111 protein-coding genes and 3 tRNA genes are annotated in these 111,471 nt (G+C 64.5%); 60 read left to right on the forward strand and 54 right to left on the reverse strand.

Going from position 1 to position 111,471, the window contains the following annotated elements; genetic code table 11:
* The 7 genes from SSO01S_RS09350 to SSO01S_RS09380 all read right to left on the reverse strand — a co-directional run.
* Positions 1–268 (reverse strand): acetyl-coenzyme A synthetase N-terminal domain-containing protein (locus tag SSO01S_RS09350; RefSeq protein ID WP_439646561.1); only part of this gene is annotated, 268 nt, incomplete at its 3' end.
* Entirely contained in the window at positions 268–1,551 is a 1,284-nt protein-coding gene (locus tag SSO01S_RS09355; protein ID WP_083942942.1) for an alkaline phosphatase family protein, read from the reverse strand. The genes SSO01S_RS09355 and SSO01S_RS09350, both read right to left, overlap by 1 nt.
* 53 nt (positions 1,552–1,604) lie before the next feature.
* On the reverse strand, positions 1,605–4,847 hold the full coding sequence (locus SSO01S_RS09360; protein WP_083942943.1) for a TonB-dependent receptor domain-containing protein: 3,243 nt from the start codon (positions 4,845–4,847) through the stop codon (positions 1,605–1,607).
* 105 nt (positions 4,848–4,952) lie between these two features.
* The gene (locus tag SSO01S_RS09365; protein ID WP_066798430.1) at positions 4,953–6,242 is read right to left on the reverse strand and encodes an MFS transporter; all 1,290 of its coding nucleotides are present in this window, start codon (positions 6,240–6,242) and stop codon (positions 4,953–4,955) included.
* Entirely contained in the window at positions 6,218–7,645 is a 1,428-nt protein-coding gene (phnY, locus tag SSO01S_RS09370; protein ID WP_218000356.1) for a phosphonoacetaldehyde dehydrogenase, read from the reverse strand. Before phnY ends, SSO01S_RS09365 begins: the two co-directional genes overlap by 25 nt.
* A 26-nt stretch (positions 7,646–7,671) precedes the next feature.
* A complete protein-coding gene (gene phnA, locus SSO01S_RS09375; RefSeq protein WP_066798657.1) occupies positions 7,672–8,922 on the reverse strand; it encodes a phosphonoacetate hydrolase in 1,251 nt (416 codons plus the stop codon).
* 10 nt (positions 8,923–8,932) lie between these two features.
* Positions 8,933–10,042, reverse strand: a complete 1,110-nt coding sequence (locus SSO01S_RS09380) for a phosphonoacetaldehyde reductase (RefSeq protein ID WP_066798432.1) — start codon at positions 10,040–10,042, stop codon at positions 8,933–8,935.
* A 98-nt stretch (positions 10,043–10,140) separates the two neighbouring features.
* Here SSO01S_RS09380 and SSO01S_RS09385 point away from each other — a divergent pair, with 98 nt between their 5' ends.
* Complete coding sequence (locus SSO01S_RS09385) at positions 10,141–11,016, forward strand: LysR substrate-binding domain-containing protein (protein ID WP_066798433.1); 876 nt, start codon at positions 10,141–10,143, stop codon at positions 11,014–11,016.
* Between the two features lie 272 nt (positions 11,017–11,288).
* Positions 11,289–12,983, forward strand: a complete 1,695-nt coding sequence (locus SSO01S_RS09390; RefSeq protein ID WP_083942944.1) for a TonB-dependent receptor plug domain-containing protein — start codon at positions 11,289–11,291, stop codon at positions 12,981–12,983.
* On the opposite strand, the gene SSO01S_RS17235 is transcribed toward SSO01S_RS09390, so the two are convergent.
* The 11 genes from SSO01S_RS17235 to SSO01S_RS09440 form a co-directional block, all read right to left on the reverse strand.
* Positions 12,956–14,581, reverse strand: coding sequence for an RHS repeat domain-containing protein (locus SSO01S_RS17235; RefSeq protein WP_083942945.1), 1,626 nt, complete (start codon positions 14,579–14,581; stop codon positions 12,956–12,958). The genes SSO01S_RS09390 and SSO01S_RS17235 overlap by 28 nt on opposite strands.
* 189 nt (positions 14,582–14,770) lie before the next feature.
* Complete coding sequence (locus tag SSO01S_RS17550) at positions 14,771–15,172, reverse strand: hypothetical protein (RefSeq protein ID WP_157073708.1); 402 nt, start codon at positions 15,170–15,172, stop codon at positions 14,771–14,773.
* Between the two features lie 7 nt (positions 15,173–15,179).
* Positions 15,180–17,675, reverse strand: a complete 2,496-nt coding sequence (locus tag SSO01S_RS09400; RefSeq protein WP_066798435.1) for an RHS repeat domain-containing protein — start codon at positions 17,673–17,675, stop codon at positions 15,180–15,182.
* 88 nt (positions 17,676–17,763) lie between these two features.
* Complete coding sequence (locus SSO01S_RS17895; RefSeq protein WP_066798436.1) at positions 17,764–19,647, reverse strand: hypothetical protein; 1,884 nt, start codon at positions 19,645–19,647, stop codon at positions 17,764–17,766.
* 17 nt (positions 19,648–19,664) lie between these two features.
* Positions 19,665–20,261, reverse strand: coding sequence for an Ig-like domain-containing protein (locus SSO01S_RS09410; RefSeq protein WP_066798437.1), 597 nt, complete (start codon positions 20,259–20,261; stop codon positions 19,665–19,667).
* 518 nt (positions 20,262–20,779) lie between these two features.
* Positions 20,780–23,953: an efflux RND transporter permease subunit gene (locus tag SSO01S_RS09415; protein WP_066798438.1), complete on the reverse strand. Its 3,174-nt coding sequence runs from the start codon at positions 23,951–23,953 to the stop codon at positions 20,780–20,782.
* A gap of 3 nt (positions 23,954–23,956) precedes the next feature.
* A complete protein-coding gene (locus tag SSO01S_RS09420) occupies positions 23,957–25,096 on the reverse strand; it encodes an efflux RND transporter periplasmic adaptor subunit (protein ID WP_157073709.1) in 1,140 nt (379 codons plus the stop codon).
* Between the two features lie 56 nt (positions 25,097–25,152).
* Positions 25,153–25,518 (reverse strand): hypothetical protein, encoded by a 366-nt coding sequence (locus tag SSO01S_RS09425; RefSeq protein WP_245646700.1) that lies wholly within the window; start codon positions 25,516–25,518, stop codon positions 25,153–25,155.
* Entirely contained in the window at positions 25,515–26,078 is a 564-nt protein-coding gene (locus tag SSO01S_RS09430) for a cation efflux transmembrane domain-containing protein (RefSeq protein ID WP_083942967.1), read from the reverse strand. Before SSO01S_RS09430 ends, SSO01S_RS09425 begins: the two co-directional genes overlap by 4 nt.
* A 38-nt stretch (positions 26,079–26,116) precedes the next feature.
* Positions 26,117–26,851: a hypothetical protein gene (locus tag SSO01S_RS09435; protein ID WP_066798442.1), complete on the reverse strand. Its 735-nt coding sequence runs from the start codon at positions 26,849–26,851 to the stop codon at positions 26,117–26,119.
* Positions 26,852–27,303: 452 nt separating this feature from the next.
* Positions 27,304–27,379 (reverse strand) — tRNA-Thr (locus SSO01S_RS09440).
* A gap of 190 nt (positions 27,380–27,569) precedes the next feature.
* On the opposite strand from SSO01S_RS09440, the gene SSO01S_RS09445 reads away from it, so the two are divergent.
* From SSO01S_RS09445 to SSO01S_RS09470, 6 genes are all read left to right on the forward strand, one after another.
* Complete coding sequence (locus SSO01S_RS09445; protein WP_066798443.1) at positions 27,570–28,832, forward strand: PAS domain-containing protein; 1,263 nt, start codon at positions 27,570–27,572, stop codon at positions 28,830–28,832.
* A 68-nt stretch (positions 28,833–28,900) separates the two neighbouring features.
* Entirely contained in the window at positions 28,901–33,511 is a 4,611-nt protein-coding gene (locus SSO01S_RS09450; protein WP_066798444.1) for an NAD-glutamate dehydrogenase, read from the forward strand.
* A gap of 230 nt (positions 33,512–33,741) precedes the next feature.
* Positions 33,742–34,383 (forward strand): PepSY-associated TM helix domain-containing protein, encoded by a 642-nt coding sequence (locus SSO01S_RS09455; RefSeq protein ID WP_066798445.1) that lies wholly within the window; start codon positions 33,742–33,744, stop codon positions 34,381–34,383.
* Between the two features lie 14 nt (positions 34,384–34,397).
* The gene (locus SSO01S_RS09460; protein WP_066798446.1) at positions 34,398–34,928 is read left to right on the forward strand and encodes a DUF2271 domain-containing protein; all 531 of its coding nucleotides are present in this window, start codon (positions 34,398–34,400) and stop codon (positions 34,926–34,928) included.
* A 16-nt stretch (positions 34,929–34,944) separates the two neighbouring features.
* Entirely contained in the window at positions 34,945–35,757 is an 813-nt protein-coding gene (locus SSO01S_RS09465) for a DUF4198 domain-containing protein (protein ID WP_066798447.1), read from the forward strand.
* A gap of 107 nt (positions 35,758–35,864) precedes the next feature.
* Positions 35,865–36,749, forward strand: a complete 885-nt coding sequence (locus SSO01S_RS09470) for an FAD:protein FMN transferase (RefSeq protein WP_083942946.1) — start codon at positions 35,865–35,867, stop codon at positions 36,747–36,749.
* A gap of 179 nt (positions 36,750–36,928) precedes the next feature.
* Here SSO01S_RS09470 and SSO01S_RS09475 read toward each other — a convergent pair whose 3' ends face one another.
* From SSO01S_RS09475 to cobS, 7 genes are all read right to left on the reverse strand, one after another.
* The gene (locus SSO01S_RS09475) at positions 36,929–37,612 is read right to left on the reverse strand and encodes a Fe2+-dependent dioxygenase (protein ID WP_066798449.1); all 684 of its coding nucleotides are present in this window, start codon (positions 37,610–37,612) and stop codon (positions 36,929–36,931) included.
* Positions 37,606–38,262, reverse strand: a complete 657-nt coding sequence (locus SSO01S_RS09480; protein ID WP_245646709.1) for a tetratricopeptide repeat protein — start codon at positions 38,260–38,262, stop codon at positions 37,606–37,608. The genes SSO01S_RS09475 and SSO01S_RS09480 overlap by 7 nt, the downstream gene beginning before the upstream one ends.
* A gap of 23 nt (positions 38,263–38,285) precedes the next feature.
* Positions 38,286–40,841 (reverse strand): TonB-dependent receptor, encoded by a 2,556-nt coding sequence (locus SSO01S_RS09485; RefSeq protein ID WP_066798450.1) that lies wholly within the window; start codon positions 40,839–40,841, stop codon positions 38,286–38,288.
* 90 nt (positions 40,842–40,931) lie between these two features.
* Positions 40,932–41,186 carry a ribbon-helix-helix domain-containing protein gene (locus SSO01S_RS09490; protein ID WP_066798451.1) on the reverse strand — a complete coding sequence of 85 codons (255 nt, stop codon included), beginning with the start codon at positions 41,184–41,186 and terminating at the stop codon, positions 40,932–40,934.
* Positions 41,183–43,009: a cobaltochelatase subunit CobT gene (gene cobT, locus SSO01S_RS09495; protein WP_066798452.1), complete on the reverse strand. Its 1,827-nt coding sequence runs from the start codon at positions 43,007–43,009 to the stop codon at positions 41,183–41,185. The genes SSO01S_RS09490 and cobT overlap by 4 nt, the downstream gene beginning before the upstream one ends.
* 47 nt (positions 43,010–43,056) lie before the next feature.
* Positions 43,057–43,296 carry a hypothetical protein gene (locus SSO01S_RS09500; RefSeq protein WP_066798453.1) on the reverse strand — a complete coding sequence of 80 codons (240 nt, stop codon included), beginning with the start codon at positions 43,294–43,296 and terminating at the stop codon, positions 43,057–43,059.
* Positions 43,293–44,297: a cobaltochelatase subunit CobS gene (cobS, locus tag SSO01S_RS09505; protein WP_066798454.1), complete on the reverse strand. Its 1,005-nt coding sequence runs from the start codon at positions 44,295–44,297 to the stop codon at positions 43,293–43,295. Before cobS ends, SSO01S_RS09500 begins: the two co-directional genes overlap by 4 nt.
* A gap of 134 nt (positions 44,298–44,431) precedes the next feature.
* Here cobS and SSO01S_RS09510 point away from each other — a divergent pair, with 134 nt between their 5' ends.
* A complete protein-coding gene (locus tag SSO01S_RS09510; RefSeq protein WP_157073710.1) occupies positions 44,432–45,124 on the forward strand; it encodes a lysozyme inhibitor LprI family protein in 693 nt (230 codons plus the stop codon).
* A gap of 12 nt (positions 45,125–45,136) precedes the next feature.
* On the opposite strand, the gene SSO01S_RS09515 is transcribed toward SSO01S_RS09510, so the two are convergent.
* A complete protein-coding gene (locus SSO01S_RS09515; protein ID WP_066798456.1) occupies positions 45,137–45,829 on the reverse strand; it encodes a winged helix-turn-helix transcriptional regulator in 693 nt (230 codons plus the stop codon).
* A 71-nt stretch (positions 45,830–45,900) separates the two neighbouring features.
* On the opposite strand from SSO01S_RS09515, the gene SSO01S_RS09520 reads away from it, so the two are divergent.
* Genes SSO01S_RS09520 through SSO01S_RS09540 form a run of 5 tightly spaced genes read left to right on the forward strand, consistent with a single transcriptional unit; the run spans position 45,901 to position 49,132 of the window.
* Positions 45,901–46,635, forward strand: a complete 735-nt coding sequence (locus SSO01S_RS09520) for a DUF899 family protein (protein ID WP_066798457.1) — start codon at positions 45,901–45,903, stop codon at positions 46,633–46,635.
* 13 nt (positions 46,636–46,648) lie between these two features.
* The gene (locus SSO01S_RS09525) at positions 46,649–47,089 is read left to right on the forward strand and encodes a VOC family protein (RefSeq protein ID WP_066798458.1); all 441 of its coding nucleotides are present in this window, start codon (positions 46,649–46,651) and stop codon (positions 47,087–47,089) included.
* Positions 47,090–47,111: 22 nt separating this feature from the next.
* On the forward strand, positions 47,112–47,591 hold the full coding sequence (locus SSO01S_RS09530; protein WP_066798459.1) for a VOC family protein: 480 nt from the start codon (positions 47,112–47,114) through the stop codon (positions 47,589–47,591).
* Positions 47,592–47,606: 15 nt separating this feature from the next.
* A complete protein-coding gene (locus SSO01S_RS18075; protein ID WP_083942968.1) occupies positions 47,607–48,332 on the forward strand; it encodes a DUF1428 domain-containing protein in 726 nt (241 codons plus the stop codon).
* A gap of 11 nt (positions 48,333–48,343) precedes the next feature.
* Entirely contained in the window at positions 48,344–49,132 is a 789-nt protein-coding gene (locus SSO01S_RS09540) for a VOC family protein (protein WP_066798460.1), read from the forward strand.
* Between the two features lie 2 nt (positions 49,133–49,134).
* Here SSO01S_RS09540 and SSO01S_RS09545 read toward each other — a convergent pair whose 3' ends face one another.
* A complete protein-coding gene (locus SSO01S_RS09545) occupies positions 49,135–49,752 on the reverse strand; it encodes a J domain-containing protein (protein WP_066798461.1) in 618 nt (205 codons plus the stop codon).
* Positions 49,753–49,787: 35 nt separating this feature from the next.
* Between SSO01S_RS09545 and SSO01S_RS09550 the strand changes: the two genes are divergently transcribed.
* From SSO01S_RS09550 to SSO01S_RS09560, 3 genes are all read left to right on the forward strand, one after another.
* Positions 49,788–50,072: a BolA family protein gene (locus SSO01S_RS09550; protein WP_066798462.1), complete on the forward strand. Its 285-nt coding sequence runs from the start codon at positions 49,788–49,790 to the stop codon at positions 50,070–50,072.
* Between the two features lie 78 nt (positions 50,073–50,150).
* The gene (locus SSO01S_RS09555; protein ID WP_066798463.1) at positions 50,151–51,050 is read left to right on the forward strand and encodes a pirin family protein; all 900 of its coding nucleotides are present in this window, start codon (positions 50,151–50,153) and stop codon (positions 51,048–51,050) included.
* Positions 51,051–51,217: 167 nt separating this feature from the next.
* Positions 51,218–52,123: an alpha/beta fold hydrolase gene (locus tag SSO01S_RS09560; protein WP_066798464.1), complete on the forward strand. Its 906-nt coding sequence runs from the start codon at positions 51,218–51,220 to the stop codon at positions 52,121–52,123.
* Between the two features lie 10 nt (positions 52,124–52,133).
* Here the strand turns inward: SSO01S_RS09560 and SSO01S_RS09565 are convergent, their stop codons facing one another.
* Complete coding sequence (locus SSO01S_RS09565) at positions 52,134–53,183, reverse strand: DUF2332 domain-containing protein (protein ID WP_066798465.1); 1,050 nt, start codon at positions 53,181–53,183, stop codon at positions 52,134–52,136.
* Between the two features lie 63 nt (positions 53,184–53,246).
* Here SSO01S_RS09565 and hisG point away from each other — a divergent pair, with 63 nt between their 5' ends.
* From hisG to SSO01S_RS17830, 7 genes are all read left to right on the forward strand, one after another.
* Positions 53,247–53,897: an ATP phosphoribosyltransferase gene (hisG, locus tag SSO01S_RS09570; RefSeq protein WP_066798466.1), complete on the forward strand. Its 651-nt coding sequence runs from the start codon at positions 53,247–53,249 to the stop codon at positions 53,895–53,897.
* Positions 53,894–55,186 (forward strand): histidinol dehydrogenase, encoded by a 1,293-nt coding sequence (gene hisD / locus SSO01S_RS09575; RefSeq protein ID WP_066798467.1) that lies wholly within the window; start codon positions 53,894–53,896, stop codon positions 55,184–55,186. The genes hisG and hisD overlap by 4 nt, the downstream gene beginning before the upstream one ends.
* Entirely contained in the window at positions 55,186–55,575 is a 390-nt protein-coding gene (locus SSO01S_RS09580; RefSeq protein ID WP_066798468.1) for a hypothetical protein, read from the forward strand. The genes hisD and SSO01S_RS09580 overlap by 1 nt, the downstream gene beginning before the upstream one ends.
* A complete protein-coding gene (gene nusB / locus SSO01S_RS09585; protein WP_066798469.1) occupies positions 55,535–56,029 on the forward strand; it encodes a transcription antitermination factor NusB in 495 nt (164 codons plus the stop codon). Before SSO01S_RS09580 ends, nusB begins: the two co-directional genes overlap by 41 nt.
* Positions 56,026–56,856 carry a thiamine-phosphate kinase gene (gene thiL, locus SSO01S_RS09590; RefSeq protein WP_066798470.1) on the forward strand — a complete coding sequence of 277 codons (831 nt, stop codon included), beginning with the start codon at positions 56,026–56,028 and terminating at the stop codon, positions 56,854–56,856. Before nusB ends, thiL begins: the two co-directional genes overlap by 4 nt.
* A 111-nt stretch (positions 56,857–56,967) precedes the next feature.
* Positions 56,968–59,154, forward strand: coding sequence for a sodium-translocating pyrophosphatase (locus SSO01S_RS09595; protein WP_066798471.1), 2,187 nt, complete (start codon positions 56,968–56,970; stop codon positions 59,152–59,154).
* Positions 59,155–59,262: 108 nt separating this feature from the next.
* Positions 59,263–59,991, forward strand: coding sequence for a DUF4145 domain-containing protein (locus tag SSO01S_RS17830; RefSeq protein WP_218000357.1), 729 nt, complete (start codon positions 59,263–59,265; stop codon positions 59,989–59,991).
* A 4-nt stretch (positions 59,992–59,995) separates the two neighbouring features.
* Here SSO01S_RS17830 and SSO01S_RS09605 read toward each other — a convergent pair whose 3' ends face one another.
* The 3 genes from SSO01S_RS09605 to SSO01S_RS09615 form a co-directional block, all read right to left on the reverse strand.
* Positions 59,996–60,283, reverse strand: a complete 288-nt coding sequence (locus SSO01S_RS09605) for a hypothetical protein (protein ID WP_066798472.1) — start codon at positions 60,281–60,283, stop codon at positions 59,996–59,998.
* 67 nt (positions 60,284–60,350) lie between these two features.
* A complete protein-coding gene (gene katG, locus SSO01S_RS09610) occupies positions 60,351–62,543 on the reverse strand; it encodes a catalase/peroxidase HPI (protein ID WP_066798473.1) in 2,193 nt (730 codons plus the stop codon).
* 112 nt (positions 62,544–62,655) lie between these two features.
* On the reverse strand, positions 62,656–63,717 hold the full coding sequence (locus SSO01S_RS09615; protein WP_066798660.1) for a glycosyltransferase family 2 protein: 1,062 nt from the start codon (positions 63,715–63,717) through the stop codon (positions 62,656–62,658).
* 84 nt (positions 63,718–63,801) lie between these two features.
* Here SSO01S_RS09615 and SSO01S_RS09620 point away from each other — a divergent pair, with 84 nt between their 5' ends.
* Entirely contained in the window at positions 63,802–65,079 is a 1,278-nt protein-coding gene (locus SSO01S_RS09620) for a glycosyltransferase (RefSeq protein WP_066798474.1), read from the forward strand.
* Here SSO01S_RS09620 and SSO01S_RS09625 read toward each other — a convergent pair.
* The 4 genes from SSO01S_RS09625 to SSO01S_RS09640 form a co-directional block, all read right to left on the reverse strand.
* Complete coding sequence (locus tag SSO01S_RS09625) at positions 65,076–66,218, reverse strand: acyl-CoA dehydrogenase family protein (RefSeq protein ID WP_066798475.1); 1,143 nt, start codon at positions 66,216–66,218, stop codon at positions 65,076–65,078. The genes SSO01S_RS09620 and SSO01S_RS09625 overlap by 4 nt on opposite strands.
* Positions 66,219–66,348: 130 nt before the next feature.
* Positions 66,349–67,131: an SDR family NAD(P)-dependent oxidoreductase gene (locus SSO01S_RS09630; protein WP_066798476.1), complete on the reverse strand. Its 783-nt coding sequence runs from the start codon at positions 67,129–67,131 to the stop codon at positions 66,349–66,351.
* Positions 67,121–68,155, reverse strand: coding sequence for a CaiB/BaiF CoA transferase family protein (locus tag SSO01S_RS09635; RefSeq protein ID WP_066798477.1), 1,035 nt, complete (start codon positions 68,153–68,155; stop codon positions 67,121–67,123). The genes SSO01S_RS09630 and SSO01S_RS09635 overlap by 11 nt, the downstream gene beginning before the upstream one ends.
* Positions 68,156–68,306: 151 nt before the next feature.
* On the reverse strand, positions 68,307–69,458 hold the full coding sequence (locus tag SSO01S_RS09640) for an acetyl-CoA C-acetyltransferase (RefSeq protein ID WP_066798478.1): 1,152 nt from the start codon (positions 69,456–69,458) through the stop codon (positions 68,307–68,309).
* 154 nt (positions 69,459–69,612) lie between these two features.
* Here SSO01S_RS09640 and infA point away from each other — a divergent pair, with 154 nt between their 5' ends.
* From infA to SSO01S_RS09665, 5 genes are all read left to right on the forward strand, one after another.
* Positions 69,613–69,831, forward strand: coding sequence for a translation initiation factor IF-1 (gene infA / locus SSO01S_RS09645; RefSeq protein WP_010162480.1), 219 nt, complete (start codon positions 69,613–69,615; stop codon positions 69,829–69,831).
* A gap of 9 nt (positions 69,832–69,840) precedes the next feature.
* Complete coding sequence (locus SSO01S_RS09650) at positions 69,841–70,410, forward strand: Maf family protein (protein ID WP_066798479.1); 570 nt, start codon at positions 69,841–69,843, stop codon at positions 70,408–70,410.
* Positions 70,403–71,347 carry a ribonuclease E/G gene (locus SSO01S_RS09655; protein WP_066798480.1) on the forward strand — a complete coding sequence of 315 codons (945 nt, stop codon included), beginning with the start codon at positions 70,403–70,405 and terminating at the stop codon, positions 71,345–71,347. Before SSO01S_RS09650 ends, SSO01S_RS09655 begins: the two co-directional genes overlap by 8 nt.
* Entirely contained in the window at positions 71,344–71,532 is a 189-nt protein-coding gene (locus tag SSO01S_RS09660) for a DNA gyrase inhibitor YacG (protein ID WP_066798481.1), read from the forward strand. Before SSO01S_RS09655 ends, SSO01S_RS09660 begins: the two co-directional genes overlap by 4 nt.
* Before the next feature lie 53 nt (positions 71,533–71,585).
* A tRNA-Phe gene (locus tag SSO01S_RS09665) sits at positions 71,586–71,661 on the forward strand.
* Positions 71,662–71,813: 152 nt separating this feature from the next.
* On the opposite strand, the gene SSO01S_RS09670 is transcribed toward SSO01S_RS09665, so the two are convergent.
* The gene (locus SSO01S_RS09670) at positions 71,814–72,557 is read right to left on the reverse strand and encodes a LytR/AlgR family response regulator transcription factor (RefSeq protein WP_066798482.1); all 744 of its coding nucleotides are present in this window, start codon (positions 72,555–72,557) and stop codon (positions 71,814–71,816) included.
* A 289-nt stretch (positions 72,558–72,846) separates the two neighbouring features.
* Between SSO01S_RS09670 and SSO01S_RS09675 the strand changes: the two genes are divergently transcribed.
* Genes SSO01S_RS09675 through SSO01S_RS09690 form a run of 4 tightly spaced genes read left to right on the forward strand, consistent with a single transcriptional unit; the run spans position 72,847 to position 75,263 of the window.
* The gene (locus SSO01S_RS09675; protein ID WP_066798483.1) at positions 72,847–73,287 is read left to right on the forward strand and encodes a DUF3592 domain-containing protein; all 441 of its coding nucleotides are present in this window, start codon (positions 72,847–72,849) and stop codon (positions 73,285–73,287) included.
* On the forward strand, positions 73,284–73,898 hold the full coding sequence (locus SSO01S_RS09680; protein ID WP_066798484.1) for a hypothetical protein: 615 nt from the start codon (positions 73,284–73,286) through the stop codon (positions 73,896–73,898). Before SSO01S_RS09675 ends, SSO01S_RS09680 begins: the two co-directional genes overlap by 4 nt.
* Positions 73,899–73,920: 22 nt before the next feature.
* Positions 73,921–74,673, forward strand: coding sequence for a ricin-type beta-trefoil lectin domain protein (locus tag SSO01S_RS09685; RefSeq protein ID WP_066798485.1), 753 nt, complete (start codon positions 73,921–73,923; stop codon positions 74,671–74,673).
* Positions 74,674–74,687: 14 nt separating this feature from the next.
* A complete protein-coding gene (locus SSO01S_RS09690) occupies positions 74,688–75,263 on the forward strand; it encodes a hypothetical protein (protein ID WP_157073711.1) in 576 nt (191 codons plus the stop codon).
* A gap of 128 nt (positions 75,264–75,391) precedes the next feature.
* On the opposite strand, the gene pcaF is transcribed toward SSO01S_RS09690, so the two are convergent.
* Both pcaF and SSO01S_RS09700 read right to left on the reverse strand, forming a co-directional pair.
* Positions 75,392–76,594, reverse strand: coding sequence for a 3-oxoadipyl-CoA thiolase (gene pcaF / locus SSO01S_RS09695; RefSeq protein ID WP_066798487.1), 1,203 nt, complete (start codon positions 76,592–76,594; stop codon positions 75,392–75,394).
* A gap of 91 nt (positions 76,595–76,685) precedes the next feature.
* Positions 76,686–78,248 carry an amidase gene (locus tag SSO01S_RS09700; RefSeq protein WP_066798488.1) on the reverse strand — a complete coding sequence of 521 codons (1,563 nt, stop codon included), beginning with the start codon at positions 78,246–78,248 and terminating at the stop codon, positions 76,686–76,688.
* A gap of 484 nt (positions 78,249–78,732) precedes the next feature.
* Between SSO01S_RS09700 and SSO01S_RS09705 the strand changes: the two genes are divergently transcribed.
* Both SSO01S_RS09705 and SSO01S_RS09710 read left to right on the forward strand, forming a co-directional pair.
* Positions 78,733–80,658 (forward strand): ribonucleoside-diphosphate reductase subunit alpha, encoded by a 1,926-nt coding sequence (locus tag SSO01S_RS09705; RefSeq protein ID WP_066798489.1) that lies wholly within the window; start codon positions 78,733–78,735, stop codon positions 80,656–80,658.
* Between the two features lie 66 nt (positions 80,659–80,724).
* Complete coding sequence (locus SSO01S_RS09710; RefSeq protein WP_066798490.1) at positions 80,725–81,123, forward strand: endonuclease domain-containing protein; 399 nt, start codon at positions 80,725–80,727, stop codon at positions 81,121–81,123.
* A 71-nt stretch (positions 81,124–81,194) separates the two neighbouring features.
* Here the strand turns inward: SSO01S_RS09710 and SSO01S_RS09715 are convergent, their stop codons facing one another.
* The gene (locus tag SSO01S_RS09715; protein WP_066798491.1) at positions 81,195–81,437 is read right to left on the reverse strand and encodes a DUF2171 domain-containing protein; all 243 of its coding nucleotides are present in this window, start codon (positions 81,435–81,437) and stop codon (positions 81,195–81,197) included.
* A gap of 56 nt (positions 81,438–81,493) precedes the next feature.
* On the opposite strand from SSO01S_RS09715, the gene SSO01S_RS09720 reads away from it, so the two are divergent.
* From SSO01S_RS09720 to SSO01S_RS09735, 5 genes are all read left to right on the forward strand, one after another.
* Positions 81,494–81,823, forward strand: a complete 330-nt coding sequence (locus SSO01S_RS09720; RefSeq protein WP_066798492.1) for a hypothetical protein — start codon at positions 81,494–81,496, stop codon at positions 81,821–81,823.
* Positions 81,820–82,038 carry a hypothetical protein gene (locus SSO01S_RS09725; protein WP_066798493.1) on the forward strand — a complete coding sequence of 73 codons (219 nt, stop codon included), beginning with the start codon at positions 81,820–81,822 and terminating at the stop codon, positions 82,036–82,038. Before SSO01S_RS09720 ends, SSO01S_RS09725 begins: the two co-directional genes overlap by 4 nt.
* Positions 82,039–82,057: 19 nt before the next feature.
* Positions 82,058–83,116: a ribonucleotide-diphosphate reductase subunit beta gene (locus SSO01S_RS09730; protein ID WP_066798494.1), complete on the forward strand. Its 1,059-nt coding sequence runs from the start codon at positions 82,058–82,060 to the stop codon at positions 83,114–83,116.
* A 111-nt stretch (positions 83,117–83,227) separates the two neighbouring features.
* Positions 83,228–84,181, forward strand: coding sequence for a DNA cytosine methyltransferase (locus SSO01S_RS17250; protein WP_174520776.1), 954 nt, complete (start codon positions 83,228–83,230; stop codon positions 84,179–84,181).
* 77 nt (positions 84,182–84,258) lie between these two features.
* On the forward strand, positions 84,259–85,065 hold the full coding sequence (locus tag SSO01S_RS09735; RefSeq protein WP_169798341.1) for a NaeI family type II restriction endonuclease: 807 nt from the start codon (positions 84,259–84,261) through the stop codon (positions 85,063–85,065).
* Between the two features lie 313 nt (positions 85,066–85,378).
* On the opposite strand, the gene SSO01S_RS09740 is transcribed toward SSO01S_RS09735, so the two are convergent.
* The 3 genes from SSO01S_RS09740 to SSO01S_RS09750 form a co-directional block, all read right to left on the reverse strand.
* Positions 85,379–86,335: a lipase family protein gene (locus SSO01S_RS09740; protein WP_083942948.1), complete on the reverse strand. Its 957-nt coding sequence runs from the start codon at positions 86,333–86,335 to the stop codon at positions 85,379–85,381.
* Between the two features lie 129 nt (positions 86,336–86,464).
* Entirely contained in the window at positions 86,465–86,935 is a 471-nt protein-coding gene (locus SSO01S_RS09745) for a thermonuclease family protein (RefSeq protein ID WP_083942949.1), read from the reverse strand.
* A 97-nt stretch (positions 86,936–87,032) separates the two neighbouring features.
* A complete protein-coding gene (locus tag SSO01S_RS09750) occupies positions 87,033–87,500 on the reverse strand; it encodes a c-type cytochrome (RefSeq protein WP_169798342.1) in 468 nt (155 codons plus the stop codon).
* 114 nt (positions 87,501–87,614) lie between these two features.
* Between SSO01S_RS09750 and SSO01S_RS17740 the strand changes: the two genes are divergently transcribed.
* Positions 87,615–87,818: a hypothetical protein gene (locus SSO01S_RS17740; protein WP_169798343.1), complete on the forward strand. Its 204-nt coding sequence runs from the start codon at positions 87,615–87,617 to the stop codon at positions 87,816–87,818.
* A gap of 7 nt (positions 87,819–87,825) precedes the next feature.
* Here the strand turns inward: SSO01S_RS17740 and SSO01S_RS09760 are convergent, their stop codons facing one another.
* Positions 87,826–89,889 carry a S9 family peptidase gene (locus SSO01S_RS09760; RefSeq protein ID WP_083942951.1) on the reverse strand — a complete coding sequence of 688 codons (2,064 nt, stop codon included), beginning with the start codon at positions 89,887–89,889 and terminating at the stop codon, positions 87,826–87,828.
* A gap of 50 nt (positions 89,890–89,939) precedes the next feature.
* Here SSO01S_RS09760 and eco point away from each other — a divergent pair, with 50 nt between their 5' ends.
* Positions 89,940–90,503: a serine protease inhibitor ecotin gene (gene eco, locus SSO01S_RS09765; RefSeq protein WP_218000358.1), complete on the forward strand. Its 564-nt coding sequence runs from the start codon at positions 89,940–89,942 to the stop codon at positions 90,501–90,503.
* 62 nt (positions 90,504–90,565) lie between these two features.
* Here the strand turns inward: eco and SSO01S_RS09770 are convergent, their stop codons facing one another.
* Positions 90,566–91,297, reverse strand: coding sequence for an energy transducer TonB (locus tag SSO01S_RS09770; RefSeq protein WP_245646713.1), 732 nt, complete (start codon positions 91,295–91,297; stop codon positions 90,566–90,568).
* A gap of 123 nt (positions 91,298–91,420) precedes the next feature.
* On the opposite strand from SSO01S_RS09770, the gene SSO01S_RS09775 reads away from it, so the two are divergent.
* Positions 91,421–91,756, forward strand: coding sequence for a hypothetical protein (locus SSO01S_RS09775; protein WP_066798500.1), 336 nt, complete (start codon positions 91,421–91,423; stop codon positions 91,754–91,756).
* Between the two features lie 53 nt (positions 91,757–91,809).
* Here the strand turns inward: SSO01S_RS09775 and SSO01S_RS09780 are convergent, their stop codons facing one another.
* Both SSO01S_RS09780 and SSO01S_RS09785 read right to left on the reverse strand, forming a co-directional pair.
* The gene (locus SSO01S_RS09780) at positions 91,810–92,247 is read right to left on the reverse strand and encodes a hypothetical protein (protein ID WP_066798501.1); all 438 of its coding nucleotides are present in this window, start codon (positions 92,245–92,247) and stop codon (positions 91,810–91,812) included.
* Positions 92,247–93,302, reverse strand: coding sequence for a DSD1 family PLP-dependent enzyme (locus tag SSO01S_RS09785; protein WP_066798502.1), 1,056 nt, complete (start codon positions 93,300–93,302; stop codon positions 92,247–92,249). The genes SSO01S_RS09780 and SSO01S_RS09785 overlap by 1 nt, the downstream gene beginning before the upstream one ends.
* Before the next feature lie 172 nt (positions 93,303–93,474).
* Between SSO01S_RS09785 and SSO01S_RS09790 the strand changes: the two genes are divergently transcribed.
* From SSO01S_RS09790 to SSO01S_RS18080, 12 genes are all read left to right on the forward strand, one after another.
* The gene (locus tag SSO01S_RS09790; protein WP_066798503.1) at positions 93,475–95,271 is read left to right on the forward strand and encodes an aminopeptidase P family protein; all 1,797 of its coding nucleotides are present in this window, start codon (positions 93,475–93,477) and stop codon (positions 95,269–95,271) included.
* Complete coding sequence (locus SSO01S_RS17990; RefSeq protein ID WP_281178694.1) at positions 95,253–95,387, forward strand: hypothetical protein; 135 nt, start codon at positions 95,253–95,255, stop codon at positions 95,385–95,387. Before SSO01S_RS09790 ends, SSO01S_RS17990 begins: the two co-directional genes overlap by 19 nt.
* Before the next feature lie 189 nt (positions 95,388–95,576).
* A tRNA-Thr gene (locus SSO01S_RS09795) sits at positions 95,577–95,651 on the forward strand.
* Positions 95,652–96,356: 705 nt separating this feature from the next.
* Complete coding sequence (locus SSO01S_RS09800) at positions 96,357–97,106, forward strand: helix-turn-helix transcriptional regulator (RefSeq protein ID WP_066798504.1); 750 nt, start codon at positions 96,357–96,359, stop codon at positions 97,104–97,106.
* An 82-nt stretch (positions 97,107–97,188) separates the two neighbouring features.
* Positions 97,189–97,815 carry an acyl-homoserine-lactone synthase gene (locus tag SSO01S_RS09805; RefSeq protein WP_066798505.1) on the forward strand — a complete coding sequence of 209 codons (627 nt, stop codon included), beginning with the start codon at positions 97,189–97,191 and terminating at the stop codon, positions 97,813–97,815.
* Between the two features lie 9 nt (positions 97,816–97,824).
* Positions 97,825–98,709: a phytanoyl-CoA dioxygenase family protein gene (locus tag SSO01S_RS09810; RefSeq protein ID WP_066798506.1), complete on the forward strand. Its 885-nt coding sequence runs from the start codon at positions 97,825–97,827 to the stop codon at positions 98,707–98,709.
* Positions 98,706–99,302, forward strand: coding sequence for a GntR family transcriptional regulator (locus SSO01S_RS09815; RefSeq protein WP_083942952.1), 597 nt, complete (start codon positions 98,706–98,708; stop codon positions 99,300–99,302). The genes SSO01S_RS09810 and SSO01S_RS09815 overlap by 4 nt, the downstream gene beginning before the upstream one ends.
* Before the next feature lie 76 nt (positions 99,303–99,378).
* Positions 99,379–99,510: a benenodin family lasso peptide gene (locus SSO01S_RS17560; protein ID WP_169798344.1), complete on the forward strand. Its 132-nt coding sequence runs from the start codon at positions 99,379–99,381 to the stop codon at positions 99,508–99,510.
* Positions 99,511–99,769: 259 nt separating this feature from the next.
* The gene (locus SSO01S_RS17565) at positions 99,770–99,901 is read left to right on the forward strand and encodes a benenodin family lasso peptide (protein WP_169798345.1); all 132 of its coding nucleotides are present in this window, start codon (positions 99,770–99,772) and stop codon (positions 99,899–99,901) included.
* Positions 99,902–99,965: 64 nt separating this feature from the next.
* Positions 99,966–100,622, forward strand: coding sequence for a lasso peptide biosynthesis B2 protein (locus SSO01S_RS09820; RefSeq protein ID WP_066798508.1), 657 nt, complete (start codon positions 99,966–99,968; stop codon positions 100,620–100,622).
* Complete coding sequence (locus tag SSO01S_RS09825; protein WP_066798509.1) at positions 100,619–102,373, forward strand: asparagine synthase-related protein; 1,755 nt, start codon at positions 100,619–100,621, stop codon at positions 102,371–102,373. Before SSO01S_RS09820 ends, SSO01S_RS09825 begins: the two co-directional genes overlap by 4 nt.
* Before the next feature lie 747 nt (positions 102,374–103,120).
* A complete protein-coding gene (locus SSO01S_RS18080; protein WP_369404247.1) occupies positions 103,121–103,228 on the forward strand; it encodes a DNA -binding domain-containing protein in 108 nt (35 codons plus the stop codon).
* A gap of 311 nt (positions 103,229–103,539) precedes the next feature.
* Here SSO01S_RS18080 and SSO01S_RS09835 read toward each other — a convergent pair whose 3' ends face one another.
* Positions 103,540–104,100 carry a glycine zipper 2TM domain-containing protein gene (locus SSO01S_RS09835; protein ID WP_066798511.1) on the reverse strand — a complete coding sequence of 187 codons (561 nt, stop codon included), beginning with the start codon at positions 104,098–104,100 and terminating at the stop codon, positions 103,540–103,542.
* 314 nt (positions 104,101–104,414) lie between these two features.
* Positions 104,415–105,440 (reverse strand): sensor histidine kinase, encoded by a 1,026-nt coding sequence (locus SSO01S_RS09840; protein WP_066798512.1) that lies wholly within the window; start codon positions 105,438–105,440, stop codon positions 104,415–104,417.
* 110 nt (positions 105,441–105,550) lie between these two features.
* Between SSO01S_RS09840 and SSO01S_RS17575 the strand changes: the two genes are divergently transcribed.
* A complete protein-coding gene (locus tag SSO01S_RS17575; RefSeq protein ID WP_157073716.1) occupies positions 105,551–105,724 on the forward strand; it encodes a hypothetical protein in 174 nt (57 codons plus the stop codon).
* Positions 105,725–105,792: 68 nt separating this feature from the next.
* Here SSO01S_RS17575 and SSO01S_RS09845 read toward each other — a convergent pair whose 3' ends face one another.
* From SSO01S_RS09845 to SSO01S_RS09855, 4 genes are all read right to left on the reverse strand, one after another.
* Positions 105,793–107,055 (reverse strand): cation:proton antiporter, encoded by a 1,263-nt coding sequence (locus tag SSO01S_RS09845; protein ID WP_066798513.1) that lies wholly within the window; start codon positions 107,053–107,055, stop codon positions 105,793–105,795.
* 23 nt (positions 107,056–107,078) lie between these two features.
* On the reverse strand, positions 107,079–108,200 hold the full coding sequence (locus SSO01S_RS09850; protein WP_066798514.1) for an extracellular catalytic domain type 1 short-chain-length polyhydroxyalkanoate depolymerase: 1,122 nt from the start codon (positions 108,198–108,200) through the stop codon (positions 107,079–107,081).
* A 146-nt stretch (positions 108,201–108,346) separates the two neighbouring features.
* On the reverse strand, positions 108,347–108,520 hold the full coding sequence (locus SSO01S_RS17580) for a hypothetical protein (protein ID WP_157073717.1): 174 nt from the start codon (positions 108,518–108,520) through the stop codon (positions 108,347–108,349).
* The gene (locus tag SSO01S_RS09855; RefSeq protein WP_066798515.1) at positions 108,517–108,771 is read right to left on the reverse strand and encodes a hypothetical protein; all 255 of its coding nucleotides are present in this window, start codon (positions 108,769–108,771) and stop codon (positions 108,517–108,519) included. Before SSO01S_RS09855 ends, SSO01S_RS17580 begins: the two co-directional genes overlap by 4 nt.
* 443 nt (positions 108,772–109,214) lie before the next feature.
* On the opposite strand from SSO01S_RS09855, the gene SSO01S_RS17995 reads away from it, so the two are divergent.
* Genes SSO01S_RS17995 through SSO01S_RS09865 form a run of 3 tightly spaced genes read left to right on the forward strand, consistent with a single transcriptional unit; the run spans position 109,215 to position 110,604 of the window.
* Positions 109,215–109,343, forward strand: a complete 129-nt coding sequence (locus SSO01S_RS17995) for a hypothetical protein (RefSeq protein WP_276469517.1) — start codon at positions 109,215–109,217, stop codon at positions 109,341–109,343.
* 29 nt (positions 109,344–109,372) lie between these two features.
* Positions 109,373–109,639, forward strand: coding sequence for a hypothetical protein (locus SSO01S_RS09860; RefSeq protein ID WP_066798516.1), 267 nt, complete (start codon positions 109,373–109,375; stop codon positions 109,637–109,639).
* Positions 109,640–109,683: 44 nt separating this feature from the next.
* Positions 109,684–110,604: a transglutaminase family protein gene (locus SSO01S_RS09865; RefSeq protein ID WP_066798517.1), complete on the forward strand. Its 921-nt coding sequence runs from the start codon at positions 109,684–109,686 to the stop codon at positions 110,602–110,604.
* Positions 110,605–110,782: 178 nt separating this feature from the next.
* Here the strand turns inward: SSO01S_RS09865 and SSO01S_RS17585 are convergent, their stop codons facing one another.
* Both SSO01S_RS17585 and SSO01S_RS09870 read right to left on the reverse strand, forming a co-directional pair.
* Positions 110,783–110,977, reverse strand: a complete 195-nt coding sequence (locus SSO01S_RS17585) for a hypothetical protein (protein ID WP_157073718.1) — start codon at positions 110,975–110,977, stop codon at positions 110,783–110,785.
* Positions 110,974–111,228: a hypothetical protein gene (locus tag SSO01S_RS09870; RefSeq protein WP_157073719.1), complete on the reverse strand. Its 255-nt coding sequence runs from the start codon at positions 111,226–111,228 to the stop codon at positions 110,974–110,976. The genes SSO01S_RS17585 and SSO01S_RS09870 overlap by 4 nt, the downstream gene beginning before the upstream one ends.
* Positions 111,229–111,471 lie beyond the last annotated feature (243 nt).

Genomic DNA, 111,471 nt, shown 5'->3' on the forward strand with positions numbered 1-111,471 from the left:
CCAGATGCCGGTCCACGCAGTTCGCCGACACGTTGAGCTTGCCATCGGCGAACCAGCTGATGTGGAAATCGGCCTCCTCGAACGACCAGTCCCCCGCAATCTCAGGACGCTTCATCCAATCCAGACGCTTCGCTGCCTCCAGCCAAAAACTACCTGGATCCGCGAGCGAAGCCCCGTAGATCGCCATATACGCGGCTTCGCTGACGATCGCGGCGTCGCTCCACGCCGCTGGAACCGGATACACTTCCCCCACCTCGACCATCGCCATCACTCGCCGAGCGACAGGGCAGGCATCTTTGCGGACGGTAGCGAGACCTTCAGATACCCGGCGATCGTCGGGGCGATCTGCCGCATGTCGATCTGGCCGAGATTCTTGCCAGCGGGGATCCCGGGTCCGGTGATCAGGAAAGACGAACGCATGTCCGGGCGCAACGTGCGGGTCGAAAAGGCACCATGTGCGCCACCCTTTGCAGGCTGGACGAGCGGTCCGGTCATTGCATTCCCCATGCGGTACCCGACCTTCAGCGCCACGACGGATTCGGCTTCCGCTGAAAGGCCCAGCCCGGCAATTTCCTCCCGTCCGTAGATACGCTCGATCCCGTTGGCGGGGTCGGCAGCGAGCTTGCGCAGAAATGCGTCGAGTTGCGCGCGCGTCTGCTGATCCTCCGGATCGTTCAACACCGCCATCGCCATACCGCCGACATACCAGATGAATGCGCGCCACGAGGTCACGACGGGTTCGGGATCACTGCTCAGCGTGATGAACCCGGCCTCTACCATCGCCGCGTTGAGATTGACCTGGTGCGTCACCGTGAAGAAACCGTGATCCGAGGCGATCACGATCACGGTATTAGGATGCGCCTTCCTTTGCGCCGCGATTACCTGGCCAACAGCGGTATCGATCCGTTCGAGCGAAGCGTGTGCCTCGGGCGTGAAAGGGCCGAACTCATGCTCCTTATGATCGAACGTCACGAAATGGAGGGTCAGGAAGTCGGGGCGCTTCTGCTCGATCAGCGCCACCGCGTCGGCGGCGATCTTCGCGTCGTCCTCGTCCGAACCCTCCATCAGGTTGAAGTCGATATCGGCGGCGTCCCGCGTCACCGGCCAAAAGATGCTGGCCGTGGTCAGCCCGGCCTTCTTCGCTGCGCCCCAAAGCGTGGGAGCCTTGATCTGCGAATAGGAACCGAAGCCTTTTGGCAGTTTCGCGAGCGGAGCGAAGGGCCGGTTATTGACGATGCCGTGCTCAGCCGGGAGCACGCCGGTCACCAGCGTCGTATGGTTGGGATTGGTGACGGTCGGATTGACGTTCAACACTTCCTGCGCATGGCTGCCCTCCTTCAGGAAGCGGCGCAGCACCGGGATTTTCAGACCATATTTGTCCGCCTCCAGAACGGCATCCGGCCGCATTCCATCGATCGAGATCAGCAGGACCGGGCGGCGGTCAGCGGCCTTCGCCGCCGCCGCGCCGTTCTGCGCGCTTGCCGGGCCAGCCGGCATAACGCTCAGCACGGCGAGCACGATCAACATGTTCAGGGTACGCCATAACTTCATGATCGGCTCTCCGGATTTTCTGAGCTTCACCAATAACGGGCTCCTCACAGGCTTCAGAACCTGTGCTCCATCCGCAGCTTGAACTGGCGGCCGCGCGGATTGAAGGTTCCGACGAAGAAGCCTTCATCCTCATCCGCAACGGGCGGCCAGGTATCGAAGACATTGTTGATACCCAAGGTGAGCCGCGTGTTCGCGTTGCTGCCAAAGGCATAGGTGACGCGCAAATTGTGCAGGGTGGAAGGCTTCACGCGCAGATAATAGCGCATCACCCCGTTATCGTTCACCACAGCGATGCTCTTGGGCTTGTCGAGCGCCTCGTAGATCGCCTGCGTGGTTGCCGCCGAAGTGTCGATGGTCGCACCGTAATAAGCGGTGTACCAGTCCGCCGACCACGGACCGCTCTTCCAGCCCAGCGTGAAGTTGCCGACCCACTTCGCGCGGCCGTTCTTGCCGAGCTCGTCGATCACCACGCCATCGTCGGCAAGCTCTTCGTCGCGCTTGAGGTTGCGGGTCGCTTCCGCGCGCAGCGAGAACTGGCCGATGCCGAAATCGGGCACGCGGTAGTGCAGCCCGAAATCCACGCCGGAAAGCCGGCGCGAACCCAGGTTGATATAGTCGTTGATCATGCTGGTGATCTCGCCGACGACCGCGCGCTTGGTCGCGTTGGTCGGCTGTGCAGCGTTATAGGCGGCAAAGGTGGCGATGTCCGCCGCGGTGGGCGCACGGCGCGTCACGCGGTTGCTGCCGGCATAGCCCGAAGTACCCGAGCCCAGATCGACCTGGTCGATCGTCTTGCCCGAAGCGAGCGCCGCCTGGGTAGCCAGGTCGAGCGCAAGCTCGTCGAGCGCAAGCACCTGGGCGTTCCCCAGCGCGGTGATCGCGTCGCGCTGCTCGAGCCGCCAGTAATCGGCAGTCAGAGTAAGACCGCGAATGCCGGGCATGTCGAGAACGAAGCCCGCACCCCAGTTGCGCGCCTTTTCGGGATCGAGCCGGTCGTTGCCCTGGCGGAAGGTGCGGCGCGGTCCGCTATTATCGACCGCCGCGTTGGTCACGTCATAGCGATAGGGATCGGCCGTATAGTTTACGCGCAGCAGCGGCGACGTGTCGGTCTGGGCAAGGTTCGGCGCGCGGAACGATTCATTGTACGAAGCGCGCAGCTTCAGCCACGGGGTCGGTGCCCAGAGCACGTTGTACTTCGGCGTGGTGCTCTCGCCATGAATCGAGAAACGTTCGTGACGGATCGCAGCGCCGAACTCGAGGTGCTGGAAGCCGAAAAAGGCGTTGTCCCGGGTGACCAGCGGCAGCGAGATTTCGGCGTAGCCCGATTGCACTTCCTGCTGCGCATGCACCTCCCCATTGGGGCTCATCGCGATGAAATCATTGTCGTCATCGCGCATATAGGGGAAATCCGCGCCCGAACCGGGAGGGTTCAGACCCGCATAGGGTGCCTTCCACGAATCATAGCGTTCCCAGCGCACCTCCGCGCCGGCCGCCACCTGGATGCGGCCGCCACCGAAGGGCAATTGCCACAACTGGCCCGCGATCTTGGCATCCCAGGTCACGATGCGGGTTTTGCCGTAACGATTGTCGGTGTCGTACATGGGCTCGGTCACCGAGTCCGGATTGACATAGGGTTTGTCGACAACGACCTGGTTGTTCACGACCTTGAACGTCACGGGAAACGGATTGTAGGCCGTGGAGTCAGTGCGGCCGAGCGCCCTGCGCAACAGCGATTCACGATAGATGTTTTTCTCGGTCTCGTGGCTATAGGCACCCGAGATCAGTACGCCGCTTTCCCATGACCAATTGTCGCCGAGGGTGCCGCGAATGCCGCCCAGCGCACGGTAGAAACTGGAATCCACCTGGATGTAGCGCAGCTTGGTGCCCGGAGGGATAAGCCCCGCGACGATCGTGACGTCGGCAGGCGCGCCCGTGATGCGCGGCGTTCCGTCCGCATTGGGCGCCCCCGTCGGGTGATAGAAGCGCACACCGAACGGGTTGTAAGGATTGGATGCGGGAACGTAGAGCCCGGGCTCGTTCACGTTCTGCATATTGGCTTCTTCGCGCTGGCTGTTTGCGCGCGAGCCCGAATAGAGGACATCGCCGAAGAGCGTGATGCTGTCGGTAAGCTCGTGCTCGACAAACAGGCCCGCATTGATCCGCTTGATCGCGGGTACCAGCGCGCGGTGCATCAGGCGATTGTCGTAATATTCGTCCTCCGGATTGCCCAGATTGCGCGACGGTGTCGTCTGCTTGAAGTTCACCGCGCCGTTGGCGTCCGGATAGAGGAAGAAGGTGCCGTCCGCCGCCAGGGTGGCGACGCCGCCCGCCGGAGCCGATGCGGTCGAGATGCCGGCGTTTCCGGCCGGGCGCGAGCCGTTGAACGTCAGATAGTCGGATTGGATATAGCCGCGCCGATACTGCCCGTAATGGTTGATCGTGCTGCCATTATCCATGTCGTTGTCGAGCGCGAAGGGGGTGCCCGTCGCCGGATTGGTCACCGGCAGGCCGTTCCACGGCGCTGGCAAGCTGCGGGTCCGCCGCAGATCCGAATGGGAACCCCATGCGCGATCGCCGAAATTCAACTGGGTCCGCTTGAAGAGATCGAGCGAGACGCCGACGGAGGTCTTGCCCAGCTTGAAGCTATTGGCGGCAGTGAAGCGATATTCGTTGGCCCCGCCATGCTGGGTGAGCAACGTTTCCGCGCCGACGCGCCCGCCGCCCGTCTTGGGCGAGATGATGCTGTTGATCACACCGGCTGCGGCGTCGGCGCCGTAAATCGCTGAAGCGCCGTCGCGCAGCACCTCGACGCGCGAGAGCAAGGCGGTGGGGATCACGTTCGCGTTGGGCGAGAGCGCCGGCACGCCCTGGTCCGTACCCGAAAGCGGATGCGAAGCGATGCGGCGGCCGTTGATCAGCATGAGCGTGCTGCCCGCGCCGATGCCGCGAAGGTCGATCGAGGCGACGTCGCCGCGCGCGCCCTGCGATGCGATCGTCGCTTCGTTGATCGCCGGCGGGCCGGCGGAGGGAATGCTAGCAAACAGCTCGGCACCGGTTGCACCGCCGCGCACGTCCATTTCTGCGCTGTCGATGACAGTTACCGGCAACGCGCCTTCCTGCGCGCCGCGAAGATTGGATCCGGTAACGACGATCCCTTCGCCGCTATCCGTTTCTTCGTCCACGGCCGGTTCCTGGGCGGTCGCGGTCTGGGAGGCGGTCTGTGCCTGCGCGGCGGAAGCCGCAACGAGTGCGGCGGCCATTGCGGTGCTGCCTAGAATCCAACGGCGTGCGATCATTTCCCTCTCCTTTGTTCTGATCTTTCGCCACGATCGGCCGCCTTCTGGCGTGTCCGTATCCCGGCGCACTTCTTCCACGTGATCCCCCGCCCCGCGGCGGGAAGTTCACCTCCTTATGAACAAGGCTATTGTTGCACTGGCGGCGCTCGCCGCAGCGACGATGAGGAACACCAGCGAGGTGTCATGGTGGGTATCCATGAACGCGCCGATCAGCGGTTCTCCCAACCCGGCGAAAAGATAGGCGAAGAAGTTCATCACCCCGATCGCGGTGCCCGCCCGCTTGTGCCCGACAAGATCGGGACAGAGCGCCCAGAACGAGGATTGCGGGCCGTAAACGAAGAAGCCGCAAAGGAAGAGCGTCGCGATGCCGAGATACACCCGGTCGGTGGGGATCGTGTACATGACCAGCGATGTCGCGGTGGCGAGCGCCATGTAGAGCGCGATCGCCAGATACCGCTTCGATCCGAAGATGTTGTCGGAGACCCAGCCGTTGGTCGCGGCGCCGATCGCCATCCCGACAGGCAAGGCGACCGCGATCCACTGGGGATTGATGAACGTCCCCGCCGATGCCCCGCTGGCACCCCCGCTACCCAGGAAATGAACGGGCACCCAGACGAGCAGCCCGTATCGCGCCGCGTTCTGGAAACCGATGGCAAGGCCGCCTAGCAGCAAGCGCCAATTGGAAAGCACCGCCTTGTAGCGGCCCCATGAGGTTTCCCCGTCGGGAACCGGCGCGGCATTCTCGTCCTCGACGCCGTCATGCGGAGACTGGAAGCCCATCTCCTCCGGATGCTCGCGGGCGATGAAGTAGAATGCGACGCCGCCCACCAGCATCAGCAGCACCGGCAGGCGGAAGATCCAGCGCCAGTCGAGATGCAGCGTGTGCACGACGATGATCGAGGTGACGAACGACAGGACCGAGGCCATGCCGGCCGCGAACACATAGAAGCCGAAAATCTTGCCGCGGTCGTTCTTGCCGAACCAGTTCGAGAGCAGCCTGCTGCCCGGCGCCCAGCCCATTGCCTGGAAATAGCCGTTGATGCCCCAGAGCACGCCCAGGCTCAGCACGCTCGTCGTAAAGCTGACAGCCCAGTTTGCTGCGCAGGAAAGGATGGCGCCCGCGCTCATCACGCGGCGGCCGCCGAACTTGTCCCCCAAATTGCCGTTGATCGCCTGGCCGATGGCATAGCACCACAAGAGCGCCGCGCTCACCCAGCCGAGCGTTTCCTTCGAAACGCCATATTCCGCCTGGATGCCCGGGATGGCGAAGCCGAAAGTCTGCCGCCCCGTATAGAAGAACAGGTAGCAAAACATCGCGGCGAACAGCATCCGCCGCTGCGCGCGGCGGAACGGAAGGCTCGCGGCGGGCGTCACGCGGTCCACGGCAGCGACCATGTGCGGACATTCGTGAAGCTCTTCATCGCCTCCACGACGCCTTCCTTGTCGCCCAGCCCCGAATCCTTGATGCCGCCGAAGGGAGACATCTCGATCCGGTAGCCGGGGACCTCCCACACATTCACGGTGCCGACTTCGAGTTCGGCCACGAAGCGCTCGATATAATCCAGCCGGTTGGTGCACACGCCGGACGACAAGCCATATGCCGTCGAATTGGATATCAGGATCACTTCCGAAATGTCGTTGGGGCAGCGCAGGATCGGGATGACCGGGCCGAACGTCTCTTCCAGCACCAATTCGCAATCATGCGGTACGTGGTCGACCACGGTGGGCGCGAACAGAGCGCCGCGACGCTCCGGTCCGTGCAGGATCGCAGCGCCCTTGGCCGCCGCGTCCTTGACGCGGCTTTCGAACAGGATCGCCGAGCGCTCGTTGATCACCGTTCCAACGTCGGTTTCGGGATCCATCGGATCGCCGCTCTTGAGCTTCTTCGCCTTCTCGGTGACCAGCCGGGAGAACTCGTCTGCCACGGCGTCGACGACTAAGATGCGCTTCACCGCCGTGCAGCGCTGGCCCGAATTCTTCGTCGCACCCGTCACCGCGAGTTCCGCCGCCTTGTCCAGATCGGCGTCTTCCATCACGATGAGCGGGTCGTTGCCGCCAAGCTCCAGGATACGGCGCTTGTAACCCGCCGTATTCGCGATGTGCTTGCCCACCCGCACCGATCCCGTGAAGGTGATCAGATCGGCATCGGGATCGGTGATCATCGCGTCGCCCATCGTCGAAGGGCTTCCCGTGACGACAGAGAGCATTTCGGGCGGCAGTCCGGCTTCGTACAACACGTCTGCCAGAGCCAGCGCGGTAAGCGGCGTGAGCTCAGTCGGCTTGAGCACCACCCGGTTGTTGGTGGCGATCGCCGGTGCCAGCTTGTGGCTGACCATGTTGAGCGGATGGTTGAACGGCGTGATCGCAGAGATCACGCCGAGCAGCGGCAGGCGCGTGGTGAAGATCTTGCGCGGCTTCCCCATCGAGGAAATGTCGCAGGCGTAGATTTCGCCATCGTCCTTGATCGTGAGCTGGGCCGCGAACGACCACACGTCATAGGCGCGGCTCGCTTCGTACAGGCCGTCCTTCCAGCACAAGCCGGTCTCGGAGACGATCAGCCGCGCAAACAGCTCCTGCCGGTCGCGCAGCAATTCCGCGGTCCGTTGCAGGATCCGCTGGCGCTCATGGCGCGTCAGCCTGGGCTTGAACGCCTTCGCAGCCTGGAAGGCTTCACGCACATGTTCCGCGCGCGCCGCGGGCACGGTCCCGACAACGCTATTGTCATACGGATTGGTGACTTCGATGACGTCGTCGGTCCGCACGAGCTTTCCGGCGATCCGCATCGCTTCGAGCCGCATCGGCAGTTTCCCCCCCTCGCCCATGATCAGGCCACCAGGTTCAGGGCGACGTCGAACGCGTCGAAGTTGCGCAGCACCCTGTCTGCCGGGATTTCCGCCGGGCGGTTCGCGATCAGCGGCACCCTCTGTTCGGTGAGCCCGCCATGGCTGCGCAGCGGCTCGGTAAGGCCCGAGAAATCGTGCCGCGCGGCAATGGTGCCGAGCACCTTGTGGCGATCCGCGAGGATCACGACGTCGCCGATGCGGTCGGCGGGCAGCTCGAAGCGCGCGCAAGCCTCGTCGGCGGTGATCGCCACGGTGATCCCATCGATCGCCTTCGCAGCGTCGATGACGGCCTGCACCTTGTCGGGATCGACATAGACCGTCGCGAACGAACCGAGCGAGCCGTGATGCGCGACATAGGGGTCGGTGATCGGCAGGATGACGCGCGTGGCGCCCGCGCCGAGCGCCGCGTCCATCGCTTCCTGGAGATAGATGACGTCGGGTTGGCCGTCGCTGCGGTGCTTGTCGTTCATGCCATGATCGGCGGTGACGACCAGCGTGCAGCCGAGCGCATCGAGCTGGCCGATATAGCTGTCGAACATCGCGTAGAAATCGTTCGCGGCCTTCGACCCAGGTTCTGCCTTGTGCTGCACATAGTCGGTCGTCGAAAGATACATAAGATCGGGCCGGAAGCTATTGAGAAGCTTGACGCCAGCCGCAAAAGCGAATTCCGAGAGGTCCGCCGAATAAACCTCGGGCAAAGGCAGCCCGACGAAATCGAGGACGTTCTCGATACCGTTTTCGGCCAGGGTGGCCTGATCAGCCTTTTCCGAGGAAAAGGCGATCGCGGTGCCGCTGGAGAAATCGAGCCCCTTGCCGAGCAGGGTCCGCAACTTGTCCTTCGCGGTCACCACCGCGACCTTCATCCCGGCTTTCTGGAACTCCGCGAAAATGGTGGGCACGCGCAGGAATTTTGCATCGTTCATCATCACTTCTGCGCCGCTCTCGCGATCGTAGAAGAAGTTTCCGGAGATCCCGTGCACGGCGGGCGGGCGCCCGGTGACGATCGAAAGGTTGTTCGGATTGGTGAAGGTCGGAACTACCGAAAGCGCGGTCGTGTTGGTCCCTTGCTTCATCACGCGGTCAAGATTGGGGGCGAGGCCCGCCTCGATCGCGCGCTCGATATAGCCGGGCTCGGAGCCGTCGAGGCAGATGACGACGACAGGCCGGTCAGGGCGCCGGTAGGTGCGGCCGTTGACCAGCAGGCCGGCACCGGTGTCGATGGGCGAATTCATACTCTTCTCCTCAGGCAACTGCGGCCAGAACAGCGGCGCGCGTGCTGATAAAATTGCGTCCACGCTCGCCATCCAGGGCGTCGTCGATCGCTGCGATCCAGTTTTCATGGGTGACGCCGTAGTCGGTCGCGCGGGTGGATATTCCCAGACCGGTCAGGAACGCCTCGAGCTGCTCCACTCCCTTGCTCAGATCACCCCCAAAGATCCGCGCGAGCGCCGCGTCGCAGGCTTCGTTCTGGCCGATCACGCTGCGCATCACCGCCGAAAGGGTGAACGAGCAGGCGATGCCGTGGACGGTGCCGTGATGCAGCGTCAGATAATAGGATAGCGAGTGGGCAAGCGAGGTCTTGGTGTTCGAGAAAGCCAGCCCCGCAAACAGGCTCGCGCGCGCCACCCGGGTGCGCAGATCCACATCGTCAAGTTGCTCCACCAGCTTGGGAAGCGCGTCCAGAATCTCGCGTGCCGCGAAAACGGCGTGGTTGGTCGAGACCGGGTTGGCGTTGACGTTCCAGATGCTTTCCAGCGCATGCGACAGCGTATCAAGACCGGTCGCCAGCGTCAGAGCGCGCGGAACACCAAGCGAGGTCATCGGATCGATGATCGCATGCTGGGGATACAGGCTCTCGTGGTTCAGCGAGTATTTCTTCTTGATCTCGGTGTCCCAGACCGTGGCCCAGCTCGTGACCTCGCTTCCCGTTCCGAACGTCGTCGGCACGGCGATGATCGGCGTGGCGCTCAACGTCTCCGCATCGGCGCGGCCTTCGAGAAAGGCCTGGACGCGCGCGAAGTCTCCCCCCGCTGCGGCCAGAACTTTCGCAGTGTCGATCACGGAACCTCCGCCGAACGCGACGATCACTTCGGGAGGGCTGGCCGCGGTGCCATAGGACCGGCACGCGATCCGCAGTCCGTCAAAGCTCGGATTCGGCTCCACGTCGCGCACCACCACTGCGGGCACGCCAGCCTCGCTGGAAATCGCCGCGACCATTTCGTCGAAATACGGATGGTCGTTGTACGTGAGCAGGCAATAGCTGCGGCCTGCAACCTTATCGCGGATCGCCGACACGGCGCTTGCGCCGAACGTCACCTCAACCGGGTTTGCGTATTTCCACGAAACGGCCATCGCCGCGTCTCTCCCCTGCATTTTTTCTGCGGGGATTGAAGGCGATTACGGCCGCATGGTCCAATTGATAGTTTTGTCGATATCTATATAAAAAACCTATGAGGTATACCCAGCTCCGCTCGTTTCACGCCGTGGCCGCGACCGAGAGCGTCACTGCCGCGGCGAACCAGCTCAACGTAAGCCAGCCGACGCTGACCACGCAGATTCGCCAGTTGGAGGAAGAATATTCGATCGAGCTTTTCGTCCGGACCGGCAGACGCATGCGGCTCACCGATGCGGGCCGTCAGCTTCAGCAGATTACCCGGCGAATCGTCGCCGACGAAGCCGACGCGCGGCATTTCCTCACCGAAAGCCGCGAACTTCGCACGGGCCATCTCCGTGTTGGTGCAGTCGGTCCGTTTCACGCGACCGAGATGCTGATCGCCTTCCATTCGCGCTATCCGGGCATCGAGATCTCGGTATCGGTCGGCAACTCGAACGACGTTCTTCAGGACCTTCTGGAATTCCAGTCCGATGTCGCGGTGCTCGCTTATGTCGAAAATGACGAACGGCTTTGGTTCTCCCAATATAGCCGCGATTCGATCGTGGCGTTCGGTCGTCGCGACCACGCGCTTTTCGCGCCCGAGCGAAGCGGCATCCGCATCGCGGAGCTCCACGACGAGCCGATGGTGGCGCGCGAACATGGTTCGAACACCCGCCGCGCCACCGAAGAAGCGATGGCAAAGGCCAATGTCCGGCCCAGGATCGCGATGGAGATCGGAAGCCGCGAGGCAGTACGCGAAGCCGTCGCCAGCGGTGTCGGGTTCGGCTTCGTATCAAGTGCCGAATATATCGGCGACGACCGCATCCGGAGCCTTCCGGTCGTAGACGCGGAGATATTCAACTATGCGCACATCGTGTGCAGGCGAGACCGGTTGCAATCGCGGCTTATCTCGGCGTTTCTGGAAGTTACCGAGACCCTGCGCAGACCCTGACATCGCGTCCGAAGCGCGACCTGAACGCCATCCGCAGGAAGACATCGGTCCGGATTCCGCCTCTGGATTTGCACGGTGTGCGCAACCGATTCGGCCACAATCATTATCCAAACGAATATTCGACATGCGACTCCATGCAGATCCCGCATGTCCATCGATCCCATACAGCGCAAAGAAGCGCAGTTGATCACAAGCAATCGTGATCAGGTGTCCCCTCCAGCCAAAGGCGGAGTCGGCGCCGCGCATGTGGCGTGACTTAAAAAGGGGGGATCATGAGCAAGAATTCAATGAAATTGTCGTGGTTGGTTGGGGTGAGCATGTTGGCGGCCCTGGTTCCCGCGCATGCATTTGCGCAGTCTGCAGACCCGGTCGAGGTTGCGGCAGAGGCGCAGGACGACGGCGGCGAGATCATCGTCACCGGTTCGAACATCTGCGGCGCTGCACCCGTCGGTTCGCCGGTCATTGCGCTGACGCACGACGATATCAGCGCGGGCGGCGCGGTCAGCACCTCGCAGATGCTGCAGCAGGTGCCTCAGGTCCTCAACATCGGTGTGTCCGAAACCTCGCGCGGACAGGCCGGCGGCTCGGGCAACCCGACCTATGGCACCAGCATCAACCTGCGCGGCCTCGGCCCGTATTCGACGCTGACCATCGTCAACGGGCAGCGCGTCGTTCCGCAGGGCACCACCGGCCAGGCGCCCGATCCTTCGACCATTCCCACGCTCATGCTGAAGCGCATCGACGTGATGGCTGACGGTGCGTCGGCGGTGTACGGCTCCGAAGCGATCGCAGGCGTCGTCAATCTGGTGCTTCGCCGCGATCTGGATGGTGTGGAAGCAAGCGCCCGCTACGGTTTTGCCGATGGCTATAATGAGCGCCTGATCGGTCTCGCCGCCGGCACCAGCTGGAGCACCGGCCAGATCACCGCCGCGATCGAACAGGGATATCACTCGAACCTTCCCGGTATCGATCGTGATTTCTACGCCAGCGATCTTCGCTCGCGCGGCGGCGGCGATTTCCGCGCCACGCAGTGTGCGCCCGGCACGCTCACGATCGGCGGCTCCACCTACGCGATCCCCGCAGGCGGCGTGACCCAGGCAACGGCCGCCCAGCTGGTCGCGGGAACGTCCAATCGCTGCGACAACGCCAAGCTTGGCGATCTGCTTCCCGAACAGAAGCACAACAGCGCGGCATTCACGTTCGATCAGCGGTTCGGCTCCTCGGTCCGCCTGTTCGCGGACGGCTTCTACAAGGAGCGCGAATTCTCCTTCACGCCCGCGCCGCTGACCGTGAACCTCACCGTGCCCAGTACGAGCCCCTCCTTCGTGCGCCCGGCGGGTGCAACCGGCACCAGCGGGACGGTCGCCTATTCCTTTGCCGATCTGCTGCCCGCAAACCGGGTAAGCGGCACGTCCAAGTCGTGGAACGTCACGTACGGCGCAGAGGCGGAGCTCGGCGCAGGCTTCGTGGTCACGCTGCAGGGCGGCTATGGCAAGTCGATCGAGCGGGCGCTGTCCACCGGCGGCCTCGATACCCGCTCGGCAGCAGCTGGCGGCGTCCTCAACACCGCCATCGCCAATGGCAGCTTCAATCCGTTCCTTGCCAACCCCGGCAGCGTCGCGTCCTTCGCCACCTCGGTGAGCGACACGCGTGGCGGCGCAACGCTGGAGCGCTATGGCGCGAAGATCGAAGGCCCGCTTTTCGAATTGCCGGGCGGCACCCTGCGCGTAGCGGTCGGCTATGAGCGGCAGTATCTGGAAAGCCGGAACGGCACGTTCAACAACGTGCCTGCTGCGACCGGCTACACCGTCGCGCTGCGCCTCTTCAAGCGCAAGGTGGATTCGGCCTATGCCGAAGTGCTGCTGCCGCTGATCGGCGCCGACAACAACATCCCGCTGATGCAGCGGCTTGATATCAACGTCGCTGGCCGGTTCGATCATTATTCCGACATCGGTGCATCGACGTAAGCGTACAAGTTGACCTGATCCTCATACCCGATCGGATCAACCTGCAAAAACCGCCCGATCTTCGGAGCATACACGCGAGCCTTGTAGTGATACATCCCGATCTCCGGGATCCAAGCCTGGCCGGTATACTGGAACCGCCCGGCATTGCCGCTCGCCGGCACGCCATGCTCGTCATAGCTGTTGACGTTGAGCACGCTCCCCGAGCTATCAGTCACCGCCACGATCGAGTCCTGGTGATCGGCATAGAGATAGCGTGGGCTCGACATCCCCGAGCCTTCGTACCAGACCTGCGGATCGTCATCCCCATCGCCATGCACGTAGCGGCGCAGCAGATTGCCCGAGGCGTCATATTCCGCGGTCAACCGGTCGCCATCGTAGAGGAACCGCGTGTCGGTCGAGCCGCTCGCCACCTGGTAGAGCCGGCCAAGGGGATCATAGACCAAAGACGCGCCCGCCGAACTCGACACCAGCCGGTTCTCCGCGTCATAGCCGTAGGTGACCGTGCCGTCCGAGGTCAGGTTGCCGCTGTCGTCATACGTGTAGCTCGCCGCGCCCACCGCCGCATATTGGTTGGGCCCGTTCGGCGTGTAGCTGGTGCTGGCGTTGGTGTAGCCCGCATAGGCATAGGCGTCATTGTCGCGGCTGCGCGAAACGATCTGGCCCGCCGGGTTATAGCCAAAGCGCGCATCGAGATCATGGCCGCTGCCCGCAACGTCGGTGATCGACCACACCATCCGCCCGACATCGTCATACCCCACCTGCGTGAAGTTGTTCCAGTAGCCCCCCACCCAGCGATACACCGCCGCCGCGCCGCCCGCCGGGTAATATGGCGTGTGGAACAGCGGCAACGCGCCGTTGAGGGTCGTGTAATAGAAGCGGTCCATCCCATCGCTGACGTAATTCACGAAGTTGCCGTCGGGATATTCGATCAGGCTGCGATTGCCGTTCGCATCCCAGCGATAGGTGAGCGTCCGGCTGACGCCTCCCATGCTGGTCGTGCTCGAGAATTGCCGACCGAACCCGTCATAGCTGCTGGTCACCGCGTCGCTGCCCGACGCGCTGTCAAACCGGGCCCCGGTCTGCGCGCCCGTCAGGTCATAGCCGTAATAGACGTCCCGGCTCTGCGCCGAGGTCAGCGTCGTGCAGACATGCCCGCCCGAACAGCCGCCATCGGGCACCGTCTTCACCGTGACCCGGTTCAGCGCATCGTAGCTGAACCCCAGCGCCCGCCCGTCGCGCCGCGTCAGGCTGGTGCGGTTGCCGCCCGCGTCATAGCCATATTCCTCATAGTCGGTGGTCGAAACGGTGCCGGGGGTGGTCTTGCTCGGGAAGCTCCACTTCACCTGCAGGTCATGGCCGTTATAGGCGAAGGCGGCCTTGTTGCCGCCCGCGTCGGCCATGCTCGTCTGCTTGCCGTTGTCGCTATAGGTGTAGCTGGCATAGTCCTGCTGCAGCGCCGTGCCGTACGCCTTCTGCACCGTCACCACCTGGCCCGCCGCGTCATAAACGCTACGGGTGATGCGATCGGGCCCGTCGCTGCCCACCGTGCCGAGCGTGCAGGCCGAGGATGGCAGCGAGGTATAGATCGCCGGGTTCATCCGCACCGCCGTGCATTCCAGACGGCCGAGCGGGCTAAAGCCGGGCTTTTACGGGAGCGCTACGCGGTGGCTGGCATCGGTGGAAGGTAGCGAACATCGCCATAGCAAGGGCGGCGGGATCGATGATCGCCGCCGCCCCAATTAAGTATCGTGTCCCCGGAATTCCGGAATTCGGTGTCCTCGGAATTCCTAATTTCTCCAGCTATCGCAATTTTCATCTATTTTCAAATTGCTTTTATCAGGAAATCCTTGAACAGAAACGAACCTTCTTACAATGTTACCATTGATATTTATTATATAAACTATGCTAATATCAGAAACGAGATCAATATCATATATTAGCATTACATTATTATTGTTTCCGGTATTATATGATTCCCGCAATTCTAAATTGTTAGTACGCCTAAACGGTTTTAATTTATAATCCCGTTGAATGCTTTCAAGTGAAATATGGCTAATACTTTCTCGAGGTACTCGGGCCGCACCGGAAATGTCGATACATCCCAATGTCCAATTTTCATCCTTATCAGGAATATTCTGATTTAAATAAAATGCATTAAATATTGCTGAAATAATAATTAGAAATTTCATAGCTCCCTCAGTAAATAACAGTTAGACCATCATATTTATATCTAAGAGGATATCCCATTGCGGATCTAAAAATATTTTCCACTTTTACCGCTCGCACCTCAGACTCTTTAATCGGTACATTCTGGTTTTGAGAACCATCATATTTACCAGCACCAAAATCATATGCGTGAGAAAGAACCTCGTGAGCCGCTTGCGTCCCCGCCGAGAAAAACAATTTTGTTCCACCATTCCCCGTGTTGGGTAGCGACACTCCATTTAAGTTAATATATGAAGTGCTCCCAGTTGGTATTCCCGCTTTTGCCTGTTCGCTCGCTGTAGGATTCATTATGGAAAAATTCTTTTCAGAAACACTAGGCTCACTTGTAGGCATTCCTTCTGTTTCATAAACATTATGAATCAACTTGGATTCTTTCATCTCCGTGTAACGAGCCATCAATTCCGGACTAGCACTTGCGGCTTCGATAACAGCAGCCTCTAATTTGTCCTTATTAGGGCCGTGGTATGCAAACTCGAGTTTCCCGGTCGGATCCCGTCGATTGACGGGATCGTTCCCCACATAAGTGTACAAATTTACCTGATCCTCATACCCAATCGGGTCCGTCTGCAAAAACCGCCCAATCCTCGGATCATAAACCCGCGCCTTGTAATGGTACATCCCGATCTCCGGGATCCATGCCTGGCCAGTGTACTGGAACCGTCCCGCGACGCTGACGCTGTTTCCAGAGTTCGGGTTGCCGTATTCGTCATAGGCATTGACCCGCGTGACGTTGCCTGCGCTGTCCGTCACCGCGACGATCGAGCCCTGGTGATCGGCATAGAGATAGCGCGGCGACGACACGCCAGAGCCTTCGTACCAGACCAGCGGATCGTCCTGGCCAGCGCCATCGACATAGCGGCGCAGCAGATTGCCCGACGCATCATACTCCGCGACCAGCTGGTCACCGTCGTAAAGGAAGCGCGTGTCGGTGCCGCCGCCGGCGGTGCCGGTCACCTTGTAAAGCCGCCCCAGCGGATCGTAGCTCAGCGCCGCGCCCGCCGAACTGCTCACCAGCCGGTTCTCAACGTCGTAGGTGTAGCTGGTCGTCCCGTCCGAAGTCAGGTTGCCATTGTCGTCATAGGTATAGCCGGCGGCGCCGACCGCGCTGTACTGGTTGAGACCATTGGCGGTGTAGCTGGTGCTCGCGGTCGCATAGCCGGCATAGGCGTAATTGTCGTTGCTGCGCGTGCGCGTGACGATCTGGCTGGCGGGATTATAGGCATAGCCGGCGGTGACGTCGTAGCTGCTGCCGGTGAGATCGGTCGTTGCCGAACTCAGCCGCGAGATGCCGTCATAGCCATAGACCGTGCTGTCAGCCCAGCCGCTGCCGATCCAGCGATACAGCACGGACACCCGCCCCGCCGCGTCGTAAGGCGGGTAGAACAAGGGCGTCGAATTGAGCTCGGCATAGTAAAGCCGGTCCAGCCCCTCGCGATAATAATTGACGTAATTGCTGTCGGGGAAGGTCATCCGCACGCGGTTGCCATTGGCGTCGTAGCGATAGCTTAGCGTCCGCGTCGTCCCGCCCATATCGGTGCTGCTGGTCACCTGCCGCCCGAAGCCGTCATAGGCGCTGGTCACGCCCTGGCCCGAATGCGACACGAACCGGGCATGGGTCTGGGCGCCGGTCAGGTCATAGCCGTAATAGACGTCCGCCGAGGTGCCGACCGAGATATTCTTGAGCGTCACCCGATTGGCGGCATCGTAGCTATAGTCGATATAATTGCCGTCGCGCTTGGTCAGCCTGGTGCGGTTGCCGCCCGCGTCATATTGATAGGCCTCAAAATCGGTGGTCGAGACCGTGCCGGGCGTGGTCTTGCTAGGGAAGCTCCACTTGATCTGCCGGTCATGCCCGTCGAACGCGAAGGCCTTGTTGCCGCCGACATCGGTCATGCTCGTCTGCTTGCCATTGTCCGAATAGGTGTAGCTGGCATAATCCTGCTGCAGCGCGGTGCCGTACGCCTTCTGCACCGTCACCACCTGGCCCGCCGCGTTATAAACGCTGCGGGTGATGCGATCGGGCCCGTCGCTGCCCGCCGTGCCGAGCGTGCAGGCGCTCGACGGAAGCGAAGACCAGACGGCGCTGTTCATCCGCACCGCCGTGCACTCCAGACGGCCGACAGCATCGTAGCTATAGTGCGTCAGCGCCGCCGGCACCCAGGCCGAGCCGTTCCAGCCCGATACGGTATCGGTCAGCTTGCGGCCCATTGCGTCATAGACGGTCTCGGTCTTCTGCTGGAGCGAGAAGCCGCTCCAGCTGGCCGGGGCGACGCTTTCCGACTGCCAGCTCGCTAGTTCGCCCTTCTCGACCTTGGTCAGGCGCCCGGCGGCATCATAGGTGTTGCGCACGGCAAGGTGATGCAGCCAGCCCGAGGCATCCGGATCGGGTGCGATCGTGCCGGTGACCCTCCCCATCGCATCGTAGCGGGTACCCGTCGTGAAGTCCGACGCGGCGCTCTGCGCCATCGCCTGCGTGCTGACGCCGAGGCACAGCAGCGCGGCCGCGCGCGCGAATATCCTGTTGTTCCTGATATGTTCCCCAAATCTCTTGCGATCAGTTGCAGGCGGTCAGGCCGGCGCGCGGCGTGGTTTCCCAGATCTTGTTGCCCTGGCTGTCATAGCCGTAGCAGGTGCGCAGCGTGATCGGGCCGCCGGTGACGAAGTCATAGGCAGTGACGGTCTTGCCGCGCAGCCACAGATTGTTGCCGACCAGGCCGGTGTCCGGGCCATAGTCATAAGCCGTGACGATCTCGTCGTTGCTGCCGCCGCTGCAACCGGTCGTGGTTGCGCTGCTGGTGGTGGTCGTCGTCGTCCGGCAGGTGCGCTCCTGATCGAGCACCCACACCGGCGTTGCCGCCTGGCTGAAGGTGCCGCCCGAATTCTTGAGCCACGCGTAACGCTGCACATAGGCATAGCGCTTGATGGGCGCGATCGCCGATCCCGCACCATCGACCTGCACCGCCGGAGCCGTTTCGGTCAGGACGCCGCCATGCTGGCCGTCATAGGTGTAGCTGGTGGTATTGCCGCGTGCATCGGTAACGGTGATCGGCTTGTTGCACGTCTTCGCCGTGATTCCGGATGCGCTGCACGACGCGGGATAGGTCGCGCTGCTGACGATGTCGGCCAGGCCGGAGCCCGGCTTTGCCTTGCGTCGCGTCTCGGTAACGTTGCCCCGGTCGTCATAGGTGAGTTCGACGCTGTTGCCTTCGGGAAGAGTATAGACGCTGGGGCGCGTGAGATCGGGATAGTCGATGTCCGGCCCGGTGTAGCTGATCGTCGTGGTCTTCCCCAGCTCGTTCTGGATCGAGTCCGGTGCCGAACTGGGCGACGTGCCGATCGTGACGCTCTGGCTGTCGCGCGTCATCACCGCCTGCGAATTGCCCCGGCACGCGATCATCGTCGTCCCCGACGGAATCTGCATGTTGGTGTACGAATATGCGATGCTCTCGCCCGTCGCGAAGCTCTGCGCCGTCACGCGGTCGCGGCTGCCATTCCACTGATCGTCGTAATAGGCATCGGTTCCATAGCCATCGCAGGTGTCATAGGTGTTGGTCACGGTGCAGCTGCTCTGCCCCGGCTCGGTCACGCAGGTGAGATGGCCATCGTCGCCACGCCCGCCGCTGCCATAAGTGAAGCTGGTGACGCCGCCGGCCGGATTGGTGATTGAGGTGATCCTTGCGCCAGATCGGGCCACCGTCACCGTGGGAACCGTGCTCGGGCACGCGCTGAGCGCCGGCAGATAATATTCGGTCAGGTTGATCGCGCAGACCTTGCCGCTGCCCGATTCATAATAAAGCGCCACGCCGCGGTTGGTCGAGATGCTCGACGCACCATAAGTGATCACCGTGCCGTCGGGCTCGGTCCAGCTTGCCGGGGGTGAATTGGAAGTGCCGGCGAGCGGCATGACGTCGAATACGATCTCCGCGCCATCGCTGCTCGTATAGACATATTTGCCCGTATAGGTGCCCGTCGGCGTCCATTCGAGTTTCGCGCCGTCCAGCTGCGTGGAAGTATAGGTTGCCGGGCCAGCGCCTGGCCCGGTCTTGTAGAAACTTGCCGAACGATGGCCGACGACAATATTGCGCGACCAGGTGAAATCGCCCGGATTGCAATAAGGCGGGCAGATCGATTCCATCTGCGTGTTGGTCTTCGTCAGGCTGGTGCGCACGTCTAGATTGGTCGTCCACGGCGTGCTTGGCGTGCGCGCGCCATCGCTGCGATATTGATAGGTGAGCTGGAGCCCCTGCGGGAAGCCGCCGGCGCCGATCGAGAGGGCTGGCACCTCATAGCTATAGCCGCCGGTCGCATAGCTAACGCCGCCCGGGCTGGTGCTGTCGATCTTGGGCGCGCTTTCCTTCTTGTCCTGCGCGGCGGCCGGAGAGGCGGCAAAGCCTGCGACCCCCAGCAGCGCGGCAAGCATATAATGGTTGGTTTGCATGGATTGAGCTCCTTTTTTCAGCTGCAGTAGAGGGAAGAACCGACGCTGTTCACGGTCAGCGTCCCGTTCGACTGAGCGCCCAGGCTGTCCTCGACGACGTACGAGAACACCGTAGTGCTATGCACCGAGTCCGCCGTGACGGACGCGGAGGTGCTCGATGCGACCGACGCAGTGGCATCGCCGCCCGAGCTATAGGCGATGCTGACGAGCACCAGCGGTGTGTTGCCCTCCGGATCGCTGTCATTTGCGAGCAGGTTGACCGTGCCGCTGGTACCGCAGACCAGCGAGATGCTGTCCGCCACCGCCGTCGGCGGCGAATTGGTCGGCGTGGGAGTGGGAGTTGGCGTTGGTGACGGCGTCGGCGTTGGACAGGCCGGGATCGCCGATGTCGCCGCGTCCTGGCGGATGCGGTTGCCGGCCGCATCGAAGCAGGTGCCGGTCAGCCGCCCGCTATTGGGGCCGCCGGCAATGGTGCTCCCCGTCAGCCGGCCGAGCGCGTCAAAGGTATAGGTCGCGGTTTCGTTGCCGATGATGCTAGTAGGGGATGAGTGTGCGGCAGCGGCGAGGGCTAACGCCGTCATCCCCGCCGCGAACCCGATTTCGGTCTTTCGCATAATGCCTCCTCGAATGCCTCGAACCGAGTCGGCGCGAGGAACATTCTAGGAACATTTGAAATCCTACATTGCAAGCACGATGCTCGGCGGGCCCGTACCGCCACTGTTTGGACAGTGCCTCGCGCGCGATTGCATCGCCGCCTGATCCGGTGACGCGGCGGCGCTCCGCCACCGGCGGCCCCTCTCGGCAAGCTTCGTGTTGCCGATCTCAACGCGGCTGCTTGCGCCAATCGCCTCGCGACGCTCGTGCGCGATGCTCGGCATGAGACCGCTGCTTGGACGATGGATTTGCAGATTTTCGTGGTTGTGCCGCTTACAGGGCTCGAACCGGAGACCCCCGCATTACGAAGGCCTGCAAAGGCAGGCGAGGAAACATATATAAATCAACGTCGTAACCCGGCTCTCGTGTGTGCGAGTCACGATCACCCACGCGATTACCAAACTCGTGCGAGTTCGCCGGTCGACGCCTTCATACCAAAAGCACTTTGGCCCGATCAGAGTCGGAAAAGTGACCTGCGCTATACCTGCCGTCGGGTGAACCGAGCATAGATCGCAGGCAGCACAAACAAGGTGAGCAAGGTCGCCGAGACCAGCCCGCCGATCACCACGGTGGCCAGCGGCTTTTGGACTTCGGCACCGGCCCCATGCCCCAGCGCCATCGGCAGGAAGCCAAGGCTCGCCACCAGCGCCGTCATCGCCACCGGGCGCAACCGCGCAAGCGCACCCTCGCGTGCGGCTTTCGCCGGGTCTTGCCCCTCCTCGACCAGCTTCTGGATCGAGGTCAACATCACCAACCCGTTGAGCACCGCAATGCCCGACAGAGCGATGAACCCCACTGCTGCCGAGATCGAGAATGGCATGCCGCGCAGCAGCAGCGCGAGCGCACCACCGACCAGCGCCAGCGGCACGCCGGTGAACACGATCGCGGCGTCACGGACGCTGCGTAGCGCGCCGTAGAGCAGCAGAAGGATCAGTACGAAGCAGGCTGGCACGACCAGCATCAGCCGGTCTCGGGCGGAAGCAAGGTTTTCGAACTGACCACCCCAGGTGAGCCAGGTGCCGGCCGGCAGCGTCACCTGCTTGGCGATCGCCGCCTGCGCCTCCGCGACAACACTTGCGACGTCGCGGCCACGGACATTGGCCTGCACCACGACCCGGCGCTTGCCATTCTCTCGACTGATCTGGTTGGGACCATCGACGATACGGATATCGGCGACGCTGGCGAGCGGCACGAAGCTGCCCGTCGCGGTCGGCACCGGCGTCTGGCCGAGCGCGTCGAGATCGGCGCGGCGCGCATCGTCGAGGCGGATCATCACCGGGAAGCTGCGGTCACCCTCATAGATGCGCCCCGCCTGCCGCCCGCCGACCGCGGCAGAGACGGTATCGGCCACATCCTGGGCGGTGACGCCGACCCGGCTGGCCTTGTCCTGGTTATAGGCGATGTCGAGCATCGGCAGACCCTCTGTCTGCTCGACCTTGACGTCTTCGGCTCCGGCCACGCGGCGCAGCACGCCCGCGATACGGTTGGCGGTGGCGTTCATCTCGGCGAAGTCCTCGCCGAACACTTTTACCGCTACGTCGGAGCGGACACCAGCGATCAGTTCGTTGAAGCGCATCTGGATCGGCTGAGTGACTTCATAGGCGTGGCCCGGAACCTGGGCGAGCCGCGCCTCGATCCGCTCGACTACCGTAGCCTTGTCCTCCGACGGGTTGGGCCACTCCTTGCGGTCTTTGAGCATGATGAAGGTATCGGTGGCATTGGGCGGCATCGGGTCGGCTGCGACGTCCGCAGTGCCGGTGCGCGAGAACACCGTGCGAATCTCGGGCATGCCGTGCAGCGCCCGTTCAATCTGCGCCTGCATCTTTTGGCTCTGCTCGACCGAAGTGCCGGGCACGCGGAAGGCTGAGACTAGCACGTCGCCCTCATCGAGCTGCGGCAGAAACTCCTGCCCGAGCGTCGAGAAGGCCACACCGCCGAGCGCGACTGCGCCGAGCGCAATGCCGATCATCGTTTTCGGCTTAGCCAGCGCGCGATCGAGACCGGGCTCGTAGCGCCGCCGCAGCCAGTCGATAATGCGGTTCTCCTTTTCCTCAACCGGCTTGGACAACCAAATCGCAATCGCCGCCGGCACAAAGGTCAGCGACAGCACGAAGGCGAAGGCCAGCGCGATGATTACGGTGAGTGCCATCGGCTCGAAGGTGCGGCCTTCGACGCCGGTCAGCGTGAGCAGCGGCAGATAGACGAGCATGACGATCGCCTGGCCGTAGACCGAGGGCCGGATCATCTCGCGCGCGGCACCGGCGACGGTTTCCAGCCGCTCGGCGAGGCTAAGCGGACGCCCCTGTTCGTGCTGGCGCTCGGCGATGCGGCGCAGCGCATTCTCTACGACGATCACCGCGCCATCGACGATCAGCCCGAAGTCGAGCGCGCCCAGGCTCATCAAATTCGCCGACACGCCGATGCGCAGCATTCCAAAGCCGGTAAGCAGCATGGTGATGGGGATCACCAGCGCCGCGATCAGCGCCGCCCGGAAATTGCCGAGTAGCACGAACAGCACCGCAATGACCAGCAGCGCGCCTTCGGTGAGGTTCCGCGCGACAGTGGCGATCGTCGCATCGACCAGCCGGGTGCGGTCGAGCACCGGCTCGATGACCACGTCTCGCGGCAATGAGGGAGCGATGGCCTTGAGCTTGGCATCGACACCCGACGAGACGGTGCGGCTGTTCTCGCCGATCCGCATGATCGCGGTGCCGGTGATAACCTCGCGACCATTCTCCGAGCCTGCGCCCATGCGGACGCCCTGGCCGAGTTTCACCTCCGCGACCTGGCCAAGCGTGATCGGCACGCCGTCTCGCGAGGCGATCACGCGGTCGCGAAGCTGCGCAAGGCTGAGGATGCGGGCGTCGGCGCGGACCGCCAGCCCTTCGCCATTGCGGTTGATCGTGCCCCCGCCGGTGGCGACATTGTTGCGTTCGAGCGCGGTGGCGAGGTCGCTCAGACTGATACGCAGCGAAGCGAGCTTCTGCGTATCGGGCGCGACCAGATATTCCTTCTCATAGCCACCAAGCGAGTCGATGCCGGCAACGCCGTCCACCGCCTTGATCTGCGGTGCGACGATCCAGTCCTGGACGGTGTGGAGATAGGTCGCCTTGTCCGCCTCGCTCGCCAGCCGGTCGCCTTCGCGCGTGATGTAGCTGCCATCGGGCTGGAGCCCGGGTTCGCCGGGACGATGCTGCTCATGCGCGCGTTCGGCATAGCGCAGCGTCCAGATATAGACCTCGCCGAGCCCGGTCGCGATCGGCCCCATCTCGGGCGTGACGCCGTCCGGCAGGTTCTCCTGTGCTGCCGTCAGCCGCTCCTGCACCTGCTGACGCGCGAAATAGATGTCGGTGGAGTCGCTGAACACCGCCGTGATCTGCGCAAAACCGTTGCGGCTGAGCGAACGCGTGTTCTCCAGCCCCTTGATCCCGGCAAGCGCGGTCTCGATCGGGAAGGCAACCTGCTTCTCGATCAGCTCGGGCGAGAGCGCCGGGGCAAGCACATTCACTTGCACCTGATTGTTGGTGATGTCGGGCACTGCATCGATCGGCAGGCGCGACAGGCTGATGCCGCCGATCACGGCGGCGATGGCGGTAAGCAGCAGAACGAGCCAGCGCCGCTCGACCGCCCAGGTTACGATCCGGTCGATCATGACTCAGTCCTCGTGCCCGGCTTCGGCGGCGCCGAGCGCCGATTTGAGCGTGAAGCTATTCTGGGCGGCGATCCGCTCGCGGCCCGTCAGGCCCTGCGTGACGACGATCATCGCGCCGTCCTGGCGGCCCAGCGTTACCGGTACGGCTCGGAAGCCATCCGCCGTTCGGACGAACACAGCGCTGCGGCCTTCGACGGTCTGGACTGCCGTGGACGGCACACGGATCGCGCCATCCCCGTCGCCGGGAAGCTCGACCGAGGCGATGACAGTCTCGCCTGCACGCCATTGGCCCGCGCGGTTGTCGAGCAGGGCGATCACCGGCACCAGCCGAGTCTTCTCGTCGAGAGCCGGCGACACGAAGCTGATGCGTGCCTGAGCAACACGGGTTCCCGCCGTGATCCGAACCGCCGCATCCGACCGCACGCGCGCTGCATCTGCCGGCGACAGGGACAGGGTCACGTTGAGACGATCAAGCTGGGCGATGCGAAACATCTCGGTGTCCGGTGCATCGGCGGCGAAGTTCTGACCCAGCACAGCGGTACGGGCGACGACCTGGCCCGAGATAGGTGCGGCGATGACAATGCGGTTGAACCGCCCGCCCCGCCCGCCGCTTGCCGCCAGCTGCTCGCGCGCCAGCCGCAGGGCAACCGTCGCCTGCTTGTATGCAGCGCGCGATATCTCGACTTCGCGTAGCGGACGAAAGCCCTTGGCAAACAGCGCCTCGTCCCGCGCAAGTGTAGTGCGTGCGAGCTCGGCGGCAGCGCCTGCGCGTTGCACCTCGGCTTGCAATCCGGCCGCCTCGCGGCTTTCCAGCACCGCCATCGGCTCACCGGCGCGGACGCTGTCGCCGATATTGTGGCGCAACTCGACGATGCGGCCCGGCACCGTGGCAGCGACGATGCGGGTTGCCTGCGGATCGCTCTCCAGGAGCGCGGGCGCCTCGATCGCGCCGCCGCTGCCGCCGATCGCCGGACTGACGATCTCGATGCCGGAGGACGCGATTTGCTGCGGTGAAAGCGTGACAAGGCCCTCGCCATGCGCTTCCTCGGCAGGCTCGGCCTTGTTTTCGGGAGGTTGTTTGCTGCCGCCACAGGCGGCAAGCAGCAGGGCAAGCGGCAGCGCCGCATGGGTGAGTTTCATCATATCCGATCCTTGGCCGGCGCATGGCCGGCATTTGCGTGCTTAGGTGAGGCCGCGCATCAGACCCTGGGCGGGCGCAAAGCAGGATCGATCAGCAAGGATGGCAGCTGCGAGCTGTGCAACACGATGCGCCGCCCGAAAAGCTGTAGCGGCGGCACCGGCGTCACGCCGCTCGCCTGTACCGCAAAAGCATGACCGTGGCAGACTCCGTGATGATGGGGCATGCCTTGATCCGCATCGGCAGGCGTTGAATCCTGATCACCATCAACATGCGCGTCGCCGCTGCAACTGATCTCTGTTGTCCCGAGCGCCTCGCGGGCGTGCACCGTCGCAGTCGCCGTCAGCGAGACGGCAAGCATGGCAATCAAAAGGAGCCAGAAGCGGCGCATGGCTATCTGCATATCGCGTTCAATCTTCGCTGTCATCGCAACACCTCCGGCGGCACCGGTCGTGCTTCGCGCCAGGCGGGAATGGCAGAGGCCAGCACCCGCCATGCCGAACGGAAGAGGATCAGCGCAATCAGCGCGCCCACCGCGATGTCGGGCCAGCCGGCGCCGGTCATCGGCACCAGCCCCGCCGCGACGAGTACACCGAGATTGGAGGCGACATCGTTGCGCGAGCATTCGAAGGTGCTGCTCATGTTCACATTGGCGTGACGGAACCGCCACAGCATCGCGAGGCAAGCTAGGTTAGCGACCAGCGCCGCGCCGCCGAACGCCAGCATCAACCCACTGGAGGGCTCAACGCCGTTCGCCAGCTTGTCGGCGATCTCGACCACGACTGCGACCGCCAGCAGCAGGATCAGCCCACCCTTGGCCAGCGCGGTGCCAGCCTCCCAACGCGGCCCGCGATGCAGGGCATAAAGGCTCAGCGCATAGACCAGCCCGTCGCCGAGCATATCCACCGAATCCGCCATCAGCGCCGACGAACGTGCGACAAGTCCGCCGCCGAACTCGGCGGCGAACATCGTTAGATTGATCAGCATCACCGCGATCAGCACGCGGCGCTGCCCGGCCTTGCGACCTAGCTCGCGCCGGTACGCTCGACATTGGCTTCGATCAGCGCAGCGGCGCGGGCGTGGGTGTCGGGATGGGCTTTGGCGATTTCGCAGATCGCCGACAGGATATGGCCGAGGCTGTTGTCATCGGCGCTCGCAGCATTGGCGGTGAGGGCGTCGACGGCGCGGGTGCGCCGTACGGCGTCGGTGAGGTCCAATGTGCCGATCGCCTTGGCTGCGGCCGAGCGCGCCGGCCCGGCATTGCCGCCGACATAAAGGGCTGCGCGGTCGAGCGCCGCATCGGGTTCGGTTTTCGCCAGCGCCTGCAACGCCAGGAAAACATAGGCGGCATCGTCGCCATCCTCGGGGCTGATCGCCTCGAGCGTATCGCGTGCCCGGCTGCCCTGTTCGGCCCAGGTCCGATAGGCGCCATTGGGCATGCCCGAGGCCAGATCCTCGCCGGCGCGTGTTGAGAGCGCTTTGACGGCTGCGAGCGTGTGCGGGACGCTGGCGTCCAGCGCCGGGATCAACTCGGTATAAACGTGCATCACCGTAAAGAAATCATGCTGGTTGATGGGGGAAGTCTGGATCATGCGTGCGGGTTCGAGCACGTCGATCGTACCGTCATTGTGAAGTTGGGTCAGCGTCGCGCGAAACGCCTTGCCGAGTTCGTCGGTATGGTGCCGGCGCAGCCGCTCGACGAACAACTCGGGCAGCGTGCCCGCTGCCGCTGCTGCGATGATGTCATCCCGGTCGCTCAATCATCCCCCATTGGCGGCCGCGTGGGTTACGCCGCGGTTCCCATATAGTCGATACTTGGCGGGAGTTCATCCGTTCGGCGTGCCAGAATGCACCCGCTCTGGACCGTTCGGCACGGAGATATCGCGATTGCGCGCATGATGCGCGCTAAACGATGCCGTCGACGAAGATACCGCAAATGTCTATGTTTCATTGCGGCTACGACGCCACATGAAAGCGCTTCCGCTTTCGTTGCCAGTTGACCGAAAGCGGACAGGCAGCAACCGGCCCAATAGCGGCTGCCTGAGCTAATTCAGTCGGACGATCTGTGGTACCTTTCTCATGTGCGTGGAGCGTAGGTCGCGCCCAGTTCCCCACCCAAAGCACCCCACGCAAGACCCAAACGCCGCACCTATCCTAAAGCCCTTCCTCAAGGCGCCGCCCGCTTGTCCTTGTTTCTACGCCATAAAGTAGGTGGTGCCGCTTACAGGACTCGAACCTGTGACCCCCGCATTACGAATGCGATGCTCTACCAGCTGAGCTAAAGCGGCCTGGTGCAAGGGTGTGTGCCCTCGAAGAGCGGCGCGCTTACCAGCACAATTCGGGGCTGACAAGCGCCAGCAAGGGCATTGCGATACGATCCCTTCCGGTCGCGGCGGCTTTACGCGGCGTTTACCACATGGCGTGCACAAGGATGCAATTGGACAAACGGGCAGTGTTCGCCCGGAGTGGAGCATGTGCATGGATATGTCTCGCGGCATCAACGATCCGCTCGGTTCGGGTGATCCGGAGCCGAACGAGGCCGTGTCGGATCGGCCGCTGGATATCGGCACCGACGAACGCCGGATGCACGTGCGCGCCTACAATCACTGGGTTTCGTTGCTCCGCGGCCGCGCCTATCCCTCTATCGAGGACCTGGACCCCGGCAGCATCTCCGATTTCGGCGCGCATTCGGTGCTGCTCGATTTCTCGCAGGGGATCGACGATCCCGCGATTCGCTTCCTGGGCAAGGCGCTGCGCGAGGAAACCGGGCTCGACGCCACGATCACGCTCGTCGCCCAGGTGCCCAGCCGCTCGCTGCTTTCGCGCCTGACCGATCATTATCTCCAGATCATCGCCAATCGCGCGCCGATCGGCTTCGAGGCCGAATTCGTCGGCACGCGCGGGCACAACACCATGTATCGCGGCATCCTGATGCCCTTCTCGTCGAACGGCGAGGAGATCGATTTCATTTACGGCGTGATCAACTGGAAGGAACTGGTCGACGCCGCGACTCAGGCCCGGCTCAATGCCGAGGTGGATGAGGCGCGCCGCACCGCGCCTTCGCCCGCCATCCCCGCGCCGGTCTGGGCCGATGGGCCCAGCGCAGGCTTTGATGCGGGCGACGACCTGATTGCCGAAGATCTGGCCGCCGGCGCGGCGGTCGATTCGACGCTGGCGGACCGGCTGTTCCTTGCGCGCGAATCGGCCGCGGCCGCGCGCGCATCGGATACGCGCAGCCGTTCGGCGCTCTATCGCGCGCTTGCCCGCAGCTATGATTTCGCGCTCGCCGCCGAAAGCGATCAGGCCGCTTATGCCGAATTGCTCGAGGATGCCGGGCTCAAGGCCCAGGCGCGCGCGCCGATGACGCCGGCGGTCAAGCTGGTCTTCGGCGCCGATTACGACAAGACGCGCCTCACCGAATTCGCTGCCGTGCTCAGCTTTGCGCGGCGCACCGGCGTGCCTTCGGGCGGGCTCGATTCGTTCCTCGATGCGGCCGACGGTGGCATCAAGGGCGTCGTCGCCGCGGAGCGCGCGCATCGCCGTCCCGCGCCCCGGCCAGATCGATTCGCCAGGATCGCCGAGGAATTGCGCAGCCGCCCGCCGATCGCGCACATCGATCTGCCCGCCGATGGCGAGTTCGTCGTGCTGCTCGCGCGCAAGGGCAAGAAGGGCATGGATATCCTCGCCCAGCTTGCCGATACGCCGCTCACCGAACGCACGATCCGCAAGGCCGCCGCCTGAAAATAGTTTCACCTGAAACTGCTTCGCGGCCTTGAAGCGCTGACTCGGGGGGAGTAGCGCTTCCTTCCATGAAGAACATGATGACGTCGCTTACGCGAGCGTTCGAGGCGCGGCTGCTCGAAGGAGCGCTGCCGGGAGAGTTGGAAAGCTTCAACGAAGCTGAGCGTGCGGAGGCGGCCGATTTCGTCGCCGAAACCGCCGCTGTGCGCGGAGCGGGAACGCCGCGAATCGCCCTCGCCACGTTCATGGCGGGTGATCGCCGCCGGATGCGGCTGGCGGTCATCAACGACGACATGCCCTTCCTGGTGGATTCGATCGCCGCTGCGATCGGCGCGCACGATATCGCGATCCAGCGCATCCTCCATCCCGTGATCGCCGTGTCGCGCGATGCTGCGGGCAAGCTCACTGCGATCGATTCGGACGATGCCGCCGCCGCGCGCGAGTCCATGGTCTATATCGAGATGGACCGCGCCGATGCGCGCACCCGGCGCGAGCTTGTCGCCGAGCTTGAGCGGGTGCTCGATCAGGTCCGCGACGCGGTGCATGACTGGCGCGCGCTGCAAACCGCGATGGCGGCCGATGCTGCGGCGGTGCCCAGCAAGGAGGGCGGCAAGCTGCTGCGCTGGTTCCACGATGGCGCGATGACGCTGCTGGGGCATGAGAACTGGACGGTGGATGGCGCGATCAGCGATCAGCTCGGCATCGCCCGCTACGATCTTGAAACCCCTGTCCTCGCCGAAGCATCGCGCCACGCCGCGATCGATTATTTCCGCAAGGGCGGCGAGGCGCCGTTGCTGCTCAAGTCCAATTCGATCTCGCCGGTGCACCGCCGCGTGCCCTTCGATATCGTGGTCGTTCCGATCCTCACCGGCAGCCAGGTCACCGGCCTGTCGATCCATTCCGGGCTGTGGACCAGCGCGGCGCTGTTCACCGCGCCCGACGAGGTTCCGGTGCTGCGCGAGCGGCTGGGCAGGCTCGAGCAGAAGTTCGGATTCGATCCCAAGGGGCATACCGGCAAGGCGATGGCGCACGCGCTCACCGCGCTGCCGCACGATCTGACCACCGCGTTCGACGTGGATTCGCTCGAACAGCTCGTGCTCACCTCCATGTCGGTCGCGGATCGCCCGCGCTCGAAGCTCGTCTTGGTCAAGAGCCCGCTCGGGCGGCATCTGTTCGCCTTCGTGTGGCTCCCGCGCGACGAGATCGCCACCAGCCGCCGCCAGGCGGTGGGCGCGATGCTCGAAGAGGCGGCAAACGCCACGCTGATCAACTGGTCGATCGCGCTGGAAGACGGCGTCGTCGCGCTGCTGCGCTTCACGCTCGATCTGCGCCATGGCGGGGTGATGCCCGATGCGGAGAAGCTCGACGACCAGCTTGAGCGGATGATGCGCGGCTGGGTGCCGGCGGTCGAGGCCGCTTTGGGCGATCTCGCGGGTGCGGCCTCCACGCGCCTCGCGCTGCGCTTCGCCAACGCCTTCCCCGCCGCCTATCGCGCCACCGCCACGCCGGAGGAAGCCGCCAGCGACATCCTGCGCATCGCCACGCTCGATGGCCCGGGCGATCGTTCGGTGCGGATCACGCCGACCACGAAGGAAGGCAATTACCGCATCAAGCTCTATGCCCAGGGCGGCGCGCTGGCGCTGTCGGATGCGGTGCCGGTGTTCGAGAATTTCGGCTTCCGCGTGATCGAGGAAGTGCCCAGCCAGCTTTCGGGCGGGGCGTTCGTCCATGACTTCCAGGTAGAGGCACCCCATCTCGCGGGCGATCTCGCGACGATCGAGAGCGCCATCGCGGCGGTGCTGGAGGGCACGGCGGAGAACGACCTGTTCAACCGGCTGATCGTCGAAAGCGGCATGGCCCCTGCCTCGGTCGTCCTGTTCCGCGCCTGGTTCCGCTATCTGCGCCAGACCGGCATGAGCTATGGCATGGCCACCGTGGTCGATGCGCTCCGCCGCGCGCCCAAGGTCGCCGCCGGGCTGATCGAGCAGTTCGACGCGGCGCACAATCCTGCCCGCGCAGGGAAGGATGCCGGCGCGATCGAGGCTGCGGGCAAGGCGATCGACGCCGGGCTCGACAAGGTCTCCGCGATCGATGACGACCGCATCCTGCGCACGCTGCGCGGCGTCGTGCTGGCAACATTGCGCACCAACGCCTTCGCCCCCGCCGCGAAGGAAGCGCTCGCCTTCAAGCTCGACAGCGCGCGCGTCCCCGGCCTCCCCGCCCCGCTGCCGTGGCGCGAGATCTGGGTGTACAGCCCCCGCGTAGAGGGCATCCATCTGCGTGCCGGCCCGGTCGCGCGCGGGGGTCTGCGCTGGTCAGACCGGCGCGACGATTTCCGCACCGAGATCCTCGGGCTGATGAAGGCGCAGCGCGTCAAGAACGCCGTCATCGTGCCGACGGGCGCGAAGGGCGGCTTCTACGCCAAGCAGCTCCCCTCGCCCGCGATCGACCGCGATGCATGGTTCGCCGAAGGCACGGAGAGCTACCGCATCTTCATCCGCTCGCTGCTGTCGATCACCGACAATATCGTCAGCGGCAAGGTCGTCCACCCCGAGTCCGTCGCGATCCTCGACGGCGAAGACCCCTATTTCGTCGTCGCCGCCGACAAGGGCACCGCCACCTTCTCCGACGTTGCCAACGCCATCGCGATCGAGCGCAATTTCTGGCTGGGCGATGCCTTCGCCAGCGGCGGCTCGGTCGGCTATGATCACAAGGCGATGGGGATCACGGCGCGCGGCGCCTGGGTCTCGGTCCGCCGCCACTTCCTCGAGATGGGCACCGACATCCAGTCCGAACCCGTCACCGTCGCGGGCTGCGGCGATATGTCGGGCGACGTGTTCGGCAACGGCATGCTCCTGTCGAAAGCGATCAAGCTGGTCGCCGCGTTCGATCACCGCCACATCTTCTTCGATCCCGATCCCGATCCGGCGAAGAGCTGGGCCGAACGGAACCGCATGTTCGCGCTCCCCCGCTCCAGCTGGGCCGATTATGATCCGAAGCTGATCTCGAAGGGCGGCGGCGTCTTCGCGCGCAGCGAGAAATCGATCCCCTTGAGCGCCGAGGTCCGCGCCATGCTCGGCGTCGATGCGGCGGAGATGGACCCCACCTCGCTGATCTCGGCGATCCTGCGCATGCAGGTCGGCCTGCTCTGGTTCGGCGGCATCGGCACCTATATCAAGGCCGCGAGCGAGAGCCATGGCGAGGTCGGCGATCCCGCCAATGATCGCCTGCGCGTCAATGCCGAGCAATTGCGCTGCCAGGTCGTCGGCGAAGGCGCAAATCTGGGCGTGACCCAGGCGGCGCGCATCGCCTTCGCGGCGCGCGGCGGGCGCATCAACACCGATTTCATCGACAATTCGGCCGGCGTCGATTGCTCGGATAACGAGGTCAACATCAAGATCGCATTGAACCGCGAGATGATCGAGGGCCGCCTGGAATTCGAGGATCGCAACCAATTGCTCGTCTCGATGACCGACGATGTCGCGCATCTGGTGCTGGAGGATAACCGGCTCCAGACGCTCGCACTCTCCTTCATGGAGAATGACGGCGCGGTCTCGCTGCCCTCCTATGTCCGCGTCATCGAGATCCTCGAAGGCTCGGGCCGCCTCGATCGCGCGGTCGAAGGGTTGGGCTCGAACGACGATCTGCTCCGCCGCGCTCAGGATGGCCGCGGCCTCACCCGCCCCGAGCTTGCGATCCTGCTCGCCTCGGCCAAGCTCGCGCTTCAGGACGCGATCGAGCATGCCGGCCTCGGCCATGATCCCGCGCTCGAAAGCGATCTCCACGCGGCCTTCCCGCCGGCGATGCAGCAGCGCTTCGGCAAGGCGATCGACGAGCATCGCCTGCGCGGCGAGATCGTCGCGACCAAGCTGGCAAACCGCGTGATCAACCGCCTCGGCGTGCTCCACCCCTTCGAGCTTGCCGAAGAGGAAGGCGCGTCGATGGCCGATATCGCGGCGATGTTCGCGGTGGCCGAGCGGCTGTTCGGCCTGCCCGCGATCTGGGAAGCGGTGGAAACCGCGCAGATCAGCGAAGCCGCGCGCATCGCCTTGCTCGATGAAGTCGCGGTCGCCGCGCGCGGCCAGGTTGCCGATCTCCTCCGCATCGCCCGGCCCGGCGCCAGCCCGGCCCAGGTAACCGCGCGCCTCAAGCCCGGCATCGACGCGCTCGACAGCCACGCAAAGGCGCTGATGCTCGACGAGGTTCGCGCCCAATCGGGTCGCATCTCGGCCAGGCTCGAAGCCGCGGGAGCGCCGCGCGATCTGGTCGCCAAGGTCGTCCGGCTTTTCGAGCTCGACGGCGCGGTCGGGCTTGCCGAGCTGGGCGTGCGGCGCGGGATCGATGAGACCGTGCTCACCCGCGCCTTCACCGCGCTCGGCCAGGCGCTGGGGCTGGACTGGGCGCAGTCGGTCGCGGCGCGGATCACCACCGGCGATCCGTGGGAACGGTTGCTCATCGCGGGCCTTGCGCGCGATTTCCAACAGATCCGCCTCGAATTCCTCGCCCGCGATCACGGCAAGGATCCGCAGGCCACGGTCGAAGCCTGGCTCGCCGAAAATGCCGCGCGCGTGGCGCAATTCGCCCAGCTCATCGCCCGCGCCCGCCAGTCGGCAGTCCCCAACGCCGCCATGCTGGCCCAGATCGCCGGCCAGGCCCGGGTGCTGCTCGGGCGGGAATGACCCCCCAAACCCCTCTCCCCTTCAGGGGAGAGGGTGGCCGAGCAAAGCGAGGCCGGGAGAGGGGCAGTTTGCGCACAAACTCACCGCCCCCTCTCCCTTCCGTCGCTTCGCGGCTCCCTCCCTCTCCCCGCAAGCGGAGAGAGGGAATCATGCCGCAACGTTTGCAATTGCGAATCGTTCGCGTTAATAGCCGGGCATCGTTTCCAACCTCCCGAGTCTAGTACCCCCTCATGGATGCAACCGCCGCACCGGCTCCCCGAAAGCGCAGCCGGAAGAGCTTCTGGCTGAAGCAGCTCCATACCTGGCACTGGATGAGCTCGGCGATCAGCCTGATCGGGCTGATGCTCTTCGCGATCACCGGCTTCACGCTCAACCATGCCGGTGAGATCGAAGGGTCGCCAAAGTCGGTAGAGGCCACCGCGCAGCTTCCCGCGCCCCTGCTCGCCGAAGTGAAGCCGGACGACGCCCCCGATTCCCGGAAGCCGCTTCCCGCCAATGTCGCCAAATTCGTCGCGGACAGCCTAAAGATGAAGGCCGATGGCGAAGCCGAATGGCGCAGCGACGAAATCTATCTCGGCATGCCCCGCCCCGGCGGCGATGCATGGATCGCGATCGATCGCGAAACGGGCGCGGTCACCAGCGAGGTCAGCTCGCGCGGCTGGATCGCCTATCTCAATGATCTCCATAAGGGGCGCAACGCGGGCACCGTATGGAAATGGTTCATCGACATCTTCGTGCTGGCCTGCGTGATCTTCTCGCTCACCGGGCTCGTGCTGCTCCAGATGCACTCGAAGCATCGCAAGAGCACCTGGCCGCTGGTCGGTCTCGGCCTCGTCATCCCGGCGATCATCGCCATCTTCCTGATTCACTAGGCAAAGGTACGCTCATGCAGTTCCGCATCACCGGATTGACCGCCGCCGCGCTGGGAGGCGCCGCGTTCACCCCTGCGGCAAACGCGCAGACGCTCGATCTGTCGGTCGCCATCCCCAAGCTTACCGTCGCCGAATATCACCGCCCCTATGTGGCGATCTGGCTGGAGAAAGAGGGCGTCACCCCGCGCACCATCGCGGTCTGGTACGATTTCGATCTCAAGGGCAGCGAAGGCGAAGGCACCAAATGGCTGCGCGACGTGCGCCAATGGTGGCGCGCCTCGGGCCGCAGCATCGCCTTCCCCGCCGATGGCATTACCGGCGCCACCCGCGCGCCCGGCACGCACAAGCTCAATTTCACCGGCGGGCGCGGCTCGATGCCGAACCTCACGCCGGGCGCCTATCGCCTGATCGTCGAGGCCGCGCGCGAAGCGGGCGGGCGCGAGGCCGTAACCCTCTCGTTCAACTGGGACGGCAAGACCGCCGTTTCCGCCAGCGGCAAGGGCGCCCATGAGCTTGGCGCCGTTTCCATGACCCTCAAGCGCTGATCCAGGAGCCGAATCGATGAACCTGCGCAATCCCATGATCGCCATCGCCGCCCTGGCCGTGGTCGCCGCTCCCGCCGCATATGCCCACCGCGCCTGGCTGCTGCCTTCGTCCACGATCGTTTCGGGCACCGATAATTACGTCACCGTCGATGCGGCGGCATCGAACGAAGTGTTCTTCTTCGATCATCGCCCGCTCGTGCAGATCCCCACCGTGTTCCAGCCAGACGGCACCGAGGGCAAGATCGAGAACCACGCTGTCGGCAAGTTCCGCGCGACCTTCGATCTGCATCTCACCCAGCAGGGCACCTATCGTCTGTCGATCCTCAACGAAGGCGTTGTCGGCAGCTACAAGCTGAACGGCGAGACGAAGCAGCTTCCGCGCGGCACCACCGCCGCCACGCTCGCCGCCGCGATCCCCGCGGGCGCGACCGACGTGACGACCTCCGAATCGATCGGGCGCAACGAGACCTTCATCACCCAGGGCGCTCCGACCAACACGGTGTTCAAGACCAGCGGGCGCGGCATCGAGCTGGTGCCGGTCACCCATCCGAACGACCTGATCGTCGGCGAACCCGCCACCTTCCAGTTCATGACCGATGGCAAGCCCGGCGCGAACCTGAAGGTCACCGCGATCCAGGGCGGCATCCGGTATCGCGATGCGCTCAATCCGATCGATCTCAAGACCGATGCGCAGGGCAAGGTCGTGATCAACTGGCCCGGCCCCGGCATGTACTGGCTCAACGTCACGCCCGAAGGCGCTCCCGCCGCACCGGGCCAGCCGCAGCGCCGCCTCGCATACATCACGACGCTTGAGGTGCTCGCGCCCTGATTTCCCGCCCGCTGACCCCTCGCATCGCGATCCCCGCCAGCCTGTCTCCGGCAGCGTTCCACCGCCGGCAGGCGGGCGCTGGCATTGCCACGCTGCGCGGCGAGACGATGGGCACGACCTGGTCCGCGCGGATCGCGGGCGGCGCGCCCGGTCTCGCCGCTGCGGTCCAGGAGGCGCTCGACGGGGTCGTCGCCCAGATGAGCCATTGGGAAGCGGGCTCGAATCTCGGCCGCTTCAACGCCAGCGATCCCGGCCGCTGGCAGCCTCTGCCGCCGGCTTTCGAAACCGTGCTGCGCGCCGCGCTCGATGTGGCGAGCGCCAGCGGCGGCGCGTTCGATCCCGCGATGGGCGCGCTTGCCGATCTATGGGGCTTCGGCCCCGCAGGGCCCCGTCCCTTCCCCGATGATGCAGCGGTCGGCGCGGCTCTGGCAGTCTCCGGCGCGCGGCATATCGAGCAGGACGGCCGCCGCGCCCGCCGCCTCGCGCCCGCCGCGCTCGATTTCTCGGGCATCGCGAAGGGGTATGGCGTCGATGCCGTGGCGGAGCGTCTGCTCGGGCTCGGCCAGCGCGACTTCCTGATCGAAGTCGGCGGCGAACTTCGCGGCGAGGGGATCAAGCCCGATGGCCAGCCCTGGTGGGTCGATCTGGAGCCGGTGCCGGGCGCTGTGCTCGCGCCCATGCGCGTCGCGCTCCACGGCCTCTCGATCGCCACGTCGGGCGATTATCGCCGCGCCTTCGTCCATGCCGGCAAAAGCTATGCGCACACGCTCGATCCGCGCACCGGACGCCCGCTGGATAATGGCGTTGCCTCGGTGACCGTGCTCCACCCGCACTGCATGCTCGCCGATGCCTGGGCGACCGCGCTCACCGTGCTCGGCCCCGCCGGCATGGCGCTCGCCGAAAGCCAGCGCCTCGCCGCGCATATGGTCGTCCGAACCGAAACCGGCGTGACCGAACACCTCTCGCCAGCATTGGAGGCCTTGCTGAGTTGATCTCCCTCTCCCCTTCAGGGGAGAGGGCCGGGGAGAGGGGCACGCCGCAAGTACCGCGCTCCAAGCTCTGGCACGAAGGTCGCGCACTCCGCCCCGCAATCCGGCTCAGGCGTCGGGCCAACTTCACCCGTCACCCCGGGCTCCGACCCGGGGTCCCGCTTCTTCTTCTGAAATCTGGCTCAGGCGTCCGCCCAGCGCCGCAACAGATTGTGGTACACGCCCGTCAGCGCGATCACCGATGGATCGCCCTGCCCCAGCGCCGTCGCCGCGCCCTGCACGCCCTGGTCCATCTCGAACAGAATCCGCCGCGCATTGTCGTCGCGCACCATCGACTGGATCCAGAAAAAGCTCGCCACCCGGGTGCCCTGCGTCACCGGTTCGACGCGGTGCACGCTCGACGATGGATAAAGGATCGCGTGCCCGGCACCCAGCTTCACTTTCTTCTCGCCGAATGTATCCTCGATGACGAGATCGCCGCCAACATAGTCGTCCGGATGTTCCAGGAAGAGAGTCATCGAAAGGTCGCTCCGAATCCGGAAATCGCTCCCCCGCTGGATCCGAATGGCGCTATCGACATGCGCCCCAAACGCCTGTCCTCCCGCATAGCGATTGAACAAGGGCGGGAAGACCTTGAGCGGCAGCGCCGCCGCCACGAACAGCGCCGAACGCGCCAGCGCGTCGAGGATGATCGCCCCCGCCTCGCGGTGCGCCGGGCTGCCCTCGGGCAGTTGCTCGTTGCGCTTGGCGAGCATGGATTGCTCACCCGAAGTGACGTTTCCGTCCACCCATTCGGCCGCGTCAATGATCCCGCGCACCCGCGTGACTTCGTCCGCCGAGAGCAGATCCGGGATGGCGATCAGCATCCCCTTAGCTCCGGCCAGGGCGATGCCGCGAGGAAGGCGCGGGCCTTCTCGGCAAATCCCGGCGTCGCGGTCTCGAAGCACCGCCCGATCCATTCCCGCGCCTCTTCCATGCGCCCGGTGCCGGCCATCATCCGCGCATGATTAAACGCTCCGCGAAAGTCGCCGCCCTCGGCGGCAAGCCTATAAAATCCCGCCGCTTTCTCCATATCTTTCGCCACCACCCAGCCATCCTCATGGAAGCTGCCGATATAGTTGATCGCCTTGGCATTGCCCATCGCCGCTGCCTTCTCGAACCAGGCGAGCGCCGCGGCTTTGTCCTCGGTCAATCCTTCGCCAAGCGTCAGCGCCGTGGCATAATTATACATGCCCCATTCCAGCCCGCGCTCGGCCGCGATGCGGAAGCATTCGGCGGCGCGGACCTTGTCCACGGCCACGCCCCAGCCGAGATCATAGCAACGCCCGACCATGTTTAGCGCCATCAGATGGCCCTGCGCGGCGGCCTTGTTGAACCAGGCGAAACCCTCCGCGCCCTTGCCCATGTCGAGCAGCATCTGGCCCAGCACCGCCTGCGCCTCCGCCACGCCTTCCTCCGCCCCCTGCCGAATTAGCGCCGCCCGCTCCTCCGGCGAACCGGACAGGCGGGCGGCCACTTCCTCCGGAGAGAGATCGTCGATCAGAACTTCACTCCGATCGTGGCAAAGGCCGAGCGGCCCGGCGCGATCGCCGCATAGTGATTGGTATAGGCCTGGGTGAAATAGACCTTGTCGGTCAAATTCTGCACGTTGACGCTCAGCTCGATATTCGGCGTGACCGAATAGCCGAGCCGCGCGTCGAAGCGCCAATATTCGGGGATCGTGCGCGACAATATCTTGGTGGCCGGGTTGACCGTCACCACGCCTGCCGCGCTCTGCGTCGCCGAGCGATTGTCGGCATATCCGCCATATTGCTTGCTCGTGTAGAACGCGCCGCCCCCGATGCTGAGGCCGGGAAGGGGCTTTACGTCAGCCCATAGGGTGAAGCTGTTCTTCGCGGTCTGGGTCGCCATCCGGCCCGTGTTGACCGACGGCACCAGCACCACCTTGGCCGCCTGCGCGCCGACTGCCGGTGCGGTGAGCGCGGTGAAGCCGCCATCGACGATCTTGGGATCCAGATAGGTGTAGCCGCCAAAGACCGTGAGCCAGCTGGTCACATTGCCGTTGAAGCTAAATTCCACGCCCCGGATACGGCGCTTGCCGATGAACTCGATCGTGTTGTTCGGGCCGGTGACGCGGGCATTGTCGGTATCCGTCTGGAACAGCGCCAGCGTCAGCGCGAGCTGGTTCTCGAACAGGTCGGCCTTGGCTCCAACCTCGTACGACCGGGTCTTCTCGGTCTTCAGGCTGTCGAGCACGGCCAGGGCTGCGGGCGTATTTGCCGTGCCCAGGCTATTGCCTTCCTGCCCTTCGCCAAGCAGCGCGTTGGGCGGCGTCGCGGCGGTGGCGTAGCTTGCATAGAGGCTGGTATTGCGGGTCGGCTTGAAGACCAAGCCAGCCTGCCAGTTGAACAATTTGTCGGTGCGTTCCAGCGTGAAGCCCGGAGCGTCGGCAAGCGCCTGGGCATAGGTCCGGCCCGGCGTCACCTTGCTGGTGAAGTGGTCATAGCGCACGCCCAGGTTGAGGATCAGCGACGGCAGCAGCGTGATCGAATCGAACGCATAGATGCTCGCGGTGCTGGCCTCGTTCTGCGTCTCCCCACCCAGCAAAGTCTTCACGATGGGTGCCTGCGCCGTCGAGGTGTCGCTAGCGTAATTGACCCATGGCGCGTTCGGGTTGGGATTGAACAGACTGGCGCAATAATAGCGCGCGATCGTCGCCGTGTTGCAGCGCGGGCTAATCGTGCTGCCACTTGCCAGCGTTTCCGCGCCGGCAGTGGTCAGAAAGCCGCGGCTGACGAAGGTGCCCCGGCGCGCCTTCTCGAAGTTGAACTCCGCACCCAGCGCGAAGCTGTGCTTGATCGAGCCCGTGTCGAACGTACCGAACAGGTCGGTCTGGTTGGTCATGACGGTAGTGGAGCCATAGCGCGTGTTCGCACGGGTCCACACATAGCCGCCGGTCAGGACATCGCCACGCGCTCCCGCCGCGCCCGTCGTCGGGTTGGTCGCCGCGGTGCCATAGACATTGCCCTGGCTGTCGTCGGGCAGAAGGAAGATGTAGGATTGGTCATTGCGCGACCAGCGCGAGGTGTTGCGCAGCGTCACGTTCCCGAAATCATGCTCGGCCCGAAGCGTTGCCTGATGGGTGGTGGCGTCGCGGAAGTCGCGGCTCTTCAGGCCGTAGAACGCGGTGCGCTTCACGGTCCCGGTCACGCCGCCCGCCGTGGTGATGCGGCCGATCGCGGGTCCGGTCTCGACCTCGCCGGTGCCCGGATGATTGCCCAGCGTGTAGAGGAACGGAATGCCGCTATCGGGCAGTTCGTGGCTCTCCAGATAATAATAAGCCGCAGTCAGGCGGGTATCGGTGCCCAGGCCCAGCGTGACCGATGGTGCCACGCCCCAGCGCTGCGACCACACTGCGTCGCGTCCCGCTACATCCTGGTCGTGCCACATGCCAGCGATGCGAACACCGATATTGCTGCCCAGCTCACGGTTCACATCTACCGTGAAGCGCTTGTAGTCCGATGTTCCGACGCTGGCATTGGCGCGAGCGAAATCGCCCGTGACGGGAAGCTTCGAGACGATGTTGATCGATCCGCCCGCGCTGCCGCGTCCGCCCAGCGTCGAATCCGAGCCACGCACGATCTGGACCTGTTCGGTGGCGAAGACCTCGCGCGTCTGCGCCGCGATGTCGCGCACGCCGTCCACAAAGGTCGAGCCCTGGCCGTCAAACCCGCGGATGAAGGGACGGTCGCCGATCGGATTGCCGCCCTCCGCCGCGCCGAAGGTGATGCCGGGCACGGTGCGCAGCGCCTCGGAAAGGCTTGCAGATCCGGTCTGCTCGATCACCTGCGCGGGCAGGACAACTACCGAACGCGGAGTGTTGACCAGCGGTGCGGTCGTCTTGGGGCCCACCTGTTCGACGCGAACGCCGGTAACGACGATCTGGCTGTCGCTGCGATCCTGCTGGTCGTCTGCCGCCGTCGGCTTGTCTTCCTCTGGTGACGCCGAATGTGCAGGCGCGGTGGCGATGAAGCCGACCGCTGCGAGCGCGAGATAGGCTGGCGTGCGGCCCGCCGCAGGAGCGTTACGAATCACTGGGAATCCCTTCCTTGTTATGAAGGGGCGGCTATTGCGAAGCGTTCTCAGAGTCAACGCTATTGCGAGTAATTCGCAGGATTGTCGCAATTATGCTGGGTTACGCGTCCGATCCATCAGCCAGGTGCGGATCGCGCTGGCCAGATTGGGCGGTTCATCCGCGCCGATGCGCGCATGGTCGATCGCGGCGACCAGCGCATTGAGCGGCAAGCCCAAATCCCCGGCGGCCGTCTCCAGCGCTTCCCAGAAGATCGGCTCCAGGCTGATCGATGTCTGATGCCCCGCGATCGTCACCGAACGCTTGAGAGGCCCGTGGAAGCCGCCTTCGGGCGGCTCGACGTTCATTCGCTGTCGAACAGCGCCGCGAGCTGCTCGACCATCGTGCCCGCAAGCTGCTCCGCATCCATGATCGTCACCGCCCGCGCATAATAGCGCGTCACGTCGTGGCCGATCCCGATCGCCACCAGCTCGACCGGCGAGCGACTTTCGATCCAGGCGATCACCTGCCGCAGATGGCGCTCCAGATACGATCCCGAATTCACCGACAGCGTCGAATCGTCAACCGGCGCGCCGTCCGAGATCACCATCAAGATCTTGCGGTCTTCGGGACGTCCGATCAGCCGGTTGTGCGCCCAGAGCAAGGCCTCGCCGTCGATATTCTCCTTGAGCAGCCCCTCGCGCATCATCAGCCCGAGCGACTTCTTCGCCCGGCGCCATGGCTCGTCGGCCTGCTTGTACAGGATATGGCGGATGTCGTTGAGTCGGCCCGGCTGCGGCTGGCGCCCCTCGGCCAGCCATTTCTCTCGGCTCTGCCCGCCTTTCCATGCGCGGGTGGTGAAGCCCAATATCTCGGTCTTGACCCCCACCCGCTCCAGCGTGCGCGCAAGGATGTCCGCGCTAATCGCCGCGATCGAGATCGGCCGTCCGCGCATCGATCCCGAATTGTCGATCAGCAGCGTGACCACCGTGTCCTTGAACTCGGTGTCGCGCTCATGCTTGTAGCTGAGCGACAGCATGGGGTTGACCACGACGCGCGCCAGCCGCGCGGCATCGAGGATGCCTTCCTCCTGATCGAAGTCCCAGCTGCGGTTCTGCTGGGCCATCAGCCGGCGCTGGAGCCGGTTGGCGAGCTTGGTCACCGCCGATTGGAGATGAACCAGTTGCTGGTCCAGATAGGAGCGCAGCCGGTCCAGCTCCTCGGGATCGCACAGGTCGGTCGCCAGCACCTCTTCGTCGAACTGGCGCGTATAGGGCTTGTATTCGAATTGCGGCGGCAGGTCGCTCCATGGGCGATTGGGGCGCGTCGGCAGCATGCCGTCCTCCCCTTCGTCCCCGGGCTCGCCCTCGCCATCGTCCATCGCGTCGGATTGCTGCTGCTCGCCCTCTTCGCCCGCTTCGGAATCGCGCTCCTCGCCGCGCGCCTCCATCTGGCCCTCGCCCTGCTGGGCCTCTGATTCGCCATCCTCGTCGCCGGGCTGGTCCTGGTCTTCGCTGCCTTCGTCGTCCCCCCCGCCTTCGTCATCCTCGTCGGGCAGCATGTCGCCTTCGACCAGTTCCAGGTCGCGAAGCAGCTTGGCGGTGAGCCCCGCGAAAGCCTGCTGGTCATCGATCACCAGGCGCAGCGCATCGAGATCGTCGCCGGCGCGCTCCTCGATCCATTCGCGGATCAGCGCCATGCCCATCGCCGCGCTGGCCGGCGCCTCGCGCCCGGTCAGCCGTTCGCGCACGATCATCTGCACGGCCGTCGACAGCGGCACTTCCTCGCGATTGCGCGCGCGCGAGATCGGATCGGACTTGAGCCGCATTTCCAGCGCATGATCGAGATTCGCGGCGATTCCCGCATAGCCACGCGAACCGAGCGCCTCTACGCGGGCGGTCTCCACCGCGTCGAACACCGATCGCGCCACCGCCTCGCTCGGCGCGCTCTTCAGATGCAACCCATTGTCATGATATTTCAGGCGCAGCGCGAAACTGTCCGCAAAGCCCCGCGCCTCGGCCACCTGATCGGCGGGCAGCGAGCGCGACGGCATCGGCACCTTGATCGCCTTGCCATCCTGTCGCGGCGCATCGGCGGTGAAGCTCAGTTCCGCCTCCGCCTCGCCCGAAAGCGCGCGCGCGGTGCCGCCCAGCACGTTGCGCAGTTGATCGAGGGGGGAGTCGACGGCCATATCCGCCTATTGAGCGGCAGTGGCCGCAATCGCAAGAGCGGGCACGCCTAGCCGCGCCGCAGACTGCGCCAAATGCGTTGCCAGCGCGTAAGCGGCGGCGGAGGGGGTGGGGCCGGTTCGTGCTTCACCGCGCTGAAACGCTCGGTCTCGAAACCCATGCGCGAATGGACCAGATCCTTGAGATAGGCGAGGTCGTCGCCGCTGATAGGGCCGTCGGGATCGTCCCGCCAATTGCTCTTCCACCGGCTGGGATGGAGCGGATCGTCTTCCGGCCCGTTCCCGCTCAAGCCTTCGCCACCACGCTTTCGGGCAGATCCTTGCCGAACACGCGCTGATAATATTCGGCCACCTGCGCACGCTCCGCTTCGTCGCACTTGTTGAGGAACGAGAGGCGGAAGGCGAAGCCGACATCCTTGAAGATCAGCGCATTCTGGGCCCAGGTGATGACCGTGCGCGGGCTCATCACCGTCGAGATGTCGCCGTTGATGAAGCCCTTGCGGGTCAGGTCAGCCACGCGGACCATGTTCTCGACGGTCGCCTTGCCCTCGGGCTGATCATATTCGCCCGACTTGGCAAGCACGATCTGCGCCTCGACCGCGGCGGGCAGATAGTTGAGCGTGACGACGATGTTCCATCGGTCCATCTGGCCCTGGTTGATCTGCTGCGTGCCGTGATAAAGCCCGCTGGTATCGCCCAGGCCCACCGTGTTGGCGGTCGCAAACAGGCGGAAATAGGGGTTCGGGCGGATCACGCGGTTCTGATCGAGCAGGGTCAGCTTGCCCTCGGTCTCGAGGATGCGCTGGATCACGAACATCACATCGGGGCGGCCGGCGTCATATTCGTCGAACACCAGCGCCGTGGGGGTCTGCAGCGCCCAGGGGAGCAGGCCCTCGCGGAATTCAGTGACCTGCTTGCCGTCCTTCAACACGATCGCGTCGCGGCCGATCAGGTCGATGCGGCTGATATGGGCGTCGAGGTTGATGCGGATGCACGGCCAGTTGAGCCGCGCCGCGACCTGCTCGATATGCGTCGACTTGCCGGTGCCGTGATAGCCCTGCACCATCACGCGGCGATTATGCGCAAAGCCCGCCAGGATCGCGAGCGTGGTGTCGCCATCGAACACATAGGCGGGATCGAGATCGGGCACGCGCTCATCCGCCACGCTGAACGCGGGGCATTCCATGTCGATATCGATGCCAAATACGTCGCGGACCGAGATCATCTTGTCGGGCGCGGGGAGGATCGTGGTGTCCCGGCTATCGGGCTGGGTGTTCGGAATGTCGGCCATGATTCAATCCTGTTTCGCCCGAGCGACTAGAGCCTCGCGTCCCCCGCCGCAACGCCAAAGCGGCGCGCATCTTCCCACTACCGCGCTTTCATGAGATTATGACGTCACCGAAACGCTTGCGCGAGGGGAAGTCGATGATCAGGCAGCTGATATTCCTGGCGCTGGCAGGCGCCTCGCTGAGCTCCTGCGACTGGGGCAAGAGCCCTCCGCCGCCGCCCCCTGCGCCCGAGCGCCCGCGCCCCGCACCCGAGCAACCGATCGAGTGGATCACGCCGGACCCCGAATGCCGCGGATCGCTGCACCGGGGCGAATGGCTGGTCTGCGACAACAAGAATGTCCGCTATCTTCACCGCACGCTTGCCGAGCAATGGGCAAGTGCGCGTCAGGGTGCCGATCGCCGCCAGATTCGCCTGATATATCGCCAGCAGGAAGCGCTGCTCGCCGAGCGCCGCTTGTGTGAGGACGCCGCCTGCGTCGCCACCGCCTATCGCCGCTACATCACGGGCTATGCTCAGCCCCAGCCGCGTCCGACATGGACCCCGAAGCCGCGCAAGCCCAAGCCACAACGTCCGCGCAAGCCGCACGGCGTGCATGGCGGCGGCTGGTACGACAGGGACTGGCAACCCGGCCGGCGCCGCGGCGAGCAAAGCTGCGCCGCAGAGGTTGGCGGCTCGGCATCGGCCTATCTGGTGAAGCAATGCCGCGTCGTGAACGGCCGCTGGGACCGGAGCTGCACCGCCGACATGACCTGCGACGATCTGCGCGACAAGATCGCCAATGGCTGCTCAAGCGGCGACCGCAGGCCCGGCTTCTGCAACCGCCGCTAGGCTTAAGGTCCGTCAGTCCGCAGGAAAGGCCGGGAGCCGAAAGAGCGTTACGAAGCGCTGTGCCTGGCCGAGGTCGCCAGTCACCTCGACGCGCCCCTCGCGGATCGATTCCGCCAGCGGCGCGGGCCCGTAAAAGGTCGCGGCGAGCTTCAGCGGCTCACCGACGAAGACAATCCCCGCGCCCTCGGGCTCGCGGCGCTCGATCGCGAGCCTGCCCTGCACGATCGCCGCGCGGAACGGCTCGCCGCCGATGCGGAAGCCCAGGTCGGGCGCAAAGGCCGGGTCCACGCGCGGGTCCATCATCGTGCGCAGCGAAAGCATGAAGGCCGTATTGCTCAGCGGCAGCGTCACGTCGTGCGCGGGCGATCCCGCCGCCCAGCGGCTGAGCGCGAAGATCGGCTCCTCCAGCGCATAGCCCCAGCGGGTGAGTTCATAGACCTGGGCGTTGGCGGGCGACGGCAGAGTGCGGCGGCGCATGATGCCCGCTTTCTCCATCCCCTCCAGCCGCTGCGTGAGGACGTTGGCGCTCAATCCGGGAAGCGCGCCCCGGATCTCGCCGAACCGGCGCGGCCCGAGCAGCAGCTCGCGCACGATCAGGAGCGCCCAGCGCTCGCCGATCAAATCCATCGCCAGCGCGGTGCCGCATGCGTCGCGATACCAGCGGCGAAGCTTGCCATAGTCAGCAGTTATCTTTTCTGACTGCATAGTTGCTTTTTGTAACCATGAAAGGCATCAACATCAAGGAACACGATTCGCCCCTGTAAGCGGAGCCTTGCATGACGCTCGTACCGAGTCAGTCCGCGATTGCGAACGATCTCCCGTCCCCGACCGAGCTCGCCGCGCGCAGCGCGATGCGCTGGGCGAATGAGAGCGCCACCTATCGCGAAGCACGGACCGCGCTCCTCGCGCAAGAGATCGCGCTGCGGCGTCAGATCGAACGCGTGGCGGCGCAGCGGCGCGCGCTTCCGCCTGGGCCGGTGATACGCCCCGATTACGCCTTCGAAGGTGACGGCGGACCGGTGACGCTCGCCCAGCTGTTCGGCGACGAGGATTCGCTGATCGTCTATACTTGGATGTACGGCCCGCACCGCGAGCGGCCCTGCCCGATGTGCACCTCGATGCTCTCGTCGCTGGATGGCGAGGCGCTCGATCTGCGGCAGCGGGTGGCGCTGGCAGTGGTCGCGCGCTCGCCAATGGCGAAGCTCAGCGCGGTCGCTCAGGAGCGTGGCTGGCGCCATCTGCCGCTCTATTCGGATGGCGAGGGTAACTTCAGCCGCGATTTCGCGGGCGTCGCCCCCGACGGCAGCGATCAGGCGCAGATCCTCGTTTTCACCCGGCGGGACGGTGCGATCCGGCTGTTCTGGGCGGCCGAGATGGACGAGAATACCGCCGATCCGGGCCAGGATCCGCGCGGCGCGCCCGATGTGATGCCGCTCTGGACGTTTCTTGACTGTACACCCGAGGGACGCGGGACAGACTGGTATCCTTCGCTGACCTACGAAAACGACTGAACCGGAGAGACGCATGCCACAGATGATCTTTGTGAACCTTCCCGTGGCGGATGTCGCCCGGTCCACTGCCTTTTACGAAGCGCTCGGCTTCATCAAGGACCAGCGCTTCAGCAACGAGATGGCTTCGGCCATGCAGTTGTCGGACACGATCGTGCTGATGATCCTCAATCCGGATTTCTTCCAGACCTTCACCCCCAAGGCGATCGCCGATGCCCACGCGACGACCGAGGTGCTGCTCTGCATTTCGCGTGAGAGCCGCGCCGAGGTGGACGCCATCGTCGAACGGGCCGCCGCAGCGGGCGGGCGGGCCGACGTTCGCCCGGTGCAGGACATGGGATTCATGTATAGTCGTGCCTTCGAGGATCCGGACGGCCACATGTTCGAGCCGATGTTCATGGACATGGAAGCTGCGATGGCCGCCTTCCCCGACGGCCCCGCCCACGAGCCGGCCTGACCGGAACGAGGAGAGAGAGACCATGAGCGACAAGATCACCACCGTCCTCTGGTTCGACCATGTCGGCGAAGAAGCGGCCAGCTTCTACGTCTCGCTGCTTCCGGACAGCCGCATCGACAATGTGATCCGCGCGCCCGGCGACAATCCCAGCGGCCCCGAAGGCGGCGTGCTCGTCGTCGATTTCACGCTGGCGGGCCGCAAATATTCCGCGCTCAACGGCGGGCCGAATTTCAAGCCGAACGAGAGCATCTCCTTCATGATCCTTACCGAGGATCAGGAAGAGACCGATAGGCTGTGGAACGCGATCGTCGGCAATGGCGGCGCGGAAAGCGCCTGCGGCTGGTGCAAGGACAAATGGGGCTTCAACTGGCAGATCACCCCGCGCATCCTGCTCGATCTGCTGAGCGATCCCGACCGTGCACGCTCGAAGCGCGGCTTCGAGGCGATGATGACCATGCAGAAGATCGATATCGCGGCAATCGAAGCCGCGGCGAACGGCTAATTCAGGAGAGAGATGATGACCTATATAGAGGGTTTCCTCGTCCCCGTGCCGGAGGCGAACCGCGAGGCCTATGTCGCCCATGCCAAAAGCTGCCTGCCCTATTTCAAGAAGCACGGCGTCACCCGCGTGGTGGAGGCGTGGGGCGATGACGTTCCCGACGGAAAGATCAACGATCTGAAGAAATCAGTAGCGGCCGAAGCGGGCGAGACGGTCGTGTTCGCCTGGTTCGAATATCCGGACAAGGCGGCGCGCACCACAAGCCAGGCGGGAATGATGGCCGATACCGAAATGGCCGCGATGGGCGCAGACATGCCGTTCGACGGGCGCCGGATGCTCATCGGCGGCTTCGAAACGATCCTCGATGAGGGATCGCCCACGGGCACCCAATATATCGACGGCTATATCCTTCCCGTGCCGACCGAGAAGAAAGAGGCGTATCGGAAGATGGCCGCGGAGGTCACGGTCCTGTTCATGGAATTCGGCGCGCTGCGCGCCGTGGAATCCTGGGGCGACGACGTGCCCGACGGCAAGCTGACCGATTATAATCGCGCATCGCTCAAGGAGCCGCATGAGTCGGTGGTCTATTCCTGGGTCGAATGGCCCGACAAGGCGACGCGCGACGGGGGCTGGGCCCGCATGATGGAAGACGAGCGCATGCAGTTCCGGGACGATCCGGTGTTCGACGGAAAGCGCATGATGTGGGGCGGCTTCGTGCCGCTGATCGATACCGCCAAAGGCTGAGGAATAGGGCCATGCCGAACCAGCACGGAAGCTTCATCTGGTACGAATTGCTCACCCGCGACGTGAAGGCCGCCAAGGCATTCTACGACAAAGTCGTCGGCTGGAATATCCAGGCCGAAGCGCCCCCCGGCGACATGGATTATCGCATGATCGAGGCGGCGGACGGCAATGCGGGTGGAGTGATGCAGCTCAACGCCGATATGGTCGCGGGCGGCGCGAAGCCGGTCTGGCTCGGTTATCTCTGCGCCGAAGATGTCGATGCGACGGTCGCCGCAATCGCCGCCGATGGCGGGCAGGTCCAGCTTCCCCCCTTCGACATTCCCGGCGTCGGCCGCCTCGCGATGGTCACCGATCCGCAGGGCGTACCATTTTACGTGATGCGCGGCGCCAGCCCGGAAAACAGCACCGCATATCAGCGCATGGGCTTCCAGCATGTAAGCTGGAACGAGCTCAACACGTCCGACGATGCCGCCGCGCTCGCCTTTTACGGCAAGCATTTCGGCATCACCAAGATCGGCGCCATGCCGATGGGGCCGATGGGCGATTACAGCTTCATCGCTAATGCCGAGAGCCAGGGCGATGCGATAGGCGCGGTGATGCGAACGCCTGAGGGGGCGAAATCCGGCTGGAAGTTTTATTTCCGCGTTCCCGACATTCATGCCGCCAAGGCCGCGGTCGAGCAAGGCGGCGGAACCGTGCTGAACGGCCCGGATGAAGTTCCCGGCGGCGAACTCACGCTGCACGCGCTCGATCCCGATGGCGCATTCTTCGGGCTCGTCGCGCCCGGCAACGGCGGCTGAGATCAGGCGAAGGCGGGCGAGCGTTTGAGCTGTTGATACGCCTCGATCACCGCCTGCAGCTTGTTCTCATGGCTGCGGTCGCCGCCATTGCGGTCGGGGTGGTATTTGCGGACCAGATCGGAATAGCGCCGCCGTAGCGCCATCCGATCGGCATCGGTGTCGAGCGCAAGCACGCGCATCGCCTCGCGGTCGCGGCCCGACAGCGGCTTGCCGTCCTTGCGCCCGGCCGCATCCTGCATCCGCTGGCGGAAGCGCGCGCCGATGGCATCGAGCGGATCGGCAAAGTCGGCCCAGCGCGGCGGGCGGTCGGCGCCACCGGTCGCGTTGAACGCACGGGTCTCGCGCTCCCATCCGGCGAGCGGACGCTGTGCGTCATGGATTTCATCGGGGCTCATGCCGCGGAAGAAATTATAGCCCGAGTTGAACGCGCGGACATGCTCGAGGCAGAGCCAGCGGAACGGAGGCGGCCCATCGCGGCCCACCTGCGCACCCTCTACCAAAGGCGCGCGAAACTCACCGGGCTCGCTGCAGCCCGGCTCGGCGCACACGCGTCCCTGCGCCTCCACGCGGCCGTGGAAACGGGCATTCGGACGATCCTTCCTTGGCTGGCTTTCGGCCACGCGACTCCCTCGAACAAACGCCCTATATAAGCGCGATGACCGACCTCGCCACCGCCCCGCTGGGCGAAATCATCGCCGCCCGCCTCACCGCCGCACTCGCCCCATCGCACCTGGAAGTGATCAACGACAGCCATCACCATGCCGGGCACATGGGCGATGACGGCACCGGCGAATCGCATTGGACCGTCATGGTCGAGAGCCCGGCCTTTTCGGGCGTTTCGCGCGTCCAGCGCCAGCGGCTGATCAACAACGCGCTCGCAGATCTGCTCGCCACGCGCATCCATGCGCTTGCGATCAAGGCCCGCGCGCCTGGAGAGTAAGGCGCCGAGTGCGATCCGGAACAGGATCGTTTCGGCATCGGCGGTTGTCCGCAGGACGCATCGGCGTATCCTGCCCCGATGAACGACAGCCTGATCCTCCAGACCATCGAGCCGGTGACCCATGATCTGGGCGGCTTCAAGGTCCATCGCACCCTGCCCTCGCGCCCGCGCACGATGGTCGGCCCCTTCATCTTCTTCGACCAAATGGGCCCGGCCCGTCTCGAAATCGGCACCGGGATCGACGTGCGCCCGCACCCGCACATCAACCTGGCAACCGTGACCTATCTCTATGCCGGCGCGATCGACCATCGCGATTCGCTCGGCACCTTCGCGACGATCGAGCCGGGCGCGGTAAACCTGATGACCGCGGGCAAGGGCATTGTCCATTCCGAGCGCTCGCCCAGCGCCGAGCGCACCAAGGGTCCCGAGCTTTCGGGCCTCCAGACCTGGCTTGCGCTCCCCGAGCAGTTCGAGGAAGTGGACCCCGCCTTCGAGCATGTCGCCGCCGCCGACCTGCCGGTAATCGAAGGCGACGGCGCGACCTGCCGCGTCATCATGGGCGATCTCTGGGGCGCTTCGGCCCCGACCACGACCTACGCCCAGACCATCTATGCAGACATCGCGCTCGATTCCGGGGGCAGCGTGCCGATCGATCCCGCCGCCGACGAACGCGCTCTCTACCTCGCCACCGGCGAAGCGACGCTCGACGGCATGACGCTCGAACCGATGACGCTCTATGTCCTCCGCCCCGGCACCCGCGCCACGCTCCGCTCGGAATGCGGCGCGCGCGTCGCTTTGTGCGGCGGGGAGGCGTTCCAAACCCCGCGCCATGTCTGGTGGAACTTCGTCTCGTCCAGCCGCGACCGCATCAACCAGGCCAAGGCCGAGTGGAAGGCGGGGGCGTTTCCCAAGGTCCCCGGCGACGACAAGGAATGGATCTCCATCCCCGAAGTCCCCAACACGGTGAGCTATCCCTAAGACCCGCGCCAGCGTCTGCGCCCGAAAACAGCGCTACGCCAGCGAGGCGGAGGCGCTGGCGGCGATCGCACGCTCGGGCCTGCCGCTTCGCCTCTATTGCTGCGACCGGTGCTTTCGCTACCATCTGACCAGCCGCACCAAAGGAAAGCGGAACATGGGAGAGAAGAATGCCGGGCTTTGACCTTCAGCGGATCGCGCTCTCCACCAGGGTCGAGCTCGATGTCGCGATCGCAGGCGATCCCGCGAACCCGCCGCTGATGTTCCTCCACGGCTTTCCCGAATCGCACCGTACCTGGCGTCACCAGATCGCCGAGTTCGCCCGCGATCATTATGTGGTCGCGCCCGACCAGCGCGGCTTTGCGCGGTCGTCCAAGCCCGATGGGGTCGAGAGTTACACGCCCGACAAGCCCGTCGCCGACCTGCTCGCGCTCGCCGATCATCTGGGCATCGGCCAGTTCACGCTTGTCGGCCATGATTGGGGCGGCGCGATTTCGTGGATGGCTACGCTCCAGAACCCGCAGCGGATCGCACGGCTGATCATCGTCAACGCGCCCCACCCGCTCGTCTTCCAGCGCTCGCTCTATGACGATCCCGGCCAGCGCGAGGCGAGCCAATATATGACCGCGTTCCGCAATCCGGGCTTCGAAGCCTTTGTCGATTCGCTCGGCATCCCCGGATTCTTCGACACCACCTTTTCGAAGCACGCCAATCCCGAACTGCTCGCTCCCGAACGCGACGCCTATATCGACGAATGGTCGCAGCCCGGCGCGATTACCGCGATGCTCAACTGGTACCGCGCCAGCGCCGTGGTTGTCCCCGCCCCCGGCGAAACGCCCGATCGCCCCGCCTGGCTCGACGGCCCCTTCCCGCCCGTCACCCAGCCGACGCTGGTTATCTGGGGCACCGAAGACAAGGCGCTGCTGCCGGTGCAACTCGAAAAGCTCGATCGCTACGTGCCCGACCTCACCGTGATCCGCGTCGATGCCGGGCATTTCGTACCGTGGGAAAACCCTGTTGCGGTCAACGAAGCGATGCGGGAATGGCTGGCCAGCCACTCTCCAGTAGCCCCGTAGGACAGCAAGGTCAGGCGTCGACAGCCAGTCCCTCGACCCAGGCGCCATGCGCCTGCGACGCCGCGACCATCCTGCGCGGCGGGCCATCGGGCCAACTTCGTACCCAGACTTCCTGCCGGTGCATCGTCCGATCCGGCTCCATCTCGACCCAGGCCAGCGGTCGCTCCGCACTCGTCCGCGCACCGCTGGCCTCGATCAATGCGGTTATCCGCCCCTGCGTTTCCAAAGGCAGATACTGCCACACCACCGAATGCATCACCACCCGCGTCACCCCGGCGGCTTGTGGCGTGGCCAACTGCGCCTCCAGCCAGTCCGCTGCGTCGGCCTGAACCAGATCCACAGGCCGCTCCGCGATCATCGCGATCGCTCCGGTCATCCGCGCCTGCCGCTCGGGATTGTCCGCCCACACATAGGCCCGCAGTCGGTCCGCAGCGGCGGGATCGCGCACATCCACCGGCGCCTGATCGCAGCCGCGCACGTTCGCGAACCGCACCGGGGCCTGCGGCGGCGCTTTCCCGCGCCATTCGGGCCGGATCACCACCGGAGCATCCTCCGGCCCAAGCGTCACTCCGCCCAGATCGAAACGATAGCGATCGATCAGCAGGTTGAGCCCGGCGCTCGATCCGATCTCCAATATCTCCAGCGGCTGACCGAAGCGGCGCGCAACCTCGATCAGCCCGCACATCAATGCGCCCGATCTGCCCGCTTCATTGGTCTGGGGCGGTCCGTCGAGCCAGCCGTACAATTCGTCGTCATGCGCGATCAAAGCCGCGGATAGAGCCGCTTTGACCGCGTCCGGATCGGTCACGGCCCCATCGAATATATCGGCCAGCGCCTTGCCCTTCAGCGCCAGCGAATGCAGCCCGCCCACCGTGCGCAAAGGCAGTGCCGCCTTGGTCGGGTCCCCTTCCCAATCCAGAGCACGTGCGCCGGTGCGGCTGTCGCGGTTCAGGCAATCGGCCAACGCGAGGCTCACCCGTCCCGTGATCGGCGCGTCCATCGCGACGCAATAGCGGCTCTGGAAGCGATAGGCTTCGCGGTTGGTTGCTTCGTCGGCCACACTCGATCTCCTGAACAGCTTTTGTTGCGCGCGAGGGCACCCCCAAGTAAAGCCCGGCTCTCCATGACCGAACCGCTCATCCTCGCCGTGCCGAAAGGGCGCATTCTCGAAGAATGCCTGCCCTTGCTCGCCCATGTCGGAATCATCCCCGAGCCAGCCTTTGCCGATGAGAACAGCCGCGCGCTGCGATTCAAGACCAACAGCCCGGCGATCGACCTGATCCGCGTGCGCGCATTCGACGTCGCCACCTTTGTGGCGCATGGCGCGGCGCAGCTCGGCATTGTCGGATCGGACGTACTGGCCGAGTTCGCGTATTCGGAACTGTATGCGCCGGTCGATCTGGGCATTGGCCATTGCCGCATCTCGGTCGCCGAACCTGTTGACATGGCGAAGAAGGACGATCCGCGCGGCTGGAGCCATGTGCGCATCGCCACAAAATATCCGCATATCACCCGCGCCCATTTCGAGGCGCGCGGCGTGCAGGCCGAATGCGTGAAGCTCAACGGTGCGATGGAGCTGGCTCCGGTGCTGGGCCTCGCGCCGCGCATCGTCGATCTGGTCTCGTCGGGCCGCACGCTCAAGGAGAACGGGCTGGTCGAAGTCGAGGTGATCGCGGAGGTCACATCGCGCCTGATCGTCAATCGCGCCGCGTTCAAGATGCGCGCGGGCGAAGTCGTTCCCTTGGTCGACGCCTTCCGGAAAGCAGTCGCATGATCCGCCTCGATTCCTCCGTCCTGGGCTTTGGCAAGGCGTTCACCCAGCTCGTCAACGCGCGCCGCGAGGCCGATGAGGATGTCGCGCGCAACGTCACCCACATCATCAAGCGCGTCCGCGAGGAAGGCGATGCTGCGGTCAGGGATCTGACCCGGTTGTTCGACAAGCATGATCTGGACGCCACCGGCTGGCGGATCAGCAGCGGCGAATGCCTGAAAGCCTGGGAAGGGCTCTCCACCGAGTTGCGCGACGCGCTCGAACTCGCCGCCGAGCGGATCGCCGCCTATCATGTCAGGCAGATCCCCGAAGACAGCGAGCATGTCGACGATCAGGGTGTCCGCCTGGGCGCGCGCTGGACGCCCGTCGAGTCGGCCGGCGTCTATGTGCCCGGTGGCCGCGCCGCCTATCCCAGCTCGGTGCTGATGAACGCCCTGCCCGCGCGCGCCGCAGGAGTCGGACGCCTTATCATGGTGACTCCCACGCCCAATGGAGAGGTCAACCCGCTGGTCCTCGCCGCCGCGCACCTTGCCGGCGTGGACGAAATCTGGCGCATCGGCGGTGCGCAGGCGATCGCCGCGCTCGCCTACGGCACCGATCGCATCTCGCCGGTGGACGTGATCACCGGCCCCGGCAACGCCTGGGTCGCCGAGGCCAAGCGCCAGCTTTACGGCGTGGTCGGCATCGATATGGTCGCGGGTCCGAGCGAGATCGTGGTGGTCGCCGACGCGAAGAACGATCCCGATTGGATCGCCGCCGATCTGCTCAGCCAGGCCGAACATGATCCGACCAGCCAGTCGATCCTGTTCACCGACGACGAAGCCTTTGCTGACAAGGTCGCTGAAGCGGTCGATCGCCAGATCGCCGCGCTCAGCACAGCAGAGACGGCGCGGGCAAGCTGGGACGCGAACGGCGCGATCGTGCTGGTCCGGACGCTGGCCGATGCCATCCCCCTGGTCGATCGCCTTGCGCCCGAACATCTCGAACTCGCCTGTGACGACGCCGAGGCGCTGTTCGAGCAGGTTCGCCATGCCGGATCGGTATTCATCGGCCGCCATACGCCCGAGGCGATCGGCGATTATGTCGCGGGCCCCAACCACGTACTTCCCACCGGCCGCCGCGCGCGCTTCGCATCGGGGCTGTCGGTGCTCGATTTCATGAAGCGGACCAGCTTCCTGCAGCTGGACGAAGCCAGTCTCGCCGCGATCGGCCCCGCCGCCGTCGCGCTTGCGGGCGCCGAGGGTCTGCCGGCACACGCAAAGTCGGTGGCGATCCGGCTCGAGCAGAGCTGATGCGCACGCCCGATCTGCACGATGACGGCTGGTGCCTCGAAAGCGGGCTCGAGCGGCACCTGCTCCATCCCGAAAGCTTCCCGATCCCCGACGAGCGGGCACGCCGCTCGCTCCATCCCGGCGACTTCGCCAAGCTGACCTTCCTCGTCCAGACGGAGGACGACGAAGATCCCATCGTCGAGCGCATGTGGGTCGTGGTGCGCGAGGTCGCGGGCGATACGTATTTTGGCTTGCTCGATAACGAGCCGGAAATAGACGAGAATGACGAATTCTGGCTGGGAACCGAGCTTCCCTTCGGCCAGGAGCATGTCATTGAAATTCAAAAGGGCGAAGCGGGAAGCCGCGACTATGCCGCCCGTCCCCCACTCAGGAGTTGGCCCCGTGCCTAGCCCGAAAGCAAAGACCCGTTCCAAGGCGCGCGCCGCCGCCCGCCTCGCCGCTGTCCAGGCGCTGTATCAGCGCGAGATGGAGGGCACGCCGATCACCGCATTGCTCCACGAGTTCCACCAGCACCGGCTGGGCGCGACGATCGAGGACGTGGAATATGCCGATGCCGACGTCGGATTTTTCGACGATATCGTGAAGGGCGTCGACGCGCGCCGCGACGAGATTGACGGGGTGATTTCCGCCAGACTCTCCGCCGACTGGTCGCTCGAACGGCTCGACAAGCCGATGCGCCAGATCCTCCGCGCCGGCGCTTATGAACTTATGGCGCGCCGGGATGTGCCGGTAGGCGCGGTGATCAGCGAGTATCTGGACGTGACGGACGCGTTCTACGACCGCCGCGAGAAGGGCTTCGTGAACGGCCTTCTCGATGCGATCGCGAAGGAAGTGCGGAGCTGACCGAAGCCGAGTTCATCGCAGCTCTGCGCACCCTGCCGCTCCACGCGGGCGCGCACGGGCTGATGGACGACACCGCCACGCTTGAATTTGGCGGCGAGACATTGGTGCTCACCCACGACGCGATCGCGGAAGGGGTGCATTACAAGCCCGGCACCGATCCCGCCGATGTCGCGTGGAAGCTTGTCGCGGTAAACTTGTCTGATTTGGCCGCCAAGGGCGCGGAGCCGATCGGCGTGCTGATCGGGGCAACGCTCAGCGACGCGCGCTTCATCCAGGGCCTGCGCGAGATCCTGACCGCATATTCGGTGCCGTTGCTCGGCGGCGACACCATCTCTGTGCGCCCCGCAGTCTATGGCTGCACCGCCATCGGCCGCGCCCCGGCCGTGCCGAAGCGCACCGGTGCCAGACCGGGCGACGCGCTATGGGTCACCGGTGAGATCGGCGCGGCGATGCGCGATTTCGCCGTCGACGGCCCTGCCTATCGCCGCCCCCGCCCCCGCCTTGCCGAAGGCCGCGCGCTCGCCCCGCATGTCACCGCGATGATGGACGTGTCCGATGGACTGCTGCTCGACGCGCGCCGCATCGCGGAGGCAAGCGGATGCAGCGTCGAGATCGCGTTAGGCGAGATACCCTTTGCACAGGGCGTGGACGATCGTCTCGCCGCGGCGGCCTGGGGCGATGATTATGAATTGCTTTTCGCAGCGCCCGCAGGCTTCACGCCCCCCGTCCCCGCCGCCCGGATCGGCGTGCTGACGTCCCCCGGCGAAGTCGCTTTGCGCCTCGACGGCGAAATCCCCCCGGGAAAGCTGGGTTATCAGCACGGTTAAGCGCGCTTGCGCTCCCTAGAAGCCTGCTTATACCTTTCACCCGCGCCAAGACCGACAACAAAGATCGGCGTGGCTCTGACTTTCGCAGTCTAGGGGAAGGACTTCACCAACATGACGATCGTTTATATCGCCATAGTCTGCGGCCTGATCGCCGTACTCTATGGTATTTTGACCGCCCAGCAGGTGCTTAGCGCGCCCGCTGGAAACGAGAAGATGCAGAGTATCGCCGCCGCTATCCAGGAGGGCGCAAAAGCCTATCTGGGTCGCCAGTACCTCACCATCGCAATCGTCGGCGCGATCGTCGCCGTCATCCTGTTCTTCACCCTCGGCACCTTGTCGACGCTCTGCTTCCTGATCGGCGCGATCCTTTCGGGCGTGGCGGGCTTTGTCGGCATGCACATTTCGGTGCGCGCCAATGTCCGCACCGCAGAGGCCGCACGCGGCTCGCTGCAGGGCGGGCTGACGCTGGCGTTCCGCTCGGGCGCGATCACCGGCATGCTGGTCGCGGGCCTCGGCTTGCTCTCGATCGCCGGCATCTTCTGGTACCTCGTCGGCCCCGCCGGCAAGGATCTGGGCGAGCTTGCCGATCGTCGTGAGATCATCGCCGGGCTCACCGCGCTCGCATTCGGCGCTTCGCTGATCTCGATCTTCGCGCGTCTCGGCGGCGGCATCTTCACCAAGGCGGCCGATGTGGGCGCCGATCTGGTGGGCAAGGTCGAAGCCGGGATCCCCGAGGACGATCCCCGCAACCCCGCCGTGATCGCCGATAACGTCGGTGACAATGTCGGCGACTGCGCAGGCATGGCTGCCGATCTATTCGAAACCTATGTCGTCACTATCGGCCTCACCATGGTCTCGATCGCGCTTCTGCTCGCAAATGTCGGCAGCGAAGCGCTGATGCAGTTGATGTCGCTCCCGCTGATCGTTGGCGGCGTGTGCATCATCACGTCGATCATCGGCACCTATATGGTCCGCCTCGGCGGCAGCCAGAACATCATGGGCGCGCTGTACAAGGGCTTCTGGACCACCGCAGTCCTCTCGATCCCGGCTATCTATGTGGCAACCAGCTACACGCTGACCGGCCAGTTCTTCGGCGACATGAACAACGTTGTGGGCACGCTGGGAGACGATCCCGCCGCCGTGATCGAAGGCACGGGCGACATTTCCGCGCTCGTCGCCAAGGAATTCACGGGCATGAGCCTGTTCCTGTGCATGATGATCGGCCTGGCCGTCACCGGATTGCTGGTGTGGATCACCGAATATTACACCGGCACCAATTATCGCCCGGTCAAGTCGATCGCCAAGGCATCGGAAACCGGCCACGGCACCAACGTGATCCAGGGCCTGGCGATCAGCCTTGAATCGACTGCGTTGCCGACGCTGGTGATCGTCGTGGCGGTGATCGCCGCCTTCCAGATCGCGGGCATCATCGGCGTGGCGTTCGCCGCAACGTCGCTGCTGGCGCTGGCCGGCATGGTCGTCGCGCTCGACGCCTATGGCCCGGTGACCGACAATGCCGGCGGCATCGCCGAAATGGCGGGCCTGCCCGACGACGTGCGTCACAAGACCGACGCGCTCGACGCGGTGGGCAACACCACCAAGGCGGTGACCAAGGGCTATGCGATCGGCTCTGCCGCGCTCGCCGCACTGGTGCTGTTCGGCGCGTACACGACCGACCTCAAGGAGTTCTTCCCCAACGTCTCGGTCGATTTCTCGCTGAGCAATCCTTACGTCATCGTCGGGCTGCTGCTCGGCGCGCTGCTGCCCTATCTGTTCGGCGCATTCGGCATGACTGCCGTGGGCCGCGCAGCAGGATCGGTGGTGGAAGACGTCCGCGCCCAGTTCCGCGACAATCCGGGCATCATGGAGGGCACCAGCCGTCCCAATTACGCCCGCACCGTGGACATCGTCACCAAGGCAGCGATCAAGGAGATGATCGTCCCCTCGCTGCTGCCGGTGCTGAGCCCGATCGCGGTCTATTTCATCATCACCGCGGTCGCCGGCCAGAGCGAAGGCTTTGCGGCGCTGGGTGCGATGCTACTGGGCGTGATCGTCTCGGGTCTGTTCGTCGCCATCTCGATGACCTCGGGCGGCGGCGCATGGGACAATGCCAAGAAGTATATCGAAGACGGCAATTACGGCGGCAAGGGATCGGAAGCCCATAAGGCTGCCGTGACCGGCGACACCGTGGGCGACCCCTATAAGGACACCGCGGGCCCGGCCGTGAACCCGATGATCAAGATCACCAACATCGTGGCGCTTCTGTTGCTCGCGGCGTTGGCGGGGCATGTCGTCTAACGGCGACCGCCTCGACGAGAACAACAAAGCCCCGCCCGGACCCTGGTTCGGGCGGGGTTTTTTGTTTGGGGGCTACGCTTCGACCGACTTGACCTCTATAGGAAGCCAATGATCGGCATCCCCCTCCAAACGGCCGCTGAGGCTTTCGACGCAGCAAGCATGGGCCTTGAGACCTACAAGTTGCGCCATCTTCAGAGCGATTTTATTTGCCCGTATCCAGATTGTCGCTCCTACACGATTCATCACTGGGGTGTGATGTACGCCATTTCGCGTTTGGTGGGCGCATCGACATACTCAACGCGAGAACTTGAAGGCGCTCATATAACTACTGCGTTTTGCCAGTCATGCGAACGCGACGTGATTTTTCTTGACGGTAAGATGGTTAAGCCCGCGACAAGCGAGGCGCCGCCCCCCGCGGAGGATATTCCAGTCGAGATATTGAACGAATATACGGAAGCAGCTGCAATTCTACCGGGTTCACCCCGCGGAGCAGCGGCGCTACTAAGATTAGCAGTTCAAAAACTGCTGCCGTTACTTGGCGCCACAAAAAGAGATATCAACGATCAAATTGGCGAGTTGGTCGCGAAACAGGTAGTATCACGGCGCGTCCAGCAAGCGCTCGATACTATGCGCGTCATCGGCAACGAAGCAGTTCATCCTGGAACGATCGACCTCAAGGACGACGCTGCTACCGCCATGGGACTGTTTCGCCTGCTAAACTTCATCATTGAGAAGGCCATTAGTGAGCCGAAACACGCTGATGAAATGTTCGCGAAGCTCCCACAAGGCAAAGTTGAAGCAATAGCACGTCGCGATGATGGGACTGAGTCAGTCTAGATAATCAATCCAGCCCCAGCAACCAGCGATCTAGCCGCACCACATCCACCCGCGCTTCAGGCAGCGCAGCGTTCAACTCCAGCCGGTGGCGCATCACCCAGCGCTGACAGGCGGGCTTGCTGGCGAAAGCAGCGAAAGCGGAACGGTTGGGGCGGAGCGTATGGCGATCGACGAGGAATCGCGCGCCGCGGGTGCAGCCTGGGGCGGCGGTCCAGTCGCGGCATGGAGCGACGACGCTCGGCACCCAATAAGCGCGGCGCGCGTCCAGAAGATCAACGTCGGCTCGACGCATCGCCTTCCTCTCCCAACAATGTCACGCGGCGGGCGCGGCGATTTGCCGCCTGCGCCCGCCGGTGTCGTTACGCCAGATCGAAGCGATCGGCGTTCATCACCTTGGTCCAGGCCGCAACGAAGTCCTTGACGAACTTCTCTTCGCAGCCGTTTTCGGCATAGACTTCTGCCACCGCGCGCAGCTCGGAATTGGAGCCGAAGATAAGGTCGGCGCGGGTGGCGCGCCAGGTCTCGTGGCCGCCCGCGCGATCGGTGGCGACGAACTCCTGATCGTCCGATCCATCGACCGCCTTCCAAACATTGGTCATGCCCAGCAGGTTGACGAAGAAGTCGTTGGTCAGCTGCCCCGAGCGCTTGGTGAAGTGGCCATGGCCGCGCTCGCCATGATTGGCGCCGAGCACGCGCAGTCCGCCGATCAGCACGGTCATTTCCGGCACCGATAGGCCGAGCAACGATGCGCGATCGAGCATCATTTCCTCGGTCTTCACCGCCAGCTTCTTCTTGCCGAGATAGTTGCGGAAAGCATCGGCCTCCGGCTCCATCACGTCGAAGCTGGCTGCGTCGGTCTGTTCCTGCGTCGCGTCGCCGCGACCGCCGGTGAAGGGCACCGAAACATTGGATCCGGCATCACGGATCGCCTTTTCGAGCCCAACGACACCACCGAGCACGATCGCATCGGCCAGCGACATGGTGCCGCGCAGGCCGTTGAGCGTGTCGATCACCTTGGCCAGCATTGCGGGCTCGTTGACCTCCCAATCCTTCTGGGGGGCCAGCGCGACGCGGGCACCGTTCGCGCCGCCGCGATGATCGGACTTGCGATAGGTGCTGGCCGAAGCCCATGCGGACTTGATGAGCTGGCTCACCGTCAGCCCGCTGGCCGCGATGGCCGCCTTCACCGATGCGACTTCGGCGTCGGACGGCATCCGCCCGGCCGGGACCGGATCCTGCCAGATCAGGTCTTCGGCCGGAACTTCGGGTCCAAGGTACCGGGCCTTGGGACCCATGTCGCGGTGGGTAAGCTTGAACCATGCGCGGGCGAACGCGTCCTTGAAGGCTTCATGGTCGTTGCGGAACTTCTCGCTGATGACGCGGAATTCCGGATCGACCTTCAGCGCCATATCGGCGGTGGTCATCATGGTCGGAACCTTGATGTTCGGATCCCAGGCAGCGGGGGCCTTGTCCTCTTCCTTCTGGTTGATGGGCTGCCACTGCTGCGCACCGGCAGGCGAGCGGACCAGCTCATATTCATAGTCGAGCAGCAGGCGGAAGTAATTCGCGCTCCACTCGGTGGGGGTGTTGACCCACGCGCCTTCGATCCCGCTGGTGACGGTATGCTCGCCGATGCCGCCGCTCTCATGGCCGCTGACCCAGCCAAAGCCCTGCGCGACCAGATCGGCGCCTGACGGCGCCTTGCCGAGCAGCGAGGCATCGCCGTTGCCATGGGCCTTGCCAAAGGTATGGCCGCCTGCGGTGAGCGCGACGGTTTCCTCATGGTTCATCGCCATGCGTTCGAACGTCGCCTTAATGTCGCGCGCCGAGAGCAAGGGATCGGGATTGCCGCCCGGGCCTTCGGGATTGACGTAGATCAGGCCCATCTGGATCGCGGCGAGCGGCCCTTCGAGCTCATTCATGCCGTGTTCGGGGGCGATGCGGGTCTGAACGCCCTCGTTCACCCATTTGTCTTCCGAGCCCCAATAGATGTCGCGCTCGGGCTCGAACACGTCGGCACGGCCGCCGCCAAAGCCGAACACGGGGCCACCCATGCTCTCGATCGCGACATTGCCGGTGAGGATGAAGAGATCGGCCCAGCTGATATTCTTGCCGTATTTCTGCTTGATCGGCCAAAGCAGGCGGCGCGCCTTGTCGAGATTGCCATTGTCGGGCCAAGAATCGAGCGGGGCGAAGCGCTGCTGGCCGCTATTGGCGCCACCGCGACCGTCTGCGGTGCGATAGGTGCCGGCAGCGTGCCAGGCCATGCGGATGAAGAAGGGGCCGTAATGCCCGTAATCGGCCGGCCACCAGGGCTGGCTGTCGGTCATCAGCGCGACGAGATCGGCCTTGAGCGCTTTATAGTCGAGCGCCTTGAAGGCTTCGGCATAGTCGAAATCGGGTCCCATCGGGTTGGTCGGACCGTTGGGATTGAGGACTTCAGTCGCCAGCATCTCCGGCCACCAGTCCTTGTTCGTCCGGCCGAGAAGCGAGCGGACCCCGCCATTGCCGTGAACCGGGCAGCCGCCCGCCGTTCCAGTTTCTGCGTTCATGCTAATGATCCTCTCGCTGCTTAGGAAACAGGAGAGTAGGCCCGGCGGGATCAGCGCAGAAACGACTAAACTCGACCAGTATCAATCATAAAATCGATCACAGGGACGTGTTTCAGTTACTTAGTTGCGCAAGCTCGTGACGCGCGGCGTGCAGCGTCATCTGGGTCCGCACAGCGGCAAGGTTATGCTCCGCGAGATGGCTGCCGCAGCCGGGCATGCTGCCCTCCAGATCGGGGCGCTCGCCGATCGCGAGGCAATGTTCCCATGCGCCGGCCGCAAGCGGCAGCCAGTCCTGCACCGCGCGAGCAGGATCGATCATCGCCTTGTCGAGCAGCAGGTTGCCGAGGACGAAGTAGAAATCCGGCGATTTTCCCCAGTTGGGAAGTTCCGCATCGGCCAGCTCGAGCGCGGCTTCGAGCCGCCCTGTCTTGCTGAGGCAGCGCATCTGGCGAATGACCAGCCCGTGCCGCCAGTTCTCGCCGCTCGCGGTGCCGGTGAGCGACTGTGCGTAATAATCCGACGCCGCCTGCAGGTCGGCGTTCATCTCGCTATCCTTGCCGAGCTGGTAGAGCAGATAGGGATCGCCGGGCCGCGCGCTCAGCTCCGCCAGCAGCAACGGCCCGTTGCGGCCGCGCTTGCGGGCAAGCTGGTCTTCCAGATAGCCGTCATGTCCCACCTGCAATTCGATGCGCTCGCGCGGCAGCGGCGATACGGCCTGCTCGTGGATCCTGCCCTCATAGCGAACGCCGCGCGGCAGCAACCGCGTCATCCAGTTGCGCCGTGATGCGCCTTTGGGGCCCTGCTCCGCCTCCACTGCACTCTGCACGCAGAGCTTGCCCATGCGCGGGCGCCCCTTGCACCAGCGCCGAAGCTCGACGCCTCCTGAGATGATCCATTCGTCGGCGTCGAGAACTAGGTTCCAATCCGAATCGGCGATATCTAGCGCGTGATTGCGCGCGGCGGAGAAATCGTCCGGCCATTCCATATGGTGCACTTGCGCGCCCATGCTCGCCGCGAGCATCGGGGTGCCGTCAGTCGAGCCCGTATCGAGCACGACCATCCGGTCCACATGCGGCCGCACGCTTTCGAGGCACCGCGCAATGCAGCGCGCCTCGTCGCGCACGATCATCACAAGCGCGATCTCGGGGGCTTTCGTGGGTGCAGCTTTTCGCATGGAGGCCATGATGCCCCGAACAAGGCAAACATAGTGTTAACCATGCCGCTTTATCGTCGCACCCAACGGGCGGGAGGAAAGACGATGATCCCCAAGATAATGCACTTCATCTGGGTGGGCGACGAAAGCAAATGCCCCACCAATTGCATGGACACCTGGCGGGCGCTCAACCCCGACTGGGAGTTCCTCGTCTGGGGCAATCAGGATCTTGCCGAGCAGGACTGGTTCAACCGCGCGCATATGGACGCGATGTACAGCCGCGAGCTGAACGGCGTGGCAGACATGATGCGCTGGGAGATTCTCCATGCGAAGGGCGGCGTCGTCGTCGATGCGGATAGCATCGCGCTGCGCCCGCTCGACGATCACCTGCTGGACTGCGAGGCATTCGCTTGCTGGGAAAACGAGATCGCCCGGCCCGGGCTGATCGCTGCGGGCTATTTCGGCTGCGAGGCGGGCAATCCCTTTGTCGAACAGATCATCCGCGACATCCATGACGAGCCCAGCGTAACCCACGAAAAGGCATGGAAGACCGTGGGGCCGCAACGGCTGACCGACGCCTATCGCAAATATAATTATTCGCGCCTGCGCATCTATCCGAGCCATTATTTCATCCCGCAGCATTTCACCGGGCGGGGCTATGATGGCCCGGATCCGGTCTATGCCGATCAGCTGTGGGGATCGACGCTGCGATCCTATGATCAGATCCACAAGCGCGAGATCGCCGTTCCGGCCGCGCCCGTATCAAGGCTGGAGGCGAAGCACGCGCCCTATTTCGTCCAGCGCGTCAACGTCAGCAACGCATTCGCCGGGCTGGGCCGCGGCGCCGTGCTCCGCGAATTCTGCGCGGGCAAGCGCGCGCTCCATGTCGGCTGCGCCGATTGGCCCATCACCGATCTCAGCCGCTCGCTGCACCTGTTCCTCGAATCGATCTGCGCGTCGCTGGACGGCGTCGATCCGCACACCGAAGCGCTCGACATGCTGCGTCCGCATGTGAAGGGCGGGCTCTTCTCCAGCCTCGCGGAAGCGACCGGCAGCTATGATGTGGTGCTGGTGCCCGAGGTCATGGAGCATGTCGCCAATGTCGAGGAATTCCTGGGCGAGCTTCAGGCGATCGACGCGGCGGAATTCCTGATCTCCGTCCCCGATGCCTTCCAGTGCCGCGGGCGGCATTTCGATTATGTCGAGAGTACCGAGACCTTTGTCGAGGTCGTCCATCCCGACCATAATGTCTGGTACACGCCCTATACCTTCGCCAACACCGTCCAGAAATATAGCGATCTCGCGCTCGAACAGATGTGGTTCTTCAACCACATCTCGCTGCTCGCACGATTCTCGAAAAAGCAGATTGCGCTCGCAGCCTAAAGGCTGCGGGCGATCAGCAGCTTCATGATCTCGCTCGATCCGCCATAGATTCGCTGCACGCGCGAATTCCGCCACATCCGCGCGATAGGATAGTCGTTTACATAGCCATAGCCGCCATGGAGTTGCAGGCACTCGTCGACCACCTGCCCCTCCGCCTCTGTCACCCATAGTTTCGCGATCGCCGCGCTGGTCAGGTCGAGCGTGCCGGCAAGCTGGCGCTCGATGCAGTCGTTGACATAGACGCGCGCGATCTCTGCCTTCGCCTTGCACTCGGCGAGCTTGAACTGAGTGTTCTGGAAATCGAAGATGCGCTGGCCAAACGCCTTGCGCTCCCGCGTATATTCCGACGTGACCTGAATCGCCTTTTCCATCGTGATGACGCTGGAGACCGCGATCACCAACCGTTCGCGCGGCAGCTCGGCCATCAATTGGCGGAAGCCCTGGCCTTCGGTCGTGCCGAGCAGATTCTCGGCGGGAACCCAAACATCGTCGAAGAAGAGCTCGCTGGTGTCCTGCGCGTCGAGGCCGATCTTGTCGAGCGCCTTGCCCCGCCGGAAACCCTCGGCACTTCCGGTTTCGACCACCAGCAGCGAAACGCCCTTTGCGCCCTGTTCGGGATCGGTCTTCGCGACGACAATGATGAAATCGGCGATCTGGCCGTTCGAGATGAAGGTCTTGGCGCCGTTGATCCGGTACCCGTTGCCGTCCTTCAGCGCGGTGGTGCGGATCGATTGCAGGTCCGATCCCGCGCCCGGCTCGCTCATCGCGATCGCCGCGACGCTCTCGCCCGAGCAGAGCTTGGGCAGCCAGCGCTTCTTCTGCTCCTCGGTGCCGTGGGCAAGAACGTAGGGCAGGATGATGACGTTGTGCAGCGACAGCGCAAAGCCCTCGACGCCGTGGCGCACCACCTGCTCGACCAGGATCGCGTCGTGGCGGAAATCGCCGCCCGATCCGCCATATTCTGCGGGGATCGACACGCCGAGCAGCCCGGCCTCGCCCGCCTGCCACCAGAAGGCGCGCTCCACCTGCCCCGCCTCGCGCCATTTCGCGATCCGCTCGGGCGGCGCTTCGCGCTCGAAGAAACGCGCCGCGCCATCCGCCAGCGCCACCAGTTCGGGATCCTCACGCCACGAAGTCATAGATCAGCCCCTCAAGAATATCGTCATCCCCGCGAAAGCGGGGACCCAGGGTTATCGAGCGATGCCCTGCTTGGCTCTGGATCCCCGCTTTCGCGGGGATGACGGATTTGGTTGCAGCGCTCGCGCAGCTTCACCCCCGCGGCGCCATCCGGATCGCGCCGTCGAGGCGCACATCCTCGCCATTGAAATAGGAATTGCGCAGCATCTCGAGCGCGAGGCTGGCATAATCGTCGGGATTGCCCAGCCGCTTGGGGAAGGGCACGGCTGCGGCCAGCGCTTCCTTCACCTGGGGCGGGGCGGCGTTCATCAACGGCGTATCGAAGATGCCCGGCAGGATCGTGTTCACGCGAATCCCCTCGCCCGAAAGATCGCGCGCGATCGGCAGCGTCATGCCAACAATGCCGCCCTTCGACGCCGAATAGGCCGCCTGTCCGACCTGGCCGTCCTCGGCCGCCACGCTCGCGGTATTTACGATCGCGCCGCGCTCGCCGCTCTCGTCCGGATCGAGCGTCAGCATCCCCGCCGCGGATTTCACGATGCAGCGGAAGCTGCCGACCAGATTGACCTGGATCACCCAGTCGAACGCCACTGCGGGGAACTGCTTGATTTCACCGGTATTGCGATCGCGGCTGACCGTCTTGAACGCATTGCCCACGCCTGCGCAATTGACCAGGATCCGCTCCTGCCCATTGGCTTCGCGCGCCTTGGCGAAGGCCGCGTCGACTTCCTCGTCCGAGCGGACATCGACCTTGCAGAACACCCCGCCCAGTTCGGCGGCGAGCGCCTCGCCCTTCTCCGCGTTCATGTCGAACAAGGCGACCTTCGCGCCCGCTGCCGCCAGCGCCCGCGCGGTTGCTGCGCCCAATCCCGATGCGCCGCCGGTGATGACGGCGGCCGTGCCTTCAAACTTCATTCTGCTCTCCTGATAGCCAGATTGGTGAGGTGGGTGTGGATGCCGGCGTCGCCGAGAAGCGCGGCGCGGGCGCGGGCGCGCCGCCGGCAAAGGTGCCACGCGCCGCATTGTGCGGATGCGCAGCTGCTTCGTCGAAGGTGAGGACGGGCGAAACGCACGCCTCGGGCGTGAAATGCGCTACCCAATCGTCGCGGCTGCGCGTCGCGAAGATCGCGACAAAGCGTTCGGCGCGCGCGGGCCATTGGCGCACGTCCATCTGCGCCTCTCCGCTTTCACCCAGCCCCGCCACCAGCGCCGCATAGAATTGCGGCTCGATCGCGCCCACGGCGACGCATTTGCCGTCCGCGCAGGCATAGCTTCGGTAAAAGGGCGCTGCACCACTCAACACATTGGCCGAAGGGCCATCGCGCCACATGCCTGCCGCCTTGAAGCCCCAGCTCATGCTGGCGAGCAACGCCGCACCATCGGTCATCGCGGCATCGACCACCTGGCCCGGCCCGCCCATCTTCACCGCCAGCAGCGCGCTGACCATGCCGAAGGCGAGCAGCATCCCGCCCCCACCGAAATCGCCGATATAATTGACCGGCACTGCGGGCGGCAGGCCCGGCGATCCGATCGCATCGAGCACCCCAGCGATCGCGATATAATTGATGTCATGGCCCGGTGCCTGCGCCAGCGGACCATCCTGCCCCCAGCCGGTCATGCGGCCGTAAACCAGCCCGGGATTGTCAGCGAGCAGCACTTCGGGGCCGAGCCCCAGCCGCTCCATCACGCCGGGGCGGAACCCCTCGATGATCCCGTCCGCGCCGCGGCACAGCTCGCGCGCCTGCGCCACGCCTTCCGCCGATTTCATGTCCAGCGCGACCAGCTTGCGCGACCGCGCCAGCGCATGCGGCCCCAGCGCCGCCCCCGGCCGCTCGATCCGGATCACCTCCGCGCCATGATCGGCGAGCATCATCCCAGCAAAGGGGCCGGGGCCGATCCCGCCGAACTCGACGATACGGATGCCTGTGAGGACGGGCATCAGGAAAATCCTCCCCCGGAGGGGGAGGGGGACCGCGAAGCGGTGGAGGGGGAATTGCCCCAAAGGATGGCGGATCGCGTGCGGAGACCCCCTCTCCACCAGCTTCGCTGGTCCCCCTCTCCCACCGGGAGAGGAATTAGGAGCATCCCCCTCACAGCGCCTCGACGATGGTGACGTTCGCCAGCCCGCCGCCTTCGCACATCGTCTGCAGGCCGTAGCGCTTGCCCCGCTTGCGCAGCGCATGGACCAAGGTGGTCATCAGCTTGGTGCCCGATGCCCCCAGCGGGTGGCCCAACGCGATCGCGCCGCCATTGACGTTGAGCCGTTCGGGATCGCCGCCAATGTGGTCGAGCCAGGCCAGCGGCACCGGCGCGAAGGCCTCGTTGACCTCGTACAGGTCGATATCGCCGATGTGCATGCCCGCACGCTTGAGCGCGCGTTCGGTGGCGAACAGCGGCTCTTCCAGCATGATCACCGGATCGCCGCCCGTCACGGTCAGGTGATGCACCCGCGCCATCGGCGTCAGCCCGTGCGCCTTGAGCGCAGCTTCGCTCACCACCATTACCGCCGATGCGCCGTCGCAGATCTGGCTGGCATTGCCTGCGGTGATCACCCCGCCCTCGGCGATCGTCTTGAGGGCACCCAGCCCTTCCATGCTCGCGTCGAAACGTACGCCTTCATCCTGCGCGTGCAGCCCCGGCCCCTCCGGCGTTTCGATCTCCAGCGCCAGTATCTCGTCGGCAAAGTCTCTCCGCTCGATGGCCGCCACCGCGCGACGATGGCTTTCTAGCGAGAAGGCGTCGAGCCGTTCGCGGTCATAGCCATATTTGCGCGCCATCATCTCGGCGCCCATGAACTGGCTGAACCCCTTCACGCCGAAGCGCGCCAGCGCCTTCTCGCTATAGGGCTTCGCGCCGACCACCGAAGTGCCCATCGGCACGCGGCTCATATGCTCGACGCCAGCGGCGATCACCACGTCCTGCGTGCCGGACATCACCGCCTGCGCGGCGAACTGGATCGCCTGTTGCGAGCTGCCGCACTGGCGGTCGATCGAGACTGCGGGAACGCTCTGCGGCAGCGTCGAGGCCAGCACGGCATTGCGGCCGATATGCAGCGCCTGTTCGCCCGCCTGCGTCACGCAGCCCATGATCACATCGTCGATTGCGGCGGGATCGATCCCCGATCGTGCGGCGATCTCGGAAAGCACCGCGCCGCCCAGATCGGCCGGATGCCAGCCGATCAGCTTGCCATTCCTGCGCCCGCCCGCCGTGCGCGCCGCCGCCACGATATACGCTTCCGCCATCCCGCTCTCCTTCGCCCCTCGCTGGAGCTTAACTTACATGAATGTAAGTGCCGAACCCTCGCGGCCAGCGCAAGTGGCAGTCGCGCTTTCCTTTTGCAGCGTCAGAGAGTAAAGGCACCGCGATTTAAGGCGCGCACACCCCAAGAGGTTATTTTTGGCCAAAGAAGAACTGCTCGAAATGCGCGGACAGGTCGTTGAGCTTCTGCCCAACGCCATGTTCCGCGTTAAGCTCGAAAACGATCATGAGATTCTCGGCCATACGGCGGGCAAGATGCGCAAGAATCGCATCCGCGTGCTGGTCGGCGACGAAGTCCTCGTCGAACTCACGCCCTACGACCTGACCAAGGGCCGTATCACCTACCGCTTCAAATAAGCCGCGCCCGTGCGGCTCGTTCTGGCATCGACATCGCCGCGCCGCCTCGATCTGCTCAAGCGGATCGGGATCGAGCCTGCGCGCGTGGCTGCCCCCGACATCGACGAAGATCCCCTGCCCGGCGAGCTGCCACGCCCCTATGTGCTGCGCATCGCCGCGGCCAAGGCCCAGGCGGTGGAGCGCGCGGCGGACGAGATCGTGCTCGCGGGCGACACGACGGTGGCGGTCGGCCGCCGCATCCTCGCCAAGCCGGAAGACGAAGCGGATCTCCGCCGGATGCTGGGGCTGCTCTCGGGCCGTCGCCATCATTGCTATTCGGCGGTCTGCGCGATCGGCGCGGACGGCAAGGCGCGCACGCGCATCTCGGACACCATCGTCGCGTTCAAGCGGCTGACGAGCCAGGAGATCGACTGGTACGTCGCCTCGGGCGAAGGCATGGGCAAAGCGGGCGGATACGCCATCCAGGGCAAGGCGGAGAGCTTTGTGCGCTTCCTCTCGGGCAGCCATTCGGGCGTGGTGGGGCTGCCGGTGTTCGAAACCCGCGCGCTGCTTCTCGCCGCCGGGCTCCAGCTTGGCTGAGTGGCTCTACGAGGCCGGGATCGGCGAGAACCGCGCCGCCCTGATCTCACGCGGCAGCATCTGGAAGGCGCGAATCGAGCTGGAGCATAGCGGGCCGCGCGAAGGCAGCGTGGTCGAAGCGCGGATGACCGACCGCTCGACCGCGCGGGTCACGCTGGCCGACGGTAGCGAGGCGCTGTGCTCGCCCCTCCCCAAGGTGACCCAGGGCGGCCGCTTCCGCGCATTGATCGTGCGCGAGGCGATTCCCGAGCCGGGCCGCCCGAAGCTTCCCAAGGCGACGCCGACCGATGCGCCGCTCTGCGACGGGCCCGATCTCTTCGCCCGCATCACCGCATCCGGGCTGCCCGTGCGCATCGCCCGCGCGCATGAGCCCGACCTGCTCGAAGAGGCCGGCTGGTCCGAAGTGATCGAAGAGGCGTTTACCGGTGAGATCGCGTTTGCCGGGGGCGCGCTGCGCCTCTCGCCCACGCCTGCAATGGCCTTGTTCGACGTCGATGGCCCCGCGCCGCACGACGCACTCGCCGTCGCCGCCGCGCACGCCGTGGCGCGCGCCTGCGAACGGCTGAACATCACCGGTTCGATCGGCGTGGATTTTCCCACGCTCACCAGCAAGGCCGCGCGCCAGGCCGTGGCCGAGGCGATCGACGCCGCGCTGCCCCAGCCTTTCGAGCGCACCACGGTCAACGGATTCGGTTTTCTCCAGATCGTCCGCCGCCGCACCCGCCCGTCCCTGCCCGAACTGCTCCGCGCCGATCCGATCGGAGCGGAGACGCGTGCCGAGCTGCGCCGCGCCGAACGCCTTCCGCCGCCGCTTCCCTCTACCTATCTTGTGAGCCAGCGCATTGCCCGCCGCCTCGCGCAGCAGCCGGATTGGACCGCCGAACTGGCCCGGCGCATGGGCGGCACGATGCAGTTCACCAGTCCCAAGGAAGCATGATGCCCAAGCGAAACGGCTGCCCGATCTGCGGCCAGCCCCCTTCTCCCGACACCAAGCCCTTTTGCAGTCGCGGCTGCAAGGACCGCGATCTGCTGCAATGGCTGGGTGAGGGATATCGCGTCCCGGGCGAGCCTGTTGACCCGGAAGCATTTACCGGGGTGGACAGCGCCCGCGAGCCTGACTAAGAGCGCGCTTCCGGCGTTCGCCGGAGCAGTTCGTTCCCGGCTTCGCCGGACGGGCCCGGGTAGCTCAGTTGGTAGAGCATGCGACTGAAAATCGCAGTGTCGGCGGTTCGATCCCGTCCCCGGGCACCACTATCAAGCCATCACTTTAAAACGATTTTTCCTCCGGATCCCGTCCGGAAGCGCCGTGCGTTTTCGCACGCTCCCGACGGACGCAATGTGATCTTCGGTGTGAGAGCACCGCAAGCTCGCCCTTCGTTCGCCTGACAACACGCCGCCCGGCGCTATTGCGCTCCATATGGGTGCAGGTCGTCCAGCGCCGCGCGATAGTTCGGGCCGACCGGCACCACCGTCCCGTCGATCAGCGTCAGCGATATCCCGCGCCCATGCCGGTCGATCGAACGGACCAGCCGCATCCGCACGAACGCGGAACGATGAACCCGGCGCAGCCCGGCGCGCGCGGCCACAGCCTCGAACTCCTTCATCGTCATGCGATGCAGATAGGTCTGCTCCCCGCAATTCAGGTAGAGATGATCGCCGGCAGCCTCCACCCTGTCGATCCCCGCCAGTTCCACGCGCACCAGCCGCTTGCGCGTATCCACCCACAGGCAATCGTCATCGGCAGGTGGCACCGGACCCGTCATACCCGCCGGAGCGAGGGCGGCCTTGGCCTCGAATCGTCGCAGCGCCCGGTTCAGCGCCTGGTCGAGACGATGGCGCCGCACGGGCTTGAGCACATAATCGATCGCGTCGAGATCGAAGGCGATAGTGGCATGCCGGTCATAGGCGGTGACGAAGATGACGTCCGGCCCGCCCAGATGCGCCAGCGCGAACGCCGCGCCCAGTCCGTCCAGCCCCGGCATGTCGATATCGGTCAGGATCAAGTCGGCGGCCGTTTCGCGTGCCATCCGCACCAGTTCCTCCCCGTCCGCCGCCTCGCCGACGATCACCACGTCCGCCCGGCCCGCCAACAATCCGCGCAACAGCTCGCGCGCCAGCGGTTCGTCGTCGGCGATGATGATCCTCATCGCCACGCCATGCCGCAATAGGCGGGACGGGACGGGGATCGGCGGTCGCGAGAACACTGCCGCACCAGCGGCACGCCGAACACTTCGCGTTCCATACGAGACATGCGCCTCTCCCTCTCACGCCCGAATAGACGCCAATGCGCGAATGCCCAATGCGCTTTCGTCGCACCGGGCGTCATGTTGGTCGTAGCGCAAATACTTCACAGCACCCAGATCCTCGTTTGTCGCGGACCGGCTTGAGCGCGCGCGCATCGTGATCGTTACTCGAAGGAAAGGGAGTTCGAGTGCGATGAACCCGGTTGTTCTTCTGGTTGTCGTGGTACCCGGCGCCGCAATCTTCGCCCTCCTTTGGTACGCGGCCAATCGTGCCGAACGGCTGATCGAGGAATCGCGCGGCTGGCCGAGTGCGAAGGGGCGCGTCACGGCTTCGCGCATCCAGCGCACCCGCAACACGCGCTCACCCCGGATCGACTATGCCTATGAAGTGGCCGGGGTGCCGTACAAGGGCAAGCGGCTCGGCTTCGTGCGGGAAAGCAGCTCGTTCAAGGATTGCCAGTCGGTTATCGAGCGCTACCCGCCGGATGCGATCGTCGACGTCTGGTACAATCCCCAAAAGCCCGGCTTTTCCGTGCTCGAACGCACCGGCAACCCGCGCGCGCTGCGCATCGCCGCCTTCGCCACCGCCGGAATCTTTTTCTTCACCTTCGTCATCCTGGGGTTCGGCAAATGAAGCATCTGTCTCTTGCGGCCATATCGCTTGCGAGCGCGGCCTTTTTCGCCACGCCCGCACAGGCGCAAAGCTGCCCCGCAGCCGGCACAACCTTCGAATATCACGACAGCTACAAGGGCGCCGTCTATTCCTATGACAATGGCTGGATACGGGTGACGTCGCTGGGCGGCGCGCGCGACAATATCGGCCGATGCCAGTATCGCGATGCCAAGGGTGAGGTGTGGAAGCTCGCCGCCGACGCCCCGCTTCGCCCGGCCAGCGCGGGCACGCCCGCTGCCCGCCCGCCCGCGCAGGCGGGCACCAGCGGCGCGATCCCCGTCGGCGTCTATGAATGCGATGCGCCGATCACGATCGGCGGCATGGTGATGGGATCGCCGCAGACCGGGCTGATGTTCGGCATCATTGGCCCCGGCGCCTATCGCGACTTCAACGGCGGGCGCGGCACTTATGCCCTCAACGGCACCATCCTGACGATGACCAGCGGCCCGCTGCGCGGCACCCGCTACGAACGCCAGGGCGCGACCTATTTCAAGCCGCTGAACGCGCAGGGCAAAACCGGTTCGATCCGCTGCGTCCTCAATCGTTCCAAATCACTAAACGGCCGCTGGTAGGGCCGAGACAGGAGAGTAAGCGATGTTCCGCAAGTGCTTCATCCTCGCCGCCGTCGCGGCGGCGGCGGCGGCCAGCCCGGCCGGTGCCCAGGTCTCGGTCCAGGCAAGCGGCGGCATGCCCGCCATCGTCAGCTATTACGCCACCGGAAGCTGCCTCGATGTCGGCAACGCCAATGTCATCATGATCGCCGCGTGCAACGCATCGCGCGGGGCGCAGGGCTGGCGCTTCGTGTCGGGCGGCTATGGCATGATCTCGCTCGGCAATCAGACCTGCCTGACCGCGAACGGCAGTGGACAGCCGCTCACCGCCGCCCAGTGCGCCAACACGCCGAACCAGCGTTGGGGTTTTCAGGGCAGCGGCGAACTGCGCAACGAAACCGGCGTGTGCGCCGATATCGAGGGCGGCAGCCGCGCCTCCGGCGCACGCGTGGTCGGCTGGTCCTGCCATGGCGGCCTCAACCAGAAATGGTACCAGGGCGCGAGCGGCGCTCGGGCGACCTTCCGCATCAGCGCCAGCACGCCGCTGACCACGTCATTGCGAGGGCGCGCGCTCATCGCATCCTCCGGGCCAAGTCAGAACAACATCGTCGCCGGCGGGGCGGGGAACATCGTTGCGGGTGGTGCGGGCAACATCGTCGCCGGGGGCGCCGGAAACATCGTGGCGGGCGGCGCGGGCAACCTGATCGTCCAGGGCATCGTCGCGGGCGGCGCGGGCAATCTCATCGCCAATGACGGCACCTCGCTGCGCGAGATCGCTGCGAGCCAGTTCCGTTGAGCGCCGGGCAGGCCATGCTGCGTCCGGCCCTCGCGCTCGTCGCCCTGCTCGTCTGCAATACGGCATCGGCGCAGGACATTCCCGCCGCCCCGATTCCGCCGGGCAATGCGCAACCGCCGGTCGTCTCCGCGCAACCCGCGCCCGTCGCCCCGCCGATCGCCCCGCCGGTCGCCCCGATGCAGCCCGCGCCCGCCACCCCGGCCGCAGCGCTCTACAAGGAGTATCAGAAGGTCGAGGTCGCCGACGCTGAGAATCCGGGCATGTGGAACACCTGCACGGTGATCACCGTGTTCACCGGCGCCTATGAGGTAAGCTGCAACTATACCCACAGCATTGTGCGCGATGTCCATGTCCGCAAGCCCGGTGGCCAGCCCCAGGGCCAGACCGCGGCCCAGGCCGTCACCGGTCCGCCGTTCAAGGCCGGGGACATCGTCCTCGGCACGATCATGGGCCTGCCCGACGACTGGCGACTATGCGTCATCCTGCGCAACCAGCTGCAGAGCAGCAACGGCTATGTCGCCAAATGCGGGCGCTCCGAGATGCACCTGCTCCCCAAATGGGTCCGCGCCGATCCGGACGCACCGCAATAGCTTGTCCAGGCATGGGGTGCTGGCCTGCCTCACTGGGTTGGCCCGCCGGGCTGACCAGAGCCAAGATCGGCAAGCTGCCGGAACCAGTTGCCAGGCGGCGTCTGGTTCCGGACAGACTATAACGCCCCTCAGACACGCTCGATGGCGAGCGCGATTCCCTGGCCCACGCCGATGCACATCGTGCAGAGGGCATAGCGCGCGCCCCGCTGCTGCAATTCCTCGGTCGCCGTCAGCGCCAGCCGCGCGCCCGACATGCCGAGCGGATGGCCCAGCGCGATCGCGCCGCCATTGGGGTTCACATGCTCGGCATCGTCGGGCAGGCCCAGCCGGCGCATCACCGCCAGCCCCTGGCTGGCGAAGGCCTCGTTGAGCTCGACCACGTCAAAATCACTGATGCGCAGCCCCAGCCGCGCCATCAGCTTCTCGGTCGCGGGCGCGGGGCCGATGCCCATGATCCGGGGCGCGACGCCCGCCACCGCACCGCCCAGAATGCGCGCGCGCGGGGTCAGCCCGTGGCGCTTCACCGCCGCTTCGCTGGCGATAATCAGCGCCGCCGCGCCGTCATTCACGCCGGATGCGTTGCCCGCGGTGACCGTTCCGTCCGGGCGGACGATCGGCTTGAGACGGCCCAGCGCCGCCATGTCGGTGGCGCGGGGATGCTCGTCGCGCTCGACCAGGATCGGATCGCCCTTGCGCTGCGCGACCGAGACCGGGACGATCTCGGCGGCCAGCCGCCCATTCGCCTGCGCGGCAGCGGCCCTGCGCTGGCTCTCGACGGCGAAGCGGTCCTGATCCTCGCGGCTGATCTGGAAATCCTGCGCCACATTCTCGGCGGTCTCCGGCATCGAATCGACGCCGAAGCGTTCCTTCATCAGCTTGTTGACGAAGCGCCAGCCGATCGTCGTGTCGTAGATCGCGTTCGCGCGGCTGAAGGCGCTGTCGGCCTTGGGCATCACGAAGGGCGCGCGGCTCATGCTCTCCACGCCGCCGGCGACGATCAGTTCGCCATCGCCCGCCTTGATCGCGCGGGCGGCCACCGCGACGGCATCCAGCCCGGAACCGCACAGGCGGTTGATCGTCCCGCCTGGCGCGTTCTCCCCCAGCCCTGCGAGCAACGCGGCCATGCGCGCGACGTTGCGATTGTCTTCGCCCGCCTGATTGGCGCAGCCCAGGATGACATCGTCGACCAGGCTCCAGTCGATGCCCGGATTGCGTTCGCGCAGCGCGGCGAGCGGGACCGACGCGAGATCATCGGCGCGGACACTCGCAAGCACGCCGCCGTAACGGCCAATCGGCGTGCGAACGCCATCGCAGATATATGCGTCAGTCATGTATCATTCTCCTAAGCCGTCCGGGCGGCGGGCGCCGCATCCCAGCGATGTGGAATGCGCGGATCGCGCATTATTACGTTATTTGCCAGTCTCAGTTGAGCGTGCGCGCACCCAGATCAGCGGGAACCGTGGGCGCATAACCGGGCTTCACCCGCGCCTGGGTCGCCTGTTCATAGGCATAGCCGGCCCGCAGCAGATCGCCGTCTGAAAAGGCCGGGCCGATGAAGGAGAGGCCCGCAGGCAGGCCCTTCACCAGCCCCATCGGCACGGTGAGGTGCGGATAGCCCGAGATCGCGGGCAATGCGCTGGCCGAAGGGCCGGAGAACTGATCGCCCGCCACCGGATCGCTCAGCCATGGAATGCCATAGGTCGGCGATACGAGCAGTTGCGCGTTCGCCTCCTTCATCATCCCGTCCAGCGCAGCCTTGGCCAGCCGCAGCGATTTCTCGCGCGCGGCCTTATATTCGGGATCGTCGAGCCCCTTGGTCTTTTCGGCCTCTTCGAAGATCTCCTGCGCGAAGAAGGGCATCTCGGCTCCGGCATTGGCCTGGTTGAAGGCGATCACGTCGGCCAGCGTGCGCACTTTCACGGTCTTTTCCGGCGTGGTTGCCAGATAGGCCGCGAGATCGGCCTTCAATTCGGCCTTCAGCACCAGGAACTCGGCCTCGCTCATGCCTTCCAGCTTGGGCATCTTCACTTCGGTCAGCACCGCACCCGCCGCGCGAAGCTCTTCCAGCGCCTGATCGAAACGCTTGCCCAGCTCGCCCGGCATTTGCGGCTTCCAATAGCCGATCCGCACGCCCTTCAGCGCATCGGGCGACAACGCCGCTGCAAAATCCCTGGCGTGGCGGGCCGCGCCCTTGGTCGCCGGGTCGGCCGGATCGTCCCCGATCATCGCGGAAAACAAGAGGGCCACGTCCTTCACGCTGCGTCCCATCGGCCCGGGCGTATCCTGGCTATGGCTGATCGGCACCACATGGGTGCGGCTCACCAGGCCCAGCGTCGGCTTCAGGCCGACCAGCCCGTTCATCGATGCCGGGCACACCACCGACCCATCGGTTTCGGTGCCCACCGCAACTGCCGCGAAGCTGGCGGCGATCGCGGCCCCCGATCCGCTCGACGATCCGCACGCGGTCCGGTCCAGTGCATAGGGATTGCGCACCAGCCCCCCGGTCGCGCTCCATCCGCTCATCGATGCGGTCGAGCGGATATTGGCCCATTCGCTCAAATTGGTCTTGCCCAATATCACCGCGCCCTGCGCCCTGAGCAGCGCCACCACCGGCGCATCGCGCTTGGTCCAGTTGCTGCGAAGCGCCAGGCTGCCCGCCGTGGTCGGCAATTCCCAGGTCTCGATATTGTCCTTGATCAGCACCGGGATGCCGTCGAGCGGGCCAAGCAGCTTGCCGGCCCTGCGCCGCGCGTCGCTCGCCCGCGCCTGATCGAGCGCGCCCGATGTGACCGCGATCACGCTGCGCAGCGTCGGCCCCTTGCGATCCATGGCGGCGATTCGCTCCAGATACTCCTTGGTGATCGCCTCGCTGGTCGTGCCCAGCGCCATCTTGGCCTGCAATTCCTCGATCGAGGTTTCGACCACATTCTGCGCCACGGCAGGCATCGCCGCCATCAATGCCAGCGCCAGCAAGCCCATCCGCATATCCGCAGCCCCCGAAAACCAGGCCAGCAGCCTAGCCCGCGCCATCTGCGGCGGGAACCCCACAGATTGTGTCCACAGGATTCACACGGCGCTAAATTTTTTCCGTTTCCGTATTTCCCCTCTTGCCTTTCAAGAACCCTAGGAAGGTCCATGCGTCGCGGCAGCGCAGCACGCGGGGAGGTGCCATGAGGCGAGTCATTTTAGCGACGAACCGAGAGGCCAATTAACCATTTAGCATCTTGTGCCGGGATCGGCTTTGGCACAATCTGTAGTGGTTGCACTGAGGGGCAAACTCAAGCACTGGTAGAACCAGCGCCGCATACCCATATGCGGAACAGGTCCTGCTGTGTCCGGCTTCCGGGCGATGGACACTTTTTGTTCTCGTTCGAACGCCGCACCGATGCTAGGATCGGTGCCCGCCCCCGAGTCGACCGGAGCCTCCCCGTGATGGAGGCGCGTGAAGGGCATTAGGGGCTTAGACGACATGGAATTCAGGGACACCGAAAGCGTGAGTGAAAGCGTCACCGAAGCACCTGTTGCGGCCAAGCCCGCCGAAGCCGCCGCGCCCAAGGCTGCGAAGCCGGGCAAGGCGAAGGATTCGAAGACGGTCGACGTTCAGCTTTACGCGGTCGAGGTAGATCATTCGCGTGATGCTCTGCTCACCGAGTTTGGCAAGGAAACCCTGACCGATCGCTATCTGCTGCCCGGCGAGAATTTCCAGGATCTCTTCGTCCGCGTCGCATCGGCCTATGCCGATGATCAGGCGCATGCCCAGCGCATCTATGATTATATCTCGCGCCTGTGGTTCATGCCCGCCACGCCCGTGCTCTCGAACGGCGGCACGGGTCGCGGCCTGCCCATCTCGTGCTTCCTCAATTCGGTGCCGGACAGCCTGGGCGGCATCGTCGATACGTGGAACGAGAATGTCTGGCTCGCCTCGCGCGGCGGCGGCATCGGCACCTATTGGGGCAATGTCCGCGGCATCGGCGAGCCGGTCGGCCTCAACGGCAAGACCAGCGGCATCATCCCCTTCGTCCGCGTGATGGACAGCCTGACGCTCGCCATCTCGCAGGGTTCGCTGCGCCGCGGCTCGGCGGCTTGCTATCTCGACATCTCGCACCCGGAGATCGAGGAGTTCCTCGAAATCCGTAAGCCCTCGGGCGATTTCAACCGCAAGGCGCTCAACCTGCACCACGGCGTGCTGATCCCCGACGCCTTCATGGAAGCGGTACGCGACGGCGCCGAATGGGTGCTCAAGAGCCCGAAGGACGGCTCGGAGCGCGGCAAGGTCGATGCCCGCGCATTGTTCCAGAAGCTGGTCGAGACCCGTCTCGCCACCGGCGAGCCCTATATCGTGTTCGCCGATCACGTGAACTCGAACATGCCCAAGCATCACCGCGATCTGGGCCTCAAGGTCTCGACCTCGAACCTCTGCTCGGAAATCACCCTGCCGACCGGCAAGGATCATCTGGGCAATGAGCGCACCGCGGTCTGCTGCCTCTCCTCGCTCAACCTCGAAACCTGGGAAGAGTGGAAGGACGAGAAGGGCTTTATCGAGGACGTCATGCGCTTCCTCGACAATGTCCTGCAGGACTATATCGATCGTGCCGAGCCCGGCATGGAAAAGGCCGCTTATTCGGCGGCGCGCGAGCGTTCGGTCGGCCTCGGCGTGATGGGCTTCCATTCCTTCCTCCAGGCGCGCGGGCTTCCGTTCGAAGGCGCGATGGCGAAGTCGTGGAACCTGCGCATGTTCAAGCATATCCGCGCGCAGGTGGACGAAGCGTCGATGCAGCTCGCGGTCGAGCGCGGCCCCTGCCCCGACGCCGCCGATATGGGCGTGATGGAGCGTTTCAGCTGCAAGATGGCGATCGCGCCCACCGCTTCGATCAGCATCATCTGCGGCGGCACCAGCGCGTGCATCGAGCCGATCCCGGCGAACATCTACACGCACAAGACGCTCAGCGGCTCCTTCTCGGTCAAGAACCCGTATCTGGAGAAGCTGCTGATCGAGAAATCGAAGAACAGCGAGAATGTCTGGAACTCGATCCTCGAGCATGGCGGCTCTGTCCAGCATCTCGATTTCCTCAGCCAGGAGGAAAAGGATTGCTACAAGACCAGCTTCGAGATCGATCAGCGCTGGCTGCTCGAGCTGGCGGGCGATCGCACGCCCTATATCGATCAGGCGCAGTCGCTGAACCTGTTCATCCCGGCGGATGTGGAGAAGTGGGATCTGCTGATGCTCCACTTCCGCGCATGGGAGCTGGGCATCAAGTCGCTTTACTATCTCCGCTCCAAGTCCGTGCAGCGCGCCGGCTTCGCGGGCGGCGTGGAAGCCGACAACACGATCGACGCGCCCAAGTTCGAGCTTGGCGAGTCGACCGATTACGACGAGTGCCTCGCCTGCCAGTGAGGCCGTAATGTTCCCTCTCCCCTCGGGAGAGGGAGGGAGGCGCGAAGCGCCGGAAGGGTGAGGGTGATGCGCCTCTACCAGAACCAGCCTTCAGGGACGCTCCCGCGCGCACGGCAGCTTCGCCGCGACGCGCCCGAACCCGAGCGCCGGTTGCTGCGCGCGCTCCGCGAGGCCTTTCCGATCCTGAAATGGCGGCACCAGGCCCCGGTCGGCCCGTTTTACGTCGATATCCTGTGCTTTTCGCAAGCGCTGGCAGTCGAGGTGGACGGAGACACCCATGCCGAGGCTGCGGCGCGTGATGCGGCGCGTACGGCTGTGATTGAAAGTGAGGGCTTTCGCGTGATCCGCTTCACCAACCATGAGGTGATGCAGAATCTGGATGGCGTCCTGACGCAAATCTCCCTCTCCTTCCAGGAGAGGGAAGGGGCCCGCCGCGTAAGCGGTGGGAAGGGTGAGGACAGCTAATGCGTTCCGCCCTCACCTTTCCGGCGCTTCGCGCCTCCCTTCCTCTCCCACAGGGAGAGGAAAACAATGGCTCAGGCTTCCTCCTCGAACGTCACCGCCACATCGGCGTTGGCGCTCAGGCGCACCTTGTCGCCCTCGACGCCGGCGATCAGGCCGGTGGAGATATAGTGGTGGTGCCCTTCGTGCGAGCCCTGCCCGCTATCGGCCTTGGTCAGCTTGATGCGGTTGCCCTCGATTCCGTCGACGGTGCCGACATGGACGCCGTCGGCGCCGATGACTTCCATATGCTCGCGGATGTTGCTGGTATCGGCCATGGTCTCTCTCCTGTGCTGGCGTCCGCCGCTCAACGCATGGTTTGGGGAATCGCTGCATGACCCGCGCCCGCATTGCCCTCGCGCTCGCCGCGCTCACCCTGCTCGCCGCCTGCGCGACGCAGAACGCGGCGGTCGCGGTCCAGCCCGGCAGCCCCGGCTTCCTGCTCGGGCTGTGGCACGGCTTCATCTTCCCGGTTGCCTGGTTCCTCTCGCTGATCGTGCCCGACGTCGCGATCTACGCGGTGCCCAATAATGGCGGCTGGTATGATTTCGGCTATTTCCTCGGCATCTGCGTGTTCGGCGTGGGCGCCAATCGCGGCAAGAAGGTCGTGGTCCGCGAACGCATCGTGACGCGCGACGGCGGCCGCGTGATCGACCACGAATGACCCGCAGCCTCGCCTTGATGGCCGGGGTGGCCGTGCTCGCCGGAACCACCGGCCTCACCACCCTCGTGCGCCCGTCGCTCGCCCGCCGCGCGCTCGGCATCGCCGACAGCGAGGCGGCGACCTATGCGCTCCGCATCGCCGGCATGATGCTCTTCGCGCTCGGTCTGTTCCTCGGCGGCTTTGCTGCTGCCTTCGCCCTTTTTTCAGTAATATAGTTCGTCTCGGAGTAACCCCATGTCCCTTCTCGAAGCCCGCAAGACCTACAAGCCCTTCGAATATCCCTGGGCCTATGAGTTCTGGAAGCGCCAGCAGCAGATCCACTGGATGCCGGAGGAAGTGCCGCTAGGCGAGGATTGCCGCGATTGGGCGCAGAAGCTCTCGGATCATGAGCGCAACCTGCTGACGCAGATCTTCCGCTTCTTCACCCAGGCCGACGTGGAAGTGCAGGATTGCTACCACGAAAAATACGGCCGCGTGTTCAAGCCGACCGAGATCAAGATGATGCTCGCCGCCTTCTCCAACATGGAGACGGTGCACATCGCCGCGTACAGCCATCTGCTCGACACGATCGGCATGCCCGAAAGCGAATATGGCATGTTCCTCGAATATAGCGAGATGAAGGACAAGCACGACTATCTCGGCACCTTCGGCGTCGACAGCGACGAGGATATCGCCAAGACGCTGGCCATGTTCGGCGGCTTCACCGAGGGGCTTCAGCTCTTCGCCAGCTTCGCGATGCTGATGAACTTCCCGCGCTTCAACAAGATGAAGGGCATGGGCCAGATCGTCAGCTGGTCGGTCCGCGACGAGAGCCTGCACTGCGAAGGCATCGTCAAGCTCTTCCACACCTTCGTGCGCGAGCGCGACTGCTACACCAAGTCGGTCAAGAACGACATCATGGACATGTGCCAGACGACGGTGCGGCTCGAAGACGCGTTCATCGATCTCGCCTTCGAACAGGGCCCGGTGAACGGCATGACGCCGAAGGAAATCAAAAAATATATCCGCTACATCGCCGATTGGCGGCTGGGCCAGCTCGGCCTCAAGCCGATCTACATGATCGACGAACACCCCCTCCCCTGGCTCGCCCCGCTCCTCAACGGCGTCGAGCACGCCAACTTCTTCGAACAGCGCGCGACCGAATATTCAAAGGGCGCGACGCGCGGCAATTGGAACGAAGTATGGGATTCGTTCGACAAGCGGCAGAAGGCCAAGGCCGGCCCGGTGGCGAACGAAGACGGCGCTGGGGACGGCGCGGATATGTTCGCGAAAGCGGGAATTGCGGCGGAGTGAGGCAGTTTACTCCGTAATGGAGATAACTACCTCGATTTTGGACCTTCTCCGGTTGACCGCAAGGGATCGGAACAGATACGGAACGGCGTGATCAATGCCGGAGTGGGAATAATGCGGTCGATCGAATTTTGCGCCGGCGCAGGTGGCCAAGCAATTGGCTTGGAACAAGCGGGCTTCAATCACGAAGCACTGGTGGAAATCGAACGCGACTTCGCAAAAAGCCTGACGCTGAACCGTCCTAACTGGAACGTTTCCGCGCAAGATATGAATACGTTCGATGGCCGCCCGTACAAGGGCGTCGAGCTTCTAGCAGCCGGCTTGCCATGTCCTCCATTTTCGGTGGCAGGTAAGCAGTTGGGCGACAAGGACGAACGCAATCTATTCCCGGCAGCGTTGCGCTTAATCGATGAAATCCAGCCGAAGGCGGTAATGATTGAGAACGTGCGCGGCTTCCTGTCCGCTGTGTTCGAGGATTACCGAAATCATCTTAAAAGTGAGCTTCACAAACTTGGATACCACACCGAGTGGAGACTGTTGAACGCATCCGATTTTGGCGTACCGCAGCTTCGCCCCCGTGTGGTCATTGTCGCCCTCAAGAAAGAACTGACCGACCTATTCGATTGGCCGACTGTCCAGCCGCATAATCCCCCGACAGTCGGCGAAACTCTCAAGGATCTAATGGCGGCAAATGGCTGGCGAGGTGCGGAAACGTGGGCGCGCCGCGCTAATGAGATTGCGCCAACAATCGTAGGCGGATCGAAGAAACATGGCGGCCCAGACCTCGGGCCGACCCGTGCACGGCGGGCATGGGCATCGCTAGGTGTCGAAGGCAAAAGCCTGGCCGAAGAAGCACCGCTACCAGATTTCGTCGGCATGCCTCGCCTGACCGTCCGGATGGTGGCGCGCATCCAAGGTTTCCCGGATCACTGGCAATTTTATGGCCGCAAAACCACTGCGTACCGGCAAGTGGGCAATGCGTTCCCTCCCCCTGTTGCCAAAGCGGTCGCAAATTCGCTTCGCATCGCGTTGTCTGTGGGACGACACTTTGCAATAAGGGCAGCTTGAGCCCTTTACTTCCCTCACGCCAGCCACTCCCTGCGACGCACGTCGATTACGAGGACTTGTCGTCGCTAGAGGCCAATTTGCTCTCTGCCGTCGGCGGCCTGCAGCTTTTTGAAGAAAAGCTACGGGGATTCTTCCGCTCCTCTATCGATGAAGTGATCGATACGGCAAGAACCGGCCGGTTCTTTTTCAGTGAGTTGGAAAAGACCGAGAAAACTTATCTCGGCACCAAATTCGAGATAATCCTCCGGGATTGGCTTCAGGTCCCAAAAGGGGTGTTTCTCGATCTGATGGTCGGCGGTCAGGAGGTCGATGTGAAGTCGACCACATCTGGCTTCGGCTGGATGATACCTCCCGAGGCGTTTGAACAGCTGTGCATATTGCTAAAAGTCGACGAAGCGAAGGCAAAATGCGCGGTCGGCTTGGTACGAGCACGATCCAATTACCTAAGGGCGGGTGAGAATCGCGACCTGAAAACGTCTTTTAGCGCATCGGGCCGCTCGAATATCTGGTGGGTCGCGGTTGATTTCGATTATACAAGAAATTTCTGGCAGATCGTAAGCCCCGAAGACCGGCTGGAAATCATGGGCCCGGGCGGCGGATCACAGAGGGTCGCGCTCCTTTTCGAGAAATATCAAAATATCGCGATTTCTCGAGTTCAGATCATCGCAGTTGCTGCCCAAGATGATCCGATGCGGCGAGTGCGCCGGAATGGAGGCGCACGCGACATCCTGGCGCCTAAGGGGATCGCAATCCTCTATTCCGAAACCGACCGTGACATCATGCGCAGTCTCGGTCTTACATTTGGCACCCGCGAGTTCATATCATACGCACCGCAGAACGACGCGGAAGCGATCTTGCTGAGGAACGCTGGGCACATAGATTAAGGCTACCGATAAACTAAGCCCGGAATGGCGCACATATGGGCGCGGTCAAATGCGAGGAAATGAACCCCGAACTAGCTGGGCGGCACACAGCCTCCACCTTGGGACACCGCAATAGCCGACCCGCCGCCCCCAAACAAACCACTTGCAATGTAGGATTTCGCCTGCTTGGCTAAGGACCGGCGACCCGCCACAGCTCTTTGAAATCGCTGGAAATAACCGGTCTCTAGAACCGCGACCCGCCCCGATATTCGCGCAGTTTTTCTCCCGCGCGAAATGGCGCGTTGGTGTCACCTTAGTGTCACCTTTCGCCGCATCAGGCCCGCAGCCTGAAGCCCTCGGGCGCGCGTGCTTGCTCGCCGCCATGATCGCAATCGCCTTCGCCCAGGCAGATCAGCCGATCATAGCCGCTGCCCGGGCAGATGGCGTGTGCGCTCAAGGGTGCGGGGAGCAGGCCGCGCAGGCGGAAGCCGCGCGGGCGCAGCAGATTGGCGAGCCGGCGGGGCTGTCGCGCGCCGGCCCAGGTCGCCAGCGCCTTGCCCGCCGCGTCGCCGCCCACGCGCTCGCCCACCGGCTGGTAATCGGCATAGGTCAGCTTGGGATAGAGTGTCCGCGCCAACGTCTGCACGAAGCCCGGCATCTGCGGCCCCGGCGGCAGATGCGGCACGGGATCGCCCGAGAGTTCGTAGCGGATGCAGGCGATCCGGCTCGCGGCATAGCTGCGCGCAAAGGCCGAATTGCCCGCGCGTGCGGCGGCGATCGTCGCCACGCTGATCGGCATCCCGTCCCAGCAGCTTTGCCGCGACGCGCGCATCGCGAAAAGGTTGGCGAGCGCCCCGCCCTTGCTGTGGCCGGTGACGAACAGGTGCCGCGCAGATCGCCGGTCGAGCAGGCTCTGGTCGAGCATCGCCTGCACCGCGGTCTTCAGGCCGGGTCTGCCGTCCAGATCGCCCCACAGCCGCCGCATCGAATCCGAAAAGCCCAGATGCACGCCGCCGCCATACAGCGGATCATCGACGCAGAGCGACAGCGATCCGTTCAGCCAGTCGAGCACCGTCTGCCACTCGTCATGGCCGCTGAAAAAGGGCGGCAGCGATCCGCGAAAAGCGATCACCACGCCTTCGTTGACGCGGCCGACCATCGCCTGGTCGATCCCGCGCGCGATCACCACCGGTGCCTCGATCCAGCCGACGCGGCGGTGCTGGACTTCCATCCGGGGCTGATAGGCCTGCGATGCCGCGTAGAGCATCCGTCGTTTCATGCACTGTTTCATGCCGCACCTCTGCCGCCATGGCCGGTCTTCGCGCAATTACGCGCAATTCCGCTTACGGATTCAACCGGAAGCACCTCGCTCTGCCGCGCGGCAGGCGAACGGAAGCTGAATGGAAATGCGTGCGCGCGATCAGGCTGTGGCGCACCAGGGCTGGCGCCGCCCGGTCCAGCGCCGGGCAAGCCCCTCCGCTACGAGCTGCTCGCCGAGCGATTTGCCGCCCCGCGTCACGATGCGCAGCGCCCTGCCATAGCGATCGGTGGCGCGCTCGGGCGTGACCAGCGTCACCGGCCCGGCACTGAGCAAAGCCTGCAACCGCCGCGTCGCCGCTTCGCCCAGCCGTGCCTCTTCGGGGCAGCGCGCCGGGTGCGTCTCGGGCGCGTCGATATCGGCCACGCGGATCTTCTGGCCATCCATCCAGAAGGTATCGCCATCGACCACACAGTCCCTGCCGCCGCCCGTGTGGCAGAAGCGGAATTCGCGCGCGGGGGCTTCGTCTGCGGCGGCGGCCACCGGTCGAGCGGAGGGGCCGGAGGGCGCGGCCAGCATCCATCCGCCAGCCGCGGCGGTGCCGATCAGCAGGGCTTCGAGCAGATATCGCATGCAGGCGATTCTGCGGGCACGCGGCTAACAAAGCGTGTGCAAGCGCCTCCGCCGTGGAGCTTTCATGCGGGAATCGCGCCGGTTTCGGAGGGAAACTCTATTTCGGCTTGCGATAGGTGTCATGGCACCCGGCGCACGTGCCGTTCACGACGCCCAGTTGCGCAGCGAAGCCGGCCTTGTCGCCTGCCCTGGCGAGGTCGGCCAGCTTGGCGGTCGCTTCGGCATAGGCCGCCGCGCGTGCTTCGAATCCGGCGCGGTCGGTCCAGATCACCGGCAATGCCTCCGATGCGTCGGACGTGCTGCCGGCGGGGAACATGCCCGGCAGCGCCGCCGCCCAGCGGGCCAGTCCGCGCGTGGGGAAGGCCAGGGTCTTCACATCGTCGCCGCGATCGACCGCCGCCTTCAGCCCGCCGAATATCCCGGCGGACATCAGGAACGCCGCCTTGCGCCCGGCAATCACTTCGTCCTTGGCGTCGGGTGCCACGGCATTGTCGCCTCGCGCCGATGCCATTGCCGATCCGAACAGCAACGCTGCGCCTGCCAGAGCCAAAGTCGAATGCCGCATGATCGTTTCTCCCCGAATTTGCTGCCACGCTACCGCGCACACGGCATCGCCGCAATCGCGATCAACTGCCTCCATTTCGGAGATGCTTGCCGCCAAAACGGAGGGAAGCGGGCTATGCTGCGGGGCATGGCGAGCGAAGATGCCCCCGTCCGGATCGAGTTCGCATGCGAGCGTTGCGGGGGCACCGCCGTGACGCGCGACGCCTGGGCCGAATGGCATGTGCCGTTCCAGGTCTGGACGCTCAGCGAAGTGTTCGACTTCGCTTTTTGTCACCAATGCCACCGCGATACGCGGCTGGTCGTTCGCCGAACCAATTAGAGCCGCATCAGCCCTCCACGCCCAATTGCCACAACACGAACGCCATTTCGTCCGCCGCTTCCTTCAGGCTCTCCCAGCGCCCCGATTTGCCGCCATGCCCCGCGCCCATATTGGTCTTGAGCAGCAGCACGTTGCCGTCGGTCTTGGTCGCGCGCAGCTTCGCCGCCCACTTCGCCGGTTCCCAATAGGTCACGCGCGGATCGTTGAGCCCGCCGGAGATGAACATCGGCGGGTAGGCCTGGGCCTTCACATTATCGTACGGGCTGTACGAGCGGATCAGCGCAAAGGCGTCGGGATCCTCGATCGGGTTGCCCCATTCGGGCCATTCGCCGGGAGTGAGCGGCAGGCTTTCGTCGAGCATGGTGTTGAGCACATCGACGAACGGCACATCGGCGACCACCGCGCCCCATAGTTCGGGATCGCTGTTCACCACCGCGCCCATCAGCTCGCCGCCCGCCGAGCGCCCGGCGATCGCGATCCCGCCCTTATGGGTGAAGCCGCGCTCGATCAGCCCCTTCGCCACATCGACGAAATCGTTGAACGTATTGGTCCGCTTCTCGAGCTTGCCGTCGAGATACCATTGCTGCCCCAGATCGTCGCCACCGCGGATATGCGCGATGGCAAAGGCCATACCGCGATCGAGAAACGACATGCGGCTGGTCGAAAAGCCTGGCGGTATCGCATAGCCATAGGCACCATAGGCGTAGAGATAGAGCTTGCCGCTGCCGTCCCTCGGAAAGCCCTTCGGATAAACGATCGACACCGGCACCTCGGTCCCGTCGCGCGCGGCGATCTTCAGCCGCTCGGTGCGGTATTTGCCCGCATCATAGCCGCTCGGGATCTCCTGAACCTTCAGGACCTCCAACTCGCCTGTCGCGACGTGATAGTCATAGACCGTCCCCGGCGTGACCATCGACTCATAGCCCAGCCGCAGCTTGTCGATGCTATATTCCGGATTGTCGCCCGTCCCCGCGACATAGCTCGCCTCGGGGAATGCGAGCCGCACCGGCGGAACGCTCGGATCGTAGCGATGCAGCTCGACCTGATCGAGCCCGTCCTCGCGCCCCTCGACGATGAAGAAGTCCGCAAAGCACTCGACACCGGTCATGTAGAAATGCTTCGAAGGACCGATCCGCTCGACCCACTCGCCGGGTACCTCGACGCTGGCGGTCACCAGCCGGAAATTCGGATCGACATCGTTGGTGTGGATGAAGAGCGTGCCGTCATGCTCATCCACGTCATATTCACGGCCGGTCTTGCGCGGCGCGACGAGCTTGAGCGGCGCGGCAGGGTTGTCCGCCGGTAGCAGATAGACCTCGCTGGTGACGTGATCCCCGGTCGAGATCAGCAGCCATTTGCGCGACTGGGTCTCGCCCACCGAGACACGATAGCCTTCGTCCGCCTCGCGGAACAGCTCGACATCCTGTTCGATCGGCTCGCCCAGCTTGTGCCAGCGCGCGTTGTCGGTTCGCCACTGCTCATTGGCGACGCCGTACAGGAACCCCTTCGAATCCGCGGTCCACACGATCGCCGACAGCATCCCCGGGATCGTGTCCGGCAGCAATTCGCCACTCTCAAGATTCTTGACCCGAACCTCGAACCGCTCGGACCCGTTATCGTCCACGGCATAAGCCAGCCAGCGTCCATCAGGGCTGACCACCGCTGCACCGAGGCGGAAATACTCCTTGCCGGCGGCCAGCTCGGGCTCGTTCAGGATGAGCTGATCCTCGCCGCCATCCACATGCCGCCGCCAGTGCCGCGGATATTCGCCGCCGGTTTCGTAATCGGTCCAGTAGAGCCAGTCGCCATCCTTTTGCGGAACGGTCGACTCGTCCTCCTTGATCCGCGCGCGCATCTCCTGGAACAATGTCTCGGAGAGCTGCTTGTGCGGTGCCATCACCGCTTCGAAATAGGCGTTCTCTTCCTCAAGATAGGCAAGCACGTCCTTGTCGGTGACTTCCGGGTAGCCCGGATCTTTCAGCCAAGCCCAGGGATCGTCGATAACGACTCCGTGGCTCTCGAAACGATGGGGGCGGGTGGCGGCAATCGGCGGGTTGGGATAATCGTGCATCCCCCTCCTTAGCCGAGCCATGAAGGCCTCGCCAATCGCATTGCGCCCCGGTGAACCGTTGTCCGGCATGGCAGGAACTTTTCGCGCGGCGCGTCTGTTTCCCGGCCATGAAGCCTATTCAAATGTTCGCAGGTGCCGCTCTGGCGCTCGGTCTCACCCTTGCCTCCACGGCCCCCGCTTCCGCCCAGTCAAGGCAACAGCGCCCGGGTGCACAGGCGCAGTCCGACATGGCCGCCTTTCCGCGCGCCATGCGCGGCGAGCGTCAGCACGTTATCCGCCTGCCGCGGCTTCCGAATGAGGATGTGGTCAAGGTCGAACTCATCGCCGGCAAAACGATGAAGATCGACTGCAACAATCACATGATGAGCGGCCGGATGGAGGAACGCACCGCGCAAGGCTGGGGCTATAACTATTATGTGGTGCAGGATTTCGGCCGTGGCGCATCCACGCTGATGGGCTGCCCGCGCGGCGCCAGCCGCACTGCCTTCGTGCGCATCGGGGATCAGCCGCTGATTCGCTATAACAGCCGCCTTCCACTGGTGGTTTACGCGCCTGCTGACGCCGAAATTCGCTACCGCATCTGGCGTGCTGAGCCGGAGCGTTTCGTTCGCTAATCCTTACCTCTTCGCGGCGGCCTTTCCTTCCCCGGGGCCGCCGCGTCTTTTTCAATAGTCGCTTACTCCGGCGATCGCTCCCATAGCTTCCACACCTGCTCGCCGATCACGGTATCGGCATAGGGTTTGCCGCGCGCGTCCTTGCTAGGCGTGTAGCGGAAGCGCTGACGGATCAGTCGACATGTTGTCTCGTCCAACGCCGCGTTGCCACTCGATTGCGTTACCGTGCAATCTGTCACGCGCCCGTTCACCCCCACCGTAAAGCGAAGATAGACGGTCCCTTGCGCGTTCACATCGAGCGCAGCCTTGGGATAGTCTCGATTGGTGATCCGTCCGCTACGCAGCCGCAGCGGCGTATCTCCGCCGCCACCACGCCCATCGCCAAATCGCCCGCTGCCCGATCCGTCGCCTTCTCCGCCCGCCCCCGTGCCCGGCCCCGCCACCGGGGCCGCGCCAGATGTCGCCTCATTGCCCTGCGCAGGGGTCTCCGCCACGGGCATGGTCGGCGGCGCAGGCAAGACTGGCGGTGGCGCGGCAATCTCTGTGGCGCGCGAAACCAGATTGGGTGGCGCTGCGGCACCTTCCTCACGCGGCGCGCGCTCCGCCTTCCGCTCTGGCTCGACCTCGGGCGGCGGCGGATCCATCGCGAAATCGAGCAGCGGCATCCCCCGCCGTTCCATCGGCGCGATATCCACGCGCAGCCCGCGCGCCAGCGCCAGGATGATAAGGCCAGGCAGCACCACAGCCCCCGTGGCGCTCAACGCCCGGCTGCGGCGATTGGTGTACGCATACATGCTGGCACAATGCGCGTGACCGCGCCTGCGATCCCCTGAACGGCAGGTTGTTTCCTGTTCATGCAACCAGTCGACGGTTGATCGGGTTTAACGTCAGTCAGTTCACAAGTCAGGGATGTAAGCATGCGTAAGATGATCTTCACTCTCGCCGCCTTCGCAGTGGCGGTCCCCGTCGGCGTCTCGCTTCCGGCCGACAGCGCCGAAGCGCAGGCGCGCTCGTCCCGCTATTATGCGGGCACCAACTACAGCAAAGCACGCTACAAGAAGGTCTGCCGCCGCTCGTCGGGCACCACCGGTCTGGTAGCGGGCGGCGTCGCCGGTGCGGTCGCGGGTCCGGCGATCATCGGCGGCGGCCTGGCCGGCACGGTGGTCGGCGGTGTTGCCGGCGCGCTGGGCGGCCGCGCGATCGATCGCACGATCACCGAAAAGCAGCGCTGCCGTTACATCCGCCGCCGCTAAACGGGTCACGGCTCCGTTCTTCCGTTCGCGTGAGGAGCGGAGCCGCGCTGACTTCAATAGCTGCCTGGCGGCTTGACCAGCGGCGGCGCGCGTCTCGACCAGCGGACACCATAGGTCGATCCGCACCATTCCGACGCACGGTACCACGCCTTTGTCTGACGCCCGCGCACCGCCCGAATACGGCAGACGACGTGCGCATTTGTCGCAATGCGTGCAAAATAGACGATAACCAGCGGGCCATTATCCGCCGAGACGCCGTGATACCCGGCGGTGCCGTTTTTGCCGAGCACGCCCTCCTGAACCCCGCGCGAAGAGGCCAGTCCCGCCCGCTCGACCAGCACGCGCGCATAGGCTGCGCCGTTCGTTCCTGCAGGCACCAATATCCGCTCCGCGATGATGCCCTCCATCCCCCCTTCCTTGTCACGCAAGGTTTCGATGATGCGCGGCCCTGCTTGCGGCGGCACGATGAGCAACGCCAACGACAGCATCATCAACTGCCCCTCCCCCGCGCCGTAACCGGCCAGATCGCGACGACCTGTTCTCCAGCGATCACATGATATCTATCGTAGAGATTCACCGTGGGGTCACAATGCGGCGGCATCAGCACGATCCGTTCCGCCAGACCCGGCAGCACATCGCCGATCACCGCGCCCTGCTCATCGCCCATGAATGCGTAGCGCCCCTCTGCGCCCGCCAGCACCTCTGGCATGCCGGCATCGGTCGCCAATGCCTTGAGCCCCGCATCGATCGTCACCCGGCCGTGCGTGTTCGCACTGATAACGCTGGCGTCGACGAACAGCGAAGGCTCGAACACAGGCCCGCCCAACTCGCAATCGCGATATTCGCGGTCGAGAAAGATATAGCTCCCCACCTGCAATTCGGTGAGCACGCCCAGTTCGGCATCGATCGCGAAGCTGCCCGTGCCGCCGCCTGTGACGACCGGCACTGCGATGCCCGCGCCGCGCAGCGCATCGAGCACGGTGCGCAGATAAGCGGTCTTCTCCGCCAGCACCGCGCGGCGATCGGCGGCGACCGCGACATGCTGCTCCGATCCGCAATAGAATTGCACTCCGCCGATTTCCCCGATCGCCCGGGCCAGCGCCACCGCAGCCTCGGGCGAGGTGACGCCGGTGCGGTGCACGCCGGGATCGACATCGACGAACAGGTGCGCGCCGCACCCGGAAAGCGCGCGCGCATTGTCCGGGTGATCGACCACCACCGAAAGCCGGATGCGCTGCGCCAGCACCCGTAGCCGCGCGATTCCGCCGGGGGTCACCACGGGTGAGGTCAGATGGATGTCTCCCACCCCGTCCTCGGCCAGCGCCTCCGCCTCCCCCAGCTTGGCGCAGCAGATTCCGATCGCCCCCGCATCGATTTGCCGCCGCGCGATCTCGCCCGATTTATGCGTCTTGGCATGGGGCCTTAGCGCCAGCCCGTGTGCCTTGGCGAACGCCGCCATAGCCGCGATGTTTCGCTCCATCGCTCCGGAATCGAGCACCAGCGCGGGAGTGGCCAGATCGGCACGGGCAAAGGGCAGGTCGGTCATCACCGCTGCATATCAGCCCTGCCAAAGCGCTCCATCCCCCTCCCTCTCCCGCATACCACGAGAGGGAAACTCCCGGATTTGCCGCTCTCCCCCGCAATGACTAGATGCATCCCCATATTCCGCGCGTAGATCCCCCCACGCGCGCCCGACACGCAAATACTGGAACACGCCCATGTCCACCTATGCCGATCGCCTTCAGGCCCTTCGCCAACAGCTTCAGGCAGACCGGCTCGACGGCTTCGTCGTGCCGCTTACCGATGAGCATATGTCCGAATATGTCGGCGCTTATGCCCAGCGCCTCGCCTGGCTGACCGGATTTCAGGGTTCGGCCGGTTCGGCGGTAGTCCTGCCGCACGAAGCCGCGATCTTCACCGATGGGCGCTACACGCTCCAGGTCCGCCAGCAGGTCTCCGCCGATCACTGGCAATATGTCCCCGTGCCCCAGGTCAGCATCGCATCCTGGCTCGGCGAGCACGCCCCCGAAGGCGGCCGCATCGGCTATGATCCCTGGCTGCACACCCGCGCCTGGGTCGAGGAAGCGCGCCGGGCGCTGGCCGAACGGGGTGCCGAACTCGTCGCGGTTGACACCAATCCGATCGACAAGGTCTGGCCCGACCGGCCGGCGCCTTCGGACGCCCCCCTCTCCGTCCATGACGACGCTGCCGCCGGCAAATCCTCCGCCGCCAAGCGCGCCGAAATCGCCGACTGGCTTCACGAGCGCAAAGCCGACGCGGTCGTGCTCTCCGCGCTCGATTCGATCGCGTGGGCGTTCAACATTCGCGGCAATGACGTGACGCACACGCCGGTCGCGCTCGCTTATGCCATCGTCAATTCGGACGGCACCGCAGATTTCTTCGTTGCCCCTGAAAAGATGACCGACACGGTTGCGCAACATCTCGGCAACGCCATCCGCGTCCATCCGCGCGATGCGTTCGCGCAGGCACTGGCGGGCTTCAAGGGCAAGCGTGTCGCCGCCGATCCGGGCAGCGCGGTGGCGGCCATTTTTGAAGCGCTCGATGCAGGCGGGGCGAAGGTGCTTGCGCTGCGCGATCCGGTGATACTCGCCAAGGCGATCAAGAACCCCGCCGAAATCGCAGGTCACAAGGCGGCGCAGGCGCGCGATGGCGCGGCGCTCTGCCGCTTCCTCAAATGGTTCGAGGAAGCCGCGCCGCAGGGCGGCCTCACCGAAATGTCGGCAGCCGACAAGCTGCAAGCGTTTCGGGAGGAAACCGGCGTGCTTCGCGATCTGAGCTTCGACACCATATCCGCCACCGGCCCCAATGGCGCGAGCCCGCATTACAAGGTCACCGACGAATCGAGCCTGCCGATCCAGCGCGGCCAGCTCTACCTGGTCGATTCTGGCGGCCAATATGCCGACGGCACCACCGATGTGACTCGCGTCATGCCGGTGGGCGAGGCGTCGGACGAGATGAAGGACCGCTTCACCCGCGTGCTCAAGGGGCATATCGGCATCGCCACCGCGATCTTCCCGGACGGCACGGTGGGCGCCCAGCTCGACAGCTTCGCGCGCGCCCCGCTCTGGGAAGTCGGGCTCGATTACGGCCACGGCACCGGCCACGGCGTCGGCTCCTATCTCTCGGTGCATGAAGGCCCGCAGCGAATCGCCCAGCCTTTCTATCCCGGCGGCCAGTCGCTCGAGCCGTTGCGCGCCGGCATGTTCCTCTCGAACGAGCCCGGTTATTACAAGGCGGGCGAGTATGGCATCCGGATCGAGAATCTCGTTCTTGTCGTCGAAAAGGCGATCGCGGGCGCCGAGCAGCCGATGCTCGCCTTCGAAACGCTGACCTTCGCTCCGATAGAGCGAACGCTTATTTTACCTAAGCTGTTGACTCAAAACGAACTTGCCTGGCTTAACGACTATCATGCGCGGGTGCTTGCGATTGTCGGCCCGCAATTGAGCGGGGACGAGTTGGAATGGCTGGAAGCGAAATGCGCACCGGTAAGCTGATGTGGTTCGCGGCGGGTGCCGCGGCGATGGCGATCTATCTCCAGGGCCCGCATGCGATCATCGATCGGGCCTATGCCATGGGTCATTCCGCGTCGGAGTGGGTCCGGACGCGCTGATTTGCTTCCCCGGCCTGTTCGCGAGCCTGGGCCTTTCGCTTGCGCAGATTGGCCCGCAGCGCCTCCGCCAGACGTGCTTTCTTCTCCGTTTCGTTCATGTGCATGCGATAAACCGCGCATGCTCGGCTTGACAATCAGCTTCCCCCAAGCACATAGGCCCCTCCCGCTCGGGCCCAGGCCAGAACGAGTGCTGCCGTAGCTCAGTGGTAGAGCGCATCCTTGGTAAGGCTGAGGTCGTGAGTTCAATCCTCACCGGCAGCACCATTTTCCCCCGGAAAATCAATGATTTACCGCCGCCTCCCGGAGAGGCGGCGGAGGATCATCCCGCAACTGGAAGCATATCGGAAGCAACAGGATTCGCAGCGCCGGACAGCGCCGCGTAGGAAAAGTGCCCGTACTTGGCAGGTTTCGTTCGCAGATCGTGGCAGCAGCGGCTTTGCCGTTGGGGCTGCGCCGGTTCGATCTCCTTTTCTTGCGTATGCAGTCAGTCCCGTTGCTACCGGGTTCCGCAAGCAACGCCGGGTGAGCACGAAGGCTCTTCGCCGCGCAGGTACAAGTCTGCGGCCAGACGACGCCAAGCGGACCACGATAATTGCTCAAAGTTGCAGATTTTACTGCCAGCCCTTCTCCAAGGCGCGGCGCGCTATCGAAGCGAACCAACCCGAGCTAATTTCGAACCTGTTCAAGGTTACGCCAGCCTGAACCATAGTTACTGGCACACATGATCGTGATCGAATGGACTCCTGCGCACGGGTGGGGGCCATTTTGTGCCAGTCAACTAGCAGATTAGCCGCTTTGACGAAGCAGCAACTACAATTACTTGTTTACAGCGAAAGGGTTTGGCGCAATCTAGCGCCCATCAACGCTCGACCGACTCCCTTGAGAAGTTGCTCGGCCATGAGCCCAGTATGGGGCGCTTCCGGGGGGCACGCGGGTTGAGGCCTGCGCCCGCGAGCGGCCAGGGTAGCCATGCCGCGTTTTCAGATCGCCGAAGTCTTTGTCGAGAATGCGTGTTCCGCACCGACGCGAGATGCTCTGTACGATGCACTGGTCCAATGTTGCTCGGACATGGGCGTGCGATACTTTGCTCTTACCCATCATATCGATTTCGGCAGAGAGGCGGGGCCCGCGGTCCGGCTCCACAATTATCCGGCGAGCTGGGAGGCGTGGTTCGATGAAAAGGGCCTCGGCCGCACCGATCCGATTCACCGCGCGTGCAATCTGGCGGGCGTCGGTTTTGCATGGTCGGCGGTGCCTCGAATGATCAAGCTGACTGCGGACGACCGGTGTGTGCTCGATCGTGCCTATCAGATCGGAATCGGGGAAGGCTTCACGATTCCCGCGAGCGTTCCAGGCGAAGCGCTGGGCTCCTGCTCCTTTGCCGTCGATGCAGGCCAGCCCTTTCCGGAGCAATTCCAGTTCGTGTGCCAGCTCATCGGAGCCTTCGCGTTCGAGGCGGCCCGCCGGATTTCCGGCTCCCGCATTCTCTTCGCGGATCACGGGCCGATTCTGACCGACAGGCAGCGTGACTGCGTGCTCTGGGCGGCACGCGGCAAGACCGATTGGGAGATCTCGGTGATCCTCGGCGTCGGCCATGAAACAGTGATTCAGCATCTGAAGCATGCCCGCGAGCGGTACGGCGTCCAGAAGCGCGCGCTCCTCGCGGTCCGGGCCCTGTTCGACGGACTGATCAGCTTCTCCGATATCCTGAAGCACTGACGCAATCCCCATTTCTTGGAATATCGCGGCCTGGCACTGATCGGGATGCTTGGCCCCTCGTCACTTCGAGGGGTTTTGCGTCATGGTTCTTCTCGTCGATTCCACGGTCGACTCCGTTGCCGATATCGCGTTCCGGTCAATGTTCGCCGCGCGAAAGAGCGTCTTCATCGATCTGCTCAAATGGGACCTGCCTGTTCTCGACGGGCGCTACGAGATCGATCAGTTCGACGACCAGCACGCGCGCTATCTGATTATCACCGATAGTGCGCACGAGCATCTGGCGTCGGCCAGGCTCCTGCCGACGACGCGGACCCATATCCTGGACGGCCTCTTCCCCGCGCTGTGCGCCGGCGAAATCCCGCGGGGTCCGCGCGTCTGGGAGATTACGCGGTTCTGCCTGGGCCGGCAGCTTCGCTCCGCCGAGCGCCGCCAGGTCCGCAACCAGCTCGTCTCTGCGCTGGCCACGCACGCGCTCGATACCGGCATTGAGACCTATACCGGCGTCGCCGAGATAGCCTGGCTACAACAGATCCTGAGCTTCGGCTGGGACTGCCGGGCGCTAGGCGAACCCGTTCGCAACCAAGGCTGCCTGCTCGGCGCGCTCGAAATCACGATCACACCCGAGACGCCGGCCGCGCTGGCCGAGGGCGGCGTCTGGTCGCCCCTCACCGCCCACGAAATGCCGGCGCGCCGCGCCGCCAACGCCTGAGGTATCGCCATGACACAAGTTCCCAACGCCAAGCCTGCCGGCTACGACGCCGCGCTGGACCTCCTGATAACTCAGGGATGGTGCGTCATCCCGAACGCGCTGCCGCGCGAGACGGTCGAGTCGCTCGATGCGGATCTCGCGCCGATCTACGAGGCGACGCCCTTCTGCGAGGGCGATTTCTATGGCGGCCGGACCAAGCGGTTCGGCAGCCTGCTCAAGCGCTCGCCCCATGCCGCAGCGCTGGCTATGGACGACCTGATCCTCGCCGTCAGCGAAGCGGTACTCTCGCCATGGTGCGACACGCTCCAGCTAAACCTGATGCAGGCAATCGCGCTGCACCCTGGCGCACCGGCACAGTTCCCGCACCGAGACCAGGACATGTGGCAGGGGGTCAAGGGCGAAGTCGAGTATCTGGTCAACGTCATGTGGCCCCTGACGCCGTTCACGGTCGAGAATGGCGGGACGATTCTCTATCCCGGCAGCCACGGCAACGAAGCGCTGAGCGACGCTATGCCCGAGCGCTCTATTGTCGCGGAATTCGGGCCGGGGGACGCCTTCCTCTTTCTCGGATCGACGCTGCACGGTGCCGGCGCCAACCGAAGCACTGAAATCCGTAAGGCTGTGGTGGTGAGCTACTGCCTCGGATGGCTGAAGCCGTATGAAAACCAGTGGCTCGCCTATCCACCTGCGATCGCTCGCGGCTTCTCCCCCGAACTCGCTGGTCTGGTCGGCTACCGCCAGCACCGCCCCAACCTCGGCAATTACGAGGGCGTATGTCCGTCGCACCTCCTTACAGGGAACCTCCCGGTCCATATCGGGGCTGTCGACGCTCTGAGGCCAGATCAGGCCGACGCCGTTCACGCACACCGGGTGGCACAGGAGGCTGCCGCATGAGTCCGGTTCAGGCGATGGAACGCAGCTATTCTGCGCTCAAGCAGATGCTGCGCGAGGGGCGCTATGCGCCGGGCGCTCGGCTGGAGGCCAATCGACTCGCCGACGAGCTTGGCGTGAGCATGACCCCCGTGCGCGACGTGCTGCATCGTTTGGTGGGCGAGCGCCTCGTCGAAGCAAGCAGCGGGGAGGGGTTTCACGTCCCTCGGCTTTCGGAGGCAGGCCTGCGTGATCTGTACGAATGGCATTCAGCGTTAATCCTGATCGCCGTTCGAACAACGCGGGTTGAAGAAGAACGTCGATCGGATGAGATCCCCGCGACCCTTGCCGACGCGGCGCAGTGGACGTTTGAGCAAATCGCCAGCGGAGCGCCCAATCGCGAAGTGCGCGCTGCCGTCGCAAGTGCCTCTGATCGCCTTCATCCGTTTCGCATGATCGAACACAAGGTTCTGGAACCCATAATCGGCGAGCTCGACGAACTCACGATCCGATCACCAGGTCAGGCGCCCGCTATCAGGCGCTACCATCTGCGGCGCATGCGCGCCGTTGCCGAATTGCTCGAGGTCCAACGAGCCGAGCAAAGCACGAGATTATAGTCGGATTATAATCTTCTTATAGTCGAGCGGACGGTCAACGCTCCGACGGTCGCATCCCGCGACAAGGAGCATGACCATGGACCGCGAAGCCACCGAAGTCGCCGATCTCATCGATCTGGGCACCGCCAGCGCCGAGACGCAGGGGTCGGACGACCACCTGTTCGACAATCTCGGCAAGCAGCCCCCGATGGGCCTGTCGAACGACTGATGGGCACGCCGGTCCGGCATGTCGCCGGGCCGGCGCTGTCGCTATACGGATGAGGCTGCAGCTCCATTTGCAGACCGTCCGCTCCCGCCCTCGCGCTAGTTCCAACGCATTCCTGGGCCATTTCTCGCGTACTCTAAGGTCACACCAGCCGACGCGATGTTGGCGGACAGAGCGCGGATTATAACTGCATTATAAACTTCTAATAATCCGGAGGGGGTCTGATCCTTTTCCTGTCGCATCCCGCGACCGGAGAATGACCATGGACCGCGAACCAATCGAAACCGTCGAGCTGATCGACCTCGGCGCAGCGAGCGTCGAAACCCAGGGTGCCGACGACATCTACGTCGACCAGCAGGGCAAGCAGCCCACCCTGGGCCTGTCGAACGACTGACCGCAGCGCGTCGGTCCGGCCACTGGCCGGATCGGCGACGTTGGACATTCGGGGGCCACGCAGCATGTTCTGGCGAATCCTACCGCATGCGACCGAATGCTCGGCATCCGACAAACTGTTTCTTCTCGACCTGCGGCAGGACCGGTATTTTGCCGTTCCGGAGGCACTGGCGGGGTCCATGCTCGAATGGCTCGATCGCCGATACGCCTGCGCGCCGCCTCACGATATTCGCGAATTGCTGGCTCGCGCGCGAATCTTGCGCGACGGCGATCCCGATCCGACCAACGCCCTCAAGGAGCGCGTTACATTTCCAACCGAGCTGGAGAGACCGAGCGGCGCAGATCATCGCATCATTGGACGCCTCGCTCTTTCCGCGCTGATCGCAGGGACATGGACGAAGCTGCGGGCGCGGTCTTTGCAGGGGGTATTGGCCAGCCGAGCGGCGCGACCTGCTTTGCCGGCTCGTGGCCACCGCAACGAGATATCGGCAATCGCGGCCAGTTATGACGAGCGCCGGAGCAGCACGCCGATTTCACGGAATTGCCTGCTCGACTCGCTGGCGCTCGACGCACTACTCGCCCGGCACGGTTTCGGGGCGACGCTGGTTTTCGGCGTGTGCGCGACACCCTTCGGGGCGCATTGCTGGCTCCAAACGCCCGAGCTGGTTCTCAACGACAGCTACGACCATGTGGCCCGCTTCACACCGATCCTCGCACAATGAACAACAGCGCCTATGTCGTCATGTGGAGCGAGGCCGAACGAACTTCGAGCAGCAGCCGCTTTGCAGACGAGCTACGCCAGCGACACGCCTTTAAGGTCTTGGTCGACACCCCAAGGCTGCTTGTCCTCGGCTTGGCCGGTGCCCCGCACCTCCTGCTTCCACGCTGCCAAGGCATCCTGTGGGGGCACCTGTTCAGCAGGGCGGCGAGCGACCGAATCGTGTCCGATGATGGCGACGCGCTTGCCAATGGCGCGGCCGAACAGTTCCTCGAGGACTATTGGGGCGGGTATGTTGCAATCCGCACGCGGTGCAACGGACTCGAAATCCTGCGCGACCCCTCCGGTGCTGTCGCGTGTTATCATGCCGAGGTTGACGGGACTCATATTGTCACTTCTCGGCCTGACCTTTTGTTCAGCCTCGGTCTGATGAGACCGGCGATCGACTTCACCATCGTTGCTCAGAGCCTGGCTTATAGCGATCTCCGGCCAGCGACGACGGCGCTTCGCGGTGTCAGTGAAATCCTGCCCGGTGTCGCGATCAGCCTAGATGGCGGCAAGATCACTAGCCGTTGCGCATGGTCTCCTTGGGCGCATGTCGATGGAAACTCCGACACCCGGGAGTTCACACCTGCGGTCGCGAAACTGCGGGACGTGATTAAGGTAACGCTTCGGGCGTGGGGCGGCGCCTTACCCCGGCCAATGCTGGAGATCTCGGGCGGACTGGATTCGTCGATTGTCGCCGCTGGTTTCGGCACCGAAGCTGGAACCAAGTGTCTGACCTTCGGCCCGGCTATTGGCGATCCTGACGAGCGGCCTTATGCCCGCGCCGTCGCCACACATCTCGGGCTCGACCTCGTGGAGCTGATGCCCATGGTCGAACTGGTCGATCTCACCCGTTCCGATGCGCACCACCTTCCCCGCCCCTGTGCCAGAGGCTTTTCGCAGGCGCTCGATCGACCAATCCAGGACTTGGCGGCAGATCTGGGCGTGGATGCATTCGTCGGCGGCGGCGGGGGCGACAGCGTATTCTGCCACCTTCAATCCGCACTGCCGGTAGTTGATCGCCTTATGCACGAAGGTCCGACGAAAGGAGTGCTCGATACGGCCCGTGAGATAGCCAGCCTGTCTCGGACAAATACCTGGCAAGTCCTGCTAGTTGCCGCGAAGCGCTGGGGAAGGCGATCGAGCCGGATGCCGAAGCCGAGGCCGAACCGCTTTCTGGCGGAGTCGGTTTGGCGTTCCCTGCCATGGCCTGCGGGCAACCCATGGTTGGAGGCACCCCCAGGTGTCCCGCCTGCGAAGAAGCGGCACGTCTGGTCGCTGATCGGCATTCAGAACCATCTCGAGGGCTATGGCCGGGAGGCGATGGCACCGCTGATCTCGCCGCTCCTCTCTCAACCGATCGTCGAGACCTGTCTCGGCATCCCTAGCTGGCTGTGGTCTGTCGGTGGCAACAACAGGGCGCTGGCCCGCGAGGCGTTTCGCGGCATGCTCCCCAATTCCATCATCGATCGCCGCACAAAGGGAGGGTTCGACACCTTCGTCGTCCGCCTGATCGAATCGAACCAGGCGCTAATCCGGACCATGCTGACCGAAGGCACCCTCGCCAGGGAAGGCTTGCTGGATGGCCAGGCGATCGCCGATTTCCTCAACAGCCGCCTGGCCGATAACGAAGGAGTCGCCGAATTGTTGGCGCTCGTGGACGCAGAGGCTTGGGTAAGTAGCTGGCAATCTGCTCCGTCATATTTTTGACGGTCAGCGTAACCGATCGATGTGCGCAAAAGCTCTCATATGGCGTGACTAAGGTAGTTGCCGCGCTGGGAGGTGTTGCATAATCTGCCGTTCAGCAATGCGCCCCAATTGCGGTCGTTCCGACCAGGCCAGTTCATTCCTGAAAGCAGTCGTTCGATCGTGCTCGACTGCTCGGGTCATGGAACCCTGCACTGGAGCTTTCCGCATCCGCTCGATCACGGTCGCTCACTGCCCAGTCGGCGCGAGGGGAAACGCTAGATGAACGGCCTCGCGAGCCCTTCCCTTTATTAGCGCTTTCTGCCGGTCCTGTGGTCAACGCGGAAATGGAAGCCACAACCTCTTCGGGAACGGCATAATGCACGAAGTGCCCCTGATGCGGCACTATGCGCAGCTCGGCACCGCAACTCACGGGCAAGCCGTTCAGCGTGCTTCGGCGCATGCGTGACGAGGTCGCCCTCTCCCGCCATGACGATCACCGGCAAGGCCAGATCGCCATCGCGGCGAACCAGTGCGATCGCTCCAGGCACCATCATTGCGCCTTCGGCGGCCGCAGCGCGCTTCTTTGCCGGGCGCAGAGCCAAGCCCCCGGAAAATCGATCATCTTGTCGGACACCGACGCGCGAGCGAATCTGAACTTCAGCGCCGCCAGTCCGGTCGCGATTCCCAGAAGCGGGGATATCGTCATCGCCACCAGGTCGCCGGGGACCGGAAGGACGGAGAGCGAGGCAAGGAGCGGATCCTGCTCGACTGGACGACCGCGCGAATTCGCTTCGCTCCCGCGTTCGCCGCCTGGTACGCGAGGCACCGACGCTGGCGCGGGGCGGCTATCGCGACCTGCTCCAGCGACGAGCGTAAGCGTCGGATGCTCGGATCGGGGGTGTCAGAAACTGAGGCTGGATCGGCGGCGACCGATCGTGCCCGGTTGCCGGTCATGACGTTCGCTCCCGTCGCTTTCGCGCGGCCCGGCGCACGAGCGCATTATTCGCAAGCGTCCAAACGCATACGCCGACGAGTAATGCGATCACGCTTGTAAGAATGTAGGTGATGAAGAGGTGCAGCTCGATGTATAATTCCCACGTCCCCGCTCGCGGCGCACGGGGGCGATTAGAGATGGACTAGAACGCAATCTCCAGAGCGGCGGTTTCCCGCCGCTCTCGCTGCTTGCTCTATCGGCAGCGGACAGTACCGCGTTCGATCGCCCGACCTGCAACGCCGCCGGCGGCGACACCAACAAGGGTTGCGAGGACCTGGCTGTCGCCGCGCGCGATGGTGTTGCCGAGTAGCCCGCCGGCGGCCGCGCCGATGATCAGCCCAGTGGTCCCGTCCGGACGGCGGCAATAATAACGCCCGTTCTGGCCGCGGTAGACGCGGTCGTCGGCGGTTAGCGTGCGGGCCCGATAGTAGCTGCCGCTGCGATAATAGCGCCCGGCATCATAGCCATCCCTGCCGGGCTCACGACGATCCCAATCATAGTTGCCGTATCCGCGCCAGCCGCGATTCGCCTGCCGCGCGTGGCGATCGGCTTGCGCCAGATTGCGCGCATACTCGCGCCGAGCCTGTCGAACCTCACGCGGGTTGTCCGCATCGCGCATATCCTCGCGATACTGCCGGTCGGCCGCGCGGACGTCCTTGCGTTGTTCGCTGCGAGCCTCATCGGACTGCGCCAACGAGGGCACAGCCGGCGCCGCGACCGCCAATATGGCGGCCGTCCAAAACACATTTCTCATGATTGTTCTCCTGACCTCATATAAGGTCGTGGATAGAACGAACGTCGGTAAGTTATGTTGCGGAAAACAAACTAGGTCGAAAATATAAATGTTTTCGGCTATTAAAAGTCTTAGTTTCATCAGTCGTGAAACCATTTAATATAAGACTCTCTTATATTTATCTCAATTGAACATATAGAATTCTCAACGTGCCAATATTATCCTGACGAGGTCGGGTGCTAAAGGGCCTCACATGGGCGGGCCGCAATGCCCCACCGGTCAAGAAGGTCGCTGCAATTGGGATGCCGACGCGATGGCGCGGTTCGGCTCCCGCTTCAGGCGTCCGACAATTCCGTATGGCTGACCGAGACCGTCGTGCCGGGATATCCGCCCTCCGTCTCGACCGTGGCATCAAGCTGGTTGGCGAGCGCCTCGACGATGCTGGTGCCGAGGCCTGGCCTGGCCGCCGCCAACGCTTCCGGCGTGCCAACGCCATCGTCGCTGACCGACAGGGTCCAGTCCGGCCCATGCGCATGATAATCGACGAGGATCTTGCCGCTGCGTTCGCCTGGGAAGGCATGCTTGAGCGCGTTGATCACCAGTTCGGTGACGATCAGTCCGAGGCTGACCGAAACGTCCGCGTTCACGCTGCTGCGATCGGCAGTGACCGCGATCGCGATCTGATCATGATCATGGATCATCGATGCACCGAGGCTCTCGCAGAGTTGTGAGAAATATCCGCGAAGCTCCACATCGCCCAGTCTCGACGCGGCGAGTTGCTGCTGGAGGGTGGCAATCGACATGACCCGATGGTGGGCATCGTGGAGGTGGCTGCGCACCTCCTCGGACTGCACCCGTCGCGCACTCTGCATGAGCACGCTGGCGATGATCTGCAGGCTGTTGGCGACGCGATGTTGGAGTTCCTGAAGCAGGATCGCCTTCTCGCGCAGCAGATCGTCCTTGAGCTTGGCACTGAGCCGCGCCTCGGTGACGTCGCAGATCGTCAGGAGTAGGCGGACCTGCTGGACAGCGCCATAGTCGAGCTTCCGGGCGTTGAGGACGAGCCGGCGCGGCGCGGCATCGCCTTTGAGATCCATCTCATAGGCGTCGATCCTGGCGAGATCCGCAAGGGCGACGCCGAGCAGCGAGCGGAGCTGCGGTACGTCCCACTCGCCTGCGCCGAGGTCGAACAGGGGGCGTCCGGCCACGTCTTGCGGCTCGAGCGCGAAGGCGCGGTAGAAGGTGTCGCTGGCGGCGATGACGGCGAGGTTGCCGTCGAGCAAAAGCGCAGGCGCGTCGGAGGAGGCTAGGATCGCCAACGCCAGATTGTGCGCGACGTCGGGATGAGCTGTCGGGTTCATGGAATTCCCCCTTCCGGGGAAAACCGGCAAGCTCTCGGGAATGAAAGCTATTCCGGATAGTCGCGAGCCGTTCATATCTCGGCCATATCGACTCACGGCTACACCATAGCATGGTCGGCGCTCCGCCCGGCATGAATTCGGCAACGGCCCAGACCGCCGAGGCGCGGGCGCCGATCAGCACCGCTCAGGAGCCGTTCAACGTCGATGCGAGCTGGTTCGACGAGGTCGCCGTTTCTCCCATGCCGATCATCAGGCCACGGATGATTTTGCGATCCGGCCTTTAACTCCGTCGTGAGACAGTCCGGAGGGAATCACCGTGGCCGGTTGGCCCAGCCGGAGGAGACCACTCGAGTTATCGCGGGATCTCGCCGCGGCGTCGCTGCCAGCGATCGAGCAGCCGCAGCGCCGGTGTCACGGTGATGCCGTGCAACAGGATCGAGGCGAGCACGACGCCACCCACCATCGCCCAGAGCCGCTGAGGCTCCGCAAAGGAGGCGTGATTGAGCGCGAAGGCGAGATAGTAAATCGAGCCCATCCGGCGGATGCCGAAGAAGGAAATCACCAGCTGCTCGCGCCAGGGCAGCTTCGATCCGACCAGGCTGAGCAGGCCCGCGGCGGGGCGCGCCACCAGCAGGGCGCCGGCGACGAACACGAGCATCCACGCGTCGAACGCAGCGAGCAGGCCCCCGAAGACCACAATGCCGCCGAACAGGATCAACAGCAGCATCATCAGCAGCCGCTCCGCCTCTTCGGCGAACCCATGCAGCCGGTCGTGATAGTCATGATCGCGACTGGCGTTGCGGAGCGCCAGCGCCGACACGAAGACCGCCAGGAAGCCGAACCCGCCCAATATCTCGACCACGCCATAGGCAAGCAGCGTCACCGCCAGCGCCACGAAGCCGTCGCCGGTGCGAGACAGGCTCGCCCGCGTCGGCAGGTGGAAAGTCAAGTAGCCGAGCCCGCGTCCGATGGCGTAGCCCCCGACCGCCCCGAGGAGTGTCTTCCACAGAAGGTCGTGCCCGAACCACGCGAGCAGATCGCCGCGCCCGAACGATGCAGCACTGAGAGCGATCGCAAGATGGACGAAGGGGAATGCGAAGCCGTCGTTGAGACCGGCTTCCGACGTCAGGGCGAACCGCGCTTCGTCCTCTTTCCCTTCGCCGGGACCGCCCACCTGGACGTCGCTCGCAAGCACCGGGTCGGTCGGCGCGAGCACCGCCGCGATCAGCAATGCCGCCGCCAGGCCAAGTCCCAGCAGCCCCAAGGCCAGCCCCGCGACGATCACCATGGTGACTGGCATCGCGATCCCCAGCAAGCGCCAGGTCAGCATCCAGCTACGCAGCCCAATCATCCGGTCGATCTTCAGACCTGCGCCCATCAGCGAGATGATCACGACGAGTTCGCTCAGTCGCTCAACCAGGATCGGGAATTGCAGCGGGTGAACCGCGAAGGGTCGAAGTGGGGGCAGCGCGAACAGCGTAGCACCCGCGCCCACGCACAGGATCGGCAGCGACAGCGGTGCCCTGCGCAGCAGCATCGGCAACCACGCCGTCAACAGCACCAGCACGCCGCCCCCTGCGAGCAGTAGCACGTACAAGTGGTGCGAAAGCTCCAACGAATTTCCTTCCGCCGCGGCGCTCAGCGCATCAGGCCCGCGGCGCGCAATGCATCTTCGATTATGCGTTCAACGTGGCGGGAGGCCCTCTGGGGCCGAGACTGCGCTTCGCGATGATTGGCGGGCACGGCCATGCCCGGGCTTGGCGGCAGCGCCGGCTCCGGTCGCCTTTCCGCTTGCGCCGTGACCAGACCCCAGAAACTTGCGGTGCGCCGGGTCGAGGAAATTCCGGCCTCGAGCATGTACGGCCCAGGGACCCCGCAGGCATTGGCGCCCGAGGTGCTGAGCGGAGTGCCGTGGCCGAGGCCGCCGATGCAATATTCCTCGATCACGTCGCGCCCATGGGCATCGCGCCAGACATTGCGAAGATGGCCGTCGACGTGCTCGACGGCGGTCCGCTCGCACGCGATGCCGTGAATGGCTCGCCATTGCTCGACGATCAGCGCCGAATTCGCATGGCTCACGCTCGCGTCGCTGTCGCCATGCCACACCGAGATTCTCGGCCATGGGCCCTTGTGTGGTGATGCACCGGTTACAAGCCCGCCAAGCGCTGCCGCCGGAGGCCCGCCATGCGCTCGCATGCGATCGAAGGCCTCGGGAATCGACGCGGCCGTGCCATAGGGAAGGCCAGCGATGATCGCGCCACCGGCGAACACGTCGGGATAGGTGGCGAGCATGACCGACGTCATCGCGCCGCCCGCCGAAAGTCCGGTGACGAAAATGCGGGCGGGATCGATTGCGTGCTCCGCGACCATCGCCGCGACCATTTGACGGATCGACAGCGCCTCACCGCAATCGCGCTGCGTGTCGCCCGTATTGAACCAGTTGAAGCAGAGATTCGGATTATTGCTGCGCTGTTGCTCCGGGTAGAGCAGGGCGAACCCCTGTTCGTCGGCGAGCTGGGACCAGCCCGATCCGTGGTCGTAGCCGGCGGCGTTCTGGGTGCAGCCGTGGAGCACGACCACGAGGGCCGCGGACGAACCTAGCGACTGAGGAACATAGAAGCGACCTCGAAGCGCGCCCGGATTGGAGCCGAACGCGGGGAGGTCGGAGAGCCGATCTGCGCCGGCGCACCCAGTCGCACCGGGTGCGATCTTGCTTCGCAATGCGGAAAGGCGGTTCAGGGTATCGTTCAGATTTCGCACGCGGCGGTCTCCTGGCCACGGCGGAAGCCCTGACGTGCGTACAATCCTGGAGTGAATTGCTGCACTGCACAATGTCGTGGCCAGGCGTGCTGCCGACAAGGCGGCAAGCGAACTATTTCTCGATCAACGCCGACGCGCCGCGATTGTTAAACGCTAGCTGGGCCTTCGATGCGTAGACGAAGGCGCAGGGCCATCGCACGGGTGTCCTCGACGGTGCGCCCGAGCGCCTCGGCTATGCCCTCGATTTCCACGCCGCCAGCGACACCACTTCGCAGATCGTTGATGTCCGTTTGTGTCCAGCGCTGGTGCTTGTCGGTCACAGGGGCTTTTCCGCGGAGGCGGCGTCAGGCGACGCCCTGGTAGCAAACTCCCATTTGCATCGATCGCCCAGCCCCGACGACGTCCGCATCTCGGCGAGCCCGGCAACCACCTTGATCGAGCAAGGGAGCGCGGGCCTGTACACGAACCGCCAGCACCAGCGGCATTCGGTCGACCCTTGATTGGATGGTGGCGTGGTCCAAGGCAACGGCAGTTCCTCGCCGGCCTGTGCGTCGCGGTCGTCGAGGAACATCAGCTTGTCACCTTGGTCGCCGTACAGCGCGGTTCAAAGGCCGACGCACTCAGCTTCAGGATCGCCCCGACAATGTTGTGTCCGGTCGATTGAGTCACAAGGACACGGCTCAAACTATTCGCAGATTCGACAAAGGGGGATGGCGCCGCAGTGTGTCCGTCCCCACATTACAGGTATCGCGGGCCGTCTTCTCGAGCTTGGCCGCGACTGAGAGTGCTTCATGCTCCCGCTCTGACGCGGAGCCTTCTCATGCCCTCCATCCCCGACGCCCGGTCCGCACCACGCATCGGCCATGTTCGCAGCCCGAGCATCGACGCGAAGGCTGCCGCGCACGCGCAGGTTCGCAGCGGTCGGCAAATAGCTGCAGTTCGTCCGATTCTGTCGCTGTTCGGCGGCTGAGCGTCATCCTCGGCCCGCCGGGCCCGCATCAAGGAGATCACGACATGGCCAAGGGCCAGCAACGCGGCAACCGCGAGGCGCGGAAGCCGAAGAAGCCGGAGCCGCCGAAGCAGAACGCTTCCAATCCCTCGCTTAAGGGCACGCCCCAGGCTCAGCCGCTCAAGAAGGGCTGACCTCTCCCCCAAACCGAAAGGCCCGTTCCATGCAGCCGTCCTCGATCCTTTGCCGCGCCCAGGAAGCGCATCACCATGCGCTTGCCCGCGCCGCCACGCTCAACAATGTCCGGCTGGTCGCGAACGCTGCCGCTGCCGCCTGGGCGAAGGAAGGCATTGCAGCCGACCTGCGCGAAGATCGGAAGCTGCGCACCCGCGCATTCGCGGAGGCGCAGGTTGCGCGGAGCGAACCGCCCGCGGCCGGCCTTCGCGAACTGAGCGAAAATCCCGACAGGGGACACGCCGACCGCGGGTGATGCCACGCTCGGGACTTCGAGCCCTTAATTCAGGAGGTGACGGAATGAGGCTGCAAATCCTCCACGTCACCACCTATACCTACCGGGCTCCCGTCGCGCTTCTCGCGCATCGGATGATGCTGAGCCCGCGCGGCTCGCATGCACTCCGTCCGATCTCCGCCGACCTCAGCTGCGAGCCCCCGGCGGAGTTCGAGTGGACGGAGGATATCTTCGGCAACCTTATCGCCACGGCATCCTTCCCAGACCCCACGGCGCGGCTGGTGATCACCAACCGGGTGACAGTCGAACAGACCGCTGCCGCATGGCCCATCCTCAAGATTGCGCCGCATGCGCACTACTATCCGTTCGACTATTCGCACGAGGAACGCACCGACCTGGGTGCATTGCTGGTTCCCGAACATCCCGACCCGGAGGACCGGCTTGCCGACTGGGCGCGCGCTGTGGTGCTTGGCGGCGATACCGACACGCTGTCACTGCTGCAGGACGTGAACGCGGCCGCCCGGATCGGCATGACCTATGTCACGCGCGACGAAGTCGGGACGCAGCCTCCGCACCTGACACTCGATCTCGCTTCGGGCTCGTGCCGCGATCTCGCCACGCTGTTCATCGAGGCGGTCCGGCACCTCGGCTTCGCCGCGCGCGCAGTGTCGGGCTATCTCTTCGATCCGCCGATTTCAGGCGATCCCGCCGATCGAGGCAACCAGCACGACGCGACGCACGCGTGGGCCGAGGTCTATTTGCCCTGCGCGGGGTGGATTGCGTTCGATCCCACCAACGGGCGCATGGGCGAGGCGCATCTGGTGCCCGTCGCTGTCGGCCGCAGCATCGGTCAGCTGAGCCCGGTGGAAGGCCGGTACATTGGCGCGGCTGATGCCTTTCTCGGCATGACGGTCGAGGTCACCGTCTCCGCGGCCAGCCAGAACCTCGAATTCGACGCAAAGGATGCGGCATGGAACCTCGATTGATCATCGCCTACAGCATGATGCTGGTCTGGACGCTGCTGTTGGCAAGCTTCGTGGCGTACCGAACCTATCACGCGCGCGATCGCTCATACCGTCGTCGAGTGCGCAAGAAATATCGCATCTACGAGGATCGTCGGGCGCCGCCGGGCCTGCGAGCTTGCGGGCGGCAGCCCGTATCCGTCTATCCAGGCTCGCCAGAAGCTGCGTTCCCGTCGCGCTTGGCCTGGGCGAGCGCGTCGCTAAGCCTAGTATAGCGATATTCCCGATAGTGGAACATGTCTGCGGGCACCCGAGTGATCGCGTACCGCGCCATCTCGGCACCTGCGTCCTCTGGCGTGGACATCAGCCCTTCGCGAGCCTCTTCGCGCGGGCTCACGACACCGTCACCGCGTCCTGCGCACGCATCGCAGCGAGGCTTTCCGTCATCTGGCGCAACACGCGCGAACGGTGCTCGAAGGTGTTATGATGCTCGCCGACCCTCCCGTTGACGAAATCGCTGGAAAATGCGGCGGTCATGTGCGAAATCGCCGCCTCCAGCGCGTCCGCCGCATATCCAGACCCACCCGACGCTATGACCGATGCGGGTTGCTCGCTATCAGCCGGCGCAATCATCTGGTGAATATTCATAGCGTGTCTCCTCGGTCGAGCGGGAGCACGAAGCATCTCTCAGTCGCGGCGGCGCTCGTGGCAGGGGCCGCGATACCCATGATATGGGGTGGGCAGGGAGCGGTTGATAGAGACGTCACAGAATCTTGTGCAAATTGACCGCGTCTGACTCATCGATGAGCGCCAGGCCCCCTTCTCAGCCGCGCAGGCGCTTCGGGGAGGACAACTTCGCTGGGCGTCAATCAATTGCAAAGCGCGGACAGA

Source organism: Sphingomonas soli NBRC 100801, assembly GCF_001591025.1.
Lineage (GTDB): Bacteria > Pseudomonadota > Alphaproteobacteria > Sphingomonadales > Sphingomonadaceae > Sphingomonas > Sphingomonas soli.

What these genes read in the sequence shown, in the direction of transcription:
- SSO01S_RS09355 (WP_083942942.1), bottom strand. Translation starts at nt 1,551, where the DNA reads ATGAAGTTATGGCGTACCCTGAACATGTTGATCGTGCTCGCCGTGCTG.
- SSO01S_RS09360 (WP_083942943.1), bottom strand. Translation starts at nt 4,847, where the DNA reads ATGATCGCACGCCGTTGGATTCTAGGCAGCACCGCAATGGCCGCCGCA.
- SSO01S_RS09365 (WP_066798430.1), bottom strand. Translation starts at nt 6,242, where the DNA reads ATGGTCGCTGCCGTGGACCGCGTGACGCCCGCCGCGAGCCTTCCGTTC.
- phnY (WP_218000356.1), bottom strand. Translation starts at nt 7,645, where the DNA reads ATGCGGCTCGAAGCGATGCGGATCGCCGGAAAGCTCGTGCGGACCGAC.
- phnA (WP_066798657.1), bottom strand. Translation starts at nt 8,922, where the DNA reads ATGAATTCGCCCATCGACACCGGTGCCGGCCTGCTGGTCAACGGCCGC.
- SSO01S_RS09380 (WP_066798432.1), bottom strand. Translation starts at nt 10,042, where the DNA reads ATGGCCGTTTCGTGGAAATACGCAAACCCGGTTGAGGTGACGTTCGGC.
- SSO01S_RS09385 (WP_066798433.1), top strand. Translation starts at nt 10,141, where the DNA reads ATGAGGTATACCCAGCTCCGCTCGTTTCACGCCGTGGCCGCGACCGAG.
- SSO01S_RS09390 (WP_083942944.1), top strand. Translation starts at nt 11,289, where the DNA reads ATGAGCAAGAATTCAATGAAATTGTCGTGGTTGGTTGGGGTGAGCATG.
- SSO01S_RS17235 (WP_083942945.1), bottom strand. Translation starts at nt 14,581, where the DNA reads ATGAACCCGGCGATCTATACCTCGCTGCCATCCTCGGCCTGCACGCTC.
- SSO01S_RS17550 (WP_157073708.1), bottom strand. Translation starts at nt 15,172, where the DNA reads ATGAAATTTCTAATTATTATTTCAGCAATATTTAATGCATTTTATTTA.
- SSO01S_RS09400 (WP_066798435.1), bottom strand. Translation starts at nt 17,675, where the DNA reads ATGGCGCAGAGCGCCGCGTCGGACTTCACGACGGGTACCCGCTACGAT.
- SSO01S_RS17895 (WP_066798436.1), bottom strand. Translation starts at nt 19,647, where the DNA reads ATGCAAACCAACCATTATATGCTTGCCGCGCTGCTGGGGGTCGCAGGC.
- SSO01S_RS09410 (WP_066798437.1), bottom strand. Translation starts at nt 20,261, where the DNA reads ATGCGAAAGACCGAAATCGGGTTCGCGGCGGGGATGACGGCGTTAGCC.
- SSO01S_RS09415 (WP_066798438.1), bottom strand. Translation starts at nt 23,953, where the DNA reads ATGATCGACCGGATCGTAACCTGGGCGGTCGAGCGGCGCTGGCTCGTT.
- SSO01S_RS09420 (WP_157073709.1), bottom strand. Translation starts at nt 25,096, where the DNA reads ATGATGAAACTCACCCATGCGGCGCTGCCGCTTGCCCTGCTGCTTGCC.
- SSO01S_RS09425 (WP_245646700.1), bottom strand. Translation starts at nt 25,518, where the DNA reads ATGACAGCGAAGATTGAACGCGATATGCAGATAGCCATGCGCCGCTTC.
- SSO01S_RS09430 (WP_083942967.1), bottom strand. Translation starts at nt 26,078, where the DNA reads ATGCTGATCAATCTAACGATGTTCGCCGCCGAGTTCGGCGGCGGACTT.
- SSO01S_RS09445 (WP_066798443.1), top strand. Translation starts at nt 27,570, where the DNA reads ATGGATATGTCTCGCGGCATCAACGATCCGCTCGGTTCGGGTGATCCG.
- SSO01S_RS09450 (WP_066798444.1), top strand. Translation starts at nt 28,901, where the DNA reads ATGAAGAACATGATGACGTCGCTTACGCGAGCGTTCGAGGCGCGGCTG.
- SSO01S_RS09455 (WP_066798445.1), top strand. Translation starts at nt 33,742, where the DNA reads ATGGATGCAACCGCCGCACCGGCTCCCCGAAAGCGCAGCCGGAAGAGC.
- SSO01S_RS09460 (WP_066798446.1), top strand. Translation starts at nt 34,398, where the DNA reads ATGCAGTTCCGCATCACCGGATTGACCGCCGCCGCGCTGGGAGGCGCC.
- SSO01S_RS09465 (WP_066798447.1), top strand. Translation starts at nt 34,945, where the DNA reads ATGAACCTGCGCAATCCCATGATCGCCATCGCCGCCCTGGCCGTGGTC.
- SSO01S_RS09470 (WP_083942946.1), top strand. Translation starts at nt 35,865, where the DNA reads ATGGGCACGACCTGGTCCGCGCGGATCGCGGGCGGCGCGCCCGGTCTC.
- SSO01S_RS09475 (WP_066798449.1), bottom strand. Translation starts at nt 37,612, where the DNA reads ATGCTGATCGCCATCCCGGATCTGCTCTCGGCGGACGAAGTCACGCGG.
- SSO01S_RS09490 (WP_066798451.1), bottom strand. Translation starts at nt 41,186, where the DNA reads ATGAACGTCGAGCCGCCCGAAGGCGGCTTCCACGGGCCTCTCAAGCGT.
- cobT (WP_066798452.1), bottom strand. Translation starts at nt 43,009, where the DNA reads ATGGCCGTCGACTCCCCCCTCGATCAACTGCGCAACGTGCTGGGCGGC.
- cobS (WP_066798454.1), bottom strand. Translation starts at nt 44,297, where the DNA reads ATGGCCGACATTCCGAACACCCAGCCCGATAGCCGGGACACCACGATC.
- SSO01S_RS09510 (WP_157073710.1), top strand. Translation starts at nt 44,432, where the DNA reads ATGATCAGGCAGCTGATATTCCTGGCGCTGGCAGGCGCCTCGCTGAGC.
- SSO01S_RS09515 (WP_066798456.1), bottom strand. Translation starts at nt 45,829, where the DNA reads ATGCAGTCAGAAAAGATAACTGCTGACTATGGCAAGCTTCGCCGCTGG.
- SSO01S_RS09520 (WP_066798457.1), top strand. Translation starts at nt 45,901, where the DNA reads ATGACGCTCGTACCGAGTCAGTCCGCGATTGCGAACGATCTCCCGTCC.
- SSO01S_RS09525 (WP_066798458.1), top strand. Translation starts at nt 46,649, where the DNA reads ATGCCACAGATGATCTTTGTGAACCTTCCCGTGGCGGATGTCGCCCGG.
- SSO01S_RS09530 (WP_066798459.1), top strand. Translation starts at nt 47,112, where the DNA reads ATGAGCGACAAGATCACCACCGTCCTCTGGTTCGACCATGTCGGCGAA.
- SSO01S_RS18075 (WP_083942968.1), top strand. Translation starts at nt 47,607, where the DNA reads ATGACCTATATAGAGGGTTTCCTCGTCCCCGTGCCGGAGGCGAACCGC.
- SSO01S_RS09540 (WP_066798460.1), top strand. Translation starts at nt 48,344, where the DNA reads ATGCCGAACCAGCACGGAAGCTTCATCTGGTACGAATTGCTCACCCGC.
- SSO01S_RS09550 (WP_066798462.1), top strand. Translation starts at nt 49,788, where the DNA reads ATGACCGACCTCGCCACCGCCCCGCTGGGCGAAATCATCGCCGCCCGC.
- SSO01S_RS09555 (WP_066798463.1), top strand. Translation starts at nt 50,151, where the DNA reads ATGAACGACAGCCTGATCCTCCAGACCATCGAGCCGGTGACCCATGAT.
- SSO01S_RS09560 (WP_066798464.1), top strand. Translation starts at nt 51,218, where the DNA reads ATGCCGGGCTTTGACCTTCAGCGGATCGCGCTCTCCACCAGGGTCGAG.
- hisG (WP_066798466.1), top strand. Translation starts at nt 53,247, where the DNA reads ATGACCGAACCGCTCATCCTCGCCGTGCCGAAAGGGCGCATTCTCGAA.
- hisD (WP_066798467.1), top strand. Translation starts at nt 53,894, where the DNA reads ATGATCCGCCTCGATTCCTCCGTCCTGGGCTTTGGCAAGGCGTTCACC.
- SSO01S_RS09580 (WP_066798468.1), top strand. Translation starts at nt 55,186, where the DNA reads ATGCGCACGCCCGATCTGCACGATGACGGCTGGTGCCTCGAAAGCGGG.
- nusB (WP_066798469.1), top strand. Translation starts at nt 55,535, where the DNA reads ATGCCGCCCGTCCCCCACTCAGGAGTTGGCCCCGTGCCTAGCCCGAAA.
- SSO01S_RS09595 (WP_066798471.1), top strand. Translation starts at nt 56,968, where the DNA reads ATGACGATCGTTTATATCGCCATAGTCTGCGGCCTGATCGCCGTACTC.
- SSO01S_RS17830 (WP_218000357.1), top strand. Translation starts at nt 59,263, where the DNA reads ATGATCGGCATCCCCCTCCAAACGGCCGCTGAGGCTTTCGACGCAGCA.
- SSO01S_RS09605 (WP_066798472.1), bottom strand. Translation starts at nt 60,283, where the DNA reads ATGCGTCGAGCCGACGTTGATCTTCTGGACGCGCGCCGCGCTTATTGG.
- katG (WP_066798473.1), bottom strand. Translation starts at nt 62,543, where the DNA reads ATGAACGCAGAAACTGGAACGGCGGGCGGCTGCCCGGTTCACGGCAAT.
- SSO01S_RS09615 (WP_066798660.1), bottom strand. Translation starts at nt 63,717, where the DNA reads ATGCGAAAAGCTGCACCCACGAAAGCCCCCGAGATCGCGCTTGTGATG.
- SSO01S_RS09620 (WP_066798474.1), top strand. Translation starts at nt 63,802, where the DNA reads ATGATCCCCAAGATAATGCACTTCATCTGGGTGGGCGACGAAAGCAAA.
- SSO01S_RS09625 (WP_066798475.1), bottom strand. Translation starts at nt 66,218, where the DNA reads ATGACTTCGTGGCGTGAGGATCCCGAACTGGTGGCGCTGGCGGATGGC.
- SSO01S_RS09630 (WP_066798476.1), bottom strand. Translation starts at nt 67,131, where the DNA reads ATGAAGTTTGAAGGCACGGCCGCCGTCATCACCGGCGGCGCATCGGGA.
- SSO01S_RS09635 (WP_066798477.1), bottom strand. Translation starts at nt 68,155, where the DNA reads ATGCCCGTCCTCACAGGCATCCGTATCGTCGAGTTCGGCGGGATCGGC.
- SSO01S_RS09640 (WP_066798478.1), bottom strand. Translation starts at nt 69,458, where the DNA reads ATGGCGGAAGCGTATATCGTGGCGGCGGCGCGCACGGCGGGCGGGCGC.
- SSO01S_RS09660 (WP_066798481.1), top strand. Translation starts at nt 71,344, where the DNA reads ATGATGCCCAAGCGAAACGGCTGCCCGATCTGCGGCCAGCCCCCTTCT.
- SSO01S_RS09670 (WP_066798482.1), bottom strand. Translation starts at nt 72,557, where the DNA reads ATGAGGATCATCATCGCCGACGACGAACCGCTGGCGCGCGAGCTGTTG.
- SSO01S_RS09675 (WP_066798483.1), top strand. Translation starts at nt 72,847, where the DNA reads ATGAACCCGGTTGTTCTTCTGGTTGTCGTGGTACCCGGCGCCGCAATC.
- SSO01S_RS09680 (WP_066798484.1), top strand. Translation starts at nt 73,284, where the DNA reads ATGAAGCATCTGTCTCTTGCGGCCATATCGCTTGCGAGCGCGGCCTTT.
- SSO01S_RS09685 (WP_066798485.1), top strand. Translation starts at nt 73,921, where the DNA reads ATGTTCCGCAAGTGCTTCATCCTCGCCGCCGTCGCGGCGGCGGCGGCG.
- SSO01S_RS09690 (WP_157073711.1), top strand. Translation starts at nt 74,688, where the DNA reads ATGCTGCGTCCGGCCCTCGCGCTCGTCGCCCTGCTCGTCTGCAATACG.
- pcaF (WP_066798487.1), bottom strand. Translation starts at nt 76,594, where the DNA reads ATGACTGACGCATATATCTGCGATGGCGTTCGCACGCCGATTGGCCGT.
- SSO01S_RS09700 (WP_066798488.1), bottom strand. Translation starts at nt 78,248, where the DNA reads ATGCGGATGGGCTTGCTGGCGCTGGCATTGATGGCGGCGATGCCTGCC.
- SSO01S_RS09705 (WP_066798489.1), top strand. Translation starts at nt 78,733, where the DNA reads ATGGAATTCAGGGACACCGAAAGCGTGAGTGAAAGCGTCACCGAAGCA.
- SSO01S_RS09710 (WP_066798490.1), top strand. Translation starts at nt 80,725, where the DNA reads ATGCGCCTCTACCAGAACCAGCCTTCAGGGACGCTCCCGCGCGCACGG.
- SSO01S_RS09715 (WP_066798491.1), bottom strand. Translation starts at nt 81,437, where the DNA reads ATGGCCGATACCAGCAACATCCGCGAGCATATGGAAGTCATCGGCGCC.
- SSO01S_RS09720 (WP_066798492.1), top strand. Translation starts at nt 81,494, where the DNA reads ATGACCCGCGCCCGCATTGCCCTCGCGCTCGCCGCGCTCACCCTGCTC.
- SSO01S_RS09725 (WP_066798493.1), top strand. Translation starts at nt 81,820, where the DNA reads ATGACCCGCAGCCTCGCCTTGATGGCCGGGGTGGCCGTGCTCGCCGGA.
- SSO01S_RS09730 (WP_066798494.1), top strand. Translation starts at nt 82,058, where the DNA reads ATGTCCCTTCTCGAAGCCCGCAAGACCTACAAGCCCTTCGAATATCCC.
- SSO01S_RS17250 (WP_174520776.1), top strand. Translation starts at nt 83,228, where the DNA reads ATGCGGTCGATCGAATTTTGCGCCGGCGCAGGTGGCCAAGCAATTGGC.
- SSO01S_RS09740 (WP_083942948.1), bottom strand. Translation starts at nt 86,335, where the DNA reads ATGAAACAGTGCATGAAACGACGGATGCTCTACGCGGCATCGCAGGCC.
- SSO01S_RS09745 (WP_083942949.1), bottom strand. Translation starts at nt 86,935, where the DNA reads ATGCGATATCTGCTCGAAGCCCTGCTGATCGGCACCGCCGCGGCTGGC.
- SSO01S_RS09750 (WP_169798342.1), bottom strand. Translation starts at nt 87,500, where the DNA reads ATGCGGCATTCGACTTTGGCTCTGGCAGGCGCAGCGTTGCTGTTCGGA.
- SSO01S_RS17740 (WP_169798343.1), top strand. Translation starts at nt 87,615, where the DNA reads ATGCTGCGGGGCATGGCGAGCGAAGATGCCCCCGTCCGGATCGAGTTC.
- SSO01S_RS09760 (WP_083942951.1), bottom strand. Translation starts at nt 89,889, where the DNA reads ATGCACGATTATCCCAACCCGCCGATTGCCGCCACCCGCCCCCATCGT.
- SSO01S_RS09770 (WP_245646713.1), bottom strand. Translation starts at nt 91,297, where the DNA reads ATGTATGCGTACACCAATCGCCGCAGCCGGGCGTTGAGCGCCACGGGG.
- SSO01S_RS09775 (WP_066798500.1), top strand. Translation starts at nt 91,421, where the DNA reads ATGCGTAAGATGATCTTCACTCTCGCCGCCTTCGCAGTGGCGGTCCCC.
- SSO01S_RS09780 (WP_066798501.1), bottom strand. Translation starts at nt 92,247, where the DNA reads ATGATGCTGTCGTTGGCGTTGCTCATCGTGCCGCCGCAAGCAGGGCCG.
- SSO01S_RS09785 (WP_066798502.1), bottom strand. Translation starts at nt 93,302, where the DNA reads ATGACCGACCTGCCCTTTGCCCGTGCCGATCTGGCCACTCCCGCGCTG.
- SSO01S_RS09790 (WP_066798503.1), top strand. Translation starts at nt 93,475, where the DNA reads ATGTCCACCTATGCCGATCGCCTTCAGGCCCTTCGCCAACAGCTTCAG.
- SSO01S_RS17990 (WP_281178694.1), top strand. Translation starts at nt 95,253, where the DNA reads ATGCGCACCGGTAAGCTGATGTGGTTCGCGGCGGGTGCCGCGGCGATG.
- SSO01S_RS09800 (WP_066798504.1), top strand. Translation starts at nt 96,357, where the DNA reads ATGCCGCGTTTTCAGATCGCCGAAGTCTTTGTCGAGAATGCGTGTTCC.
- SSO01S_RS09805 (WP_066798505.1), top strand. Translation starts at nt 97,189, where the DNA reads ATGGTTCTTCTCGTCGATTCCACGGTCGACTCCGTTGCCGATATCGCG.
- SSO01S_RS09810 (WP_066798506.1), top strand. Translation starts at nt 97,825, where the DNA reads ATGACACAAGTTCCCAACGCCAAGCCTGCCGGCTACGACGCCGCGCTG.
- SSO01S_RS09815 (WP_083942952.1), top strand. Translation starts at nt 98,706, where the DNA reads ATGAGTCCGGTTCAGGCGATGGAACGCAGCTATTCTGCGCTCAAGCAG.
- SSO01S_RS17560 (WP_169798344.1), top strand. Translation starts at nt 99,379, where the DNA reads ATGGACCGCGAAGCCACCGAAGTCGCCGATCTCATCGATCTGGGCACC.
- SSO01S_RS17565 (WP_169798345.1), top strand. Translation starts at nt 99,770, where the DNA reads ATGGACCGCGAACCAATCGAAACCGTCGAGCTGATCGACCTCGGCGCA.
- SSO01S_RS09820 (WP_066798508.1), top strand. Translation starts at nt 99,966, where the DNA reads ATGTTCTGGCGAATCCTACCGCATGCGACCGAATGCTCGGCATCCGAC.
- SSO01S_RS09825 (WP_066798509.1), top strand. Translation starts at nt 100,619, where the DNA reads ATGAACAACAGCGCCTATGTCGTCATGTGGAGCGAGGCCGAACGAACT.
- SSO01S_RS09835 (WP_066798511.1), bottom strand. Translation starts at nt 104,100, where the DNA reads ATGAGAAATGTGTTTTGGACGGCCGCCATATTGGCGGTCGCGGCGCCG.
- SSO01S_RS09840 (WP_066798512.1), bottom strand. Translation starts at nt 105,440, where the DNA reads ATGAACCCGACAGCTCATCCCGACGTCGCGCACAATCTGGCGTTGGCG.
- SSO01S_RS17575 (WP_157073716.1), top strand. Translation starts at nt 105,551, where the DNA reads ATGGTCGGCGCTCCGCCCGGCATGAATTCGGCAACGGCCCAGACCGCC.
- SSO01S_RS09855 (WP_066798515.1), bottom strand. Translation starts at nt 108,771, where the DNA reads ATGTTCCTCGACGACCGCGACGCACAGGCCGGCGAGGAACTGCCGTTG.
- SSO01S_RS17995 (WP_276469517.1), top strand. Translation starts at nt 109,215, where the DNA reads ATGGCCAAGGGCCAGCAACGCGGCAACCGCGAGGCGCGGAAGCCGAAG.
- SSO01S_RS09860 (WP_066798516.1), top strand. Translation starts at nt 109,373, where the DNA reads ATGCAGCCGTCCTCGATCCTTTGCCGCGCCCAGGAAGCGCATCACCAT.
- SSO01S_RS09865 (WP_066798517.1), top strand. Translation starts at nt 109,684, where the DNA reads ATGAGGCTGCAAATCCTCCACGTCACCACCTATACCTACCGGGCTCCC.
- SSO01S_RS09870 (WP_157073719.1), bottom strand. Translation starts at nt 111,228, where the DNA reads ATGAATATTCACCAGATGATTGCGCCGGCTGATAGCGAGCAACCCGCA.